Annotated in this window: 117 protein-coding genes, 6 tRNA genes, 3 rRNA genes, 2 pseudogenes and 1 riboswitch (2 of these 129 cut by a window edge); of the genes and pseudogenes, 47 read left to right on the plus strand and 81 right to left on the minus strand. The window is 43.2% G+C overall.

Annotated elements, in window-relative coordinates; all coding sequences use genetic code 11:
- The 4 genes from nadA to secA all read right to left on the minus strand — a co-directional run.
- Positions 1-621 carry the 5' portion of a quinolinate synthase NadA gene (nadA, locus tag AC0VYT_RS12110; protein ID WP_005018554.1) on the minus strand. Its footprint begins 444 nt before the window's first position, so 621 of the gene's 1065 nt are visible here — the first part of the coding sequence; it begins with the start codon at positions 619-621; its stop codon lies off the left edge, out of view.
- A gap of 140 nt (positions 622-761) precedes the next feature.
- Positions 762-1982 carry a bifunctional glutamate N-acetyltransferase/amino-acid acetyltransferase ArgJ gene (gene argJ, locus AC0VYT_RS12115; RefSeq protein WP_005018550.1) on the minus strand — a complete coding sequence of 407 codons (1221 nt, stop codon included), beginning with the start codon at positions 1980-1982 and terminating at the stop codon, positions 762-764.
- 164 nt (positions 1983-2146) lie between these two features.
- Entirely contained in the window at positions 2147-2506 is a 360-nt protein-coding gene (locus AC0VYT_RS12120) for a hypothetical protein (protein WP_034430268.1), read from the minus strand.
- Positions 2507-2640: 134 nt separating this feature from the next.
- The gene (gene secA / locus AC0VYT_RS12125) at positions 2641-5370 is read right to left on the minus strand and encodes a preprotein translocase subunit SecA (RefSeq protein ID WP_005018545.1); all 2730 of its coding nucleotides are present in this window, start codon (positions 5368-5370) and stop codon (positions 2641-2643) included.
- A gap of 339 nt (positions 5371-5709) precedes the next feature.
- Between secA and AC0VYT_RS12130 the strand changes: the two genes are divergently transcribed.
- Complete coding sequence (locus AC0VYT_RS12130; protein ID WP_005018543.1) at positions 5710-6351, plus strand: peroxiredoxin; 642 nt, start codon at positions 5710-5712, stop codon at positions 6349-6351.
- A 283-nt stretch (positions 6352-6634) separates the two neighbouring features.
- Positions 6635-7039: a dual specificity protein phosphatase family protein gene (locus tag AC0VYT_RS12135; protein WP_005018541.1), complete on the plus strand. Its 405-nt coding sequence runs from the start codon at positions 6635-6637 to the stop codon at positions 7037-7039.
- An 8-nt stretch (positions 7040-7047) separates the two neighbouring features.
- On the opposite strand, the gene AC0VYT_RS12140 is transcribed toward AC0VYT_RS12135, so the two are convergent.
- The 4 genes from AC0VYT_RS12140 to trpA are packed head-to-tail and all read right to left on the minus strand — an operon-like array spanning position 7048 to position 11022.
- Positions 7048-8055 (minus strand): SPOR domain-containing protein, encoded by a 1008-nt coding sequence (locus AC0VYT_RS12140; RefSeq protein ID WP_005404783.1) that lies wholly within the window; start codon positions 8053-8055, stop codon positions 7048-7050.
- Positions 8046-9329 (minus strand): bifunctional tetrahydrofolate synthase/dihydrofolate synthase, encoded by a 1284-nt coding sequence (gene folC, locus AC0VYT_RS12145; RefSeq protein ID WP_005018524.1) that lies wholly within the window; start codon positions 9327-9329, stop codon positions 8046-8048. Before folC ends, AC0VYT_RS12140 begins: the two co-directional genes overlap by 10 nt.
- Positions 9326-10222, minus strand: a complete 897-nt coding sequence (gene accD / locus AC0VYT_RS12150) for an acetyl-CoA carboxylase, carboxyltransferase subunit beta (RefSeq protein WP_005018522.1) — start codon at positions 10220-10222, stop codon at positions 9326-9328. The genes folC and accD overlap by 4 nt, the downstream gene beginning before the upstream one ends.
- Entirely contained in the window at positions 10219-11022 is an 804-nt protein-coding gene (trpA, locus tag AC0VYT_RS12155; protein WP_005018521.1) for a tryptophan synthase subunit alpha, read from the minus strand. The genes accD and trpA overlap by 4 nt, the downstream gene beginning before the upstream one ends.
- Positions 11023-11375: 353 nt before the next feature.
- Between trpA and AC0VYT_RS12160 the strand changes: the two genes are divergently transcribed.
- A complete protein-coding gene (locus tag AC0VYT_RS12160) occupies positions 11376-12707 on the plus strand; it encodes a Na+/H+ antiporter NhaC family protein (RefSeq protein WP_005018520.1) in 1332 nt (443 codons plus the stop codon).
- 41 nt (positions 12708-12748) lie between these two features.
- Here the strand turns inward: AC0VYT_RS12160 and AC0VYT_RS12165 are convergent, their stop codons facing one another.
- Entirely contained in the window at positions 12749-13774 is a 1026-nt protein-coding gene (locus AC0VYT_RS12165) for an AraC family transcriptional regulator (protein ID WP_005404782.1), read from the minus strand.
- A gap of 126 nt (positions 13775-13900) precedes the next feature.
- Between AC0VYT_RS12165 and AC0VYT_RS12170 the strand changes: the two genes are divergently transcribed.
- Positions 13901-14779 (plus strand): metal-dependent hydrolase, encoded by an 879-nt coding sequence (locus AC0VYT_RS12170; RefSeq protein ID WP_005018518.1) that lies wholly within the window; start codon positions 13901-13903, stop codon positions 14777-14779.
- A 74-nt stretch (positions 14780-14853) separates the two neighbouring features.
- On the opposite strand, the gene AC0VYT_RS12175 is transcribed toward AC0VYT_RS12170, so the two are convergent.
- The 4 genes from AC0VYT_RS12175 to AC0VYT_RS12190 form a co-directional block, all read right to left on the minus strand.
- On the minus strand, positions 14854-15849 hold the full coding sequence (locus AC0VYT_RS12175; protein ID WP_005018509.1) for a DUF2804 domain-containing protein: 996 nt from the start codon (positions 15847-15849) through the stop codon (positions 14854-14856).
- 255 nt (positions 15850-16104) lie between these two features.
- The gene (locus AC0VYT_RS12180; protein WP_005018507.1) at positions 16105-16614 is read right to left on the minus strand and encodes a DUF1543 domain-containing protein; all 510 of its coding nucleotides are present in this window, start codon (positions 16612-16614) and stop codon (positions 16105-16107) included.
- Between the two features lie 265 nt (positions 16615-16879).
- Positions 16880-18109 carry a tryptophan synthase subunit beta gene (trpB, locus tag AC0VYT_RS12185; RefSeq protein WP_005018505.1) on the minus strand — a complete coding sequence of 410 codons (1230 nt, stop codon included), beginning with the start codon at positions 18107-18109 and terminating at the stop codon, positions 16880-16882.
- Complete coding sequence (locus AC0VYT_RS12190) at positions 18093-18734, minus strand: phosphoribosylanthranilate isomerase (protein WP_005018498.1); 642 nt, start codon at positions 18732-18734, stop codon at positions 18093-18095. Before AC0VYT_RS12190 ends, trpB begins: the two co-directional genes overlap by 17 nt.
- Before the next feature lie 145 nt (positions 18735-18879).
- Positions 18880-19084, plus strand: a riboswitch (cobalamin riboswitch).
- 39 nt (positions 19085-19123) lie between these two features.
- Between AC0VYT_RS12190 and AC0VYT_RS12195 the strand changes: the two genes are divergently transcribed.
- The 3 genes from AC0VYT_RS12195 to AC0VYT_RS12205 all read left to right on the plus strand — a co-directional run bounded on the left by AC0VYT_RS12195 (position 19124) and on the right by AC0VYT_RS12205 (position 22377).
- Entirely contained in the window at positions 19124-20941 is a 1818-nt protein-coding gene (locus AC0VYT_RS12195; RefSeq protein WP_005018496.1) for a TonB-dependent receptor plug domain-containing protein, read from the plus strand.
- 99 nt (positions 20942-21040) lie between these two features.
- Positions 21041-21619, plus strand: coding sequence for a cob(I)yrinic acid a,c-diamide adenosyltransferase (locus AC0VYT_RS12200; protein ID WP_005018493.1), 579 nt, complete (start codon positions 21041-21043; stop codon positions 21617-21619).
- Between the two features lie 44 nt (positions 21620-21663).
- Positions 21664-22377, plus strand: coding sequence for a glycerophosphodiester phosphodiesterase (locus AC0VYT_RS12205; RefSeq protein WP_005018491.1), 714 nt, complete (start codon positions 21664-21666; stop codon positions 22375-22377).
- 9 nt (positions 22378-22386) lie between these two features.
- Here AC0VYT_RS12205 and AC0VYT_RS12210 read toward each other — a convergent pair whose 3' ends face one another.
- Positions 22387-22920, minus strand: coding sequence for an META domain-containing protein (locus tag AC0VYT_RS12210; RefSeq protein ID WP_005018488.1), 534 nt, complete (start codon positions 22918-22920; stop codon positions 22387-22389).
- 196 nt (positions 22921-23116) lie between these two features.
- Between AC0VYT_RS12210 and AC0VYT_RS12215 the strand changes: the two genes are divergently transcribed.
- Positions 23117-24280 (plus strand): acyl-CoA desaturase, encoded by a 1164-nt coding sequence (locus AC0VYT_RS12215; RefSeq protein ID WP_005018486.1) that lies wholly within the window; start codon positions 23117-23119, stop codon positions 24278-24280.
- Positions 24281-24453: 173 nt separating this feature from the next.
- Positions 24454-25896, plus strand: coding sequence for a protein adenylyltransferase SelO (locus AC0VYT_RS12220; RefSeq protein WP_005018484.1), 1443 nt, complete (start codon positions 24454-24456; stop codon positions 25894-25896).
- Positions 25897-26231: 335 nt separating this feature from the next.
- Here the strand turns inward: AC0VYT_RS12220 and AC0VYT_RS12225 are convergent, their stop codons facing one another.
- Both AC0VYT_RS12225 and baeS read right to left on the minus strand, forming a co-directional pair.
- Complete coding sequence (locus AC0VYT_RS12225) at positions 26232-26918, minus strand: response regulator (protein ID WP_005018483.1); 687 nt, start codon at positions 26916-26918, stop codon at positions 26232-26234.
- A gap of 12 nt (positions 26919-26930) precedes the next feature.
- Positions 26931-28598, minus strand: a complete 1668-nt coding sequence (gene baeS / locus AC0VYT_RS12230) for a sensor histidine kinase efflux regulator BaeS (RefSeq protein ID WP_005018482.1) — start codon at positions 28596-28598, stop codon at positions 26931-26933.
- A gap of 133 nt (positions 28599-28731) precedes the next feature.
- On the opposite strand from baeS, the gene AC0VYT_RS12235 reads away from it, so the two are divergent.
- From AC0VYT_RS12235 to AC0VYT_RS12245, 3 genes are all read left to right on the plus strand, one after another.
- The gene (locus tag AC0VYT_RS12235) at positions 28732-29139 is read left to right on the plus strand and encodes a hypothetical protein (protein WP_005018481.1); all 408 of its coding nucleotides are present in this window, start codon (positions 28732-28734) and stop codon (positions 29137-29139) included.
- Positions 29140-29448: 309 nt separating this feature from the next.
- Positions 29449-31251 carry an acyl-CoA dehydrogenase C-terminal domain-containing protein gene (locus tag AC0VYT_RS12240; RefSeq protein WP_005018480.1) on the plus strand — a complete coding sequence of 601 codons (1803 nt, stop codon included), beginning with the start codon at positions 29449-29451 and terminating at the stop codon, positions 31249-31251.
- A 170-nt stretch (positions 31252-31421) separates the two neighbouring features.
- Positions 31422-33203 (plus strand): acyl-CoA dehydrogenase C-terminal domain-containing protein, encoded by a 1782-nt coding sequence (locus AC0VYT_RS12245; RefSeq protein ID WP_005018479.1) that lies wholly within the window; start codon positions 31422-31424, stop codon positions 33201-33203.
- A gap of 88 nt (positions 33204-33291) precedes the next feature.
- On the opposite strand, the gene orn is transcribed toward AC0VYT_RS12245, so the two are convergent.
- Positions 33292-33855, minus strand: coding sequence for an oligoribonuclease (orn, locus tag AC0VYT_RS12250; RefSeq protein WP_005018477.1), 564 nt, complete (start codon positions 33853-33855; stop codon positions 33292-33294).
- 126 nt (positions 33856-33981) lie between these two features.
- Here orn and rsgA point away from each other — a divergent pair, with 126 nt between their 5' ends.
- The 4 genes from rsgA (at position 33982) to secB (ending at position 36314) form a co-directional block, all read left to right on the plus strand.
- Positions 33982-35040 (plus strand): small ribosomal subunit biogenesis GTPase RsgA, encoded by a 1059-nt coding sequence (gene rsgA / locus AC0VYT_RS12255; RefSeq protein ID WP_476496665.1) that lies wholly within the window; start codon positions 33982-33984, stop codon positions 35038-35040.
- Between the two features lie 102 nt (positions 35041-35142).
- On the plus strand, positions 35143-35565 hold the full coding sequence (locus AC0VYT_RS12260) for a rhodanese-like domain-containing protein (RefSeq protein WP_005018472.1): 423 nt from the start codon (positions 35143-35145) through the stop codon (positions 35563-35565).
- Between the two features lie 11 nt (positions 35566-35576).
- The gene (gene grxC, locus AC0VYT_RS12265) at positions 35577-35834 is read left to right on the plus strand and encodes a glutaredoxin 3 (RefSeq protein WP_005018469.1); all 258 of its coding nucleotides are present in this window, start codon (positions 35577-35579) and stop codon (positions 35832-35834) included.
- 27 nt (positions 35835-35861) lie between these two features.
- Positions 35862-36314 carry a protein-export chaperone SecB gene (gene secB / locus AC0VYT_RS12270; RefSeq protein WP_005018466.1) on the plus strand — a complete coding sequence of 151 codons (453 nt, stop codon included), beginning with the start codon at positions 35862-35864 and terminating at the stop codon, positions 36312-36314.
- Between the two features lie 61 nt (positions 36315-36375).
- Here the strand turns inward: secB and coaBC are convergent, their stop codons facing one another.
- The gene (gene coaBC, locus AC0VYT_RS12275) at positions 36376-37641 is read right to left on the minus strand and encodes a bifunctional phosphopantothenoylcysteine decarboxylase/phosphopantothenate--cysteine ligase CoaBC (RefSeq protein WP_005018464.1); all 1266 of its coding nucleotides are present in this window, start codon (positions 37639-37641) and stop codon (positions 36376-36378) included.
- Between the two features lie 111 nt (positions 37642-37752).
- On the opposite strand from coaBC, the gene radC reads away from it, so the two are divergent.
- Positions 37753-38478 carry a RadC family protein gene (gene radC / locus AC0VYT_RS12280; protein WP_005018462.1) on the plus strand — a complete coding sequence of 242 codons (726 nt, stop codon included), beginning with the start codon at positions 37753-37755 and terminating at the stop codon, positions 38476-38478.
- A gap of 42 nt (positions 38479-38520) precedes the next feature.
- On the plus strand, positions 38521-39432 hold the full coding sequence (locus tag AC0VYT_RS12285) for a bestrophin family protein (RefSeq protein WP_005018461.1): 912 nt from the start codon (positions 38521-38523) through the stop codon (positions 39430-39432).
- 6 nt (positions 39433-39438) lie between these two features.
- Here the strand turns inward: AC0VYT_RS12285 and AC0VYT_RS12290 are convergent, their stop codons facing one another.
- Entirely contained in the window at positions 39439-40305 is an 867-nt protein-coding gene (locus AC0VYT_RS12290; RefSeq protein WP_005018459.1) for a PHP domain-containing protein, read from the minus strand.
- Positions 40306-40349: 44 nt separating this feature from the next.
- On the opposite strand from AC0VYT_RS12290, the gene AC0VYT_RS12295 reads away from it, so the two are divergent.
- From AC0VYT_RS12295 to mnmC, 4 genes are read left to right on the plus strand one after another with little or no spacing between them, the layout of a single operon-like run.
- Positions 40350-40964: an inner membrane-spanning protein YciB gene (locus tag AC0VYT_RS12295; protein ID WP_005018456.1), complete on the plus strand. Its 615-nt coding sequence runs from the start codon at positions 40350-40352 to the stop codon at positions 40962-40964.
- A 26-nt stretch (positions 40965-40990) separates the two neighbouring features.
- Entirely contained in the window at positions 40991-41293 is a 303-nt protein-coding gene (locus AC0VYT_RS12300) for a YciI family protein (protein WP_005018454.1), read from the plus strand.
- Positions 41294-41297: 4 nt separating this feature from the next.
- Positions 41298-41786, plus strand: coding sequence for an SH3 domain-containing protein (locus AC0VYT_RS12305; RefSeq protein WP_005018451.1), 489 nt, complete (start codon positions 41298-41300; stop codon positions 41784-41786).
- 39 nt (positions 41787-41825) lie between these two features.
- On the plus strand, positions 41826-43733 hold the full coding sequence (mnmC, locus tag AC0VYT_RS12310) for a bifunctional tRNA (5-methylaminomethyl-2-thiouridine)(34)-methyltransferase MnmC2/FAD-dependent 5-carboxymethylaminomethyl-2-thiouridine(34) oxidoreductase MnmC1 (RefSeq protein WP_005018449.1): 1908 nt from the start codon (positions 41826-41828) through the stop codon (positions 43731-43733).
- A gap of 77 nt (positions 43734-43810) precedes the next feature.
- On the opposite strand, the gene AC0VYT_RS12315 is transcribed toward mnmC, so the two are convergent.
- Positions 43811-44125 carry a rhodanese-like domain-containing protein gene (locus AC0VYT_RS12315; RefSeq protein WP_005018447.1) on the minus strand — a complete coding sequence of 105 codons (315 nt, stop codon included), beginning with the start codon at positions 44123-44125 and terminating at the stop codon, positions 43811-43813.
- 91 nt (positions 44126-44216) lie between these two features.
- Between AC0VYT_RS12315 and AC0VYT_RS12320 the strand changes: the two genes are divergently transcribed.
- Positions 44217-44705, plus strand: a complete 489-nt coding sequence (locus tag AC0VYT_RS12320) for a YajQ family cyclic di-GMP-binding protein (protein WP_005018442.1) — start codon at positions 44217-44219, stop codon at positions 44703-44705.
- Between the two features lie 27 nt (positions 44706-44732).
- Positions 44733-45236: a DUF4442 domain-containing protein gene (locus AC0VYT_RS12325; RefSeq protein ID WP_005018441.1), complete on the plus strand. Its 504-nt coding sequence runs from the start codon at positions 44733-44735 to the stop codon at positions 45234-45236.
- A gap of 42 nt (positions 45237-45278) precedes the next feature.
- Here the strand turns inward: AC0VYT_RS12325 and AC0VYT_RS12330 are convergent, their stop codons facing one another.
- Positions 45279-45647, minus strand: coding sequence for an acyl-CoA thioesterase (locus AC0VYT_RS12330; RefSeq protein WP_217449090.1), 369 nt, complete (start codon positions 45645-45647; stop codon positions 45279-45281).
- 55 nt (positions 45648-45702) lie between these two features.
- The gene (trxC, locus tag AC0VYT_RS12335) at positions 45703-46134 is read right to left on the minus strand and encodes a thioredoxin TrxC (RefSeq protein WP_005018437.1); all 432 of its coding nucleotides are present in this window, start codon (positions 46132-46134) and stop codon (positions 45703-45705) included.
- A 263-nt stretch (positions 46135-46397) separates the two neighbouring features.
- On the opposite strand from trxC, the gene AC0VYT_RS12340 reads away from it, so the two are divergent.
- Both AC0VYT_RS12340 and AC0VYT_RS12345 read left to right on the plus strand, forming a co-directional pair.
- Positions 46398-46733 carry a protein tyrosine phosphatase family protein gene (locus AC0VYT_RS12340; RefSeq protein ID WP_005018435.1) on the plus strand — a complete coding sequence of 112 codons (336 nt, stop codon included), beginning with the start codon at positions 46398-46400 and terminating at the stop codon, positions 46731-46733.
- Complete coding sequence (locus AC0VYT_RS12345; protein WP_005018431.1) at positions 46726-47160, plus strand: protein tyrosine phosphatase family protein; 435 nt, start codon at positions 46726-46728, stop codon at positions 47158-47160. Before AC0VYT_RS12340 ends, AC0VYT_RS12345 begins: the two co-directional genes overlap by 8 nt.
- Positions 47161-47322: 162 nt before the next feature.
- On the opposite strand, the gene AC0VYT_RS12350 is transcribed toward AC0VYT_RS12345, so the two are convergent.
- Complete coding sequence (locus tag AC0VYT_RS12350; RefSeq protein WP_005018430.1) at positions 47323-51645, minus strand: Ig-like domain-containing protein; 4323 nt, start codon at positions 51643-51645, stop codon at positions 47323-47325.
- Between the two features lie 207 nt (positions 51646-51852).
- On the opposite strand from AC0VYT_RS12350, the gene AC0VYT_RS12355 reads away from it, so the two are divergent.
- A complete protein-coding gene (locus tag AC0VYT_RS12355) occupies positions 51853-53235 on the plus strand; it encodes a dihydrolipoyl dehydrogenase (RefSeq protein WP_005018429.1) in 1383 nt (460 codons plus the stop codon).
- 49 nt (positions 53236-53284) lie between these two features.
- Here AC0VYT_RS12355 and AC0VYT_RS12360 read toward each other — a convergent pair whose 3' ends face one another.
- The 9 genes from AC0VYT_RS12360 to AC0VYT_RS12400 form a co-directional block, all read right to left on the minus strand.
- Positions 53285-54562 carry a M20/M25/M40 family metallo-hydrolase gene (locus AC0VYT_RS12360; RefSeq protein ID WP_005018426.1) on the minus strand — a complete coding sequence of 426 codons (1278 nt, stop codon included), beginning with the start codon at positions 54560-54562 and terminating at the stop codon, positions 53285-53287.
- 173 nt (positions 54563-54735) lie between these two features.
- A 5S ribosomal RNA gene (gene rrf, locus AC0VYT_RS12365) occupies positions 54736-54850 on the minus strand.
- A gap of 190 nt (positions 54851-55040) precedes the next feature.
- Positions 55041-57930 (minus strand): 23S ribosomal RNA (locus AC0VYT_RS12370).
- Between the two features lie 363 nt (positions 57931-58293).
- Positions 58294-58369: transfer RNA gene (locus AC0VYT_RS12375), tRNA-Ala, on the minus strand.
- Between the two features lie 55 nt (positions 58370-58424).
- Positions 58425-58501, minus strand: a tRNA-Ile gene (locus tag AC0VYT_RS12380).
- A 61-nt stretch (positions 58502-58562) separates the two neighbouring features.
- Positions 58563-60099, minus strand: a 16S ribosomal RNA gene (locus AC0VYT_RS12385).
- The 16S, 23S and 5S rRNA genes sit together here with 2 tRNA genes alongside, the layout of an rRNA operon.
- Before the next feature lie 439 nt (positions 60100-60538).
- Entirely contained in the window at positions 60539-61612 is a 1074-nt protein-coding gene (locus AC0VYT_RS12390) for a DUF6670 family protein (RefSeq protein ID WP_005018424.1), read from the minus strand.
- Positions 61613-61631: 19 nt separating this feature from the next.
- Positions 61632-62462 (minus strand): CDP-diacylglycerol--serine O-phosphatidyltransferase, encoded by an 831-nt coding sequence (gene pssA, locus AC0VYT_RS12395; protein WP_005018422.1) that lies wholly within the window; start codon positions 62460-62462, stop codon positions 61632-61634.
- 49 nt (positions 62463-62511) lie between these two features.
- On the minus strand, positions 62512-63369 hold the full coding sequence (locus AC0VYT_RS12400; protein ID WP_005018420.1) for a 23S rRNA (adenine(2030)-N(6))-methyltransferase RlmJ: 858 nt from the start codon (positions 63367-63369) through the stop codon (positions 62512-62514).
- A 116-nt stretch (positions 63370-63485) separates the two neighbouring features.
- Between AC0VYT_RS12400 and AC0VYT_RS12405 the strand changes: the two genes are divergently transcribed.
- Both AC0VYT_RS12405 and AC0VYT_RS12410 read left to right on the plus strand, forming a co-directional pair.
- Entirely contained in the window at positions 63486-64088 is a 603-nt protein-coding gene (locus AC0VYT_RS12405) for a 2OG-Fe(II) oxygenase (RefSeq protein ID WP_005018418.1), read from the plus strand.
- Between the two features lie 74 nt (positions 64089-64162).
- The gene (locus AC0VYT_RS12410; RefSeq protein WP_005018416.1) at positions 64163-64690 is read left to right on the plus strand and encodes a hypothetical protein; all 528 of its coding nucleotides are present in this window, start codon (positions 64163-64165) and stop codon (positions 64688-64690) included.
- A 37-nt stretch (positions 64691-64727) separates the two neighbouring features.
- On the opposite strand, the gene AC0VYT_RS12415 is transcribed toward AC0VYT_RS12410, so the two are convergent.
- From AC0VYT_RS12415 to AC0VYT_RS12430, 4 genes are all read right to left on the minus strand, one after another.
- Positions 64728-64991 (minus strand): DUF2789 family protein, encoded by a 264-nt coding sequence (locus AC0VYT_RS12415; RefSeq protein WP_005018415.1) that lies wholly within the window; start codon positions 64989-64991, stop codon positions 64728-64730.
- A gap of 163 nt (positions 64992-65154) precedes the next feature.
- A complete protein-coding gene (locus AC0VYT_RS12420) occupies positions 65155-66141 on the minus strand; it encodes a malate dehydrogenase (protein ID WP_005018414.1) in 987 nt (328 codons plus the stop codon).
- A gap of 201 nt (positions 66142-66342) precedes the next feature.
- The gene (locus tag AC0VYT_RS12425; RefSeq protein WP_005018413.1) at positions 66343-66999 is read right to left on the minus strand and encodes a ribonuclease T2 family protein; all 657 of its coding nucleotides are present in this window, start codon (positions 66997-66999) and stop codon (positions 66343-66345) included.
- Between the two features lie 47 nt (positions 67000-67046).
- Positions 67047-69032: a lytic transglycosylase domain-containing protein gene (locus AC0VYT_RS12430; RefSeq protein ID WP_005018412.1), complete on the minus strand. Its 1986-nt coding sequence runs from the start codon at positions 69030-69032 to the stop codon at positions 67047-67049.
- A 270-nt stretch (positions 69033-69302) separates the two neighbouring features.
- Here AC0VYT_RS12430 and miaB point away from each other — a divergent pair, with 270 nt between their 5' ends.
- From miaB to AC0VYT_RS12450, 4 genes are read left to right on the plus strand one after another with little or no spacing between them, the layout of a single operon-like run.
- Complete coding sequence (gene miaB, locus AC0VYT_RS12435; RefSeq protein ID WP_005018411.1) at positions 69303-70760, plus strand: tRNA (N6-isopentenyl adenosine(37)-C2)-methylthiotransferase MiaB; 1458 nt, start codon at positions 69303-69305, stop codon at positions 70758-70760.
- Positions 70761-70798: 38 nt separating this feature from the next.
- The gene (locus tag AC0VYT_RS12440; RefSeq protein WP_005018410.1) at positions 70799-71896 is read left to right on the plus strand and encodes a PhoH family protein; all 1098 of its coding nucleotides are present in this window, start codon (positions 70799-70801) and stop codon (positions 71894-71896) included.
- Positions 71897-71904: 8 nt separating this feature from the next.
- Positions 71905-72384, plus strand: coding sequence for an rRNA maturation RNase YbeY (gene ybeY, locus AC0VYT_RS12445; RefSeq protein ID WP_005018409.1), 480 nt, complete (start codon positions 71905-71907; stop codon positions 72382-72384).
- A gap of 49 nt (positions 72385-72433) precedes the next feature.
- Positions 72434-72856 (plus strand): hypothetical protein, encoded by a 423-nt coding sequence (locus tag AC0VYT_RS12450; RefSeq protein WP_005018408.1) that lies wholly within the window; start codon positions 72434-72436, stop codon positions 72854-72856.
- 15 nt (positions 72857-72871) lie between these two features.
- On the opposite strand, the gene AC0VYT_RS12455 is transcribed toward AC0VYT_RS12450, so the two are convergent.
- Entirely contained in the window at positions 72872-73753 is an 882-nt protein-coding gene (locus tag AC0VYT_RS12455; RefSeq protein ID WP_005018407.1) for an energy transducer TonB, read from the minus strand.
- Between the two features lie 243 nt (positions 73754-73996).
- Between AC0VYT_RS12455 and AC0VYT_RS12460 the strand changes: the two genes are divergently transcribed.
- The 3 genes from AC0VYT_RS12460 to AC0VYT_RS12470 all read left to right on the plus strand — a co-directional run bounded on the left by AC0VYT_RS12460 (position 73997) and on the right by AC0VYT_RS12470 (position 76226).
- Entirely contained in the window at positions 73997-74677 is a 681-nt protein-coding gene (locus tag AC0VYT_RS12460; RefSeq protein WP_005018406.1) for a hypothetical protein, read from the plus strand.
- A 167-nt stretch (positions 74678-74844) separates the two neighbouring features.
- Positions 74845-75558, plus strand: a complete 714-nt coding sequence (locus AC0VYT_RS12465) for a DUF3108 domain-containing protein (RefSeq protein WP_005018405.1) — start codon at positions 74845-74847, stop codon at positions 75556-75558.
- A gap of 92 nt (positions 75559-75650) precedes the next feature.
- The gene (locus tag AC0VYT_RS12470; protein WP_005018404.1) at positions 75651-76226 is read left to right on the plus strand and encodes a xanthine phosphoribosyltransferase; all 576 of its coding nucleotides are present in this window, start codon (positions 75651-75653) and stop codon (positions 76224-76226) included.
- 38 nt (positions 76227-76264) lie between these two features.
- On the opposite strand, the gene wrbA is transcribed toward AC0VYT_RS12470, so the two are convergent.
- Positions 76265-76858, minus strand: coding sequence for an NAD(P)H:quinone oxidoreductase (wrbA, locus tag AC0VYT_RS12475; protein ID WP_005018403.1), 594 nt, complete (start codon positions 76856-76858; stop codon positions 76265-76267).
- A 112-nt stretch (positions 76859-76970) separates the two neighbouring features.
- Between wrbA and AC0VYT_RS12480 the strand changes: the two genes are divergently transcribed.
- Positions 76971-78215 carry a YihY family inner membrane protein gene (locus AC0VYT_RS12480; protein ID WP_005018401.1) on the plus strand — a complete coding sequence of 415 codons (1245 nt, stop codon included), beginning with the start codon at positions 76971-76973 and terminating at the stop codon, positions 78213-78215.
- Positions 78216-78286: 71 nt separating this feature from the next.
- Here AC0VYT_RS12480 and AC0VYT_RS12485 read toward each other — a convergent pair whose 3' ends face one another.
- Both AC0VYT_RS12485 and AC0VYT_RS12490 read right to left on the minus strand, forming a co-directional pair.
- On the minus strand, positions 78287-78925 hold the full coding sequence (locus AC0VYT_RS12485) for a fumarylacetoacetate hydrolase family protein (protein WP_005018397.1): 639 nt from the start codon (positions 78923-78925) through the stop codon (positions 78287-78289).
- A 37-nt stretch (positions 78926-78962) separates the two neighbouring features.
- Positions 78963-79460 (minus strand): YcxB family protein, encoded by a 498-nt coding sequence (locus AC0VYT_RS12490; RefSeq protein WP_005018395.1) that lies wholly within the window; start codon positions 79458-79460, stop codon positions 78963-78965.
- Between the two features lie 154 nt (positions 79461-79614).
- Here AC0VYT_RS12490 and AC0VYT_RS12495 point away from each other — a divergent pair, with 154 nt between their 5' ends.
- Positions 79615-80922 carry a hypothetical protein gene (locus tag AC0VYT_RS12495; RefSeq protein ID WP_005018393.1) on the plus strand — a complete coding sequence of 436 codons (1308 nt, stop codon included), beginning with the start codon at positions 79615-79617 and terminating at the stop codon, positions 80920-80922.
- Positions 80923-80999: 77 nt separating this feature from the next.
- Here the strand turns inward: AC0VYT_RS12495 and AC0VYT_RS12500 are convergent.
- The 4 genes from AC0VYT_RS12500 to AC0VYT_RS12515 form a co-directional block, all read right to left on the minus strand.
- Positions 81000-81076, minus strand: a tRNA-Arg gene (locus tag AC0VYT_RS12500).
- A 234-nt stretch (positions 81077-81310) separates the two neighbouring features.
- Positions 81311-81387 (minus strand) — tRNA-Arg (locus AC0VYT_RS12505).
- A gap of 74 nt (positions 81388-81461) precedes the next feature.
- A tRNA-Arg gene (locus AC0VYT_RS12510) sits at positions 81462-81538 on the minus strand.
- Positions 81539-81552: 14 nt separating this feature from the next.
- Positions 81553-81642, minus strand: a tRNA-Ser gene (locus AC0VYT_RS12515).
- 267 nt (positions 81643-81909) lie between these two features.
- Between AC0VYT_RS12515 and rnr the strand changes: the two genes are divergently transcribed.
- From rnr to AC0VYT_RS12535, 4 genes are all read left to right on the plus strand, one after another.
- Positions 81910-84318, plus strand: coding sequence for a ribonuclease R (gene rnr, locus AC0VYT_RS12520; RefSeq protein WP_174498813.1), 2409 nt, complete (start codon positions 81910-81912; stop codon positions 84316-84318).
- A gap of 210 nt (positions 84319-84528) precedes the next feature.
- Positions 84529-86568 carry a M3 family metallopeptidase gene (locus tag AC0VYT_RS12525; RefSeq protein ID WP_005018390.1) on the plus strand — a complete coding sequence of 680 codons (2040 nt, stop codon included), beginning with the start codon at positions 84529-84531 and terminating at the stop codon, positions 86566-86568.
- 36 nt (positions 86569-86604) lie between these two features.
- Positions 86605-86820, plus strand: a complete 216-nt coding sequence (locus tag AC0VYT_RS12530; RefSeq protein ID WP_005018388.1) for a YheV family putative zinc ribbon protein — start codon at positions 86605-86607, stop codon at positions 86818-86820.
- 9 nt (positions 86821-86829) lie between these two features.
- A complete protein-coding gene (locus tag AC0VYT_RS12535) occupies positions 86830-87261 on the plus strand; it encodes a hypothetical protein (protein ID WP_005018387.1) in 432 nt (143 codons plus the stop codon).
- Positions 87262-87327: 66 nt separating this feature from the next.
- Here AC0VYT_RS12535 and AC0VYT_RS12540 read toward each other — a convergent pair.
- From AC0VYT_RS12540 to AC0VYT_RS12565, 6 genes and pseudogenes are all read right to left on the minus strand, one after another.
- Positions 87328-87900: pseudogene (locus tag AC0VYT_RS12540) on the minus strand (TRAP transporter large permease subunit); the annotation flags it as partial.
- 152 nt (positions 87901-88052) lie between these two features.
- Positions 88053-89607 (minus strand): annotated as a pseudogene (locus tag AC0VYT_RS12545) (TRAP transporter large permease subunit); the annotation flags it as partial.
- Between the two features lie 158 nt (positions 89608-89765).
- On the minus strand, positions 89766-90359 hold the full coding sequence (gene rrtA / locus AC0VYT_RS12550; RefSeq protein WP_005018383.1) for a rhombosortase: 594 nt from the start codon (positions 90357-90359) through the stop codon (positions 89766-89768).
- A gap of 77 nt (positions 90360-90436) precedes the next feature.
- Complete coding sequence (locus tag AC0VYT_RS12555) at positions 90437-91552, minus strand: hypothetical protein (RefSeq protein ID WP_005018381.1); 1116 nt, start codon at positions 91550-91552, stop codon at positions 90437-90439.
- 478 nt (positions 91553-92030) lie between these two features.
- Positions 92031-92417: a hypothetical protein gene (locus AC0VYT_RS12560; protein ID WP_005018378.1), complete on the minus strand. Its 387-nt coding sequence runs from the start codon at positions 92415-92417 to the stop codon at positions 92031-92033.
- Entirely contained in the window at positions 92410-92667 is a 258-nt protein-coding gene (locus tag AC0VYT_RS12565) for an FAD assembly factor SdhE (protein WP_005018377.1), read from the minus strand. Before AC0VYT_RS12565 ends, AC0VYT_RS12560 begins: the two co-directional genes overlap by 8 nt.
- 183 nt (positions 92668-92850) lie before the next feature.
- Here AC0VYT_RS12565 and AC0VYT_RS12570 point away from each other — a divergent pair, with 183 nt between their 5' ends.
- Entirely contained in the window at positions 92851-94023 is a 1173-nt protein-coding gene (locus AC0VYT_RS12570) for an acyl-CoA dehydrogenase family protein (protein ID WP_005018376.1), read from the plus strand.
- A gap of 53 nt (positions 94024-94076) precedes the next feature.
- On the opposite strand, the gene AC0VYT_RS12575 is transcribed toward AC0VYT_RS12570, so the two are convergent.
- The 30 genes from AC0VYT_RS12575 to AC0VYT_RS12720 all read right to left on the minus strand — a co-directional run bounded on the left by AC0VYT_RS12575 (position 94077) and on the right by AC0VYT_RS12720 (position 110296).
- Positions 94077-95567 carry a flavin-containing monooxygenase gene (locus AC0VYT_RS12575; protein WP_005018375.1) on the minus strand — a complete coding sequence of 497 codons (1491 nt, stop codon included), beginning with the start codon at positions 95565-95567 and terminating at the stop codon, positions 94077-94079.
- Between the two features lie 180 nt (positions 95568-95747).
- On the minus strand, positions 95748-96125 hold the full coding sequence (gene rplQ, locus AC0VYT_RS12580) for a 50S ribosomal protein L17 (RefSeq protein WP_005018373.1): 378 nt from the start codon (positions 96123-96125) through the stop codon (positions 95748-95750).
- Positions 96126-96143: 18 nt separating this feature from the next.
- Positions 96144-97151 carry a DNA-directed RNA polymerase subunit alpha gene (locus AC0VYT_RS12585; RefSeq protein WP_005018365.1) on the minus strand — a complete coding sequence of 336 codons (1008 nt, stop codon included), beginning with the start codon at positions 97149-97151 and terminating at the stop codon, positions 96144-96146.
- A 17-nt stretch (positions 97152-97168) separates the two neighbouring features.
- Complete coding sequence (gene rpsD, locus AC0VYT_RS12590; RefSeq protein WP_005018363.1) at positions 97169-97792, minus strand: 30S ribosomal protein S4; 624 nt, start codon at positions 97790-97792, stop codon at positions 97169-97171.
- 12 nt (positions 97793-97804) lie between these two features.
- The gene (rpsK, locus tag AC0VYT_RS12595) at positions 97805-98191 is read right to left on the minus strand and encodes a 30S ribosomal protein S11 (RefSeq protein WP_001040166.1); all 387 of its coding nucleotides are present in this window, start codon (positions 98189-98191) and stop codon (positions 97805-97807) included.
- 19 nt (positions 98192-98210) lie between these two features.
- Entirely contained in the window at positions 98211-98567 is a 357-nt protein-coding gene (gene rpsM / locus AC0VYT_RS12600) for a 30S ribosomal protein S13 (RefSeq protein WP_005018362.1), read from the minus strand.
- A 106-nt stretch (positions 98568-98673) separates the two neighbouring features.
- Positions 98674-98790: a 50S ribosomal protein L36 gene (rpmJ, locus tag AC0VYT_RS12605; RefSeq protein ID WP_000867907.1), complete on the minus strand. Its 117-nt coding sequence runs from the start codon at positions 98788-98790 to the stop codon at positions 98674-98676.
- Between the two features lie 20 nt (positions 98791-98810).
- Entirely contained in the window at positions 98811-100130 is a 1320-nt protein-coding gene (gene secY, locus AC0VYT_RS12610) for a preprotein translocase subunit SecY (RefSeq protein ID WP_171053907.1), read from the minus strand.
- A gap of 45 nt (positions 100131-100175) precedes the next feature.
- Positions 100176-100616 (minus strand): 50S ribosomal protein L15, encoded by a 441-nt coding sequence (gene rplO, locus AC0VYT_RS12615; protein WP_005018359.1) that lies wholly within the window; start codon positions 100614-100616, stop codon positions 100176-100178.
- A 3-nt stretch (positions 100617-100619) separates the two neighbouring features.
- Complete coding sequence (gene rpmD, locus AC0VYT_RS12620) at positions 100620-100796, minus strand: 50S ribosomal protein L30 (protein ID WP_005012961.1); 177 nt, start codon at positions 100794-100796, stop codon at positions 100620-100622.
- Between the two features lie 6 nt (positions 100797-100802).
- Complete coding sequence (gene rpsE / locus AC0VYT_RS12625) at positions 100803-101300, minus strand: 30S ribosomal protein S5 (RefSeq protein WP_005018357.1); 498 nt, start codon at positions 101298-101300, stop codon at positions 100803-100805.
- A 2-nt stretch (positions 101301-101302) separates the two neighbouring features.
- Complete coding sequence (gene rplR / locus AC0VYT_RS12630) at positions 101303-101653, minus strand: 50S ribosomal protein L18 (RefSeq protein WP_005018355.1); 351 nt, start codon at positions 101651-101653, stop codon at positions 101303-101305.
- A gap of 14 nt (positions 101654-101667) precedes the next feature.
- A complete protein-coding gene (gene rplF / locus AC0VYT_RS12635; protein WP_005018353.1) occupies positions 101668-102201 on the minus strand; it encodes a 50S ribosomal protein L6 in 534 nt (177 codons plus the stop codon).
- A 13-nt stretch (positions 102202-102214) separates the two neighbouring features.
- Complete coding sequence (rpsH, locus tag AC0VYT_RS12640) at positions 102215-102610, minus strand: 30S ribosomal protein S8 (protein ID WP_005018351.1); 396 nt, start codon at positions 102608-102610, stop codon at positions 102215-102217.
- A 12-nt stretch (positions 102611-102622) separates the two neighbouring features.
- Positions 102623-102928, minus strand: a complete 306-nt coding sequence (rpsN, locus tag AC0VYT_RS12645) for a 30S ribosomal protein S14 (protein ID WP_005018349.1) — start codon at positions 102926-102928, stop codon at positions 102623-102625.
- 9 nt (positions 102929-102937) lie between these two features.
- Positions 102938-103474: a 50S ribosomal protein L5 gene (gene rplE / locus AC0VYT_RS12650; protein WP_005018347.1), complete on the minus strand. Its 537-nt coding sequence runs from the start codon at positions 103472-103474 to the stop codon at positions 102938-102940.
- A gap of 15 nt (positions 103475-103489) precedes the next feature.
- On the minus strand, positions 103490-103810 hold the full coding sequence (gene rplX, locus AC0VYT_RS12655) for a 50S ribosomal protein L24 (protein WP_005018346.1): 321 nt from the start codon (positions 103808-103810) through the stop codon (positions 103490-103492).
- Between the two features lie 9 nt (positions 103811-103819).
- Positions 103820-104188: a 50S ribosomal protein L14 gene (rplN, locus tag AC0VYT_RS12660; RefSeq protein ID WP_005018345.1), complete on the minus strand. Its 369-nt coding sequence runs from the start codon at positions 104186-104188 to the stop codon at positions 103820-103822.
- Between the two features lie 92 nt (positions 104189-104280).
- Positions 104281-104538, minus strand: coding sequence for a 30S ribosomal protein S17 (gene rpsQ, locus AC0VYT_RS12665; RefSeq protein WP_005018344.1), 258 nt, complete (start codon positions 104536-104538; stop codon positions 104281-104283).
- Positions 104535-104732, minus strand: a complete 198-nt coding sequence (gene rpmC / locus AC0VYT_RS12670) for a 50S ribosomal protein L29 (protein WP_005018343.1) — start codon at positions 104730-104732, stop codon at positions 104535-104537. Before rpmC ends, rpsQ begins: the two co-directional genes overlap by 4 nt.
- Complete coding sequence (gene rplP / locus AC0VYT_RS12675) at positions 104732-105145, minus strand: 50S ribosomal protein L16 (protein WP_005018339.1); 414 nt, start codon at positions 105143-105145, stop codon at positions 104732-104734. The genes rpmC and rplP overlap by 1 nt, the downstream gene beginning before the upstream one ends.
- Positions 105146-105148: 3 nt before the next feature.
- A complete protein-coding gene (gene rpsC, locus AC0VYT_RS12680; protein ID WP_005018336.1) occupies positions 105149-105901 on the minus strand; it encodes a 30S ribosomal protein S3 in 753 nt (250 codons plus the stop codon).
- A 1-nt stretch (position 105902) separates the two neighbouring features.
- Positions 105903-106232, minus strand: a complete 330-nt coding sequence (rplV, locus tag AC0VYT_RS12685; protein WP_001982638.1) for a 50S ribosomal protein L22 — start codon at positions 106230-106232, stop codon at positions 105903-105905.
- Between the two features lie 9 nt (positions 106233-106241).
- Positions 106242-106517, minus strand: a complete 276-nt coding sequence (rpsS, locus tag AC0VYT_RS12690) for a 30S ribosomal protein S19 (RefSeq protein ID WP_004985338.1) — start codon at positions 106515-106517, stop codon at positions 106242-106244.
- Between the two features lie 20 nt (positions 106518-106537).
- Positions 106538-107362, minus strand: coding sequence for a 50S ribosomal protein L2 (gene rplB / locus AC0VYT_RS12695; RefSeq protein ID WP_005018335.1), 825 nt, complete (start codon positions 107360-107362; stop codon positions 106538-106540).
- An 11-nt stretch (positions 107363-107373) separates the two neighbouring features.
- Positions 107374-107694, minus strand: coding sequence for a 50S ribosomal protein L23 (gene rplW / locus AC0VYT_RS12700; RefSeq protein WP_005018334.1), 321 nt, complete (start codon positions 107692-107694; stop codon positions 107374-107376).
- The gene (gene rplD, locus AC0VYT_RS12705) at positions 107691-108293 is read right to left on the minus strand and encodes a 50S ribosomal protein L4 (protein ID WP_005018333.1); all 603 of its coding nucleotides are present in this window, start codon (positions 108291-108293) and stop codon (positions 107691-107693) included. The genes rplW and rplD overlap by 4 nt, the downstream gene beginning before the upstream one ends.
- Positions 108294-108304: 11 nt before the next feature.
- Positions 108305-108943, minus strand: coding sequence for a 50S ribosomal protein L3 (gene rplC / locus AC0VYT_RS12710; protein ID WP_005018329.1), 639 nt, complete (start codon positions 108941-108943; stop codon positions 108305-108307).
- Between the two features lie 58 nt (positions 108944-109001).
- Entirely contained in the window at positions 109002-109313 is a 312-nt protein-coding gene (rpsJ, locus tag AC0VYT_RS12715; RefSeq protein ID WP_000070912.1) for a 30S ribosomal protein S10, read from the minus strand.
- Positions 109314-109570: 257 nt separating this feature from the next.
- Complete coding sequence (locus AC0VYT_RS12720) at positions 109571-110296, minus strand: type 1 glutamine amidotransferase (RefSeq protein WP_005018327.1); 726 nt, start codon at positions 110294-110296, stop codon at positions 109571-109573.
- Between the two features lie 165 nt (positions 110297-110461).
- On the opposite strand from AC0VYT_RS12720, the gene AC0VYT_RS12725 reads away from it, so the two are divergent.
- The 4 genes from AC0VYT_RS12725 (at position 110462) to yihA (ending at position 114172) form a co-directional block, all read left to right on the plus strand.
- Positions 110462-111655 (plus strand): PLP-dependent transferase, encoded by a 1194-nt coding sequence (locus tag AC0VYT_RS12725; protein WP_005018326.1) that lies wholly within the window; start codon positions 110462-110464, stop codon positions 111653-111655.
- Positions 111656-111921: 266 nt separating this feature from the next.
- On the plus strand, positions 111922-112683 hold the full coding sequence (locus AC0VYT_RS12730) for a globin domain-containing protein (protein ID WP_005018325.1): 762 nt from the start codon (positions 111922-111924) through the stop codon (positions 112681-112683).
- Between the two features lie 102 nt (positions 112684-112785).
- Positions 112786-113235 (plus strand): RrF2 family transcriptional regulator, encoded by a 450-nt coding sequence (locus AC0VYT_RS12735; protein ID WP_005018324.1) that lies wholly within the window; start codon positions 112786-112788, stop codon positions 113233-113235.
- 100 nt (positions 113236-113335) lie between these two features.
- Complete coding sequence (gene yihA, locus AC0VYT_RS12740) at positions 113336-114172, plus strand: ribosome biogenesis GTP-binding protein YihA/YsxC (RefSeq protein ID WP_005018323.1); 837 nt, start codon at positions 113336-113338, stop codon at positions 114170-114172.
- A 97-nt stretch (positions 114173-114269) separates the two neighbouring features.
- On the opposite strand, the gene AC0VYT_RS12745 is transcribed toward yihA, so the two are convergent.
- A protein-coding gene (locus AC0VYT_RS12745) for a dicarboxylate/amino acid:cation symporter (RefSeq protein WP_005018321.1) crosses the window boundary here: on the minus strand, positions 114270-115343 show its 3' portion. The gene runs 174 nt beyond the window's last position; the window shows 1074 of its 1248 coding nt (coding positions 175-1248); its start codon lies off the right edge, out of view; the stop codon is at positions 114270-114272.

Genomic DNA, 115343 nt, shown 5'->3' on the forward strand with positions numbered 1-115343 from the left:
CCCATCCCAGAGCAACATATTTGCACCGGTTTTCTTCTGGATATAACGACCAAGATGCTGATCAGGTGCCCAGATGATTTTCTCACCCAAGCTATCTAGATGCTCAATAATTTCAACTGCACAGCTTGAAGTCACTACCCAGTCAGCACGTGCTTTGACCGCAGCTGAAGTGTTGGCATATACCACAACAGTATGGTCAGGGTGTTCATCGCAAAACCGCGTAAACGCATCTTCAGGGCAACCTAGATCCAGTGAACAGGTAGCTTCCAGTGTAGGCATGAGCACAGTTTTTTCTGGTGAAAGAATTTTAGCTGTCTCACCCATAAATTTTACACCGGCTACTACCAAGGTAGAAGCAGCATGATCACGACCAAAACGTGCCATTTCTAGTGAATCGGATACGCAGCCGCCTGTCAGTTCAGCCAGTTCTTGAACTTCAGGATCGCAATAGTAATGTGCAACCAATACAGCATCACGCTTGTTCAGTTCGGCCCTGATCTGTTCAAATTTTTCCTGTTTCACTTGTTCAGTCAGGGAAGTACTTTTGGGTTCCCCTAAACGGTCCAAATGCGCCTGCACAATATTTTTTGCTTCATTGGCAATTAATGTCGCATCAGTCATAACCATGCCTTCTCTGTTTTTACTGCTAGCCTTTTCGCTGGCATTTGATCCATCATCTCAACCGTATTAAACATACAGTTGATAAAAACCTTTATTTTAGAAAAAAGCCCCCACATGGAGGGCTTTTTTTATTCATGATATTAAGAACGATAATCTGCATTAATCTTGACATAATCATAAGACAGATCGCAGGTATAAACCGTATCTTTCGCCTCGCCACGGCCTAAATCAACACGAATTGTAATTTCCTGTTGCGCCATCACTTCTGCTCCGGCTTCTTCGGTATAGTCAGCAGCAGCTCCGCCATCCTTACAAATCTGGATATCATCCAGCCAGACCTGAATTTTTTCTACATCCAGGTTTTTAACACCTGCATAGCCAATCGCGGCCAGAATCCGTCCCCAGTTCGGATCAGATGCGAAGAAAGCCGTTTTTACCAAAGGTGAATGAGCGATACTATAGGCAACGTCACAACATTCTTGGGTATCTGCCCCGCCTTCGACCGCCACAGTCATAAACTTGGTTGCCCCTTCTCCATCACGAATGATGAGTTGGGCCAGCCGTTTCATGATGCGGGTTAAGACCTCAAGTACAGTTTGATAGCGCTCATCTTCCAGACTGGTAATTTCTGCTCCGCCAGCCTGACCGGTAGTCACCAAAATACATGAATCATTGGTTGATGTATCGCCATCAATAGTAATGCGGTTGAAGGACTGTTCCACAGTAGTTTTCAACAGATGCTGTACCAGCTCACAACTAATAGGTACATCAGTGGCAATGAACCCCAGCATAGTCGCCATGTTGGGCCGGATCATACCTGCACCTTTAGAAATACCAGTCATGCTGTAGGTAATACCATCAAGTTCGAACTGTTCCGATGCACCTTTAGGTGTAGTATCGGTGGTCATTATTCCACTTGCTGCATCCAGCCACGCATCTGCTTTCAAACTATCAAGTGCAGGCTGCAAGCCTGTAAGTAAACGCTGCATTGGTAACTGCTCACCAATGACGCCTGTAGAAAAGGGCAGCACTTCAGATGTCTGAACACCAGCTAATTCGGCAAGCTTGTTACAGGTCTCTAGCGCATTTTGCATCCCCAGCTTACCAGTACCGGCATTGGCATTACCTGTATTAATCACCAGGTAACGGGCATTACTTTTTAAAAGATGCGCTTTAGAGATATGCACTGGCGCAGCACAAAAAGCATTTTGGGTAAATACACCCGCAACATTTGACCCTTCTGCAAATTCAAAAATAACCAGATCTCGTCGGTTCGGATAACGTATATATGCTTCAGTTGAACCAATTTTTACGCCTTGCACCACATGCATTTGTGGCATTGATACGTCACCCACAGTCATTTTTGAATTTCCAGTGATATGGTTATTGAAAACACAACAGCTTAGTGCAAATTTTTCTAAAAATCGAGAGACTCTAAATGAAATGGTGATTTTTATATTAAGCTTTATTAAATACATACAAAAAAGCCGAATAGAATCCGGCTTTTAATATGTGAATCATAAAATTAATTTGAAGCAAGAGCTGTTTCTGTACCTAGAAGTGACTGTTTGGCCTGTTCCTGACTGGCAGCCGATAATGCAGGATTTGACGCTACAATGCGGTTCACTGTAACGTTATTTACTGCTGCAATAGCCGCTGTTCTCAAAATAATCGGGCGTTCAGTAGCTTTCATGGTATAGCGAATACCTGTACGAGGACTGATCAGGGTAATGGTATCATTTTTTAATTCAGCCTGAGCCGTAGCTGTTCCTTGGGCAGTTTGTACTTGCGCAAGCGTAGCTTGACTTGAGTGACCCGTTTCGGCAAAAGCTAGAGTAGGTAAAGCGAGCGTAGCAGTCACTAAAAGGTTGAGTACTTTTTTCATATTTTTCCAGTTTTTCAACTCATCATAAGCAAGTAAATAACATTTAAATGCAGCATCTGCAATCGAATACATAATATGTAACACCTTGTAAAAAGCAGAACCGAAGTTCTGCTTTAAGATTAGCGTACTAATGTTTAGATTTTACCATGACACTGTTTATACTTCAGGCCTGAACCACACGGACAAGGAGCATTACGACTTGCTGGCGGAGTAATATTCCCCTGAGCTGGACGTGAACGCTCTGGTACAGATGAAGTCTCTTCATGAGTTACTTCACCTGTTAGGCCATCTACTTCATCATGAGCAAAGTTTAACTGCATAGATTCCGCTTGTGCCTGTTGCTGTGCTTCCATTTCTGCCAGCTCTTCAGCAGTCGGCACATGTACACGTGACAGATCTGTTACCACGTCAGCTTTAATGGTACCCAACATATTTACAAACAGGTTAAAGGCTTCTTTCTTATATTCCTGTTCAGGGTTTTTCTGGGCATAGCCACGTAAGTGAATACCTTGTCGCAGATAATCCATTGCCGCAAGATGCTCTTTCCAGTGACGGTCTAGTGAACTGAGCAGGAAATGACGTTCTAGCATTGCTGCCGACTCAGTACCCATCTGTTCACGGCGGGCCCGGTAACGGTTAATGACTTCATCCGTAATTCGTGCAACCAAACCTTCTTCATCCAGTCGGCGGTCTTCTTCCAGCCATTGCTGAATTGGCAGATCAATTCCTAAATCTGTACGCAATGCATTTTCCAGACCATCAATATCCCACTGATCATGAATCGATTCAGGGGGTACAAAATTACCGATCAGTCCCTGCATGACATCGCGATGCATCTCTTCAATATAATCTTGCAGACTATTTTCTGCGAGAATATCGTCACGCTGAGAATAAATAATCTTACGCTGCTCATTGTTAACATCATCATATTTGAGCAGGTTTTTACGAATATCAAAGTTACGTGCTTCTACCTTGCGCTGCGCATTTTCAATAGAGCGCGATACCATTTTATGCTCGATTGCTTCATCTTCTTGCAATCCCATAGCACGCATCATTGCCACTACACGGTCACCTGCAAAGATACGCATCAGATCATCTTCTAGTGACAGATAAAAACGTGACACGCCCGGGTCACCCTGACGTCCGGCACGACCACGCAGCTGGTTATCAATACGGCGTGATTCGTGACGCTCGGAACCAATAATATGCAGACCGCCGGCATTTAGTACCATTTCATGGTACTGGTCCCACTCTGCTTTGAGCCGTATTTCATCTTCTGCTGTCGGGTTTTCAAGTTTTGCCAGTTTGGCTTTCCAGTTACCACCAAGCAAAATGTCTGTACCACGGCCTGCCATATTGGTAGCAATGGTAACAGCATTTGGTGAACCCGCCTGCGCAATGATATCCGCTTCACGCTCATGCTGCTTAGCGTTTAGAACTTCGTGATGAATACCTGCCTGCGTTAATTTCTCAGACAGAATTTCACTGGCTTCAATGGTAGCGGTACCAATCAGAATTGGTGCTACACCAGCTTCACGAATATTTCGGATCTCTCCGATAATGGCATTATATTTACCATTACGATTCAGATAGATTAAATCATTGAGATCTTTACGGATCATTGGGCGGTGAGTTGGAATAATCACCACATCCAGACCATAAATTTCTTTCATCTCCGCAGCTTCAGTATCAGCTGTACCGGTCATACCGGAAAGTTTTTGATACAGACGGAAATAGTTCTGGAAAGTCGTGGTTGCCAGTGTCTGGTTTTCCGGCTGAATCTCCAAGCCTTCTTTAGCTTCTACTGCCTGATGCAGGCCTTCTGACCAGCGGCGTCCCGGCATGGTACGGCCAGTATTCTCATCAACAATAATTACTTCACCATCATTGATGATGTAATGTACATTTCGCTGATACAGGTAATGTGCACGGATCGCAGCAGTAATATGATGTACCAGGTTCAGGTTTGCTGCGGAGTAAAGGCTTTCACCTTCTGCCAGCAAGCCCATCTGGATTAGTTCCTGCTCTACCGTTTCATAACCAATTTCAGTCATCTCTACTGAGCGCTGTTTTTCATCGATCCAAAAATGACCGCCATCGGCCACTTTTTCTTCTTTTTGTGGACGCAGTTTTGGTGGAATCGTATTAATTGCTGCATAAAGCTGTGACGAGTCTTCACTCTGACCAGAAATAATCAGTGGTGTACGTGCTTCATCAATCAGAATTGAGTCAACTTCATCGATAATGGCATACACCAGACCACGCTGTTTTTTCTCTTGCAGCGAGAACACCATGTTGTCACGCAGATAGTCAAAGCCAAACTCGTTGTTGGTTCCGTAAGTAATATCAGCTTTATAAGCTTCAGATTTCTCTACCGGATTCTGCATCGAATAGATGACACCAATCGACAAGCCGAGAAACTCGAATAAAGGACGGTTTAACTCAGCATCACGCTGCGCCAGATAGTCATTGACAGTAATAACATGCACGCCCTGACTGCTGATGGCATTAAGATAACATGCCAGTGTTCCCATCAGGGTCTTACCCTCACCAGTACGCATCTCGGCAATCTTGCCTTCATGCAGGGTAATACCACCGATCAGCTGCACATCATAATGACGCATGCCCATTACACGCTTTGCAGCTTCACGACAGACAGCAAAAGCCTCTGGCAGAAGGTTATCTAACGTTTCACCCTTATTATAACGTTGTTTGAATTCTTGGGTTTTTGCAGATAAGTCTGCATCATTTAAGGTAGATATGGTCGGCTCGAGCGCATTGATCTTCTCGACAATTTTCTGCATCCGCTTGAGTTCGCGCTCATTTTTTGTACCGAAGATACCTCCGATCAGACTTGCCAACATGTAATAGACTCTCTAAATCTTGCTTGTCAAATGGTAATTTTTTCTCAGTCGTTATTATGATGCCAGAATTTACAAGTACAAGGGCTTTGCACAAAACCTGTAAAAAAAATTGTTGAATGGCTTTCATATCGCTGCACGAAAATGCTGCTAATTTAGCAAACTTACAACAGTTTCACCTAGCACAGAAAAGAGTTTTCCATCAGAATTACTGATGAAAATTAAAATATTCATATACAAAATTTTCATAATAAAATATGTAAACAGTGGTTCTCAATACTAAAGATCTGTTCCATATTATATAAAGATTATACTTACCAATCAGAATTAGAGGCAATAATCATGACATTACGCCTAGGCGATACCGCACCGAATTTCCAGCAGCAGTCTAGTGAAGGAATTATTGATTTTTATGAATTTCTTGGAGATAGCTGGGGGATTCTGTTTTCACATCCTGCCGACTATACTCCGGTCTGTACCACTGAACTGGGCTATACTGCAAAGCTTAAAGACGAGTTTGAACGCCGCGGAGTAAAAGCGATTGCTTTATCTGTAGATGATGTGGAATCACATAAAGGCTGGATCAATGACATTAATGAGACCCAGAACACTACAGTAAATTTTCCGATTATTGCAGATCAGGATCGCAAGGTTTCCGAACTTTATGGTTTCCTGCATCCGAATGCCAGTGAAACTACAACTGTCCGCTCTCTGGTCATTATCGATCCGAATAAAAAAGTACGTTTGATTATTACCTATCCTGCATCTACTGGTCGTAATTTTAATGAAATCCTGCGCGTTGTAGATTCATTACAACTTACCGACAATCACAAAGTCGCTACTCCAGCAAACTGGCAACAAGGTGAAGATGTTGTGATTGTTCCATCTCTTCAGGATGAAACCGAACTGAAAGAACGTTTCCCAAAGGGTTATAAGGCGGTTAAACCTTATCTACGCTTAACTCCACAACCTGATAAAGACTAAATTTAATCTGTTTATATTCTCTTAGGCCTATCTCTTGCAGATAGGCTTTTTTGTTATAAATGGCTACTTAATTTAAAGAAGAGCAGGATGATGATAGAAAATAGATACATTCTCACAGGTCTATACAGCAGCGTGTTGATAGTCAATGGATGCATGACTGCTCCTGCCCTCCCTGCCCGACCATCAGCGGCCTGAGCACTGGGGCAACCAGCTTTCAGCAGCACATAATTTTTATCGGGTCAGTTCATGGGTTTACCGTAGCGAACAGCCCAGTTCCGGTTTATTGCCTTTATTAAAACAGAAAAATATCAAGACTGTAATTAATCTGCGTACACACGATCGGGATAGCAGTATTTTAGAGGGAGAGAATATTCAAGTCATACATCTGCCCATTCGCACCTGGGCAATGAACCGTGAACACTTGTTGGGAATCATGCAATATCTAAAGCAAGCTCAACACTCTGGACAAAAGGTACTGATTCATTGCTATCACGGCTCAGACCGTACTGGTGCCAGTATTGCAATGTACCGTATTGTATTTGAAAACTGGAGCACAGAGCAGGCTTTACTTGAAATGAAGCATGGGGGTTATGGTTACCATGTTATCTGGAAGAATATAGAGCGACTCTTTAGTACAGAAAATATTCAATGGACCCGGCAACAGCTGCAGAGTCCAGAACAAAAATAATGATAGGATTAGCGTTTATCGAGTGGTACCCAGTCAATAACCCAAGCAGATTTCATATTCAGGCTGGCATCATTAACAATTTTTTTACGTGCTTCATCTGCCGTGTCCCGGTCTTTAGCTGGTCCGACCATAATCCGGATTCCTTTAGAAGTTGGGCTACGGGTAACTTTATAGCCTTTAGCACGTAATTTGGAGACAATGGCGTCTGCATTAGCTTCATTAGCTGCCAGAGCCACCTGGACCATCCACTGCCGGTCATCATCTCCTTCCTCCAGTAATTTACGAGCTTTTTCAGCTTCGGCTTTTTTCTTGGCCTCTTCCTGAGATTTTTTCCTTTCAGCTTCAGCTTTTAAGTTTTTTTCCTCGGCAGCTTTTTTCTCTGCTGCTTTACGTTTTTGCTCTTCTTGGGCCTTTTTCTCTGCCGCCGCTTTGCGTTCTGCCTCAGCTTTTTGTTTGGCCTCTAGCTCACTGCGCTTTTTTTCAACCACCTGACGCTCAGCTTCCTGCTTGCGCTGAGCTTCCTTCTTCTGAGCTTCTGACTGCTGTGCGTTCAGAGTATTCTGTGGTTTATTTTGTGTATTAGGTGCTGATTTAGCTTTCTCATCAACCAGTTCAGGTGGAATATTATCTGAACTTTCCTGATTTCCATTACGCAAGGCATTTAACGTTGCATATTCCTCAGCAGCTTTTCTTGCAGCCTCTGCTTCGGCCTGTTGTTGCATTTGTAAAAATTCTGCAGCACGTGCTTCCTGTTCGGCAACTGCTCTCTCACGCGCACGACGTTGCTCCTCAAGCAGACGCTTTTCAGTTTCGACATCTACAGCTAAAGGTTGTAGCTGAACCAGATCTTGGTTAGCAGGATTTTTACGTTGTTGTTGTACTTGTTCAGTTGGGGGAACCTGAACATGTTTTTGGTCAATTTCTTCTTTACCCTTTAAGAGTAATGCTGCCAATAAAACACCACCACCTAATAAAACAACGCCTCCCATCCAGCGCTGTTTGCTATTCATTGACATTCTTCCAGATACTCCCAAACCGCTTCTAAGGTATGAAACGAACCGCAAACCAAAATCAGCTGGTGCTGTTGAGCTTCGGCCACTGCCGAGTGAAATGCTTCTTGCACACTGCTGAACTGTTTAACTGTCTCTTCCTGTAATGCAAAGCCAAGCTGCTCCAAAGAAGCTGCACGCGGTACGGTTAACGGGGCAATATTCCAACTTAAAACAGCAGGTTTGAGTATATCCACCACGGTTTCAATATCTTTATCTGCCAACATTGAAAAGACAGTTATAATTTCCGTGTATTGTTTATTGTATTCCAGAAATTTTCGCAATTGCTTTAACAAAAATTCTACACCATGAGGATTATGTCCTGCATCTAAAATTATAGTGCGATCCTGCAATTTACGTATTTCAAAACGCCCCGACAGGCGAGCTTTTTGAATTCCCTGAGCAATAGCAGTTTGAGTAACATCAAGGCCACTCAGCAGAACTGCCGCAACAGCCAGCGCAATATTTTCCAGTGCCAGTGAGCCGACTGGCAATTTCACGGTCAGGCCCGATGAAGCAAAAAACCAGTACTGTCCATCTTCACTATATTTAAAGAAATAATCCCGATTAGCGGTATATAGCGTTGCCTGCGAACTTTCGGCTTTTGTCTGGATGGCTTGAGGCAGAGTCTGTAAACCACCAAATACTACAGGAATACCGGGACGGATAATCCCGGCCTTTTCATAGGCAATTTTTTCAATAGTATCACCTAACCAGTCAGTATGATCGAGTCCAATATTGGTAATGACAGCAATATCCGGATCAACCACATTAACCACATCGAGGCGTCCACCCAACCCGACTTCTAGTACCCAGACATCACATTGCTGCTGCTTAAAGATGACAAAAGCGGCCAGTGTAGTGGCTTCAAAAAAAGACAGGCTCAGTCCACATTCACGGCGGGCCTGATCTACAGCTACAAACGCATTGATCAGGGTCTGGTCATCAACTTCCTGACCAGCCAGTTTGACCCGTTCATTAAAACGGTAAATATGAGGAGATTGATATAAACCCACCTTATAACCCTGCGCGTTGAGAATTGCGGCCAGAGTGGTGGTGGTTGATCCCTTGCCATTGGTACCAGCGACAGTAAATACCTTGGCAATAGGTTGGGTGACTTCCAGTTTTTCAGCAACAGGGATGACCCGTTCAAGACCTAAATCAATCCCTGTAACGTGAACATGGCTCCAATAATCGAGCCATGTGTTTAATGTATCGGTTGCATATGGAGCATTGTTCAAGGCAAGTTCATCAGTTTAGCTACAATGCGATATACAGTATCACGTAATGCATGACGGTGGACAATCTGATCGACTACACCATGATCAAGCAAGTATTCAGCACGTTGGAACGGCTCTTCAAGCTTTTCTCGAACAGTTTGCTCAATAACGCGTTTACCGGCAAAACCAATCATGGCTTTAGGCTCAGCAATATGTACATCGCCCAGCATAGCTAGAGATGCAGTAACACCACCATATACTGGATGAGTCAAGACCACAACATAAGGTAAACCGGCATCCTTAAGTCGCTGGATCGCTGCAGAAGTACGAGCCATCTGCATAAGAGACAACATCCCTTCTTGCATACGGGCACCACCTGAAGCTGCAAAACAGATCAGCGGCTGACGTTGTGCGATTGCTCGCTCAGCGGCCTGCACAAAGCGGTCGCCCACAACCGTACCCATGGAACCGCCCATAAAATCAAACTCAAAAGCACAAGCCACTAGCGGAAGATTTTTAAGCGTACCCTGCATGACAATCAGAGCTTCACTTTCACCGGTCTTATCCTGTGCTTCACGCATACGCTCCGGATAAGGACGACTGTCGACGAAATGTAATGGATCTTTAGCAGTAAATTCCTGGCCAAGTTCAGCTGTGACCTGATCCAGGAACCAAGTCAGGCGTTCGCGGGCTTTCATACGCAAATGTTCATCACATTGTGGACAAACATACGCATTAAAAGACATAGCCGTACGTGTAACCAGGGCATGACATTCCGGGCACTCAATAGTTGGCTCGGTAAAGGTGGCTTTTAAAGCCTGCTGTTCGTCAGGTACCTCAATACCCGGAACTGAACGTTCCGTCCATGGTGTTGGTGTACTAAGGATTTTCCCTGGTTTCACTTCTTGATTCATACTGATTCATCGAGCGCTGCTCGAAGCTCCTTGACTTTATTGACCGTTTGCTCAACGGCTTGTTCTGGGGCCAAAGTTGCAAAAGTTTTTACAAAAGCGCTTCCCACAATTACTGCATCTGCCACACTGCCCATTGCTTTTGCAGAAGCCGCATCGCTAATTCCAAAGCCTACTCCGACTGGAACATCGGTGGCTTTTTTGATTTTTTCGATACGTTCTGCAGCTGCAGCAACATCCAGACTGGCAGCTCCAGTTACACCTTTGAGCGACACATAATAAATAAAGCCACTAGCCTGTTTTACTACGTGCTGAATACGCTGGTCGGTTGAGGTCGGAGCAAGTAGGAAGATCTGATCCATCTCATGCTGTTTCAGGATCGTCACCAGACGATCAGATTCTTCAGGCGGCAAGTCGACTAGCAATATGCCATCTACACCACAAGCTTTGGCTGTTGAAACAAACTGCTCATAGCCAATTACTTCGACCGGATTCAGATAACCCATAAGTACGACCGGTGTTTCCTGATCTGTCTCACGGAATTCTTTTACCATATTCAGTGCATCTAGCGTATTGGTTCCGCCTGCCAGTGCCCGCTCTGCAGCCAAAGCAATGACTGGACCATCTGCCATTGGATCTGAAAATGGCAACCCGAGTTCAATTACGTCTACCCCTGCTTCCACCATGCGATGTAACAGCGGGACTGTTACATGCGGTACTGGATCACCAGCCATCACATAAGAAACCAAAGCTTTACGCTGTTGTGATTTAAGCTGCTCAAAACGGGTGGCTAAACGTGACATAGGGTTGTGCATTCCTTGAATCATTGAAAACTGAGAATTTGGTTTTGTAGAAATACAAGACGCTGCATTGTAACGCTATTTTTTACTCAATAGATAGAGCAAGCAAGCAGCGCATTGTGGCGATCTATTCCAGAACAACCCGAGGTCTACATTTATCAATATTTTCGTTTTTTTCTCAATGATCAAAGCTTCCTATTTTTGGGCTGTCTGAAATGAACTTAAATGAGTTAGACCTAATTTTTACAGCCTTTATTTTTTATATTTTGCAGTTTTCCTGCACGGTTGTTTAAATTTACTGAAATATTGAAACCTGCCTTATACTATAAGGGTTTTCTTATTCTCTCTTATACTTTATGACCTCCGATCTTTCTAGCAAGGTGCAGGCTCGCGTGCTTGCACTGCTTCCGCTTATTGTATTTTTGGCCATCTTTTTAGGCAGTGGTATTTACCATTCAATTATCGGAACCGAATTTGCCTTTTATCAAGTTAAAGCTCCTGTTGCAGCCCTCCCAGCGATTATTCTTGCATTGCTGATCTATCGCGGCCAGATTAATGAAGCTATTGAAGAATTTCTAAAAGGTGCCAGTCATCCGAACCTGATTCTCATGTTCATGGTGTTTATGTTTGCAGGAGCTTTTGCCAGTGTTTCCAGTACTATTGGCAGCGTAGATGCAACCGTACAGCTCGGACTTTCTATTATTCCGCCTTCTTTTGTTTTACCCATGCTGTTTATTATTTCAGCTTTTATCGCTACGGCGATGGGCACCTCAATGGGAACAATTGCTGCCTGTGCACCCATTGCTTTTGGATTTGCCCAAGTTACCGATATTGAAGTGGTTTACGCCATTGGTGCAGTGGTAGGTGGCGCAATGTTCGGTGATAACCTTTCAATGATTTCAGATACTACGATTGCCGCTACCCGTAGTCAGAATGTTGAATTGCGCGATAAGTTCCGGGTGAATGTCTGGATTGCCGTCCCCGCTTCGGTAATTACTTTGATAATCTATATTCTAACCACGCATGACTCCCAGACCATTGAGCATACTTCTTATAATTTATGGCTCATTTTACCGTATCTGGCTGTTTTCATGCTGGCTTTCAGCCGTTTGCATGTTTTGGTTACTTTAGGTACAGGAATTTTGCTTTCAGGTCTTATCGGTTTGTTTGTACAGCCTGAATTTAATCTGTTGAAGCTAAACACTGCAATATATAACGGTTTTGTCGGCATGTTTGAAGTTGCCTTGCTGTCTATGTTTTTAGGCGGTTTGTCTGCAATCATGCAAAAGGAAGGTGGACTGCAATGGCTGATTGAGCGGATCTATAGCGTTACGCGTCTATTCAGGGTTAGCCGTGAACGGGCCGGTGAACTGGGGGTCAGTTTTCTGGTAGTTTTCTCCAATCTGTTTGTGGCAAATAATACCGTAGCAATTATCCTTTCAGGTGACATGGCACGTGAAGTCAGCAAAGAATATGGACTTGATCCAAAACGTGTGGCTGCTCTAATGGATATTTTTTCTTGTGTTGTTCAGGGTCTGATTCCTTATGGAGCTCAATTGCTATTGGCCTGCTCCATTGCCAAACTGTCGCCTGTTGAGCTGCTTGGCCATATTTATTACTGCTGGGTCTTGGCAATTTTTGCCATCCTGTCCATTCTGTTCCATTATCCACGCCTGAAAACAGTCTGAATCAGCCTATATTGTAAACAGTTATTATTATATAGATGGCCTCATTGCTGTGCTCTACGAAATGCCAGCAGTGTAGAGCCTCTCACCCGTTTATAGGCACGTACTAATGCTGACTGGTCTGAATAGCCCAGTTGCTCAGCAATCCGGTTTAGACTTTCATTTTGTACCAGTAATAGCTCACAGCGCTTCATCGTCTGTAGATCTACAATTTCCTTAAAGGAAGTATTCTGCTTTTTTAAGGCACGCTGCAGACTTCGCACAGACAGATGCAACTCGTCTGCAATCCATTCCAGTAAAGGTGCCCGTTGCTGCTGTTTCAGATATTCACCTACAATCCAGTGAATTTGCTGGGTAAGATCCTGCGCTGTCGCTTTAGAGGCCAGCGCTTCTTCTGCCTGCCTGACCAGCAACTGTATAAGGGTAGAATCTGCCTGATATGGCCGGCTGTTTAAACTTTCCCGTGCAAAGGTAATAGCATAATAAGGCTGCTGAAACTTTAGCGTACACTGAAAAAACTTCTGGTAATTCAGTAAGGAAACTTTTGGAAAATGGACAAACTCCACAGCCTGTAAAAAAAGCTGCTGTTCAGGGATGATCTGACGGGCCAAATGTACCATTGCAGCCAGAGTCAGTTCGCATAATACCGTCATCTGCTCATCAACCAAAGGCCAATAGAGGCGGATTTTGTTTTTATATTCGGTAATATGCAGAGGTAATGCCTGCTCACTGTCAATCACTAAACGATGAAACCGCATCACGTATTGAATTGCCTGTGCCAAGGTAGCGCTGTTGGAAGCCATATAGCCTAGTACACCGAAATTTGCCGGGCTAATACAGTAAGCCATATCGAGTACCAGATTCGGAAGCGACCACTGTTGCCGGCTTACCTCAATCAAATCAAGAAAAAACTGCATGTCTGACTGGGTATCAATCGGCAGACTTAAAATATGCTCAAGCTGTTGCTGCTGTTCAGCAGATAAGTCCAGCTGGCGCCAGTTCAGGCTTTTGCTCTGCAAGCAGGTTTTCCATAAATGGAAATAACCATTTGATATTTTGAATACTGACATGTGCAGCTTAATCCATTAACTGTCCTGCTGTCGTAAAAAGTATAAAAATTGGCAAGAACTGTCAAAACAAAAGCGATAAAGCCCGACATACTGAACAGTATAAATGGCTATATGAAGTAAAATAATATGAATGCAGTAGTCCAGTATCAAGCCCGTCCGGTGGTGCGCTCTCACCTGAATTTCAAACTGAATGAAATACCACGTTTCTGGTTTGGCGGTGATCCGTTTATTACCCGTATGTTTGATGCATTAAGTCTGACCTTCCCTGATGGTGAGCGTTATTTTATTCAGAGTGTACGCCTGTTCCGTGATCAGATTACTGACCCTGAGCTGAAGAACCGGGTGGCTGATTTTATCCGTCAGGAAGCACAGCATGGAATTGCCCATGATCAGATGAACCAGCTCATGAAAGCACAGGGTATGCCCGTAGATCAGTTTATTCAGCGTTTAACCAGAATTTTCAAATTTGAACTCGAGCAGCGTTCTCCTGAATATAATATTGCCATGACTGCTGCTGCCGAGCATCTCACCGCGTTAATGGCCGAGACTTTTTTTGCATACAAATCAACTTTAAAAGATGCGCATCCCTATGTCCGTGCTCTGTTTGCCTGGCATGCTATTGAAGAAATGGAACATCGTGATGTTGCATTTGATGTCATGCATGACATCGCCAATGTGCCAGAAATGACCCGTAAATTTACTTTAGCGTGGACTACTGGCCTGATGTTTGGTTTTACTCTTTATCGTGCCAACGTCATGTTAAGGCATGACGGCTTTTCTGCCTGGCAACGCTTGCAGATGAATGTTCGGGGTTTACCCTGGTTTTTTGGCCGTCACGGTACATTAACACGTATGGGCAAACAGTACCGGGACTGGTTTAAAAAAGACTTTCATCCCAGTCAGCATCCTATTATTGCGCAATATGATGTATGGATAAAAACACTAGAAGAAACGGGTGATCCGGTTCTGGCAGGAGAGGCTTTCTGGCAGGCAGCGCAAGACTGAAGCTATATATAAAAAATGGAAAGGCTGAGTCATCTTGGCCTTTTCATTTTTGAGTCACTATAAATAAGCGAACATTACCATTTTGCATAGTGCTGTTCTAATAAGCCATGTTCAAATAGAAGTTCTATAGTTTCATTCTCTTCAGTCCGAATTGTTCCACTTATTTTTGCCTGCCATTGGCTAAACTGGCTTCCTACCATTCGTAAATTAATACTTTCATAGCGACGCCAGCTGGTCTGGACCACCAGATTTAAACGCTGATCTAATGCGCGGATACTCCAGCTTTTGTCATCAATCGGTTCAAATAATACATCACTTAAAGCAAAAAGCTCACCATTAATCCAGAGCGAGTTTTCATTACCAAAGCTTTCATTCACCCCAGAGGCTAGATTCAATCCAATTCGCCGTTTTTTAGCATCCCAGAAATTGCATGACAGCCAGTACCAGGCAGTTTCCGGCCTTAGAAAACCACAGGTGTCATCCAGGGAAGCAAAACTGGTTTCATTAAACTGAATGGTCTGTTTCTGTTTATTAACAAAATAACCTTCTACGGCCAAGGTGGTCAGTTTCTGGGTATAAGTCCACCCATTGATTCCATTTGGACTACACAAACTCAAGGGCTGGGTACCGGCACAAAACATTCGTGCACTTAATTTAACTTCGCCATGTCTGGTTATACGGATATAACGCACCCCATTGGCATGCTGGATTTCAATTGCGAAGGGTGATTTGTAGAAATGACTCTGATTATAAAGTGGTTGCTCGTCCAGATGGGTTCTATAGCCAAAAGGCTGGATTGCATTCCACTGCTGCACCTGCTCATTTGCATGATCATAAATATAGAAAAAAGCATGGCCGGCCCAGCCAATATCAACAATTGCCAGACCAATTGAATAATGTTCATGCTGAATACTACAGAATTTAAACTTTTTATATTTTAGCTTTTTACGCCAGCCTTGAAGGACCTCCCCATAGGGTGTTTTATACTCGTACTGGTCAAGGCTGATACTACTCGGCAATTGAGAAAATCGCCCATAACGCGGCTGTCCATTTGCCTGAATCAAATCCATTTTATTTCCCCTGCTCCCAAACCTAAGCTATATCAGCTTATTCAAGCTTTTAAAAATTATAATCTGCCTACCAAGATCATTTTACTCTCTATATTTCCCTTTATTTTTTTTGCTCATTTAAACAGCTTAAGGAGGCTCTTCCATAAATTTCAAAACAATATAGAAAAAACACTGTTCAAGTATTAAACAGTTGGGTTTAACAGTCAATTATGCTTTTCCAGAAAATATCCAGAACTTCTTTTACCAATTTTTTGATTAAATGGTTAGATAGGTATTTTCCCAACAATTACCAAAAAAATTACCTTCTATCAATTGTATGTAACGGCCATAAACCTGATCAATGGCAATACAGTCATCAATATCTAATACGCGGTCTGTATGCTGTTTTTTCCAATGGCTGGCAAAATACTGCTTCCCCCGCTGTTTGGCTATCATATGGTTCTGTGCTACGACCAGTACATAACGATGAAGTTCCCCAAATTCCTGCGCATCGTAACCGCCAAGGTTAATTAAATAGAGTTTCTGTTCAGAAGCCTGAGGCTGAGCTTGGGTAAAATGGATCTGATAATTCTTTTCTTCAAACGTTATACCATTGATTTTAGCCCATGCATCTATGTGCAGGCCTTTCTGTTCTCCAAACCACGACTGCTTAAGTTGGGGGTAAACTTCTTCAAGTGTATCCCCGACTGCCAGCACCACATCATGTACTTCAGTATTGGCACGTGCATGTCGTCCGCCAAGCATAACAATAAATAGACTAGGCATTGATACTCCTGTCAAAATATCTATAGATGAGCTGTATTGGCCATAATTTTATCCTGTCTTGATAAAATCGGACCAACCAGAAAAAGATCTTATATTTTTAGCAATCAATCATTGAAATACCAAGTTATATTAATAGCCATTCTACTTATAAATATTTTTAATATTCTAAAATTGATAAAAGCATTAATTGATCTGATAAATAAAAAAAATCGTGCTGGAGTTTAATCCAGCACGAGCTATTTTAGGTGTAAGAAAAAAAAGAGAATTACATCTCAACCATTTCTACACCGTCAATACGGGCAACAGTCATCAGGTCTTTGTCACCACGTCCTGATACGGTTGCAATGATAATCTGGTCTTTTGACATGGTCGGTGCCAGCTTGGAAACGTAAGCCATGGCATGTGAGCTTTCCAGTGCAGGAATGATTCCTTCAATCTGGGTCAGATCACGAAAACCTTGCAAGGCTTCTGTATCATTGATGGGCACATAATTCACACGTTTCATGTCTTTTAGAAAACTGTGTTCCGGCCCTACTCCCGGATAATCCAGACCTGCCGAAATAGAATGGGTTTCAATAATCTGGCCCTGTGCATCTGACATCAAATAAGTACGGTTACCATGCAATACACCAACATGACCAGCATTCAATGGCGCTGAATGTTTGCCTGTCTCGATACCGTGTCCTGCGGCCTCTACACCATACATCTGGACATTTTCATCATTTAAAAACGGATAAAATAGTCCCATAGCATTAGAGCCGCCTCCTACACAGGCAACCAGTGCATCGGGTAAACGTCCGGCCTGCTCCTGAATTTGACGACGGGCTTCACGGCCAATAATCGACTGAAAGTCACGAACCAGTTGTGGATATGGATGCGGACCCGCTACTGTACCAATTACATAATAAGTAGAATCGACATTGGTAACCCAGTCACGCATGGCTTCATTCATGGCATCTTTGAGTGTCTTAGAGCCACTTTCTACCGGTACTACAGTCGCGCCCAGCAAACGCATACGGTACACGTTCATGGCCTGTCGTTTAACGTCTTCTGCGCCCATATAAACGATACATTCCATTCCCAGACGTGCTGCAATTGTAGCGGTAGCTACTCCATGCTGACCGGCGCCAGTTTCTGCAATAATCCGTCTTTTACCAGAAAGCTTAGCAAGCAGAGCCTGTCCGATCGTGTTATTCACCTTATGAGAGCCGGTATGATTCAAGTCTTCACGTTTCAGATAAATCTGTGCACCGCCTAATTCTTTTGACCATCGCTCAGCATAATATAAAGGACTAGGACGACCTACATAGTAGGCAAGATCACGGTCGAATTCTGCCAGAAACTGCTCATCATTTTTCATGCGGTTATATAGATTTTCTAAATCTTCTAAAGCCGCCATCAGCGTTTCTGACACAAAACGTCCGCCATGGATACCAAAATGCCCACGGGCATCTGGGTACCGGGTGTAGTCAATCACATTATTTTGCTGATCCACGTTGGACTCCTTGCATAAATCGTTCAATGAGTTGCTGGTCTTTAATACCTTTTGCGGACTCTACGCCTCCGCTGACATCTACCGCAAATGCTCCAGTAGTCTGAATAGCTTCTTCAATATTTTCAGGCGTTAAACCGCCTGCCAAGATTAAAGGTACATCGATTTTAGGAAATTTTGACCAGTCAAACTGGTGTCCTGTACCACCTTTAAGTACAGGATGCCAGGCATCCAGTAATACAGCACTTGCACCTGCCTGCTGATAATGACTGATCTGGGCCAATATATCCAGATCAGGTTTGACCTGAATTGCTTTATACCAGCGCCGTTTAGCCTGCTCTGCAATATTCTGACACTGTTCAGGCGTTTCATCACCATGAAACTGAAGCACATCTAATGGAATGTCATACAGTACCTGACAGACTTCACTTGCAGTAGCATTAACAAATAATCCAACAATCTGGACATAAGCAGGTATATGTTTTATCAGATTTTTAGCCTGTACGATATTGACATATCGGGGGCTTGGTGCATAAAACACCAGCCCGATAGCATCTGCACCCGCATCTACAGCGGCCTGAATATCAGAAGTTCGGGTAATTCCACAAATTTTAGCACGGGTACGCATACAATTCTGGCTCTTAGACTGCCTGGTTTATAGTTCATCTATAAATATGACGGGCCGTTCATTGTAATGCAATTTTTTTGGCTTGCGTAAAGTTCATCCTGAATATTCTTGATATGGATTGTTTAATTGACAGGCAAACTTTATACTGCGCGCGATTGCAACAAGTCTAGCTTAGAGCTTTAGGGAAGTTGGTGCAAATCCAACACTGCCCCCGCAACGGTAAAATGAACCGCATATTATTTAAGTTTTAACTTACGCCACTGCATAAAGTGTGGGAAGGCGAATATGCCAATATTGCAAAGCAATATTTATATTTGAGTCCGGAGACCTGCTTGTTGCGCCTGTCAACTCAATCATTCACGGGGGGTGAATGTATGGAGCATAAAGTCATGTCTATTTTATTTCAACCTACCCGTCTGGTAGGGGCTATCGCTATTGCGATGGGGTGTTCTCCTGCCATTTTTGCTGAAGATACAACGATATCGGCTCAACTTGACCCAATTGTAGTAACTGCGTCAAAAAGTGCTGAAAAAGCAAGTGAAGTACCTGCTCGAATTACGATTATTGAACCTGAGGTTCTTGAACAGTCACCCATTGCATCTCTACCACAATTATTACAGACAGATGCTGCTATCAATATGGTACAAAGCGGAGGTTATGGACAAATAGCTTCAATTTTCTTACGTGGCGGCAAATCAGATCAAGCTCTTATATTAAGAGACGGAGTTCGTCTAAATTCAGCAACTTCTGGCACGGCATCACTCGCATTTATTGACACAACAGATATTCAGCAGATTGAAGTACTAAAAGGACCAGCCTCTGTTTTATACGGTACTGATGCAATTTCTGGTGTTGTACAACTAATTTCAAAAACACCTGAAAAAACCTCAGCTTTTATTACGGGTGAAATTGGTGAAGATAAAACATATAAGTCTGTTATTGGTGCTGATCTAGTAGAGAATGATTTTTATGCACAAATTCGTGGCCAACGTCTAGAAACTGATGGGACACCTATAAAAGATATAAAAAATGCTCCTAATGCCTCATTTGATCAAAAAGGTTATAGTGCAAAGATAGGGGTTGATAAAGAAAATTATGCTGCTTCTGTTGATTATAGCGAAAATGAAGGCTATAGCGATTATGACAATTATGGGAACCTAATTTCTCAAGATTTTAAAAATGAAATTATTAATGTTAAAGGTCGTATAAATATTCTTGAGAATCTAGCGTTAAACGCACGTATCTCTCAATTTAAAGATGATATTGATCAAAATAGTTCTTCAGATTATGTACATAGCAAAACCCAAGAAGCTGAAATTTATAGCCAATGGGGCTTCACACCAAATCAAAAATTATTGCTGGGTGTAACACATCGAAACATTGATGGGGATGTCATTTCATATGGCACGCCATATCAGGAAGATGTTAATTCGACAGGCTATTATATTCAACATAAATATGATCAGGCAGGATTAAATACACAGGTTGGCCTTCGTGTTGAAGACAATGAGAAATTCGGCACACACACTGTTGCTCAAGGTTCTGTTCGTTACCAAGTTCTACCATTAACCAGTGTTTATGGAAATATTGGTTCAGCCTTTAAAGCGCCTACACTTAATGACATGTATGCTTATGGTGGAAATCCTGACTTAAAACCAGAAGAAAGCCTTTCATATGAAATCGGTCTAGATCAGAAACTAGCTTATAATATTTCAACTGGTTTATCTCTCTATATCACCCAGGTTGATAATCTTATTGACTTTGATGGTATTCTCAATCAGATGAGAAACCTTGATAAAGCGAAAATGGAAGGTAGTGAGCTTTATGTGAAATGGCAAGGTAAAAACTTATTTACAAATTTAAGCTACAATTATGTCCGTGCCAAGAATAAGAACAATGATGAAGATTTAAGCCGTCGTCCGCGTCAAAATATTGCTTTAACAGCAGGCTGGAGGGATGAACATTACATCTTCTCAACTACGATGCTTGCAAATGGACATTATGATAATAGTGCCTTTGACGATGTCCAAATCCCGGGCCATTTCCGTGTAGATATTCATGGACAATATCAAATCAATAACCATATAAATATTTTTACTAACATTCAAAACGTTAGTGATTCAAAATATCGTACAGCATATGGCAGTGGGAGTTATTATATTAATGGCGGCCGCCTAGCATCAGCTGGTGTTACATTCCGTTATTAATATTTGAACTCTAAAAAATATATTTAAAACAGCGCACTTTATGGATAATGTTCTGACCGGCATTATCCTTTTTTATTGCTTACAGTTTAAGGAAAACTTATGGGCCACCGTTTAAGTAAAATTTATACCCGTACAGGCGACTCAGGTACTACCGGCCTTGGAGATGGCTCACGCGTCGCCAAGGATGATCTGCGTATAGACGCTTTAGGGGATGTGGATGAATTGAATGCATGTATAGGCGTCTTACGTGCACAAATTGCAGTGAGTACAATCAAAGACAAAAGCTGCTGGGATAAATCTCTGAGTTTAATTCAACACTGGCTGTTCGACTTAGGGGGTGAAGTCTGTATTCCAAATTTCAACCTGCTACAACCAGTTTCAGTCGAATTTCTTGAAAAGGAAATTGACCGGATGAATGAAGATCTACCGATGTTAAAGGACTTTATCTTACCGGCAGGCACTTTAGCCTGTAGTTATGCCCATCAGGCACGTGCTGTTTGCCGTCGTGCCGAGCGCAGCCTGATGTCTGTACATAGCCGTGACCAGAATATCCAACCAACGTCCTTACAACTTCTGAACCGTTTATCGGACTGGTTGTTCGTGGCTTCACGTGCCTTGCAACGGGCTGAGGGTGGCAATGAGGTTCTGTGGCAAAAAAATATAAATGACACAATTTAGGTTTATAATATTCAGTTAAGTTCAAAACTCGTTCGAGTTGTTTCATGAAAATTATTGGCCATCGTGGTGCCCGTGGTGAAGCTCCTGAAAATACACTAGGGGGCTTCCAGTATTTACGTGATTTGGGAGTCCGTGCTGTCGAGTTTGATGTACGGCAGCTCAAGGATAACTGTCTTACTGTTATTCATGATGATAACTTTCTGAGAACCGCAGGCTTACCTCACCCCCTGTATGAATGTGTTGAAAGTGATCTGGTACGTTATGACCACCGGCATCAGTGGGCCAACTGGCCTAAAACGGAAAACACGCCAAAATTACAGCAGGTGCTTAGTCTGGTAAATGACTTTGAGCATATTGAAGTTGAGATTAAACCGGTTACTACACTTCCAGAAGCAGAAAAACTGACACTGAGCCTAGAACAACAGCTACAGGGTCTGGAGCAACAGGTTACTATCACCAGCTTTGATGAAAAAGTCTTAAGTAGCTTGCAGCAGCAACGCAGCAGATTTAAACGCGGCCTTCTGGTAGAAGATGATATTAAAAGCAAGGCAATCGAAAAAGCCCATCATTTAGGCTGCTCGCATATTGGCTGGATGGACCAGTTGGCTACTCCTGAAATGATTCAACTGTCTCATTTAGCTCAACTGAATATTAGTGTTTGGACAGTCAACAGTATTGAGCGGGCAAAAGCCCTGCGTGATGCAGGTGTACAAGGTCTTATTACCGACATTCCCAAAACCATGCAGAGCCAGCTTTAAACCAGTCGACTAGTTTTTCTCGGCCTGAATCAGAATCTGGCCAGCCCGGTCCTGCAAATACAGCTGCTTATTATTCAGCTGGAAACGGCTGATCCGCTCTAAAGCATCAGCCAGATCAGCTTCCTGTGCCAGTGCCTGATCACAACTCTGATGTCCTACCTTAGCAGTCAAGTTCAGGGTTTTCTGGGTTGTATTAATGTCATAATGCCCAAAGACAGTATTACACCCTGTATGTCCGGTCACGGTTCTTGATACAGAGTTTAAACGGATAAAAGGTATTTGATTGAAAAATTTAGCTGGCTGGCTTTTAATTCTGACAATACGCCAATTTACATCCTGAACACCGTCACGGCTGAGCTGCTTAGATGACGCTTGAGTCACTACTTTTTGTTTTGAGACTGGGCGGGTTTCTAGAGAAGTGGAAGGTTGTGATGACTGGCAGCCTGCAAGCCCAATCAAGAATATTAAACTGCCTGTAAGAACGCTAAGCCTTAGATTCAAAAAGTTATATTTTTTAAACGCTTTATCAGTATATTTCTTCATATTGTACTCTCCTGCTTACGCGTGAAAAACAAACATTCATTCTGTTACGGTTTAAGGTGTACAAGCGTACAATAATACTAGTGAACAGCTGTACTCACATGTTAAGATGCGGGTCTTATGGCTATTTTTGACAAAAAATAGCTGCGCTGTTTCGTTTTTGCCTTTGTTGCAAAGGCTTGTAGGAGCGTTACTGGAGATGAATAATCCTCCCCTAACCAAAGCCCCAATTAACTGGACCGCCAGTATTACTCTACTTGGGACTCCCATTGCTGCCGCTGTTCTGATTCCGCTTTATGCGTATCATCATGATTTTAGCTTAAGTGCATGGCTCAGCTTATTTTTCTTGTTAGCATTTAGTAGCTTAAGTATTACTGCAGGTTACCATCGGTTATGGGCGCACCGTGCCTATGAAGCCTCCCTGCCTTTAAAAATCCTCCTGATGATTGGTGGAACGTTTGCAGTACAAAATAGTATTTTATACTGGGCTTCTGGCCACCGTACCCATCATCGTCATGTTGATGATGTAGAAGAAGATCCATATTCCATCAATAATGGTTTCTGGTATGCCCACTTGGGCTGGATGATTCGTGACTATCCGGCTGCAGCACCTAACTATAAAAATGCACCAGACCTCTTAAATGACAAACTGGTTATGTTTCAGCACAAGTACTATGTACCGCTGGTAATTGCTGTACATGTTGCAATTCTGGGCGGGATTGGCTGGGCAGTAGGTGATATCTGGGGAGTAGTTCTACTGGGTGGGTTATTACGTCTGGTTCTAAGTCATCATGTGACTTTCTTTATTAACTCTCTCTGTCATATGTGGGGCAAACGTCCCTATACAGATGAAAATACAGCACGTGATAACTTCTGGCTGGCAATTGCTACCTGGGGTGAGGGTTATCATAACTATCACCACATTTTCCAGTACGACTATCGTAATGGTGTAAAGTGGTGGCAATACGACCCTACCAAGTGGCTCATCTGGAGCTGTTCAAAACTGGGACTTGCTAAAAATCTGCGCCGTATACCAAGCTTTAATATCAAGAAAGCTGAACTGGCAATGAAGTTTAAATATGCTGAACAAGATCTTGCTATCTACGGTCATGATGTGAATACAGATATCAGTACTGTTAAACAGCGGCTTGCTCAGGAATACGAAGCTTTTACTCATACCTTAAATGACTGGGCTAAACTCAAGGAACAGGAGCTTCATGCCAAGAAAGCTGCTGTAGCAGAAAAAATCCACCAGATGGATAACCGCCTAAAAGGTGAATTCCAGCAGGTAGAGGAGCGTCTGGCTCATCACCGTAAATCGTTAGAAGAAGTTATGCGTGGCCTGAAAAAACAGACCACCTGATTTTTAAAACTTTAAAAAAGGCTAAAACCGGAAATGGGTTTTAGCCTTTTTTCTTTTAAAGCAGTTATGTTTTTAAGGTATTTGTATCCAATTCTTATCACGCCTTAACTAGTGCTAGGCAGGAACAGTAAATTTGTTATAGTAAATCTATATTTTTATTTGTCTGGTACCTTATGCAGTTTAATCCAAGATATTCTTCCCTCGACTCCCGACTTTATCATCAGCAACAGCCTGTACCATTACGAGGTGCCAAGCCGGGTCACTTTAACTTGCATCTGGCGGAAGAGTTGCAATGGACTGAAGAAGAAAAACAAAACTGGGTTGAAATTTGCAGCGGACAAAGAACGTTTCAGGAATGTGCGCCCTTAGCCATGGTTTATGCAGGCCATCAGTTTGGGCAGTGGGCCGGACAACTTGGAGATGGCCGCGGCCTGCTGATTGCACAGGTACTTGACCGACAAGGCCAGACGATTGACCTTCACCTTAAGGGTGCAGGACCTACCCCCTATTCACGCATGGGTGACGGCCGGGCGGTATTGCGTTCGGTAATCCGTGAATACCTGGCTGGTCATGCACTTAATGCCTTAGGTGTGCCATCTAGCAATGCCCTAGGTTTCACCAGTTCCACCCAGAATATACAGCGTGAGACATTGGAACCAGGTGCCATGCTATTGCGAACTGCTGATAGCCATATCCGCTTCGGACATTTTGAGTGGATTAACCAGTATGCTCCAGAGTTACTTAGAGATTTCACATATAAATGTATCGAATGGCATTATCCGGATTGTCTGAAAACACAATTACCTGTACTGGCGTTTGCTGAAGAAGTGATTAAAAGAACTGCCAGCATGATTGCCAAGTGGCAATTGGTTGGTTTTGCCCATGGGGTGATGAATACCGATAATCTTAATATTACTGGCTCAACTCTTGATTTTGGTCCTTATGGCTTTATGGAGCGTTTCCGCCCGGGCTGGATCAATAACCACTCGGATTATCAGGGGCGCTATAGTTACCAGAACCAGCCAAGTATTGCTCACTGGAACTTATGGATCTGGTTAAATAACCTTATTCCTTTGGCTGAAGAAACCGACAAGGAACAATTCAAGGAAGAACTTGCCAAATGTCTGGAACAGTTTGAACCGACCTTTTTGGAACAGTATCAATTTGGTTTATGTCAGAAAATGGGCTTACCCGAATTCCATAAAGACAGTATGGAATGTGGTATGGTCTTCTTAAGAATTCTGCAAAGTGAACAGTTGGACTACACTCACAGTTTTATCCGCTTACAGCAAAAGGAATATAAGGCTCTTCGTGATGACTGTCTCGATATCCGGCAGTTTGATACCTTCTTGACCCTGTATCAGCAAATCCGTGAGCATCAGGATACAGATAAGCTGGATCAGGCCATGCAACAGGTTAATCCTCGCTATATTCTGCGTAATCATATGGCACAAAAAGCGATTGAACTGGCAGAACAGGATGACTTTTCTGAAGTAGACCGTTTATTCACCTTACTCAGTCAGCCGTTTATTTTTCAGCCAGAGACCGAGAAACCGGAAGACCTGGCGCCTCTACCAAGTGATATACCCGAAATTATGGTTAGCTGCTCTTCATAGCTGAAACTGTAAATGTGTGGATAAGATACATTTTATCCACACATCTAATCCGGTTAGAGCCAACTAATTAGAAAAAATACAGGAAATTATAAGTATTTTTTCAGCAACTACTTCTCTAAAAACAATTTATCTAATGTGTTTTATAAGAAATAGAGTATTTGTGGTATAAAGACAAGAGAATAATATATGGCTAGCAGACTTATCATATTCTGCACCGCACTGATCATCAGACAGCTTCCAGACCTCAGCATCCATAGCCTCTAACCAGAGCTAATCAATAAAAAAGCGGATCATGTGCTGTCCGCTTTTTAGTGAGAAAGTTAAAGCTTTGCTATTTACTCATCTGGATATTCAAAACGATAGCCTACCCCGTAAACTGCCTGAATCCACTCATGGCGGTTGCCAGTATTAGCTGCATCAGTGATTTTACGGCGCAGATTTTTAATGTGGCTATCAATCACACGGTCGGCTACATCAAAACTGTCAGGGTTAATATGATCTAACAGCTGGGCACGTGAATATACCTGTCCCACGTGTTCTAAAAACAGCTCTAACAGGCGGAACTCTGTGGGTGTCAGATTCAAGGATTTCTGCTGATACCAGATACGCTGTTGCGCCTTATCGATTCTGAAAAGACTATTTTGCTCAGGTTCAGCCTTACGGTCCAGACGGCGCAGTACCGCCTGTACACGTGCTACCAGCTCTTTAGGACTAAACGGTTTACAAATGTAATCATCAGCCCCCATATTTAAGCCAAGCACACGATCAATTTCTTCAGTCCGGGCAGTGACCATAATAATAGGAATATCTGACTGTTCACGTACTTTACGGCAAATAGTCAACCCGTCCATGCGCGGTACCATTAGATCCAGAATCATGAGACTTGGTTTGCGCTGAAGGAAATGGTCATAGGCTTCTTGCCCATCATGAAAGACGCTCACTTCAAAACCGCCAGCCTCAAGATAATCGCGTACCAGTCCAGCAAGTTCAACTTCATCTTCTACCAGCATGACATGCTTCATGAGTGTGCTTCCTTATATAGTGGTTAATTTGGAAAAAGTCAGCTTGCAACGCAAACCGCCGAGTGGTGAATGATGGAATGTTAATTCTCCGCCCATGGTTTGGGCAATTTTACAGGACAGGGCCAGACCTAATCCGGTTCCGCCGGTACTGCGCGTACGCGAATCATCTACTCGGTAAAAGCGCTCACCCAGACGTGACAGCTGCTCATCGCTGAGCCCAAACGGACTGTCATCCACATACAGACTCCAATGCGTATCAGACTGTTCAGTATGAATACGGATTTCTCCACCACTTTCTGTATAGCGAATACTGTTTCCAAGCAAGTTGACCACAATTTGTTTGAATCGGTCTACATCCAATTGTAATTCAGCTCCTGTTCCCTCTGAGTGTACTGAGAGTCCTGCCTGTTCAAAGTTCGGCCGGAAGTTTTCAATTTCCTGCTGTACCACAGACCACGGATCAACATTAGAGAAATAGCACTTGAGCTGCTGGGCCTCGGCCTGGGCCAGATCCGCCAGATCTTTAGTAAGTTTTTTCAGACTGCTGACCTGACGCATCATGGCAGCAAGATGCTCAGGGGTAGCTTTTCGGATACCGTCCTGCATGGCCTCAATCTGGGCCTGTAGTACCGCTAACGGTGTTTTCAACTCATGTGAAGTATCTGCAACCCATTGCCGGCGTGACTGCTCATGCTGGTCAAGAATAATTGCTAACTGGTTAATCTCATTGGCCAAATCACCCAACTCATCATTACGGCGAATTTTGACCTGATGCAGATAATTACCTCGAGTTAATTCCTGTGTGGCACGCAGCAGGCGTTGAATCGGCTTTTTAAAATAGGTTGCCATTAATATAGCGGCAATCAAACTGGCCAAAATGGTTAATGCATATACTAAAAGCAGGTAACGCTTCTGGTTACTGAAGAAATTAATACTTAAAGCATCATCCTGATCCAGTACAGGTTTTAAGCCCAGATAGCCGACTACCTGATTACCTACCACTATAGGACGATAAGATACTTCCTGATCAGAGGGCTCACCGACTACAAACTGTCGCTGGGCATCATACAGTGATAACCGCGAACTCAGCCCCAGACGGTCTGGCATAAAAATGAACCGTTTTTTACCAGCTTGAGCTTCTACGCTTTGAAGCGTAGAGGGATTGGTTTTCTTTTCCGGATTATGGGTCATGCTCTGGTTAGCACTTAACGGAAAACGCAGTCCTTCAAAAGGCTGATATTCGGAAGGTAAATTTTCTTCAATAAACCGCAGTTCTTCAGTATCCACCATTTTTTGCCGTAACTGTTCATTGGCCGGAAACTGGGGAGAGACATTCATCATGGAATGTTCTTGAAAATAACGCTGCTGCAAGGCAATATCGTATTGACGGCGCAGCCACCACCGCGAAAGACGGTCATAGTCGTCTGGTGCAGCCTCACCTTCAATCTGTAAAATCTGCGCCTGAATAGCATTACCCCAGTCCTGATATAAACCGTATACACCAGCCAGATTACTGATCAGAAGATCCAGCTTCTGCATTTCTACATCTGCCACATACTTGGCAAAGTTTTTCTGCATGGTCCAGTGCAATACCCCCAAGCTGAGCGTCGTAATGAATAACGTCGTAAACAGTACGGTCAGAAACAGGCGTAAGGCAATAGGAACTCGGCGGATCTTCAAAACAATTTCTCAATTTATTCTTCTGATTCATCATTGTAACTAAGCTCTGGCAAAAATACTCTTCATTGTTTCTACATCTTTATTATTTAATCTTAAGCTATTGGTAAATATAGTTGGCTCAGGAGTAATAATAATGAAATCTTTAATCAAGGCCGGATTATTGGGTACAGCGTTGACTGCTGTTATGGGCCTGACTGCCTGTCAATCCTCTACAGCTCCACAAGATAAACCACATCACCCAATGATGCACAAAGATGGTGATAGAGGTCATCATATGAAACGTCATCATCGGAATATGACACCGGAACAGCGTGCAGAGTGGGATAAGCGCCGTACTGAACGGCAGATGCATTATCAGCAGCTCCAGCAGGCCTGCGCAGGTAAGCCTGCCGGACAAACCGTTCAGCTCAAGATGGCCGACAAAACCATTGAAGGCACCTGTGAAATGCGCTTTAAGCCTAAACGGACAGCAACAGTGGCGCCCCAGCCTTCAACTGCTCAGCCATTAACACCGCAGCCTGCTGCTAAACCGGTAGCATGAAAGTAAAACTATTAAAGACACCTTTGGGTGTCTTTTTTATTTAATTTCTTGCTCATACCATACATATTCCCTTACGATTTTGACTATTTGTGTCAGCTTAAAATAATAAAAACTGTTTACACTCAAACAGGTTAGATTTTTCAAGAGCCTTTTCTTTGACTTTACAGTCACCAACAATACCCCTTCGACGCTTGTGTGGTGGTGCAACTTATTGCACGATGTAAGCATACAAATATATGTGTCGCTGCTGGCACGTAAATCGTTTATTAGGATTATAAATCTGGTTTAACCAGTATTGAGGAACCCGATATGCCACAATACAAAGCGCCCTTACGTGATATGCAATTTGTTCTGCATGAACTGTTAAATGCTGAAGAACATTATGCAAAATTACCGGCTTTTCAGGAAAATGTAAGCCGTGATTTAGTAGATCAGTATCTTGAAGCGGCTGCAGACTTTTGTGAAAACGAACTCTCTCCGTTAAACCAGATTGGTGATCGTGAAGGCTGTAGCTGGAATGATGGTGTAGTGACTACACCAACCGGCTTTAAAGAAGCTTATCAAAAATATATCGAACTCGGCTTCCCATCTCTTTCTGCTGAAGAGCAGTACGGCGGTCAGGGCCTGCCAAACTCGCTGGGCATTGCTATTTCTGAGATGGTAGGTAGTTCTAACTGGGCTTGGGGCATGTACCCGGGTCTGTCTCATGGTGCAGTGCGTACTCTTGAGCATCATGGTTCTGATGAACAAAAAGAGACCTATCTGCCGAAACTGGTATCAGGTGAATGGACGGGCACCATGTGCCTGACCGAGTCACATGCAGGTTCTGATCTGGGTATTATTCGTACCAAAGCTGAACCAAATGCTGATGGCAGCTATGCAATCTCTGGCGAAAAAATCTTTATTTCTGCCGGCGAACACGACATGGCAGAAAATATTATTCATATTGTTCTTGCCCGCTTGCCTGGCGCGCCTAAAGGTACCAAAGGTATTTCCCTGTTTATTGTGCCAAAATTCAACGTAAATGCTGATGGTTCAGTTGGCGAGCGTAATGCCGTGCGTTGTGGTTCAATTGAACATAAAATGGGAATTCATGGTAATGCCACCTGCGTTATCAATTTTGATCGCGCAACCGGTTACCTGATCGGTCCTGAAAACCGCGGCCTGAATTGTATGTTCACATTCATGAACACGGCACGTATTGGCACAGCAGTACAAGGTCTGGCTGCATCTGAGTCAGCGTTCCAAGGGTCTATTGTATATGCAAAAGACCGTCTGGCGATGCGTTCGCTTTCTGGCCCTAAAGCCCCAGAAAAAGAAGCTGATCCAATTATTGTTCACCCGGCAGTACGTAACATGCTGATGACTCAGAAAGCATTTGCTGAAGGTGGCCGTGCACTGGTTTATCTGCTGGCCCAGCATGCTGATGTTGTTGAAAAAGGCGCAACTGAAGAAGAGCGTAAATTCTCTGACAATATCCTGTCACTTCTTACCCCAATCGCCAAGGCATTCCTGACTGAAACCGGTCTGGAAGCTGCGAATAAAGGTATTCAGGTGTATGGCGGTCATGGTTTCATTTCTGAACATGGTATGGAACAGATTGTACGTGATACCCGTATTGCCTGCCTGTACGAAGGAACTACTGAAATTCAGGCTCTTGACCTGCTAGGCCGTAAAGTGCTGGGCACTCAAGGCGCCATGCTGAAAGATTTTACCAAGATCATTCATAAATTTGCCGAAGCCAACAAAGACAATGCAGAACTTGCCGAGTTCATCGAGCCACTTGCCAAACTCAATAAAGAGTGGGGTGAGCTGACTATGCAAATTGGTATGAAAGCAATGCAAAATCCGGATGAAGTAGGTGCAGCAGCAGTTGACTACATGTACTTCTCGGGCTATGTAACACTGGCTTACCTGTGGGCACGTATGGCGCTTCTGGCTCAGCAGCAGCTGGCAGCTGGCAGTACAGAAGTTGATTTCTACAATGCCAAAATTACCACTGCACGATTCTACTTCAAGAAAATCCTACCACGTGTACGCTCACATGTTGACGTAATCGCAAGCGGCCTTGATTCACTCATGGCACTTGATGCTGAACATTTCGTCTTCTAAAAAAACGTTGTTATAGCAAGTTTTCATGGGAAAGGACTGCACAGCATTATTCTGGACAGTCCTTTTCTTTTATCAAATACTCAAAATCTGGTACGTAATCGGTTAAGGTATAACGGCACTTTACTTAACTTGATTAAAATCTACTGATTCGAACAATAAACAGGTGAACTATGCCAATTTATAATGCACCTCTTGCAGATATGCGCTTTATTCTGAATGATGTCTTTCAGGCAGAACAATTCTGGCAAGCCAATGAAAACCTAAACCATGTAGATGCAGCAACTGCTGAAGCAATTCTTGAAGAAATGGCCAAGTTTGCACAGAACGTGACTCTGCCATTAAACCGCAGTGGTGATGAAGAAGGTGCACAATATAATAATGGTGCAGTCACTACTCCTGCGGGCTATAAGGAAGCTTTTCGCCAATATGCAGAAGGTGGCTGGATTGGCTTGGGCGCCGATGAAGAATGGGGCGGTCAGGCAATGCCAAAAATGCTGACTGTATTGGCAGATGAAATGCTGTTTGCGACCAATCCGGCCTTCATGCTCTATCCCCTACTTTCTGTAGGTGCAGGTATGGCACTTAACAGTTATGCTTCGCAGGAGCAAAAAGAAACCTATCTGCCAAAGATCTATTCAGGTGAATGGTCAGGAACCATGTGTCTGACTGAGCCGCATGCAGGCACTGACTTGGGTATTATTAAAACCAAAGCAGAACGGAATGAAGATGGCAGTTACAGCATTACCGGTACCAAAATTTTCATTACCGGTGGCGACCATGACCTGAGTGATAATATTATTCATCTGGTATTGGCAAAAACTCCGGATGCCCCTGCTGGTTCACGCGGTATTTCGCTCTTTATTGTTCCAAAATTTCTGGTCAATGAAGATGGCAGTCTAGGTGAACGTAACCCTGTCGGACCAGGCTCTATTGAACATAAGATGGGTATTAAAGCCTCCGCTACCTGTGTAATGAATTTTGATGGCGCTAAAGGCTTTATTGTTGGTAAAGAGAATGAAGGCTTGGCAGCCATGTTCGTTATGATGAACTATGAACGTTTGTCAATGGGCATTCAAGGTATTGGAGCTTCCGAGTTCGCCTACCAGAATGCAGCTCAGTATGCTACTGACCGTATTCAAGGTCGTAACGCCTCAGGTATAAAATCACCAAACAAGGTTGCCGACAGTATTCTGGTTCATGGTGATGTACGCCGTATGCTGCTTAATGTTCGTGCTAACAATGAAGCATCACGTGCATTTGCGGTGTATGTAGGTCAGCAACTGGATATTACCAAGTTCTCTACTGACCCGGAAGCTGTGAAAAAAGCCAATGATCGCGTGGCCCTGCTCACTCCAATTGCTAAAGCATATTTAACGGATACGGCATTCCAGGCAACTCTGGATGCACAAATGGTTTTCGGCGGGCACGGTTATATTCGCGAATGGGGTATGGAACAATGTGTTCGTGATCTGCGTATTGCCCAGATCTATGAAGGCACCAATGGTGTACAGTCACAAGATCTGATTGGCCGTAAGCTGATAAAAAATAATGGTGCTTTCCTGGAAGAGTACATTGCAGAGATCCGTGATTTTGCCAACAATATGGATACTCATCTCAACTTCATTAAAGATGCAACACTAGACGCGGCAACTGATATTGAAGCGGTAAGTCGTTTTATCATTGAACAGGCATCAGAAAAACCGGATTTCTCTAACTCTGTTGCAGTTGACTTCCTGCATGCAGTTGGCCTGCTCAGCTTCAGTTATATGTTTGCACGTATTGCAGCGGCAGCAAAATATAAATCTGGTGAGTTTTACCAGAACAAACTGACCTTGGCACATTACTTTGTACAGCGCATTTTACCTGAACTGTCTATGCGTATTGCCAAGATTAATGCTGGCTCTGACCTGGTGATGGAATTTAGTGAAGAGTTCTTTACATCACAATCCTGATTCAATATCTAAAAAAACGCCTGTAAATTCAGGCGTTTTTTTATGACTGATATTTCAATTCAGCAGCATATTTGAGTCTAAAAATATCTTAATGCTGGTTATCATGTGTAATAAAGAAATACTCGCGATAATATTTCAATTCACGGATTGAGTCACGAATGTCATCCATTGCCAGATGTGATGCCTGCTTTTTAAGGCCACTCATAATTTCTGGCCGCCAGCGTTTCGCCAGTTCCTTGACTGAAGAAACATCCAGATTACGGTAATGAAAGAATTGTTCCAGTTCTGGCATTAACCGGTGCAGAAAACGGCGATCCTGACAGATCGAGTTACCACACATTGGTGAAGTTTTCGGGTTAACCCATTTTTTTAGAAAATCTATCGTCTGCTGTTCTGCTTCAAGAGCAGTTAAAGTACTACGACGTACACGCTGAATCAGACCCGATTGTCCATGCTGGCGAGTATTCCACTCATCCATTGCATTTAAGACCTGATCAGACTGGTGAATAGCCAGTACCGGACCTTCAGCCAGAATATTTAAATGATCATCTGTAATAATTGTTGCAATTTCAATAATCTGATCGTTATCGGTATCTAAACCGGTCATTTCCAGGTCAATCCAAATTAACCGTGTATCTGGGGTACTACTCATGAAAGACCATCTTAATGTACTTGGAAAGTAATAATAGTAGCAAATTTCTTGTATCTTGGCTGTAACTTCAACCCCGCTTCATGCTATTTTTGCCATCCTTAACAGGTGGTTTTTCTCAGGATATGAATGGCATTAATTCGTAAACGTCGCTTGACTGAACAACAGCAACGCCGGATTCAGAAACAGCAAAAAACACGTCAGGAAGAAATCGATACTCCAAATGACCTTGAAGGTCTGGTGGTACAGCATTATGGCCGCCAGCTTGAAGTGGAAGCCTTGTCTGTTCCTGTTGAACATCCGCCACAACCTGTGACCCAGCCAGGTGAACCGGAGCCATTCTGGAAACCGGTGGAACTGGGCAGTATCTGGCGCTGCCATACCCGTACCAATCTAGAATTACTGGTTACAGGAGACCGGGTCAAATGGCAAGCCGACCCCAATACCGGTTTAGGTATTATCACAGCGATTCATCCGCGGTCTTCCTTACTCACCCGTCCGGATCGCTATCATAAGGTCAAACCGGTTGCAGCTAATATTTCTCTGATCGTAGTCGTTTTTGCTGTCTTGCCAGAACCGGCCCCGATGCTAATTGACCGCTATTTAGTTGCATGTGCAGATGCCGAGATACCTGCGCTTCTAGTACTCAACAAAACTGATCTGCTCAGCCAGAATGATCCTATTTTACAGCTAGTGTCCGAATATGAAGCACTGGGTTATGAAGTCATGCAAACACAGTCTAAAGGTGATCTGTCTGCTTTGGCAAAACGCTTGGATGGTGAAACTGTCGCATTTGTAGGCCAGTCTGGTGTAGGAAAGAGTTCCCTGATCAATGCAATTGTTCCTGATGCCTCTCAGAAAACCAATATAATTTCCGAGAATTCTGCTTTAGGTCAGCACACGACTACTTCTACGCGTTTAATCCGTTTTGGAACTAGCGGCGCATTGATTGATTCGCCTGGAATTCGTGAATTTGGCCTGTGGCATCTGGATGCAGATAAGGTTCAGCGCGGTTTTCCTGAAATTGAAAATCTATTGGGGCACTGTCAGTTCCGTAACTGTACTCACACCCATGAAAAACATTGTGCGCTCAGAGAGGCGGCCAAGAATGGAGAAATTCTGCCCCGTCGTCTGGAAAGCTATTTACGCTTGCAGGATGAGATTGCTGAAGCTCAGCAAAAAAATTAGTTTTATTACGGTTTTCTAAAGCCCATCCCTTGAAGGGATGATTTTGATCACCATATATATACGATATACTCTAGATCAGTTTTGATTTGAATTAGGTGACTTGTGGAACGTTGGCTTGAATTTATGGGGAATCACCCCTTTTTGTTTGGTACGTTAGGGGTTTTGCTGGTGTTGTTTTTCATTTTTGAAGGGCAGCGAAATGGCCGCAAAATTTCACCGCAGTCACTTGGAATTCTGGTCAAGGCAAAAAATGCCATGCTGATCGATTTGCGTGATGCTAAAGATTTTCGTGAAGGCCATATTAGTGGTAGTCGAAATATCCCTTATAGCCAGATCGCCAATCATGTTGATGAATTAAAAGCGACAGAACGTCCTTTAGTTTTTATCTGTAATCTGGGTCAGGTTGCAGGTAGTGCGCTACAGAAAGTTGGACATAATGACAGTTACCGTCTCGACGGTGGCATTAGCAACTGGAAAGCCCAAGGTTTACCCTTGGTAAAAGGTAATAAAACCACCAAAGCTTAAGGAGATATTTTATGGCTGCTGAAGTAACAATTTACTCAACCACCTTCTGCCCGTACTGTGTACGTGCTAAACAGCTTCTTGAGCGTAAAGGTGTAGCATACAAAGAAATTAACTTATCAAATGAAGCACCTGAAGTACGTGTGGAGTTGATGCAGCGCACTAATCATCGTACTGTTCCACAAATTTTTATTAAAGATCAGTTTATCGGTGGTTTTGATCAGCTCTATGCTCTTGAGCGCGAAGGTAAACTCGATAGTCTTTTAGCTTAACCCGTTTCCATATCAAGGATATAAAGAATGAGTGAAGAACAACAAACTCAACCACAACTTGCCTTAGAGCGTATTTATACTAAGGATATTTCTTTTGAAGTACCAGGGGCACAAGTATTTACCAAAGAATGGCAGCCTGAACTGAATATCAATTTATCCTCTTCCGCAGAGAAAATTGATCCGACTCATTTTGAGGTTTCACTCAAAGTAGTAGTTCAAGCGAACAATGCCGGCGATACTGCGTTTATTGTCGATGTAACCCAGTCAGGCATTTTTTTGGTAGATAATGTTGAGGAAGAGCGTCTTCCTTACATTCTGGGTGCTTATTGCCCGAATATCCTATTTCCGTTCCTGCGTGAAGCTGTAAATGATATGGTTACTAAAGGTAGCTTCCCGCAATTGCTTTTAACTCCAATCAACTTTGATGCCGAGTTTGAAGCTAATATGCAACGGGCTGCCGATGCTGAAGGTCAGGCTTAATTACCAGCCTGTAAAAAAAGACCGCAATCTGCGGTCTTTTTTATTAACTGTTTTTTATACATCAGGATACAGTGGCATTTTGATGCAGTGCATCAGCGACAGCCTCAACCAGCTGCTGGGCAATTTCCTGCTTAGACGCCTTTTCCAGCTCACGTTTTTGCAGATGATACTGCTCGGCAAAAAATACAATCATGGCATTTTCATCGGAAGCAAAACCGATGTCATTCCGTGATACATCATTACAAGCGATCATATCCAGCTTTTTCGCAATCAGCTTCCCAGCTGCATACTCTTCTACATTACGGGTTTCTGCTGCAAAACCGACCATAAATGGGCGCTTTTGCTGCTGGGCAATGGTTGCCACAATATCAGGATTCTTAATCAGGGAAACATTCAGCTCATTGCCAGCTTTCTTGATTTTATGCTCAGCAACTTCTGCGACACGATAATCGGCAACAGCTGCGGTGGCGATAAAAATATCACAGCCTTCTTCCAGCATCTGCATACTGTGTTCTAACATCTGAACTGCTGAAGATACATTAATGCGTCTTACCCCATTAGGCGTATCCAGACTTACCGGGCCAGCAATTAAGGTAACTCTAGCTCCCGCTGCATAGCAGGCTGCGGCCAGAGCAAAACCCATCTTTCCGGTACTATGGTTAGAAATATAACGTACCGGGTCAATCGCTTCGCGGGTCGGACCTGCTGTAATGACCACATGTTTGCTGGCCAGCAGACCAAATTTTTCAGCAATAGCACGCTGGGCTTTATGAAAATAGTCTTTAACCTGACGGGCCAGATCTTCTGGTTCCGGCATGCGACCAAGTCCGACATCACCACAAGCCTGAGCACCTGCTTCTGGCATAACCACATGAACACCATCTTCAACCAGTGTCGCCAGATTTCGTTGTGTAGCTTTTGCTGCCCACATTTGCTGGTTCATTGCTGGCGCTACCCAGACTGGAGCTTTAGTCGCCAGATATAAGGTACTCAGCAAATCATCGGCAAGACCGGCAGCGAACTTTGCCAGTGTATCGCAGCTGGTGGGTGCAACTAGAACCAGATCTGCCCAGCGTGCCAGTTCAATATGTCCCATTCCTGCTTCAGCTTCAGGGTCTAAAAGTTCAGTATGTACCGGATTACCTGAGAGGGCCTGGAAAGTCAGCGGTGTGATAAAAGCCTGGGCACCATGCGTCATCACTACTCTGACATTAAAACCATAGTCTTTTAGCCGGCGGACCAGAATAGCAGATTTATAGGCGGCGATTCCGCCCGTGACAGCGACAATAATATTTTTATTTGAAATTACACTTAAATCAAAGCTCACGAACAGTAATCCTCTGTTGCAGTGCCGCTCACAATAGCATTAAATATCTGCTGACCCAAGCCTCTCGGCTGGAAATATAAAAACGAAAATAAACAAGAAAAGTGAACTATTATGCAAAATTCAATCAAGCATTGGCCGGAACAGGAACGGCCCAGAGAGCGGCTATTACAGCAAGGAGCACAAAGTCTTTCCGATGCAGAACTTCTGGCCATTTTCCTGCGTTCCGGTTCTAGGCAACATTCAGCAGTGGAGCTGGCACGACAGATGATTCAGCATTTTGGTGGCCTGAGTCCAGTATTTGATGCCGAACTGAGTGACCTAAGCCAGTTCCATGGCATGGGACCTAGTAAATATTCACAGCTCATGGCAGTTAAAGAGTTAGGACGGCGTTACCTCCAGCAATATTTCCACCAGCCCCAGCTCGAGCTTAACTCTTCAGCTCAGGTGCTAGACTATTTACGTTACGAACTGCTGGGAGAACGGCAGGAAGTTTTTGCAGTGCTCTGTCTGGATAATGACCTGCGCAAGCTCAGTTTCAAGAAATTATTTTTTGGTTCACTGAATCATTGTGCCGTATCTATTAACCAGATTTTGCGCTATGCCTTAAAACAGCATGCTTGTCATCTGGTTATTGCACATAACCATCCTTTTGGACAGGCACAACCTTCACCGGCTGATCTGGAACTTACACGGCAATTATCTCAGGCCTGTAAGTTAGTAGAAATTGTCCTGCTTGATCATTTTATTATCTCTCCAGAATGCAGTTTTTCCTTTGCTGAGCAGGGCTTATTCAATACTTCAGAACAGGTCGAGAATAAGGTTGACAAAGCTGGTTGAAGCCGTAAAGATCAGCTTAAACCCAGTGACGTTTTAGCAGATATGATTGTCCGCGAGCAACCCGATGTTTTAAAGTTATTATTTTCTTGGCGCGGTACAATTCTACCTAAAATTCTGCCGCCGCTTGGGATTGTTATGCTCATCTCAGCCATTGTAGGCGGAATTGAATATATTGATCTGTATCGCTTTCCGGAAGTTCCTTTAGCCGGTTTTACTTTAATTGGAGTAGTACTTTCGATCTTTCTGGGTTTCAAAAATACCGCCTGTTATGACCGTTGGTGGGAAGCCCGGCGTCTCTGGGGTATTCTGATTGCCAATGCCCGCCATTTTGACCGTGACTGCCGTGTACTGCCACAGGCACGTCGTGAACGTATTATTCAGCACGTCATTGTATTTGCCAATGTATTACGTGACCGTTTGCGTCATCAGACTGCTAATCCTACTGAACTTTTGCAGACCAGCGGTATGTCACAGCAGGCACTGACCCAGCTTTATCAGCACCATAATGCGCCGCAGTATACTTTGAGCCTGATTCAGTGGGAACTGTTGCTGGCTTTAAAAGAAGGCGAAATTTCCGACATCATCTATACACAGATGAATCAAAATGTAGCAGCACTGAGTGAGGTCCAGACTGGTTGCGACCGGATTGCCAATACGCCTCTTCCGTTTGCCTATTCGGTTTTGCTTAACCGTACTGTTTATTGTTTCTGTTTCTTGCTGCCTTTTAGTCTGGGCCAGACTTTAGGTTTGCTTACCCCATTTCTGGTCGGGCTGCTGGCCTATACATTCCTGGGGCTTGATGCACTGAGTACAGAACTTGAAGAACCGTTTGGCACCCAAAGTAATGACTTACCGCTAGACTCCATGGTACGACTGATTGAAATTGAACTGCTCGGCACTTTAGGTAAGCCTACGCCTCCCCCAATTCAGGCACAGGACGATAATCTTCTCTAAACAGGTTTATAGCGAAAAACTTTCCCAAATCCCAATCTGGTCTGGGCGGAGTGAAGGTACATTGCCCAGTTTGAGCCAAGGCATGTTTTCACCATGATAATCACTACCAATTGAAACCTTCAGTGCATACTGCTGAATCAGCCGGTCAATCATCTGGCGAGTAGAAGTCGGGTCACTGGCCGGTGGCAATTCGATGGCATCCCCGCCAGACTCTGCAAATAACTCGACCAGGTAACGGATATTGGTGGCCGACAAGGTATAACGAGTTGGATGAGCCAAAACTGCAAAACCACGACTGGCATGTATAACTTGAATGGTTTCGGCCAGGCCTAGACCTTCAAAATTTACAAAAGCTTTTTTCCCCTCTTTTAAATAACGGTCGAAAGCCTGCTGTGGCCGGGATACAATCTGTTGCTGTACCAGCGCTTTGGCAATATGTGTTCGGGTAATCCGGTCAGGTTCACCTTCAACCAGCGCCAAAACCTGCTCATAAATATCTACCTGAATAATATCGGTAAGCAGATGACAAATGTGTCTGGCACGTGCTGCACGTATACGTTTTTGCTGCTCAAGCATTTGCAGTAATGGGGCCGGATTTTGCATGCCCAGTGCAACTACATGTACACCATAACTCTTTTTGGTGGCAGGGCGTGACCACTGGCTTGAAATCTCTGCACCAGGAATAATCCTGAGTGAGTAAGGAGCCTCAAGTGTCTGGCTACAAGCTTTAGCCCGCTGGATGCCGTCCATATTGTCATGATCTGTAAGGGCCAAGGTATGAACACCTGCTGCAACAGCAGCATGCACCAGCGCCTCTGGAGACAAAGTTCCATCAGAAATATTGCTGTGTGTATGTAAATCTATGCCGTGCATCTCTTATACTATGCTATTTATTTAAACAGAACTGATACTCTAACATGAAAGCGCTTCTGGACTTTGTTCCACTGATTATTTTCTTTTATCTGTACAAGACGGTTGAACCAGATGATACCCAACATCCACTTTTACAACTGATCGGCTCTGCGGGCGGTGTAGATAACAATAATATTCTGGTGGCGACCACAGGACTCATCATTTCCATGTTAGTGGTGTATGGTGCTTTATTTGTCATGCAAAAATTCCGTCTGGATAAACAGCAGTGGATTGTGCTGTTTATGACCGTAATTTTTGGTGGTATCACTTTAATGCTTAGCGATGATTTTTATATCCGTCTGAAGGCAGCCATTTTGAATCTGGTCTTTGCCGGAGCTTTTCTTTTGTCGCCATTTTTCGGTAAAGAACGTAAACCGCTGATCCAGCGTTTATTTGGTCCTATTTTCAACCTGACCGAAAAGGGCTGGAAGAATCTGAACTTTGCCTGGGCTGCCATGTTTGTAGTGATGGCCTGCCTGCATATTTTCTTTGCCTTTATCTGGATGAATGGAAAATATTGGGGAGAATTTACGGCATTTGGTGACATGATTGTTATGTTTTCCTTTATCATTATCCAGTTCATAGTCTTACGTAAACACTTTAAGTCGCCCGAAGCTTAAAGTGTGTCATACAGGTCAAAAATTTCATGCCTTTATTTGTATTAAGCTGTACCGATCACGAGGGTACAGTTGAAAAGCGTCTCGCCACACGTCCTCAACACATTGAACGGTTACAAAAGCTAAATGACGAAGGCCGCCTGATCGTAGCAGGTGCGATGCCTAAAGACCCTGCTGATCCTCAGGCAGGTTTTTATGGCAGTACTATGATTGTTGAGTTTGATAGCCGTGAAGCACTGGATGTCTGGCTTAAAGAAGAGCCTTTCCTAAAAGCTGGTGTTTATGCGCATATCGATATTAAGCCTTTCAATAAAGCCTTTCCTCAAGGATAAATTCATGCGTGTTGTAGTCCAAAGCTGTCTGGGCATTCTATTTTTTTGTTCTACCGCCTGGGCTGTTGAAGCAGTCAGTGAACCTGTAGCAGCTGCACCTGTAACAGCCCCACTAAATGCTAATACGGCTAACCGACCAGCCGCTATGGCTGTCGCTGCAACAGTTGCCCCTACAGGCCAACCTCAGGAAGTCCGGCCTTTAACAGCTGAACAACTCGCCAAAAATAAGGCCTTGCAAGATGCCAAGATTAAAACACTGATCAAAGATCAAGGTATACGCCTGCAACAACTGGAAAAAGCCAATCTGGACGCACTGGCACAAAATCAGGAACTGCAATTAAAAAATGATAGCCTTGCTGTACAGGTTCAGGTTTTACAGAGTGAACGTAGTGCCCAGATGTTTCTCTACGGCGCAGCAACTTTAGCTGTAGGCGTATTGATGGGTTTTCTTATTGCAAGTTATGTATACACCAAGCGCCGGCGTCAGTGGTAATTTCCACTTTTTCTCTGCATAAATAAAGGGTTTTATGGTTTGTCCTATCCGATTCAAACAGCTGCTTTAGACTGGCAACTTATCGATAATATTGAGGTACCGGTATCCCGACAGTTTGGAGATGTCTATTTCTCCAAAGATAACGGTCTGCTGGAAACACGCCATGTTTTTTTAAATGGCAATGACTTGACTGAACGCCTCGCTACCTTAAACGACTTTGAATATTTCTGTGTAGGTGAAACCGGTTTTGGTACTGGACTGAATATTCTAGCGCTATGGCAACTTTGGCAACAGGTCAGACCTGATAATCATAGCCATCTGCATGCAATCAGTGTAGAGAAGTTTCCGCTTGGCAAACCTGATCTGATCCGTGCATTAAAAGCCTGGCCAGAGCTTGCTCCTTTAGCCGAGCAGCTGCTCCAGCAGTATCCCTTACTGATTGCAGGCTGCCACCGGCTGTCATTTCCTGAAGAACGCTTTAGCCTTGACCTGTGGCTGGGAGATGCACATGATATGTTCCCCCTTATGGAAAAGACAGCATCTGTAAATGCCTGGTTTCTGGATGGCTTTGCGCCTTCTTGTAATCCGGATATGTGGGAAGAACAGGTTTTAAATCATATTGTCCGTTTATCTGACCATGGTACTACATTTGCTTCATTCAGCGTCGCCGGTGTTCTCAAGCGGGGGTTACGTAGTCACGGCATTCAGGTTACACGTCCACGTGGTTTTGGTCATAAGCGTGAAATGTTAAAAGCGATCTGGCAGCCGTCCGTTGCCGATGCTGCAACTGAAAAGCAGGAAAAACCAGAGAGTCTGTCTTCAGGGCAACTCCTCCCCCGAATAGCTGTTAAAACAACTCATCGGCAAAAACAGATCGCTGTGATTGGTGCAGGTATTGCCGGACTAAGCGTAGCCTGGTCTTTTGCCCAGCGTGGCCATCAGGTTAAACTGTTTGACCGCAATGCGCCTTTAGCTGGTGCCTCTGGAAATCCACTTGCCCTGTTAAATCCGAAGCTCAGCCAGATCGAAAAAAGTCATATCCATTTAATGACAATTACTTGGCAATATGCACTTAATCATTATCAGCAATTTAGAGCTTTCCGGCCATTACAGATTCATCAGATGGCTTTAAAAGAGAGCGAGCAGCTCTTGAGTCTGGCAGAACAATATCCGCATGAATTACTTACAATACAAACTGCTCAATGTCACCCGCTTTCTACACAGTTTGAAAGTCTACGGCTTAATCGAGCTGGCGGTGTCTCTCCACATCTGTTACGTGACCAGATTTTAGAACATTCACTGATCCAGTTTGCGCAGGCAGCCGTGGAACATATTATTCCGGAAGCTCAAGACACCGTCTTATATGACGCCAACGGTAAATCTCTGGGTAAATTTGACCATGTGGTGGTGTGCTGTGCTCGGCAGAGTCAATCACTGCTCAGCAATTGCCCAACCCTACGGCCAATTCGAGGGCAAGTAAGCTGGGTCAATAATACGGTACAACCTCTGAATATGCAGGAAGCCATCAGTTATGGCGGTTATTGTCTGCAATTTGATCCTGAAAATCTGCTTCTTGGCGCTTCGTTCTTACCAGGTCGTGAAGATGATGAAGTCCTGGCTGAGGATCATCAGCATAATGCAGAACTTCTTGCAAAAGTATTTCCAGAATATGCAGCCACTTTACCACCTATAGAAGCTTGGCAGGGTCGTGCCTCTATTCGTGCCCAAACTATGGATTACTTTCCCCTGCTCGGCAAAATGGGGTCTGATACAGAAATTTATACTTTTTCCGGCTTAGGCTCTAAAGGTTTTCTGTATGCACCCTTATGCAGTGAAATACTGGCCGCATTGGTATTTAAAGAAGCCTGCCCTGTACCGGCCAGTGTAGTACAGAAGCTCAACCCTCAACGGTTTCAAAAACGTTTAAAACAGCAAAGAAATTCTTGAATCAACCAGCCTGTGCGAAGCTGGACAGTACAGTACTCATAGCCTGAAAAAAAGCGCCCTCTCTGGGGCGCTTTTTTCTATCCTTCTTGTTCCAAAGGCAATCCTGCATCACGTGCTGCTCGGGTCCCCCCCATCAATACCACGTATTCACGCGAGTCATCTATGCTTTCAAGCATTTCAGCCGCACGCGGGGCTTTACTGCCACCACCGCACAGGATATAAATCGGTTGATCCGCTGCTACCTGAGACAAGCTTTCTGCGCTCAGATCATTGATAGGCTGATTGATCGCACCTCGAATATGACCTTCTGCATATGCACCTGTGTCACGGACATCCCAGATAACAGCATTTTCTGGGAACTCAAATGTAGTAATTTCTTGTTTACGGATCATTGCGCACTCCTTTGATGTAAACAATACTTGGCAAATGAAGAAAACATCCCTAGCATCTCAGATATTCTTTCCCTTTGTAAAGGTCTAAACCATGCCATCTTTCGATATTGTATCTGAATTAGAGTTATTTGAAGTTAATCACGCTGTTCAAAATACCCAAAAGGAAATTGCAACCCGGTTTGACTTCCGCGGCCAGGATGTTTCCATCGAACTAAATGAAAAGAATAAAGAAATTAAAATTAGCACAGAAAGTGATTTCCAATGTGAACAAGTGTATAGCATGTTGGAGAATCACTTTTATAAACGTAAAATTGATGTACAGGCACTCGATCCCCAAAAAGCGACTGCTTCAGGAAAAAATGTAGTCCAGGTGATCAAACTTAAAGATGGTCTTGACTCAGATACGGCAAAAAAAATTAATAAAGCCATTAAAGAAAGTGGGATTAAAGTGCAATCATCGATTCAGGGTGACAAAATCCGTGTAACAGACAAAAAGCGCGATACCCTGCAGCAGGTAATGAACTTTCTGCGTGAGCAGCAGTTTGGCTTGCCACTACAATTTAATAACTTCAAAGATTAAGACACTATTGCTTGCAAGAGAAACCTCATGGCCCATAATAATCGCTTGTCCAGACTGATCAAGACCACCTCAAAGCTTCCTAAAGGCCTGCGCAGTACTTTGTGGAGTAGAGCATTTGGTCGGGTAGTGCCAATGGTAGGTACAGCAAAGATTCGTTATCTTGAAATAACCGCATCCAAAGTGGTAGTCAGTATGGCGAATCATCATGTCATGCAGAACCATATTGGTCAGATTCATGCCTGTGCCATGACACTTCTTGTCGAAACTGCTACTGGTTTTGTAACTGCAATGAATGTTCCTCAAAATGCTATTGTACTGATTAAAAGTTTTAAAATTGACTTTAAACGGCCCACTCAAGGAGCGATGACCGCTGTAGCAACTTTGTCTGCTGAACAGCAGCAGATGATGCAAACCTCGGAGAAAGGCGAAACGCTCGTTACAGTCTCAGTGGTAGACGAGTCTGGTGAAGAGCCCATTCAGTGTGAAATGCTGTGGGCTTGGGTCGCTAAAGATCGGCTTAAACCGTCTTAATGACAATATAAAAAATCCCAGATTATGTCTGGGATTTTTATTTTAAACCTGTTGTGGCTCTAAAAACTTCTGCTTAACCTCTTCTGGAATTATGCGTTTATTACCTTTCACATCTACAGCGACAAAAGTAAAAACTCCTTCTGTAACACGTTTAGCTGGTCGTGATGAATCATGGCTATCCCAGACTTCAATCTGCATCTGGATTGAAGTATTTCCAACTTTTAAAATCTTGGTATAACAGCTAATTACATCGCCCACTTTAACCGGTACCAAAAAAGTCATCTGGTTAATCGAAATAGTGGCGCATCGTCCTTTACTAAAACGTTCAGCATGAATTGCACCAGCCAAATCCATCTGTGAAACGATCCAACCGCCGAATACGTCTCCGCTCCAGTTGGTATCAGCAGGCATAGCAATTGTTTGAAGAGACAATACCCCTTCAGGTTTTAGATTAGTATCTGACACATTAACTCCGGACTTTAAGTTGCTGATCCAGCCATTGTTGTAACTCGGCAGATCGAAGGGCGCCACTTATTCTAGCAACTTCTGTGGTTTTATTCATCAGTACCAAGGTCGGGATACTTCTGACATTAAATGCAGCACTTAAGCGTGGAGAAGTCTCGGTATTAATCTTGGCAAAAATAACATGCGGGTTATGTTTGGCAGCCTCAGCAAAATGCGGCGCCATCATTTTGCATGGCCCACACCAGTCGGCCCATAGATCAATCAGTACAGGCAGGTCACTATGACTCATGAAATTACTAAAATTCTGCTCAGTTAACTCAATTGGTGCTCGTGGAAGCAAGGCAGCATGACATTGTCCACAATTCGGAGCTGCATCAAGCTTTTCCTCTGGTACACGATTTTTTGCACTGCAGCTTGGACATACAAGAATCATTCATTTTCATCCAGTCAATGTATATGAAAATTTTAATGCGAGTATGCCCGACTTTTCAAATAGTATTATTTTATAAGAACAGAAACTCTAAATCTGCCCCTCAACCCATATATGATTAAAAAACCTTCCAATCAAAAATATTCATCAGATCCATTAATATTTTGTTGGGAAAAATTTATTAATTTTCTACCGATTTCGACGCATAATCTTGCTTAATGCTATCATGTCTGCATAAATTCCTTATGAGTCTATGGAGTAAAAAAATGAGCGAGAATGTAGGTTTTGCAGGCCAGATTGGCCCTGATCATGTGTCACAAGTAGTTGAAAAAGGTTTCAGATCGATCATCAATAACCGTCCAGATATGGAAGGCGGTGCTGAACAGCCTACCAGTGCGCAGATTGAAGAGGCCGCTCGAGCTGCGGGCCTAGATTATGTCTATCAGCCTGTTGTTGCTGGCCAGATCAGTGAACTTGATGTGCGCACATTTGCAAATCACTATAATGAACTGCCAAAACCTATTTTAATGTTCTGCCGTACTGGCAATCGCTCAAATAACCTCTATCAATTAGCAAAACAGATGGACCTGCTGGATGACTAAATACATATGCGCCCTTCTGCTCAGTCTGGGCTGGTGTGGAAGTGCCATCTCTTCAGTCAATGCTGCTGTTACTGACCAGGCCATCAGCAAACCTTTAAATGAAGAGGTTAGCGTAGCCGGACAGATGGATTTGGTAAAGTTTCAGCAGTTACTCAAGCAGGGTTTTAAATCAGTCATTGTTAACCGGCCCGACGGTGAGCTCGGCAATCCTGTAACCGTAAATCAGCTCCGGACTGTTGCAGAAAAGTCTCATGTCAGTCTGATTTACCAGCCTGTTGAAAGTGTAAAAGTTTCACAGCCGGATATTGTTGAGTTTGCTCGTTATTATAATAGCCTGCCCAAACCGATTCTGCTGGTCTGTCGTAGTGGGGGGCGCTCGACTGCTCTATTTAATCAGGCCAAGCAACAGGGATTATTACGTGAATAAAATTTTACTCGTTCTTTTATGTTCACTTACCTTGATGGGCTGCAGTTCTATGAATGTACGCCCAACTGTTGGGGTAAGTGTGGGAACCTCACTTTAATTTTCAGATACGGACATTCATAAAAAAACAGCGCCTAGGCGCTGTTTTTTAGCTTCTTTCATCTATTAAGGACAAGAAAAATTCGTACCATACGGGCTTGTTAAATTAGGACCATAAGAACCATCTGTACTATAATCAGATTTAAGTGAAGCTAAACCAAGATTATAAGTTGTACGGGCAGGCAAAGTGGCTACAGTAGAAGCCGCCCCAATTTGAACAGTTAACCATTGTGCATATATTTTCGGGTATCGAATCGTAAAATCAAATTTTCCTTGCGCATCTGTTGTATATGTTGCAACTGTACTTTCTGATCCCAAGAATGTAGGTACCTTCACAGGAATATTAATTACTTGCCCATTTGTTACAGCAGTACCATTAGGATCAGCAAGACATCCTGCTGTTGGATGTATAACCCAATCTTCTTTTTGGTTACCTAATGCATCTGTTACAAGTTCCCATTTATATTGGCCTTTAGTATACAGAATCGGGGTAATATCCATTTTAACCTCCTGTTTTGACAGAGGTTTACCATCAAAGTCTACTACACTAACTGAAAGATTACGTGTGTAATACACCCCATCTGTAGATGAAGTAACTTCGGTAGGATTTACGCCAATTACAATTGAAGCTACTGGATTCTGTATTAGTGATTGAACTATATTCACTTGAGTTGTTTGTGTAGCTTCTAGGTAACCATCTTCTTTAAATTTTGCAGTCAGTTTTAGATCATCTGCTGCAAAGGAGGCGGCATCATAACCCACAGCCCGCGCAAATTCATCAATCTGAACCTTAAATGTAGCTTGACCATTTATATTGGTAGTTAATCCTGAAGGGCCAACAATAATTGCTCCATTACGATTAAAATCTTCAATAGCTAACTCAATATATTTATCAGAAATTCCACCACCATTTGCATCGACTAAAGTAACTGTGACATCAGTTAAATCATTACGTACATTTAAACTTGGCTTTGTGGCTTGTATACGTACATTATAACGAGCTGGCTGTGGGTCAACTGATACAGGTCTAAAAGGTGCTAAGCGATGAATTTGTGTAATAGTACCTGCTTCATTAGTATGACTAGCAGTTAATTCAATCCCACTGGCAACTAATAAGCCACCATCAACTGTTTTACTATCAATTTCTACTGAGAAGAATGCATTACCATTTGAATCTGTTATTACAGTTTGTGGTTCACTGGTATTAGTAGGATGACCTGCTCCAGGAGTACCGATAATTAATGTTGCTGAATTATTTGCTGATAATTTAACTGCCTGATTACGAACAGGTTGGTTATTCTGATCTAACAATGTGGCTGTGATAATTGCTCTGTCACCATTGACACTTAAATTTGTTTTTGAACTTTGCAAGATTAAATGGTTGGTATTAATCACTTCAGAAACTGTGAAATTTAGAACAGTCTCAAGTTTTTCACCCTTAGGATTGGTAATAAAGCCATAAACCTTAATGCCTGATGTTAACAATGCCTGCTTAGTAATCTCCGGTATATTTTTCGGAAGAGTAATTGAAACAGGAACACTAGTATTTGCAGAAGTCATTACAGAATCCGCACTGAGTCTAACTCCTGCTGTAACTGCTTCACTATTTAAAGTTAAATTGACCGGATAAGCTGTATTAGCACCTAATTCATCTTTTACTGCAACTTGAATCTGGTAAGCTTTACCCAACTCAAGATTATCCTGTTCCGAGGTTAAACGCAGATTAACTGAATCTCTCGGTATTGCCACTTGAATAGTTCCAGTCTGCTGGATACGATCACCATTATTTAAATTAGTCCCTACAACTGCAAAAGTAATTCCATTTTTAATCAAATTAGCATCATATGTACCTTCAGCGACCTTAACTGAAAACTCAGCTTCACCTTTACTATTTGTAGAAAGAGCTGAATCTGATAAAGAAACTCTTGAGCCGGCTAGACCAGACAATGCAAGAGCCAACGGGGTATTCGGAATGATATTCCCTGCACTATCTTTTGCGATAACTTTAACTCGGACTTCTCCACCTAATACTGATACAGTCTGCATATCATAAGAAATTGCTAGACCTGCTAAATTTGGTAAAATTACAGGTGGTTGACTAATATCAATTTTACGTGTCAGTAGGTAGCTAGAGCCATCCTTACGGTAGCCTTTTACAGAAATCGTAATGCCATTTGCTATCAGATTTGTTAGTTCGGTGACGCTGTTAGCTTTAACCTTTAAACTGAAAACAGCCTGCCCACTTGAATTAGTAATTAAAGATGAAGCTGTTGCAAGGCTGACGCCATTACTTAGAGCTGCTTCATTTAAACCTATGCCAATTTTCTGACTTGCATAGGCTGTTCCATTCGTACCTGTAGCTTTAACTGCCACTTGAATTGTCTGTTCTATCCCTGGTTTCAATACCAGATTCCCGGGCATATCTACAGTCAAGTAATCTAAATCTATTTCATTTTGTTCAGTAGGTGCTTTAAAATTTAAAATAATAGACTGCTGAGCATTATCAGAAGCTGATGTAGCTGTAATACGTATACCTCCTCCAACCAGCTCTCTCTGTCGCTCACTATTATTTGCTTTATATTGATAACGGAATGTGGCATATCCTGTTTCATCAGTATTAGTTGAAGATTGGCCCATTAAACTTAGACCTAAAGCTTGTAAGTCTGAAGTAACTAAAGCAGGTAGGCTAATGTTGATTGTTTCACCTTTTAATGCGCTTCCTTTAACGCCCACTGCTTTTACTCTTAATTCAACAGTCTGATCTTTTGTATAATCAAAAGCATTATTAATGGGATCAATTGTCAGATAACCTACAGCCTCCTCAGACTTTGCTTCATCCTCTACAGCAATTTTAATAGTATTAGTTAAATTATTGTCTGTTTTAAACGTTGCAGTAATGCCGGCTTGAACTAAATCTGCTACTGCTGCCTCTGTCTTAGCATTGGTTTTTAAAATATAAGTGACATAACCTGTTCTGAATTCCTGTTCTGCACTACCTTCAAAAGTTACCCCATTCGCGAGAGCTTCCGAGTTTAAACTCAAAGTTACTTTACCTTTAGTAGCAGCTTCTCCTTTATTATTAATACCTTTTACAGTAATACTAACAGAGTCATTTTTCGCGTTAATTTTATAAGATGATGCTATTTCTAAACGCTGTAAAGCTAGCTGGTCAGTAGCACCAGTATTTGTAGTAATTACAGAAACCGTATCTTGGGCAAAAACTTCTGCATTATCTGTATAGAGAGCTTTTAAATTAATACCTTGCTGAGAAAGTGCAATTGGGTATGAGGAATTAGTACGTACTATAAATTCTGCATATCCGGCAGCATTGGTCGTTACTTCGGTTTGATCCAGGCTCACGCCGTAAGCATCGCTCTTATCTGTAAAAATTAGCTTTACTTTCTTATTTGCTAAAGGTATATCATTACTATTTTTAGCTCGGACTTTAATAATAGTAGAACCGCCTTGTGCAACAATAGGGGTATCTTCTTTAATAATTTCAAGCTTTTGTACTATTTGAGATATGTCTTTAAAGGTAATTGCAGCTTTAACAATACGTTGTGCTTGATACTCATCAATAAGCTTGAATTCTAGACTCTGTGAAGTTCCAATAAAGTTTTGAATTTCTTCAGCACTTAAATCAGAATTTGAAGTAATTGTGAAAGAAACATTACCTTTATTATCTGTAGTCAATGAGGAGCCAGAAGAGATAGAAAATTTTTCCTGCATTTCTTTTGGAAGGGCTAAGATAACATTTTGTCCTGTTTTAACTCCTCCATTCTGGTCAGTTACTTGTGCATTAATTGTGACTGAACCTTTTGGTATATTAAGGACAACTCCCTGTTGGACATTTAAATTATAGTTACTCTGAACTGTTGATGTCTTAGCAATATTCAAAGTATAAATCTGCTTGATAGTTGTTCCATCTAAAGTAGCTGTAATTTGCACCTTTCCAGATTGAGTATTTAATCGAGGTATATTGACCTCAAATACAGCAATACCATTTTCTGCTGTAGTGACTAAAGAACTTTTACTAGTTATACCCAGATTTTCACTATCGTTTATAGAGAGACGTACATTTTTGTTTGAAATTCCACCTTTATCAGCATTGAGTACTTGTACAGTAATCTGTACATTAGAATTATCAATAGCTTGAATCAAGCTTTCACCAGAACTATCACGCAAATTGATATTTAAGCTTTCAGCAACTTGAGAGGAATCTGGAGTTGACTCATTACCTCCAGAATTATTACCAGGAGAAGAGCCGCTGCCCTCATTATTAAAGTATCCTTCGCTTCCTCCACCTCCACAAGCTACTAACGATATAGAGGTAGCAAGAAGAGTAAAATTTACCCCAAGTTTTTTCAACTTGATTAAATAGTTAGACATTTATAGATCCTATATTTCTTGTAAAATTCAAATCATTTAAAAATTGATTAGTTATAAGTGAAATTTACTTAAAATAACATTTTTTATCAATCTGATTCTTTATTAATACCTTTCTTTAATTAGTTTTAACAAAAGATACAAACCAAAAATTACAACACTATATGATGAATCCTTGACTATAAAAAATCTTTTAAAATAGGTAGATAAATGTACGATCTTATTATTGTTGGGGCAGGCACAGCCGGCATCGGTGCCTATAAGGAGGCAATTAAACATACACAAAATATTTTAATTATCAATGATGGCTCTTGGGATACTACATGTGCCCGTGTAGGTTGTATGCCAAGTAAAGTTCTGATTTCTTCAGCTAACCGGATGCATGATATACATCATGCAGATGAAGTTGGCTTAGAAGCTAAAAGCAAGATTAATACAGCTCACGTCATGCCACATGTACGACGGCTCAGAGATCAATTTGTAAAAGCTACTCTGATGGATGTAAAAAGCTGGAATGAAGCTCATAAAATCTCTGGACAGGCACATTTTATTGATGCCAACACCATAGAAGTGAATAGCCAGCATTATCAGGCTAAAAGCTTTATTGTTGCAGTTGGCTCAACTCCAAGCTTCGATATTAAATGGAAAAAAGAACTTCAGGATCGTTTAATTACATCAGATGATATTTTTGAGCTCGAGACTCTACCCAATTCACTGGCCGTAGTGGGTAGCGGTGTAATTGCCCTTGAACTCGCACAAGCCATGCAACGTTTAAATGTAAAAACAACCATATTTGCACGTAGTCAGCGGATAGGTAATTTAAGTAGTCCAGAACTTCAGAAAATCGCCCAGCAGGAATTTGCTAAAGAGTTATCTATTTTATATAACACCTTACCTGAACAGGTAGTAAAAACAGAGTATGGGGTAAAGTTAAGTTATCAGCAGAATGGAAAATTTAAAGACTTAGAAGTTGATTATTTGTTAGTAGCTACCGGAAGGAAAAGTCTTCTAAATATATTAAAACTTGACCAGATTCATTCTGATTTTAAAGATATTAAAAATCTTCCTGTTCATCCAGAAACTAAACAGCTTGCTGAGTACCCTATCTTTATAGTAGGCGATGCATATACAGATACTCCCATTCAGCATGAGGCAGCACAAGAAGGCAAGCTTGCTGTACATAACTGTTTAAGTTACCCCCATATTCAACCTATAAAATTATTTACGCCCCTATCTATTGTATTTAGCCAACCAGAAATGGCTATAATTGGAAAAAGTTATCAACAACTGGTTAAAGCAGGCTCTCAATTTGTGACTGGAGAAGTTTTTTATGAGAAACAGGGAAGAGCCATCGTATTAGGAAAGAATGTGGGCAAAGTTGAGGTATACGTAGATAAACAGACTAAACAATTACTGGGTGCAGAATTGTTAGTAAACAAGGCTGAACATTTTGCTCATCTGCTAAACTGGATGATGGCCGAAAATATAACTATTGATCACTTACTTGCAAAACCATTTTATCACCCAACTATGGAAGAAGGATTAAGAACAGCATTAAAGCACGCACGCAGACAATTAAATGTCCTAAATTAAATAAAGCCATGAATAAGAATTCATGGCTTTACTCTAGTCTTATATAAAACTATTTATTTTTCTGCTCTGAAATATCCATAATGAGCCGAGTAGCCATATATAAACGTGGAACAATACTTTCTACCAGAATATATTCGGCCTGATTGGAATGGGCTCCATATCCTGAAACTCCCATTCCTTCGATGACTGCTGCTTTGGAATCCAGCGCAGCAAAGGCAGCATCTGTCCCTCCACCTGTTGCCTCAGTTAGAATATTTAATGGCTGTTTGAATTCTTGCAAATAAATTTGTTGGGCCTGCTTGGCAATTGATCGAGCTTGCTCACTTGCAGATAAAGGAGGCCGGCGCAATTCAAATTTAACTGCCACTTGGCTGTCTTTTAATTTTTTATTTTTTATCCGCTCAGCCAATATTCTTTCAACTTTCTTAAAATCGGCATTGTCTAAGGCACGTACATCTGCCTGGGCTTGAGCCTCTTCTGGTATTGCATTACGGGTTTTGCCAGCTGTAGCAACTGTCCAGTTTAATTTTAAACCTGTTTTAGCATCAGACAGATCCTGCAGCTGTAATATCTGGTGAGAAAGCTCAGTTAATGCATTTACCCCATCTTCAGGCTTGACGCCCGCATGAGAGGCCTTACCTTTAACCTCTAAATAGGCAGCGCCAATACCGCTGGTAGCCAAGCGTAAACTTCCATCTGTTCCCCCACCCTCAAATGAAAATATGACATCCTGCTGTTGAGCAATTTTACTAATCAGTTTACGGGAACCTGGCGAACTGATTTCTTCATCTGAATTCATCAATACTGTTATGGTGCCGTAGTCCTGATAGTTTAATTTTTTAAGTATAGACAGAATATGAATAATCGATGCAACTCCCTGCTTGTCATCAATGATTCCCAAGCCATATGCTTTATCACCTTCAATACGAAATGGCTGTTTTGCTAACGAGCCTTTTGGATAAACTGTATCCATATGCGCAATTAGCATAATATTAGTTTGCCCCTTACCTTTAAGGGTTGCTTTCACAACTGGTCCCACTTGCTCGGGCGTATCATCCATACGATAAATATCGTGATTAGTAATAATTTCTACTTGAGCACCCGTATTTTTAAGTTGTTGGGCTACCTGCTTTGCAATTATATTCAGCCCTTCTATATCGCGACTACTGGACTCAATATTTACTAAGTCTTTTAAAGTATTTAAAAAATGCTGCTTTTGTGACTCAGCTACTTTTATTAATTCTTGAGCTGAGGCGGCATGACTGATTGAAGTACAAATAAAAAGTGATACACCTATACCTATGCCATATTTTAATTGTCTTTTCATTTAATAATAATCCCTATCAATTTATCTGCTTTATAAATACAGCTCACAAGCTGAAGTTTAAATAAGTGAAAAATCAATATAATAATTTATTTATTAAAAGTAATTATTATTTTATATAAAACCCTCCGCATAAAAAAAAGCCCCCTCATATGAGGGGGCTTTTTAGAATAATGAGCTGGCAATGACTTACTCTCACATGGGTAACCCCACACTACCATCAGCGCTAAGAGGTTTCACTTCTGAGTTCGGGAAGGGATCAGGTGGTTCACTCTTGCTATGGTCGCCAGCACAACTGTTGATGGACTTGTTCGGGTCTGATTTAACTGCGGTGCAGTATATGCCGTACTTTAGTCCAAATGAGTTATTAACAGAGGGCAGATCTGGGTCTGAATTGTATGTTCCAGCATCAGGCTGAATCAAGGGATATTGCATATTTATGAATCGATTGATGCTTTGTATACAACTGTTTGGGTGTTGTATAGTCAAGCCTCACGAGCAATTAGTATTGGTCAGCTTCACATATCACTATGCTTCCACATCCAACCTATCAACGTCCTGGTCTTGAACGGCTCTTTAGGTGACATAAAGTCACGGGGAAATCTTATCTTGAGGTAGGCTTCCCGCTTAGATGCTTTCAGCGGTTATCCCTTCCGAACATAGCTACCCGGCGATGCGACTGGCGTCACAACCGGTACACCAGAGGTTCGTCCACTCTGGTCCTCTCGTACTAGGAGCAGATCCTCTCAAATTTCCAGCGCCCACGGTAGATAGGGACCGAACTGTCTCACGACGTTCTAAACCCAGCTCGCGTACCTCTTTAAATGGCGAACAGCCATACCCTTGGGACCTGCTTCAGCCCCAGGATGAGATGAGCCGACATCGAGGTGCCAAACACCGCCGTCGATATGAACTCTTGGGCGGTATCAGCCTGTTATCCCCAGAGTACCTTTTATCCGTTGAGCGATGGCCCTTCCATACAGAACCACCGGATCACTAAGACCTACTTTCGTACCTGCTCGACTTGTGGGTCTCGCAGTTAAGCGCGCTTTTGCCTTTATACTCTACGCGTGATTTCCGACCACGCTGAGCGCACCTTCGTACTCCTCCGTTACTCTTTAGGAGGAGACCGCCCCAGTCAAACTACCCACCAGACACGGTCCTCGACCCAGATTATGGGTCAGAGTTAGAACCTCAACATTACCAGGGTGGTATTTCAAGGATGGCTCCATAGGAACTGGCGTCCCTACTTCAAAGCCTCCCACCTATCCTACACAAGTAAGGTCAAAGTTCAGTGTCAAGCTGCAGTAAAGGTTCACGGGGTCTTTCCGTCTAGCCGCGGGTACACTGCATCTTCACAGCGATTTCGATTTCACTGAGCCTCTGCTGGAGACAGCGCCGCCATCATTATGCCATTCGTGCAGGTCGGAACTTACCCGACAAGGAATTTCGCTACCTTAGGACCGTTATAGTTACGGCCGCCGTTTACTGGGGCTTCGATCAAGAGCTTCGCTTACGCTAACCCCATCAATTAACCTTCCAGCACCGGGCAGGCATCACACCCTATACGTCCACTTTCGTGTTTGCAGAGTGCTATGTTTTTAATAAACAGTTGCAGCGGCCTGGTTTCTGCGGCTGCCGACAGCTCAAGGAGCAAGTCCTATCACCATCAGCAGCGTACCTTCTCCCGAAGTTACGGTACCATTTTGCCTAGTTCCTTCAGCAGAGTTCTCTCAAGCGCCTTGGTCTACTCGACCTGACCACCTGTGTCGGTTTCGGGTACGATTCCTGTGTAACTGAAGCTTAGAGACTTTTCTTGGAAGTATGGTATCGGCCACTTCGCCAGTAAACTGGCTTGCTATCGACTCTCAGCATAGAGCACCCCGGATTTGCCTAAGATGCATGCCTACTGTCTTCCACCTGGACAACCAACGCCAGGCTGACCTAACCTTCTCCGTCCTCTCATCGCATTACACAGAAGTATTGGAATATTAACCAATTTCCCATCGACTACGCCTTTCGGCCTCGCCTTAGGGGTCGACTCACCCAGCCCCGATTAACGTTGGACTGGAACCCTTGGTCTTTCGGCGAACGGGTTTTTCACCCGTTTTGTCGTTACTCACGTCAGCATTCGCACTTCTGATACCTCCAGCAGACTTCTCAATCCACCTTCATCGGCTTACAGAACGCTCCCCTACCACGCACATAAATGTGCATCCGCAGCTTCGGCACATAGTTTTAGCCCCGTTACATCTTCCGCGCAGGCCGACTCGACTAGTGAGCTATTACGCTTTCTTTAAAGGGTGGCTGCTTCTAAGCCAACCTCCTAGCTGTCTATGCCTTCCCACATCGTTTCCCACTTAACTATGATTTTGGGGCCTTAGCTGGCGGTCTGGATTGTTTTCCTCTTGACTACGGACGTTAGCACCCGCAGTCTGTCTCCCGGATAGTACTCATTGGTATTCGGAGTTTGCATCGGTTTGGTAAGTCGGGATGACCCCCTAGCCGAAACAGTGCTCTACCCCCAATGGTATTCGTCCGAGGCGCTACCTAAATAGCTTTCGGGGAGAACCAGCTATCACCGAGTTTGATTAGCCTTTCACCCCTATCCACAAGTCATCCCCCGGCTTTTCAACGACGGTGGGTTCGGTCCTCCAGTTAGTGTTACCCAACCTTCAACCTGCTCATGGATAGATCACCCGGTTTCGGGTCTATACCCAGCGACTAGACGCCCTATTAAGACTCGATTTCTCTACGGCTCCCCTATTCGGTTAACCTCGCCACTGAATATAAGTCGCTGACCCATTATACAAAAGGTACGCAGTCACACCACGAAGGTGCTCCCACTGCTTGTATGCATGCGGTTTCAGGATCTATTTCACTCCCCTCACAGGGGTTCTTTTCGCCTTTCCCTCACGGTACTGGTTCACTATCGGTCAGTCAGGAGTATTTAGCCTTGGAGGATGGTCCCCCCATATTCAGACAAGGTTTCACGTGCCTCGCCCTACTCGTCATCATTATGTGTGCCCTTTCGTGTACGGGACTATCACCCTCTACGGTTGCACTTCCCAGAGCATTCCGCTAAAACACACATAACTTAATGGGCTGATCCCCGTTCGCTCGCCGCTACTGAGGGAATCTCAATTGATTTCTTTTCCTGAGGGTACTGAGATGTTTCACTTCCCCTCGTTCGCCTTGCATGACTATGTATTCATCATGCAATACCTACCTTATGGTAAGTGGGTTTCCCCATTCAGACATCTCCGGATCACAGGATATTTGCCGCCTCCCCGAAGCTTTTCGCAGGCTATCACGTCTTTCATCGCCTCTGACTGCCAAGGCATCCACCACATGCACTTAATTACTTGACTATACAACCCCAAACAGTCGACGTTACCTACAAGGAGCAACTTCAACATTACAGTTTAGAGTACTGTGCATTTAAGCACTGTACAGCTTCAATCTAAATTCATATACCAAAACGCTTGATTCAGTTAATTTGCTAGTTCTCAGTTCAATCTACGTTAGTTAACAGGTTACCCTGTAACGTCTATTGAATGAGTTGAACAATTTATTTCAGACTCAAATTTGCCAATCTGTTAATGATTCACTGCATCCTCGTCGGACTGCAGTCAACTGTGATAAATCACAGAAGTTAATAAACCAGGATTCTTGAACCTTCCATTTACTAAATTCTGTAATCTTTAGCTTCGAATCAAATCATGTTTGATTCGTGGTGGAGACTAGGAGAGTCGAACTCCTGACCTCCTGCGTGCAAAGCAGGCGCTCTACCAACTAAGCTAAGTCCCCAGCTTATCAATAAGTCAACATATCTGTTTTTCTGCATTACTGCTTTCGTCAGTAGTGGTGGGTCTGACAAGACTTGAACTTGTGACCCCACGCTTATCAAGCGTGTGCTCTAACCAACTGAGCTACAGACCCTCAGATACATCGTCATGAAGAACAACTTGTTGTGGATTCTTACCAATCGTCAATCTTTCGTTAAGGAGGTGATCCAGCCGCAGGTTCCCCTACGGCTACCTTGTTACGACTTCACCCCAGTCATCGGCCACACCGTGGTAAGCGTCCTCCTTGCGGTTAGACTACCTACTTCTGGTGCAACAAACTCCCATGGTGTGACGGGCGGTGTGTACAAGGCCCGGGAACGTATTCACCGCGGCATTCTGATCCGCGATTACTAGCGATTCCGACTTCATGGAGTCGAGTTGCAGACTCCAATCCGGACTACGATCGGCTTTTTGAGATTAGCATCACATCGCTGTGTAGCAACCCTTTGTACCGACCATTGTAGCACGTGTGTAGCCCTGGCCGTAAGGGCCATGATGACTTGACGTCGTCCCCGCCTTCCTCCAGTTTGTCACTGGCAGTATCCTTAAAGTTCCCACCCGAAGTGCTGGCAAATAAGGAAAAGGGTTGCGCTCGTTGCGGGACTTAACCCAACATCTCACGACACGAGCTGACGACAGCCATGCAGCACCTGTATCAGAGTTCCCGAAGGCACCAATCCATCTCTGGAAAGTTCTCTGTATGTCAAGGCCAGGTAAGGTTCTTCGCGTTGCATCGAATTAAACCACATGCTCCACCGCTTGTGCGGGCCCCCGTCAATTCATTTGAGTTTTAGTCTTGCGACCGTACTCCCCAGGCGGTCTACTTATCGCGTTAGCTGCGCCACTAAAGCCTCAAGGGCCCCAACGGCTAGTAGACATCGTTTACGGCATGGACTACCAGGGTATCTAATCCTGTTTGCTCCCCATGCTTTCGTACCTCAGCGTCAGTATTAGGCCAGATGGCTGCCTTCGCCATCGGTATTCCTCCAGATCTCTACGCATTTCACCGCTACACCTGGAATTCTACCATCCTCTCCCATACTCTAGCCAACCAGTATCGAATGCAATTCCCAAGTTAAGCTCGGGGATTTCACATTTGACTTAATTGGCCGCCTACGCACGCTTTACGCCCAGTAAATCCGATTAACGCTCGCACCCTCTGTATTACCGCGGCTGCTGGCACAGAGTTAGCCGGTGCTTATTCTGCGAGTAACGTCCACTATCCTAAAGTATTAATCTAGGTAGCCTCCTCCTCGCTTAAAGTGCTTTACAACCAAAAGGCCTTCTTCACACACGCGGCATGGCTGGATCAGGGTTCCCCCCATTGTCCAATATTCCCCACTGCTGCCTCCCGTAGGAGTCTGGGCCGTGTCTCAGTCCCAGTGTGGCGGATCATCCTCTCAGACCCGCTACAGATCGTCGCCTTGGTAGGCCTTTACCCTACCAACTAGCTAATCCGACTTAGGCTCATCTATTAGCGCAAGGCCCAAAGGTCCCCTGCTTTCTCCCGTAGGACGTATGCGGTATTAGCGCTCCTTTCGGAACGTTGTCCCCCACTAATAGGCAGATTCCTAAGCATTACTCACCCGTCCGCCGCTGAATCCGGTAGCAAGCTACCTTCATCCGCTCGACTTGCATGTGTTAAGCCTGCCGCCAGCGTTCAATCTGAGCCATGATCAAACTCTTCAGTTAAAATCATTTGTACCTTATTTATAGACAAGGTACCAATTCTGGCTCATTAATCTTCTGACTAAAAATTTACTCAAATAAACTTCGAGAAATTTCTACCATTCAATCAATGAAAATTATTTCGATCGATCAATCAGTAAAAATCCACACAAGTTGTTCTTCATATTCTCTTAATGATCTTCTTACTGCTTCGTCAGCAGCAAGCTAGGTCGGCTATATTACGCTTTCTTTTCAGAAAGTCAACTGGTAATTCAGATTATTTTAAATCTGTCTAACAAAACCCGACTTAACTATATTTAACTAAGTTACTGTTTTATCAGAAGTTTTAATCTTCATCACCGCCGATGGATGTGCATTATAGGCCATTTATTCCCTAACGCAAGGGGTATTTTATAAAAAAGTGATCGGCTGGTTATTTATCCGGCAAATACCCGGATTTTTTCTATTTCTTAAGTATACACGGCTCAGCCACACTTAACTGATCCAGTATTTTATCCTGTTCATTTTTTTCCTGCCAACGCAAAGGTCGGCAGTCAATATATTCAATATAACCGCTCTCGCCTTCATAGCTTTCGCCCTCCCAATGAGCCTGATAACGAAAGCTTCCGACATAGCCTGCCGCTAAACCAAATTTGAAGTCCCCTCGGCTTTGTGCATGCAATTCAAATAATATTTGTCCTTCATGTTCTACGCACCAAGAAAATTCTCTAGGCAAGTACATCTCTTTACCATTAGGGGTAGTCACCTTAGGATAAACACGGTCTACTTTGAATATTACATTTTTATCATGGAGCTTCATGTCTCCAGCTATATCACGCACATAAAGATGTGATTGAACAAGTTGATTAAAATTATTACGGATTTGCAGAAGCAGAACTTGTAAGGACGAACTTAGATTAATGACCTGATAGGTAAAAAAGCACCAGGTAATTACAGGTATATTGGCAGCACGGGCATATTCAAAGCTACCGGTTCCTTCAATTAAATAACGCTGTTCTTGGTAGTAAACTTCGCCTTTACACTGGCAAAGCAAAGACCAGTGCTCGAATAAGCCCCATTTTATTTTTATAAATTGAGAAAGAACAGGCAGAGTCACCACATTTAAATCTATAGAAAACTCGGGTGACTGGCGTCTGATTCGTAATACAGGTAATTCACCAGATACTTGATCAATATCTGCAAAGGAGAAATCATCAGAATTAAAAAGGCACTGTTCTTTTATAGAGTAACTTTTAAGTTGCCCCACCATATGTGGACTGGAGCTGACTAAAACTGTTGCAGTATCGAGCGCCTGCTCAAGAATGGCACTTTGATTAAAAAATACGGGTATTCGGGGCTGCCCGATAATACTTATAAAATTAAGATAATGAAGTGGAGCAGGCAGATTGGGTAGAATCAGACCCTGATGGATAATTTTAAAACGGCCTTTAGGCGGATGATAAGCCAAGTTCAGTTTAGAAAATGATTTAGGGTTCAGCTGCTGTGATTGATTCAAGGACGTAATCAATTTAACCATACTGAACCCCCTGATTTGGTTAGGTTATAATACGACTTTGATGTCTTCGGGCCAAAAATGTTGTAATGAAACCTGAGAATGCATAAATAATAGAAACAGTCAGTATTCCAACAGGTATATTGTACGTAATTGCTGCAAGAATCAAAACAACAGGAAGCATAACTGCAAAAGGTACACGTTTGCGATCCATCTGTTTAAATGAGTAATACTTGATATTAGAAATCATCAGGATTCCGATAATCAGCATCAGGACAGCATTGGTGGCTTGAATTCCCCGGTCCTGCAGATCAAAAATCGCTGGAAAATCTATTCCTACCCAGATTAATGAAACCACAATGATTGCAGCCAACGGACTTGCAATCCCGATGAAATAACGCTTATCGACTACTCCGATCTGCACATTGAAACGGGCTAACCGGAAGGCGGCACAAGCGGTATAGACAAAACAGCAAGCTAAACCAATACGACCAAGATCATTAAGACTCCAGCTATACATGAGCATTGCAGGCGCTACACCAAAAGCCAGCAAGTCAGACAATGAGTCAAATTGTTCACCAAAAGCACTTTGTGCACCAATGGCACGTGCTACCCGTCCATCCAGACCATCTAAAAGCGCAGCAATAAAAATCGCATAAATGGCCTGACTATAGACTCCATTCATGCTCGCGACTATTGAATAGAATCCTGCAAGTAAAGCTGCGGTTGTAATTAGGTTCGGCCATAGATAAATTCCACGACGCCTTATTTTCTGCCCTTCATGAGTATGCTCTTCTTCGACTACTTCAAAGGTAATTCCATCAAATGAGTCGTGAGAATTATCATCCCGTTCAGGCTTAGGTATATTTGTCATTCTTATACGTCCTAACTATGACCTTATCCAATTTACGGTAAAGCACAGACTATTCACCAACTAGCCAGCGTACTGCCGCATGTCCGCCAATTTCTTGCATGCGCAGATGTGGAAACAACCATTGTAGTGCCTCATCGGCATCTTCAGAAAACTTCCAAGGCGGATTAATGACCAGTAAACCACAACCATTTAAACCGACTGGCGTGTCATCCGGCCATACACAGATTTCACAGATGAGCTGCCGGCGAATACCGGTCTTCATCATTTTCTTTTCAAAACGCTCAATCATGGCGCGATCCTTAATCGGATACCACACGGCAAATATGCCCGTCGGCCATTTTTTATAGGCATTCTGTAAAAGCTCTACCAATTGCGGAAAATCTTTACGTTCTAATTCATAAGGCGGATCAATCATGACCAGACCGCGTTTTTCTTTCGGTGGAATAACGGCCAGTAGTCCCTCATAAGCATCACGTTTATGCAGACCAGCACGTGAATCACGAATATTGTCACGTAACTGCTGAAATACATCCCGTTGCATTTCAAACACTGTGGCTTTATCAATATCACGCATTCCCTGTAATGCAAACCATGGTGAGCCAGGATAAGCCCCTTGACCCTGCTGGCTACGCATACTTTCAACCAGTTTCAGGTATTGCTGTACGCCTTCTGGTGCATTACGCTTGACTGAGTCATCCAGCTTGACCAAACGGTGAATACCTGTCAGAAATTCACCAGACTTTTGTGCAGGTGCAGACGACAGATCATATTGACCCGCGCCACCATGCGTATCGATATAACGATAAGGCTTGTCTTTACTATTCAGGCGTGTCAACAATTGCAGCAACAGTACATGTTTCATAACATCGGCAAAGTTGCCTGCATGGAAATGGTGACGGTAATTCATTTTTGCATTAATTCCTTAGTTCAATAGGCATTTTAGCATGAAAAAATGTTTCTTTAAGGAACTTCTCTTATTCTAAAATAATCCCTTACTTTTTATCCTTATTTTTTCGAGGTGATATGGAAGACGTTTTTCTACCGCAATCCTGGGCTCTTGACCAAGTGATCAGTGATTTACATCAACATGGTTTTGCAGTTATTGATCGGGCCTATGAGCAAGCTTATTTGCATGATTTAGTAGAAGAATGTACTGAAAATATTAATCGTTTTCGGGAAGCTGCTGTTCAAAACGGAGTGGTTACGCAAATCCGCAGTGACCATATTTTATGGATCAATGAGAATTTGCCTATTGCACAGCAACATATAAACACCTTGCAACAACTGGCTATCACACTTAACCGGGCATTCTTTACCAGTATTCGTGAAGTTGAAGCTCACTTCGCCTGTTATAATGCTGGCGAGTTTTATACTTTACACCGTGATAATCCCCAACAAAAAAATGATCGGGTTTTTTCTGCCGTTTACTACTTACATGAACAATGGCAGAGTCACTGGGGTGGGCAGTTGCGCTTACAGGATGTACATCAGGATTGGCATATTATTGAACCCGCACCCAATCGATTAGTGATTTTTCAAAGCGATCTTTTGCATGAAGTCTTAAAGGCACAACAACAGCGCCTGTCTATTACTGCATGGTTACGTAGTGGACTGGTGTTATGGTAAAGGCCGGGCCGGTCGCTTTAAATCTGTAAAACCAGCCTCATATATAAACTTAATATTTATAAGAGTAATGGCGAATGCTAGAAGATACCAAGCAACTGATAGCCCGCATTGGTGAAACAGATCAATTGTTCTTGTCATGCAGTACGCCTGAACTGGCGCTTGAGCGTGGGCAGTTACGTATGGAACTGGTAAACCGCAGCAATCATCGTCAGGAACAGATTCATTTCTTGCAGGAAGCTATTGTCATTCTTGAACAAGGCCGCCTGGAATATGAAGAAATGCCGTTAAGGGTTTACCTTGACCTCTCGATTCAGCTAGCTAAAGCTTATATGGTTTTCTTTGAATTGAATCGTGAAGTGCATTTTGCTTTAATTGCCCAGCAGATTTTAAAACCATTGGCACATTATGAGCATGGTGAAATTTTTCTGATTTTAGGCTATGCATCTGTTGCTAAAAATGAATTGGCTCTTACCCGGCACTGGCTGAGCAAATATACCAAGACTCAAGAGTTTGATCGGGAAACGTTACGACAACATTTTGCCTTTCAGGCTATGCGTAATGAGGACTGGTTTATGAAACTGCTTCAGTCGCGTGTTCATTGATTAAAATCAAAGGCTCTTCACAGAAGAGCCTTTTTTCTTATTCAGGATGCTTAGGATTTTTATCGTCTTCAACGTGCAGCATCTGGTTCAGCTTGTCAATAATCACAATCCATTCATCATCCTGATGCCAGTGTTCACGCAGGAAAGAACTCTGCCCCTGTGTCCAGAAATCTGCTTCTGGTAAAATTACATCAGAAGGAAGCTGATGATCTTTTGCAAACTGGTCTATAGAAGCTTCATCTGAAGGTAAGCCTAATTGCTCAAATAATAATTCTAAAGTGGGTTGTTGTTCGAGTACCATAACTTGACTCCTATTTGTTATTTCATCAATCTATAAACTAACAAATACGCAGAAAATTAGGGCTACAGGCCGATGTATTCTTGTTATCTTTTGTGATAAATCTAAAGATGACTATAAAAAAAAGCGCCTATGACAGGCGCTTTTTATCAATCTAAAAAATAGATTATTTAAGCATATCAGCAACTGCTGCGCGCTCTTCTTCAAGTTCGTTCAGAGTTACGTTAATGCGCTCACGGCTGAATTCGTCGATTTCAAGACCTTGAACGATTTTGTATTCACCGTTTTCAGTGGTTACAGGGAAACCAAACATTACGCCTTCAGGAATGCCGTAAGATCCGTCAGAAGGAATACCCATTGTTACCCATTTGCCGTTTGTACCAAGTGCCCAGTCGCGCATATGGTCGATAGCAGCATTTGCAGCAGAAGCAGCAGAAGACAGGCCACGCGCTTCGATAATCGCAGCGCCACGTTTACCAACAGTTGGAAGGAATACGTCTTTGTTCCATTCAGCATCGTTGATTTTGTCTTTCAAGCTTTCACCGTTCACAGTTGCGAAACGATAGTCAGCATACATGGTTGGAGAGTGGTTACCCCAAACAGTCATGTTTTCGATGTCAGAAACTGCAACACCTGCTTTTTGAGCAAGCTGAGTCAAGGCACGGTTGTGGTCAAGACGTAACATTGCGGTAAAGTTTTTCGCTGGAAGATCTGAGGCAGATTTCATTGCGATGTAAGCATTGGTGTTTGCAGGGTTACCTACAACCAATACTTTAACATCACGACTAGCCACTTCGTTAAGCGCCTGACCTTGACCGATGAAGATTTCACCGTTCACTTTAAGCAGGTCAGCACGTTCCATACCAGGACCACGTGGGCGTGAACCCACAAGAAGTGCGTAGTCAGCATCTTTGAATGCTACTTTAGGATCATCAGTACCGATCATGCCCGCCAACAATGGGAAAGCACAGTCGTCTAGTTCCATCATTACGCCTTTCAGCGCTTGTTGAGCTTTCTCAACAGGAATTTCTAATAATTGAAGAATAACTGGTTGGTCTTTACCCAGCATTTCGCCGCTTGCGATACGGAATAACAGGCTGTAACCAATTTGACCAGCAGCGCCAGTAACGGCAACGCGAACAGGTTGCTTCATGTAATTATCTCCAATTGAGGATCGTCATAATGATTAAATAGCTGTTCTATCTAATCTTAATAAACATAAACGGCAAAGATTGTACTCCAATCGTCTGACAGATGCATGTAAAAGAGAATGGATTTCCCCTAAAGTCTGATAGGAAATATAAATGAAATCCCGTTCATACTTTCAGATTATCTTTAAGCATCAAATAATTGTTTAATATGCCCCTTTTACGGTAAAGCTACCTGGACAACTGGAGACAACTTCACTTGAGCACTGTTTATACTGCCCATTAACCCGGTAACATACCTGAACCTCTGTCAAGACAGGTGCGCCTCTTAAACTTTCACAACTAAAGCGTATTCCATTATTTGGCAAAGCAGGGTTCAGTTTTAAAAACTGCTGTTTAAATGAATTATTTTGTATTTGACGACTGACTGAGCCGGTCAGATCGGCAGGTATTTTTAAGCGCTCGGCATAATTAATAATGGTACGGAAATACTGGCTGGCATTCATCGGCAAACACCCTCCTACGCTATGCCATAACTGAGCACGGCTATTTTCACCCGGCATAATACGCGACACAACGTTTGCCTGAATGGGTGACAGATTTGCAGAAGAACTGGTTGTACAGTCTTCTTCTGTTGTTTCAGGCAGCAAACCGGCAATCGTCAATGAATACCCTTCCAGACACTGGCGGGTTTTCTGTCTGGATGAGTCCAATGCACATACTGCCGGTGTCATTTGCACACGCATCACATACCCCTGCAAAGCTGGTGCAGCAAAGGCCGGAGAACTACACAACCCGATCACAGCAGTTACACATCCGGCAGCTGCAAAAGAAGAGGTTGCCTTTAGACTTATTTTCTTCATTGAAAAACTAGCTATAAATTGCAGTAACACATTAATTCACCGGACCCTTATGGTGTATTCCTGACCGGTATTACTTTCATCCGGTTCTGAATAGATTGTGGTCCTTGCCCCAATAGCACCCCATAATGAGTTGCATTTGCCATGACATTTTTAACGTAGTCACGGGTTTCAAGTAACGGAATGGCTTCCGTATATTGATCAGCAGTCAGACTCTGAAATTCAGGCTGCCAGCGCTTAGCCCTGTTCGGACCGGCATTATAGCCAGCCGTCGCCAATACAGGGTTATTACTGAGCTGATTTTGTATCATGGACAGATAATAAGTACCGTAGCGGATATTGGTATTCATATCAGTCAGGGCAGCCGGGTTATAACTCTCGCCCATTTGCCGGGCGACCAGTCGTGCTGTATCCGGCATGATCTGCATCAATCCGCCAGCTCCAACATGTGAGCGTGCAGAAGATACAAAACGGCTTTCCTGACGCATAAGTCCATAAGCCCAAGCTGGATCTACTCCCACATTGCGGCTATGACTCACCACTGTACCCTGATGTGGAGTAGCATAACGGTAACTGTAATTATGCTGTCTCACTGTACGTTCTGCGGCATAGATTGCCCGATCATACCATCCCATATCATGAGCACGTTTCGCCGCAGCGAGTAATAAACCATCATCCTGCTTCAGGTATGCCTGACGTACTGCCCAGTTCCACTCACGATTAATATAGCTATCTGGTGCATTAATACGGCGCAAGGTAAACGCACGGTTAAAATGAATATTCTGGTTCAGCCGCTGCATGTCTTGGCTAGAAGGTTGCTGATTACCCGGCACACTGCTGTACCTTTGGCCCAACTGATCCTTTGCTAACAGATTATGATAATCATCGCCTGCCTGGGCCAATTTACTATAGATAGCTCGTGCTGTCTGGCGTGAACCACTGTCATTTCGTTTTTCCACGCTACGGGCCAGCCAGTATTGCCAGCGGTCTTCCTGTTTCTGGGTGACTGTCATACTATCAATAGCACGGATTACACTCTCCCACGCTCCAAAGCGAATCGCCTGTCGCGCATAGATTTCTGCTTCTTCAGGGGTAAATGGATAACCATAGCTGGTATCTAAAGCATTCAGGACTTCCCGATTAAAATTATTCTTCATGACAGTAGTACCGCCAATATAACCTACTGTGCGATACAAATAGCGTTGTACATCGGCAGGCGTACCCTCAGCCGCGCGTTTTACCGAAGATAACGCTGTTTCCAGTTCGTTATTGGCCAAACGTCCCAGGGCAAAAATCAGATAAGCATGATCAGTTGGAGTCGCTTTTGGTGCAGACCATAAATAATTAAGCGGATTAGCCTGAATCTGGTTCAGCTGGGCCAATGATAAAGGTAGCCCAATAGTTTGTGCCGTTGCCAGCGCCTGACCCGACTGTCCTGCCCGTAGTTGTCCCCATAAACGCTGCTGGCGATCTTGGGCAGTCATTAATGGACTGGCTAGCATCATACGCCCCAAACCGGTACACGAATCAGGCTGGGATTCAGTAGTAAACCATATATCCTTATACTCAGCAAAGACCAGAGGGTCGCCAGTCTTAGCCCGCACCTGGGCAACCGCACAGCTCTCTGCACGGTCAGGATTGGTTACATAAGCCAAAACTGGCTGGGCATTGGCATAATCAGCCTGTTTTACTTTTTCTTCTACATAGTCAGCGGCAAGTTTCTCAGTCATGGCAGCCTGTGGATACCGCTGGGCAAAGCTGATAATTGCTGAAGGCGACTGAAAACCCAGATTGGTATTTAATTTCCAGTATTCCGGATAATAGCCAAGCACATCATTTTGCATAGCAGCCTGATACTGATCTAACAGCGCAACATTACCCGCGTTGGCAGCCCTTAAGGCATCATTAAACTGCTCGTCAGCAGCCTGGCTACAATGTATACCGAATACACTCATCAAGCTTCCAAGCAAGATGCGCTGAAAACTTTTGTTTTTTAATCCATATTTACTTAATGAATTATTTTTCTTGAGATGCATACCCGCCCTTTTCCAGCTGCAAAACCCAGTTCCGGACCGATAGTTTAATTATTCTTTATGATCACTACTGTTGTGTTATGTAACCTCATGATTCACCTCTCATTAATTCAAAAGTAATTTTGTCTGTAAAATCAACGCAAACTGAACTGAATTTATTTTTAGGGCTTTCGTTAAAAATACTGTTAAAATGTGCGACCTTAAAAATCCCTTTACCGGTCGATCTATGTATATTCAGGCCGGTTATCTGATCATTATCCTTTAGGAGCCTACATGACGGTTCAAACCTTCATTCCAAATGGTGCCAAAGCTGCCTCAGAAAACACTGTTACCCAGCCACAGCACACCCCTGCCGACAATATGCCAGTTAAAAAACTGTATATTGAAACGCAAGGGTGTCAGATGAATGAGTATGACAGTCACCGTATGGCAGACCTTTTAGGCGACTCACATGGCTATATCCTGACCAGCAATCCGGCTGATGCCGATATCCTGCTGATGAACACATGTTCAATCCGTGAAAAAGCACAGGAAAAAGTGTTTAGTGAGCTGGGCCGCTGGCGTAAGCTAAAAGACCAGAATCCTGACCTGGTGATTGGTGTGGGTGGCTGTGTGGCCTCACAAGAAGGCGATAATATTCAAAAGCGTGCGCCTTATGTCGATATGGTATTTGGCCCGCAAACCCTGCACCGTTTACCGCAAATGCTGGACCAGCATATAGACCAGCTTGAGAAGCCAAAGAAAGAGAAGATCAAGCTGGTCGATATTTCCTTTCCGGATATTGAAAAATTTGACTTTTTGCCCGAACCACGCGTAGAAGGCTATAAAGCTTTTGTTTCAATCATGGAAGGCTGTTCAAAATACTGTTCGTTTTGTGTAGTTCCTTATACCCGTGGTGAAGAAGTTTCACGTCCGCTGGATGATGTACTGGCCGAGATTGCTGGTCTGGCAGAAAAAGGCGTTCGCGAAATCAATCTGCTTGGCCAGAACGTAAATGGCTATCGTGGAGAGACTTTCGAAGGCACTATCTGTACCTTTGCTGACCTGCTGCGTCTGGTGGCCGAAATTCCGGGTATTGGTCGGGTTCGTTATACCACTTCACACCCGTTAGAATTTAATGATGATCTGATTCAGTGTTACCGCGACTTGCCACAAATGGTCTCACACCTACATTTGCCGGTACAAAGTGGTTCAAATGACGTACTTCAGGCAATGAAGCGTAACCATACTATTGATGTTTATATTGAAAAAATAGCCAAGCTTCGCAAAGTCCGTCCCGATATGCACTTATCAAGTGATTTTATTATTGGATTTCCAGGCGAGACTGATCAGAATTTTGAAGAAACTTATCAGTTTATTCAGGAAATGGACTTTGACCACTCTTATAGCTTTATTTATTCCAAACGTCCTGGTACACCAGCCTCAGAGCTGGCTGATGATACACCGGAAGAAGTGAAAAAAGAGCGTTTAGCACGTGTTCAGCAATGGATCAAGCAATCCAGTATTGCAAAAACAAATGCCATGCAAGGAACGATTCAACGTGTTCTGATTGAAAATATTTCAGAAAGGGATCCGAACCTGCTAGTCGGTACGGCCGATAATACCCGTCTGGTTACCTTTATCGGAGACCCGGCCTGGGTGGGACGTTTTGCCGAGATTGAAATTACCGAAATTAAAACTTTAAATTTAGTTTACGGAGAACTCTTGAATCTTGAGCCTGACGTGGCGTAATGTAAGGGGAACGACAAAAATTACCTAAAGGATTTCTCTTGACTGCAGCGATTCGACGTACAGTAAGTTTCCCTGGCATTTCTATGGAACGCCTTAAGAGCATGTTAGGTGCTTATAACGGACATATGAAACAGATTGAACAGCGTCTGGATGTCAAAGTTACCCATCGCGGTGATAGCTTCTTTGTAGATGGTGAAATCGATGCAGTTGAACGGGCAGAAAGCCTGTTACAGCGACTGCATGAAGAAGCCGAGGTTTCGCAGCAGATCAGTGCCGATGTACTGCATATGATGATTCAAGGCAGTCAGACCGAGCGCGAGCTGATGGATGATACCGAGCAGGAACATACCGGCCTCGACAGTGTCTGGTTACAGACCCGAAAAGGCCGGATCAATCCACGCGGTGCCAACCAGAAACGTTATGTGCAGCGCATTTTACAAAGTGATATCTCTTTTGGTATCGGTCCTGCTGGTACAGGTAAGACCTATCTGGCGGTTGCTGCTGCAGTCGACATGCTGGAACGTAATGAAATCCAGAGAATTCTTTTGGTCCGTCCGGCGGTAGAAGCAGGTGAAAAGCTGGGCTTCCTGCCGGGTGATTTAAGCCAGAAAATTGATCCTTACCTTCGCCCTCTTTATGATGCACTGTATGAAATGCTCGGTTTCGAGAAGGTTGCCAAACTCATCGAACGGCAGGTCATTGAGGTTGCCCCACTTGCTTATATGCGTGGTCGAACCCTGAACCATTCTTTTGTCATTCTGGATGAAGCACAGAACACCACGCCAGAACAGATGAAAATGTTCCTGACCCGTCTGGGTTTTGGTTCGCGTGCAGTAATTACCGGAGACATTACTCAGGTAGATTTACCACGTGGACAGCAATCAGGACTAGCCCATGCTTTGCGGGTACTGGAACCGATTAAGGAAATTCATATTACCCGCTTTCATTCACGTGATGTAGTACGCCACCAGTTGGTACAAAAAATTGTAGAAGCATATGAAGGCTGGGACAGTGAACAGTCCCGGCTGAGTGCTGAAGCACGTGCTGAGCGCAAGGCACGTCAAGAAGCACTTGTAAATGAAAATGATACTGCTGCAGATGCACAGCATCAATCAGAAACACCAGACAACATTTAAGGTTTATTTTGAAACTTAGTCTCTCTTTGCAACAAACGTTTGTAGCGCCTGAACTGGTGCTCAAACGTGCTTATCTTAAAAAAGTGATTGAAACCACTCTTCGTCATCTTGACGTTAAACAGGACTGCGAAATTGGAATTGCCTGTGTTGACCTTGATCAAAGTCAACAGCTGAATCTGGAATACCGCCGGAAAGACAAACCTACCAATGTCTTATCTTTCCCGAGTGAAATTCCGGAAGAAATTTTACCCATGCTGGCAGCCCGGCCTTTGGGTGATCTGGTGATTTGTATTCCGGTCGTATTACAAGAAGCTGCCGAGCAGCAGAAAGTACCCGTAGAGCATTTCACACATATGCTGGTCCATGGCACCTTACATTTGTTAGGTTATGACCACGAAATCAGTGATGAAGATGCCGATGAAATGGAAGCACTGGAAATTGAAATTCTGGCCAAGCTTGGCCTGAATAATCCTTATCAGGAAGAATAAATTAAAGTAAGCTATTTTAATAATTACAAACCTGGCAGGAATAATAACTATGAAACTTCTCATGCAAATTACTGCTCTGTTGACCAGTACAATATTTATGCCTGTAGTTTTTGCAGAACAACCTGTTACTGTGCAAAGCAGTTGTCCGCAGTCTGAGTTTCAGTCTAAAGATAAAACATGGAGTGGCCATTATTATCTCAGCGGCGTCATGGAAGTTGGCTCTGAATTGCTACTGGAAGAAAATGGTCATTTTAAATGGATGCTGGCAGTCGGTAGCCTGGACCAATATGCAGAAGGTATCTGGTGGAAAACCGGAGAATGTATCGGTCTCAAACCTGAAGCCAAATTCTTAAAACAGCTTCAGATTTTCCCAAGTTCTCTTTATCTTGCTGATGAAAAACTCAAAGCTGTCTGGGCAGATGGCCGTGAGCAGGGAACTTATTACCGGCCGAAACTGAGCTCTAATCCTTAACACAAAACCTTTAATTTATTTTACTTCGAATTCAGCCTCGGCCGGGTCGAATCGCCATGTCCGTACAATGCGTAGTTCAGAAATATCTTTCATACCTGCATCAAACCGCCCAAATGGCGCACCTTTACGTACAGAAACCTTGGCTGCCTCATCTAGAATGGTATGTCCTGAACTTTCCAATAACCGGATTGCACGTATCCCGCCTTGAGCATTCAAGATGACCATAAGCTGCACTTCTCCTGTTAGGCGCTCAGCCTTAGCCTGCTGCGGATAATAGCGGTTACCATAGAGTTCAACTTTTTCACGGAACTTGTCCAGATAGGCAGCTGCTGCATCCTGCTTGGCCTGTATTCCATCCACCGTTTTGATACGCTGCTGACGGCTGAAATCCTGCTGACGCTGTAAATACTGGGCTTCCAGACTGGCAGCCATTGCTGCCTTAGCCTGAAACTGGCTCTGTAATTCTTCTAAAGCTTTTTTACGCTGGTTCTGCTCCGCTTCTTTGCGCCAGCTCATGATTGTCATCAGGACTTTGTCTTCAAACTGTATTTGAGGCTGTTGGTGCATCTGCTGTAAAGTCTCCTGCTGCTGCTCACCCGCACTTTGTTGTTGTGAACTGGCCGGTAGCTGGCTTGAGATACGGTGAGCCTCTCGGAAGCGGCCTGAACCCTGCTGGTCTGCCTGTGCCAGATAGTCGGCATCTTTGACCTGCTCAGAACTCGGACGAATGCTGACAGCGATTTCCTTACTGGCAGCAGCCTCTGGATCTGGCATTGCAAAATGCAGAGTTAAAATCGCCAAATGTAAAATGACAGCCAGCAACAGAGCACCCATAAAAATCGGATCCTGCCACCAAGCCAGACCTGTCCCACCAGGTAAAATTATTTTTTTCAACATATGACTTTTTACCAGCCAGACTCTTTTGGTTTGAAGTCGGTTTAGAAAGAAGTAGAAAATAACATCAATACAAAGTTATTATTAAACTTATGGACTTGTCACCCCAGTCACCAATCTTCATACTCAACATTAAAAATGACGCGATTAAATTCAGCTAACTGCAGGATTCAAGCTTGAAATTTTCTTACGTCCCGTCAAGATTGCAACTGAACGAAAAAGAACTCTCCATCTGGAATCATTTTTATGCCTAGAACGCTAATTTCCAATATTTCTAAACGTATACGTCAAGTATATCAAAAAGCAGAGGGATTTATTGAAGAAGAGCGTGAGTTTGCCTTGTCTCAAGTTTTTTTGAATGCCACTTTTGAACGTTATGTCACCAATAATGTTAAACTTTTGCAGGATTTGCATGCTGATGTGCATGATGACTGGCTCAGACTGTACGCCACTTTGGAAGTAAAGGGTTTATATACCACCCTGTCTGTTGACTTAAAACTGCTACAGATGGAACTCAATAAAAATACCCAGCTTCTGATTTTTGAGCAGATCAGTGACACGCAGGTGATTGAGGCCAAATTTAAAAATGTATTTATAAAAATCGGATTTAATACCGCTCTCTTCTTTTACCAGAAAATTTTAAGAAAAGACCCTTTAGGTTCTATCTTAGAGCGTTTTAATATTGTGCAAGTTAAAGATGACCTGTTATATCTGGATTTGAATCAGTGGTTGGGCAAAAGCCGTTCGGTTCTGGAAACACTGGATAAAATCAATGTAAATCAGGGGCTGTTACGTGAAGCAGAACTGGTTCTGGTTGGGAATGTTAATATGCGGGCTATTCTGCATAAATCTATGCGCGATGCCCAAATGCAGAAAATAGAAAATGATATTGAAGCTACCCATGTGACGCCACTTCAACAAAAATAGACTTTAAAATATCTTATATTTAAGCTGGTCTGTGAAAAACCTACATACTGATACAGTTAAGTAGCCTATTTCTATTACTTCTTCATTATTGAAGAGCATAATACTAGATGAAAAATAAGTTATATTTCTTTGATGTAACCTGTTTCTGTAAAAGGATCCCCACACTTATGGCAACTACCCTGTTTAAAACCCTGACCTTAGCGACTGGTATGACCACAGCGCTGTTATTTTCCGGTTTTTCAAGTCATGCTCTCGCCATGAGTCCCTTTCAAGCCAGTTATCAGTTTTCTTATAATGGTAAGAATATGGGTACAGCGACCCGGACTTTAAGTAAGAACGGTAACCAGTGGGTGTACACCTTTGCCGCAAAGGCGGGCGCTATTGCATCAGCCACCGAAACCAGCCGTTTTAGTTTTAACAATAACAAGATTATCTCTGACAGCTTTAACCGGACCAGCAAAATTTTAGTACATAATGACAAAATGAGTATCCAGTTTAATCCGGGCACTAAACTTATCAAAACGCAAAAAGATGATAAGTCCCGTTCTTTTGCCTGGCAATCTGGGGTACTCGATGAGCTAAATGCCGAATTACAGATTCGGGAAGATTTAAAAGGCTCAGGTTTAAAGTCAACCTATCCAATTGCTGATGCCAAAGAAGTGGAAAACCGTAAGTTTGTTAGGCAAGGTACTGAACAGGTGAAAACCTCTTATGGTACATTCAGCACCATTAAAGTACGGATGCAACACGACAAGGCCGAGCGAAATACAGTTTTCTGGCTAGCCCCAAAATTAGATTACTTACCGGTTAAAGTTACCCATCAAGATGGTAAAACGTCCTATGGCCTGTTATTAACAGGTTATAAAGGACCAACAAATTAAGTAATTTGATCAATTTCAGCTTGCATTTTTGCGGATGCTTTTTAAAATACGCTTTTGCTTGAAAAAGCATCCGCCCCTAGAGGAATTCTCCCGTGCATGCACTAGAACAGAAAATCTTAAGTGAAGGTATCGTTCTATCTGATCAAGTCTTAAAAGTGGACGCGTTCTTAAATCACCAAATTGATCCTGTATTGATGCAGCAGATTGGTAAAGAGTTTGCTGCCCGCTTTAAAGATGCAGGCATCACCAAAATTATCACGATTGAAGCATCTGGTATCGCTCCCGCAGTCATGGCAGGTTTAGAACTGGGTGTTCCTGTAATTTTTGCCCGTAAATATCAGTCATTGACTTTAAAAGATGACTTATACCGCTCTAAAGTTTTTTCATTTACCAAGCAGACTGAAAGTACAATTGCGATTTCAAACAAGCATCTGAACTCAAGTGACCGCGCACTGGTCATTGATGACTTTCTGGCGAATGGTCAGGCGGCTTTGGGTCTGATTGACCTGATTCATCAAGCCAATGCCGAAGTTGTTGGGGTCGGGATTGTAATTGAAAAGTCTTTTCAGCCTGGCCGCGATGTCTTACTTGAAAAAGGATATCGTGTCGAGTCACTAGCCCGTGTAGAGTCACTAGCAGATGGCAAAATAGTTTTTGTTCAGGAATAAGCTTCTTTGACAATAAAAGAGCGCATTAGCGCTCTTTTTTATGGCTGCAGTTTAAGAGCAATCTCTCCAAGCCTTTTACCTTGGGCGAAGCACAAATCTTTTTCTTCCTGAGTCAGCCCTTGGTCATGGCGTGGTCCACTCACATGTGTGGCACCATAAGGCGTGCCCCCAGATTTAGTATTTGAGAGCGCCGGATGGTCATTACTAAGCCCTATAATCATCATACCATGATGGAAAAGTGGAGGCAGCATGCTCAGTAAAGTGCTTTCCTGCCCACCATGCATAGAACCACTCGAGCTAAATACACAGGCAGGTTTGTTATGCAATGCTCCGCTCAGCCATAAACTGGTTGTTTGGTCCCAGAAATATTTCATCTCACTGGCCATATTACCAAAGCGGGTAGGTGAACCAAGAGCCAGACCGCTACAGTTAGCCAGCTCATCTAGCGTACAATAGATATCGCCTTCTGCAGGAATACTCGGTGCAGCTTCTGTGACTACTGTCGCCAATTGTGGGACCGTACGGATCTTTACATTCATACCGGTGGCTTCGATACCATTTGCAATTAAATGTGCCATATCTCGGGTAGAACCATATTTACTGTAATAAAGAACAAGAATATAAGCTTGCATACACTTTTAGAGTTTAGCTAAAAAGAAAACTATACGGTATTTCTTTAAGTTTTTGCTAAGCTGGAACAACGAATTACATAAAGATCATGAAAAAAATCGAGATTTTATTTTTATGTTGAATTTTTTGAAGAAGCTTCCGTTCTATGACAAAACCTGGTTCAAGTTTATCCTGTTTGTCATTCGCCGTTTTGAAGCAGACCGTTGTCGAGAGCTGGCAGGTTCTTTAACCTATACCACGCTCTTTGCGATTGTGCCCATGCTGACCGTATTTCTGGTCATCATTTCCTCTATTCAGGCCTTGGAACCAGCGCGTCAGCAGTTGCAGCAGCTTATTTATAGCAATTTTCTGCCTAAAAGCACGATTGCATTTGACAAGATGCTCAATGCTTTTACCGAGAAGTCTAGTAATCTGACTGTCATCGGGGTGCTGTTCCTCTTTGTCACAACCATCATGATGTTAAGTACCATTGAAACCGCGTTTAACCGGATCTGGCGTGTTAAAGAAACACGCGGAGGTATTGTCGGGTTTATGCGTTATTGGACAATTATCTCTTTAGGGCCCATTGTGCTTGGCAGTGCTTTTGTCATCTCATCTGCGCTGGCTTCTTTAAGTATTTTAAGCAATAACTTTGCTGGCTATGAGATGGATGGTGCGTTTCTCCTGTCATTGCTTTCTATTGCATTGACGATTGCTGGTTTCTTTATTATTTACTGGACTATACCCAACCGCAATGTACCTATGATTGCTGCTGCACTGGCCGGCGTATTCAGTGCAATTGTTTTTGAAATGCTCAAGAACTTGTTTGGCACCATTATGTCCAATTTCACCAGTTATGAAATTGTCTATGGTGCCTTTGCCGCAATTCCTATTTTCCTGTTATGGATTTACCTGTCTTGGAATATTGTACTTTTAGGGGTTGAGGTCAGTTTTGCGATTACTGCGTTTCATTCTCGCTATGGCCAGACACGTCATCCGGTGTTGATGCTGCTGGATGTTCTGGATCTGTTTTATCGAAAACAGAAACTCGGGGAAACGGTTACTGAAAAAGAAGCTATGAACATCTTGGGCCGTGGGGAAATAGGCCGTTGGCCGGCTTATGTCGCTATGCTGGAAGAGCAGAATCTGGTCAAGCGTACAGAAAATAATGATTATGTACTGGTACGTAATCTAAGTCAGGTTGACTTCTGGAGCTTCTATAAAGCACTTCCGTATCCACTGCCACGACGTAATGATGTAGGCAATATTCATCCAGATGATGAATGGATGCAAAAGCTTGGTCCCGTACTCATTGAAAGTGATGACTATCTTTCTGTCAAACTTTCTGTTCCTCTTTCAACGATTTTTGAGAGAAAATAAAATTTAAAATTACCTGTATGCTTAAAAAAGGCCATATGAAATGGCCTTTTTTAACACTTAAAACCATCTGCTTATTGAACAAATGTATTCCATGTAAAATCTTGGGAAACACCTTTTAATGTCATGATCAGACGGTCTCCAGATTTTAATGCAGCTACTCCAGCTGGTGTACCGGTCATGACGACATCACCGGGTTCAAGTGTAAATACCTGACTGATATCTGCAAGCAGATAACCAATATCAAAAATCAGTAATGAAGTGTCACCTTCCTGACGTAATGCCTCATTTACCTGTAAGCTATAATGAATATTTTTCCAGTCGTTTATTTCTTCCAGACTTACCCAGTCTGCCAAGATACAGGAACCATCAAAAGCTTTGGCCCGCTCCCAAGGCTGGCCCTTGCCTTTAAGTTCGGTTTGTAACTCTCGTAAGGTGAGGTCCAAACCCAGAGTTACTGCTCCAACAGCTTTCAAAGCTTCTTGCGGATCAGTTTCATTATGTAATGGCTGGTCTATACGTAAACTGAGTTCACATTCATGATGACAGTCGCCCCATGCCGGATTCCAGCTAATTCCCTGTTCAAGTCCAACCAAGCTGCTTGGCGGCTTGATAAATAGTACCGGACGGTCAGGTACGGCGTTCCCCAACTCTTTGGCATGATCCGCATAACTGCGGCCTACACAGACAATTTTTGATGGACGCGTAGCCATGCTTTTCCCTTCCTTTTCTATTTCAGTTCAATAAAATTTATTTCTTGAATGTATTTTCAAATACAGCCTGTTGCTGGGCATTCAGAAAAGCCCGTTTCGGTATAATAATGACAGTCCGGTTCTTGAACTCAAGCATATAAGTAAGCTTGCCTATAGCAAAGTGCTGTACTTCTGCATACTGGAAAGTTTGCTTACGACCATTTGCATAGAGTTCAATATAGTCCTGAAACAGCTCAATCCCCTGCTCACTTTTACCAAACTGATACTTGATAAACTGACGTTTGAACATCATCGGTAAAAACCAGTAACGCATGATGAGTTGTAATATCAGGAAGAATACGCCAAGTGCCACATAATAACGGCCAACGCCAGTAGGTCCTAAATAAATACCCCATATCACAATAGCGGTGCTGACAAGAGGCGTGATAAAACGGGTCAGCTGTTTTTTGCCAAATGTCGCCAAAGAGAAGCCATCTTGGGATTCTTCCAGATTTAGGCTATAGCGCACAGATACAGCAGGCTGAACTTCAGACATAAGCACATCATCAAAACTTTCAAATTGTTTTAAATCTTACACCAGAATACGTTATTTCCTCATCTTTTTAGTGTCCGAAGTTATAGTAGATAACAGCCCTTTTTCCTTAATATTCTTTCCTTTATCCCATAAAAAATAGATAAACAGGATTGGCATGTTCTATAGCAACAGATATTTTTATCTCATTGTATGGTTTTGGCTATCTGCCAGTACTGTAGTATCAGCCCAAATTATAACTTGGACCGAACAGATACCCAGCAGTCTTTCACCATTTCAAGGTAACATCCAAACGCTTGCAGGCCTCACAGGCGACCGTATTTTTATTTATGCTCACCCTAAACAAAATATTCAACTGCCTACATTTCAAGCCCAGCAGAAAATACAAGGAAAATATTATAGTGGTGCAGTAATTGTTCCAACCTCTAGCCAGAATATTGCCAAACTGCTGACTCACTATCGTAATTATGCCGGTTTATTTCCCACGCTTAAATCTGCGAAGATCCAAGCTCAACAAGGCAATATTACTCAGGTCAAATATCAGATTCATATTCCCACGCCTATTCCGGTACTCAATTTCAAAGAACAGGTATTAATGCAGCATCAATACAGCAATAATAGTATTGCCACCTTAGTAATTGATGCTCCTGTTCCTTACGGTGCGGGAAAAATTGAATGGTTTGATATAGGCACCCAGAGAACTTTAGTTACGATTACCCAATGGGGTGATCTTAACCAGCCTAAAGGTTTTTTATTCGGTAAAATCCTGAATGCCATTCCAGAAGCCAAACTTGGTATTCCAGGCGCTACCAATGCCTTTTTACTAGAAGCATTGCAACGTCGCTATAAAATATCAACAACCCAGAACCTAAAAGCAGGCACATTACCAGAGTTCCAGCTCAGTACTGCTCAGCGTCAGAAAATTGTCCAGTTAAGCCAGCAGTCTCAAGAACCTGTATCTTTTATTCTTTCGGACTATCAAGTGCCCTATCAGCAGGGTACAGAAGCTATGCGTTTTAGTACCAGCTATCAGTATTTTGCACAGAGCCCGGAGCAACTTAAACCTTGGCTACAGGCACCTAACTTTAAATTGCTCTTTCCACGTCAGATTAAAAATGTACAGACCAAGCAGCTTAATCCACAAAAACTTGATGCTAATTATCAGGTTTCTGTTGGTTTAGGGGTAATCAGTATTCCTTTCGATTTTAAACTGCGCTTTGACTACCCGAATTCACTACAAAATGTTTTTCATGCGGTGGGTGGGGACTTAAAGTATATACAAGGCGGTATGCAGCTTGATGCGTATGGTCAGGGTACTGTATTAAAGCTTACCAGTGCGGTAAAAATTCATGACCAGGCACCTTTCCTGCTGCGGGCCATGCGTAGTCTGCCCTATCACGATATGTTACCTGCCATAGGTGGAAATACGATATTAGCCTTAAAAATTAAACAGCGAGTGAAATAATTATTAAATATTTTATCGTTATTTTAGATACAAAAAAACCGCAACAAATGTGCGGTTTCTTCTATTGTTTATCAAGTTGGTGCGCTCAGAGAGATTCGAACTCCCGACCCCTTAGTTCGTAGCCAAGTGCTCTATCCAGCTGAGCTATGAGCGCGTACTTGATGCTGCGCATTATACGTGTTTTTCAGACTTTTATAAGTCTTTTTTAACAACTTTTATCTGAATGCCTAGTTAGTAAGCGTTTTGAAGAAAATCAGATAACTCTTGATCAAAAATTTTTATAAGCAGTTTTCATATTTTCAAAGTAGCTAAAGGCCAATTTATTAAAGTAGTAATCTATTATTTTCAGGCACAAAAAAACCGCTATAAAGCGGTTTAATGTTCAAGTTGGTGCGCTCAGAGAGATTCGAACTCCCGACCCCTTAGTTCGTAGCCAAGTGCTCTATCCAGCTGAGCTATGAGCGCGTACTTGTGTGCCCTTAACGGCAAGTCGTTACAATCAATTACTTCAAATATTTATAGGAATTAAACCGATAAATTGGTGCGCTCAGAGAGATTCGAACTCCCGACCCCTTAGTTCGTAGCCAAGTGCTCTATCCAGCTGAGCTATGAGCGCATTGAGGTAATCGTTGGCGGTGAGAGAGGGATTCGAACCCTCGATACAGTTGCCCGTATGCGTCCTTAGCAGGGACGTGGTTTCAGCCACTCACCCATCTCACCGTAACGAGCCGCCATAATACAAACTTAATTCCCAATCATCAAGCCATGACTGAAAAAATTTCTGCCTTTTTTGTTCAATTAAATATTTTTTAAGCAATTTATCGGGTTTTACAGAGTTTTCTGATCTTTAAATGCTCACTCTATAATTTTTGAGGTACTTAGTTTCCGATTATTCTCAAGATAAAACACATTATTGCAATCATTTACGTGCAGTCCGGGCCGGCATGACTTATGCTAAAGGTATCTTCTGATGTCAAGCCAAACGAAATTATGAAAAATTGGGTCGATCCTGAAGCTAAAGCAGAAGCTGAACGTTATGACAATCCTATTCCAAGTCGTATTTTGATTCAAAAAACGATTGAACAGTTACAGGCGCCGCAATCCCATGCCGACCTGGTTGAGCATTTTGAAATCCAGGACCAAAAAAGTATTGACGCGCTTAATCACCGCCTGATTGCAATGGTACGTGATGGACAACTGGTCAAGGATGGATTCAAGTTTCAGCTGGTTGCTGACTTGCCTACTTATGAAGCTACAGTGTATATCAATACAAAAGGTATGGGCATCGCACAGATTGATGGCCAGGATAATTTGTATTTACCAGAACGTGAACTGCGTCTGGTCTTTAATGGTGACCGGGTACGGGTACGTCAGACCAGTACTGACCGCAAGGGTAAAGCTTGGGGCTTTATTACTGAAGTAATCCAGCGCCGGGTCAAGCAGATTATTGGGCAGCTGAAAATGTATGAAGGTGAATATTTTATTCAGCCTTCCATGCCAAACCAGCATCAACCGATTACCCTGGAAAAAGAACTGATCGATCACGCCAAAATTAACTTGGGTGATATGGTGCGTGTTGCCATTGATGATTATCCGACTCGGGAAGAGTTTTCTACCGGTCATATTGTGCAATCAATGGCAGATAAAGCCGATACTGAAATTATCATTCCACAAACCATCTTGGAATATGGGCTGCCTTATGAGTTTCCTGAAGAGGTTTTAAAGGAAGCAGCCAGTTTTAAAGAGCCGGATGAACAGGACCGTCAGGGCCGGGTAGATTTACGTGATCTGGCTCTGGTCACAATTGACGGTGAAGATGCACGCGATTTTGATGATGCCGTATACGCAGAAAAACGTCCGGGCGGTGGTTATCGAGTGGTGGTCGCAATCGCTGATGTCAGTCACTATGTACGTTTGGGCACAGCACTGAATGAAGAAGCTGAAGAACGCGGGACCTCTGTGTATTTTCCGCATTTTGTCCTGCCGATGTTGCCAGAAGCGCTCTCTAATGGTCTCTGTTCACTGAATCCGCATCTGGACCGCTTGTGCATGGTCTGTGATTTAAATGTTTCACGTGCCGGCCGTGTTACCCAGTATGAATTTTATCCGGCAGTCATGCACTCTAAAGCACGTCTGACCTATACCCAGGTTGCTGCCTATCTGGACGGTGACAGCCAAGCTGTCCCTGAAGATCGTACTGTTCGCAAATCACTTAATACCCTGTTCCAACTTTATCAGGTCCTGAAAGAATTACGTGCAAAACGTCATGCGATGGAATTTGAAACTGTCGAAACATATATGACATTTGATGAGCTGGGCGGTATTAAGGAAATTTTGCCACGTAGCCGTAATGAAGCACATAAACTGATTGAAGAATGTATGCTGCTGGCTAACGTTGCAGCTGCTGAATATTCATTGAAAAATGAAATTCCAATGTTATATCGGGTCCATGATGCACCAGAGTTTTCGCGTACCCAGAAAGTACGGGATTATGTGAAACTCCTGGGGTTAAATTTCCCGGAGCAGCCAACTCAGGCTGATTACCAGGCCGTCATTGAAGCAACAAAAGACCGGATTGATGCACCAAGTATTCATGCCGTGTTATTACGTTCTATGATGCAGGCTTATTATGGACCAGAAAATATCGGTCATTACGGTCTGGCTTATGAAGCTTATACTCATTTTACCTCGCCAATCCGCCGCTATCCGGACTTACTGTTACACCGCGCAATTAAAGCACATTTGAAACATAAACAGTTTGCCCTGTCAGGCAACCAGCTGGCTGAGGCAGGTGAGCATTATTCTCAGACAGAACGCCGTGCCGATGAAGCCTCCCGTAGTGTAACAATGTGGCTAAAATGCCATTATATGCAGCAGCATCTAGGTGAAGAATTCGACGGTATAATCAGTGCTGTAACTGAATTCGGGCTGTTCGTTACCCTGAAAGATCTGTACGTTGATGGCATGCTGCATGTCAGCCAGCTTGGAGATGACTTTTTTGTCTATGACCAGCCGAGTCAGAGTCTGATTGGCCAGTCTCGTGGCCAGGTTTTTGGCTTGGGAGATGAAGTCAGAATTAAGGTTGCAGGTGTTCAGCTTGAAGAACGGAAAATTGACTTTGAGCTGGTTCGGCAACTTACTCATGCTGGACGAGCAGTGCGTAGCCGTGCCCCTCGCGTTGCACAGGTGCGGGAAGAAAATCACGGCGCACGCAACAAGGATGACTCTGGTGAGCAACCTGTCCGTAAAAAACGCAATAAAAGCAGTAAACCTAGCTCTTATACCAAGAAGTCAGGAAAAAAATCTGCTGAAAAGGCTTCTGTAAGCAAAGAAGCTCCCAAGAAAAAATCAAAGGATAAGAAGCGCAGGTCCAATGCCAAATCACGGCAGGATTAAATCTTCTTTATTTTGGTGAATGGCAAGAGCTAATCTCTTGCCTTTTCATTTTTAGCCTTATTAAAAATTTTATTGCAATCATGTTTTTTAAAAGGCAAGTTTAATGCTCAGCCACAAGATTCCCACGCTTATTTTCCTGCCAAGTCTTGATTTCCCTTTATACAAGACTTACATCTAGTAGCAAGTATTTTGAAAATCAGGCGTATAACGATGACTTTGGAAAAAGCAACTTTACCTTTGCCACAATTTGACCAGATCAAACTTGAGCATTTAAAGCAGCAGATTGAACAGCAGATTGAATATGGTCAGGCTTCTTTAAAGCAGTTACAGCAAGTCCCAGAAAATCACCAGCAACAGCTTCACATACTGGAACAGGTAGATACGCTTGAGAATAATATGAGCGAGTCTTGGGGCATACTCTCGCATTTAAATGCCGTGATGAATAATAGCGAAACACGCGAGATTTTTCAGGCCTTACTTCCTGCCTTAAGTGAATATTATACTGAGCTTGGTCAGCATAGTGTCTTGTATCAGACTTATCAGGCTCTACATGACAGCCCTGACTTTTCCCTGTTGCCAGAAGCTCAGCAAAGCGCCATTCGACTGGCCTTACGTGACTTTAAACTTTCAGGTGTTGCTCTAGAAGGTGAAGAAAAGAAACGCTATGCAGAGATTTCTGCACGTTTATCACAACTCTCTTCAGATTTTTCCAATCACGTGCTAGATGCTACGCAGGCCTATTTTAAACCGCTTGAACAGGAGCAGCTCAGGGGCTTACCACAAAGCAGTATCGAGCTGCTAAAACAGTATGGACAGCAGCGTGAACTGGAACAGCCTGTAGCAACACTGGACCTGCCTGCATATCTGGCAATGATGACTTATGCCGATGACCGCGAGTTACGTGAAGAACTGTATAAGGCCTATACTACACGCGCTTCAGAGCAGTCTGACCATCTTGAATATGATAATAGCCAGATTATGGAAGAAATTCTGAGTCTGCGTCAGGAAATGGCAAAACTGCTAGGTTTTAACAACTATGCTGAGTACTCCTTGGCTAGCAAGATGGCGCCCGATGTAGACAGTGTGAATAAATTTCTGGTTGAACTGGCTGAACATGCCCGTAAGCCCGCTCTGAAAGAAATTGCTGAACTTAAAGCAATAGCCGGCTCAGATGGAGTGAATGAGCTTAAACCTTGGGATACAGCTTACTACTCAGAAAAACTTAAACAACAACAGTTCAATCTGTCTCAGGAAGATCTAAAGCCTTACTTTCCTGCTCCTAAAGTCATTCGTGGTTTATTCCAGATCGTAGAACGTTTATATGGTATTCAGATTGTAGAGCGGGAAGCAGCCACATGGCATCCCGATGTACATTATTTTGAGCTTGAAGACCAAGGCGAAGTTCTGGGCGGTTTCTATTTTGATTTGTATGCGCGTAGCGGTAAACGCGGCGGAGCCTGGATGAGCGGATTCCGTTCACGCATGCAGCAATCCGAACACCTGCAAAAGCCCGTATGTTACATGGTCTGTAACTTTACTCCCCCGGTCGGAACACAACCTGCCCTGCTCACTCATGATGAAGTCAATACGCTATTCCATGAATTTGGTCATGGTCTGCATCACATGCTCACCGAAGTCGATAATATTTCAGTAGCAGGTACACATGGTGTGGAATGGGATGCAGTCGAGCTACCTAGTCAGTTTATGGAATTCTGGACTTGGGATCAGCAGAGCCTGAACCTGTTAAGTGAACATATTGAAACTAAAGATGCCTTACCAGAGCAGTTACTACAGGCACTGCTGGCAGCACGTTTTTTCCAGTCTGGCATGCAGACTTTACGTCAGGTCGAGTTTGCACTATTTGACCTTACTATTCATAAAATGACGCCAGCATTAAATAGCCCGCAGATTCAGCAGGCTCTGGATGATATTCGCGAACAATATGCAGTGGTGCCAGCTGTACCCTATAATCGCTTCCAGCACAGTTTTAGTCATATCTTTACCGGCGGTTATGCTGCTGGTTATTATTCTTATAAGTGGGCTGAAGTACTGGCAAGTGATGCATTTGACCGCTTTGAAAATGAAGGTATTTTCAATACTGAAACCGGCAAGGCTTTCCGTTCAGCCATACTGGCCGCAGGCGGTAAAGATAAGGCACTAGATGCTTTTGTCAACTTCCGTGGACGTGAACCTAAAATTGACGCGCTATTACGTCATCAAGGTTGGACGGATCACCCTAAAACCGCTTAAACTAGTCCTTTATTTAATCAATGTGTGGTTAGGATAATGAATATTAAACGTCGTTTTATCGCAGGAGTAAGATGTCCAAAATGCGAAGCGCTGGATAAAATTATTATGCTGACCACCGAAGATGATGAATGGATTGAATGCATTGAATGTGGTTATTCAGATCGGCGTCCTACTCATATAGAGCAGCCACAGGAGGTTGCTCTTCCTGATGATGTAGGGGTAATCCAGTTCAAGCCTCGTCAGAAACAGTAGGCTGTAAAGATGTCTGTTACAGTGCAAAAAAATAATTCAAACTTATTATGGTTTATTGCCGGCGTTATTACGGCAATCATCGTCATGATCGCGCTGTATTTCTGGTTGCTACAAGACCAGTCCCCTGCTGTCTCACAGCCGGTAGAAGTTAAGCAAAGTACATCAAAGCCTATAAATGCTGTCCCTTCAGACCAGTCCGAACCTCAGCAAGCCAAACAAGGTCCTCCCTTGGTCGATGATCAGCTCCTAAATGAACCTGTTCATCCGGCTCCAGCACTGGCTAAAGAAGAAATTGCCAAACTGGATGATATCCAGGACCAGTTAAAGCAGCAGCAGGCTCTTCTTCAAGAACAGCATGCCAGTGCAGATAAACTGATTCAGCTTAAAGAAGAACAGCTTAAATTACTCGAAGCCCAGCTGGCACAACAACCTTCGAGCTAATCTGTTGCCTAAAGATATTCACAAAAAAAGCACTCGAGAGTGCTTTTTTATTAATGTTTCAATATTTTACTGATACCAGCCGAATAGCTTAAAAATATAAGGTGCGAAAGTAATAATTAGCATCGCAGGAAACATTACAATAACTGGTAATATCCACCGCTCATAACGATAGTAAAATGATTTATGGCGTACTTCTGCATCCGCATCTGCTACCTCTTCATCACCAATAGATTGACGGGCAAGGAGATGGTTTAAGGCAACAGGTGGCGTGACATAGCCCAGTTCAAAACCAATTAAAGCAATCATCCAGAAATGTACAGGATGGATACCATATTGATAAGCCACGGGCGCAATTGTAGCTGAGATTAGAATGACTGCCCCAAATGGGTCCATAATCATGCCAACAAATACCATGACAGCAACAATCATTGCCAGCACTAAAAAGGTATTGCTGATATCGGTTGGGAAAGCACTCATAATCTCAATGCGTTCCAGAAACCCACCCACACTGACTGACAGTGCCATGAGAATTACTAAGGCACCAATATGGCCCACTGTTTCACTGGTAGATAAATGCAAAGCACGCTTAAAACCTACTTGGGGTTCTTTTACCAGACCTGATCTTGCTACGCTATGATCAGCAGACATTCCTTGTGTTGCGTTAGCTGTAACCACCTGATGGTATTCAGTCGGAGGTATAGCGGTGTTCACTGTAGTCAGCGTAGCAGGATCTCCCATTGTTACTGCATAACGGTCTACAGCAGGATTGTAGCCTACCGTAGTAACAACTTCCGGGCTTTGCCTTAACTTATCAAACAGAACAATCATAAGCAGAATTACGGGCATCATAACTGGCGCTGTAAATTCATTAAGATCGGTTGCCAGGATATATTTGTAAAATAGCCAGATCAATACAAAGATCAGTACATAAGGTAGTACCGGGCCTATAGCACGAAATGACTTTGGAAAAGCGACACTTGGGGCAGCAATCCGAAATTTCCGTTCGGCAAAGAAGAGTGAAATAACGAGAAACAGAGTCGAAGTCAATAAAAATACATATAAACCATAGTGATAAAGCAAGTCAGTCGTTACTTCCTTGTTCAGTGAAGCGACCACTACAATCAACAGACATGGACGTAATACTACACCAAGTGAGCCAGACATGGCGCTTGCGGCCAGTGCGAACTGTCGGCGCCCACCTGAAAGCCAAACCTCTTTATATATAATCGCGCCGGCTGCAATAACAAAAATTCCCGATGCACCGGTATAAGCTGTAGGCAAAGCAGCAGCCAGTAAAATTAACCAGGTCAAAGTTTCTGGAGCCAAGTTCCATGGACGTAAAATATTCAGGAACATATCTACAATCTGGGTCTGTTTTAACAGCATCCCTGCCCAGATAAATAAAGCCAGATTTAGGAAGATACTGGAGAACTCGACCAATTGTCCGAGATAAATTCCCTGACCCATCGGATAGTCCATGAAGAAAGTAAAGGCCACCCCAGTAATTACTGCCATATAGACATATAAAGGCACACTTAGAAATGCCAGACCAAAGCTGCCGCCTTCACGTGACGGTTTAGGAGGCTTAAACAGATAAAACAAGCTGATCAGGCTTAATATACCAAACAGGGTAATCCACAGCCCATAAATAATCTGGATTTCCCGGCCAATTTCAACTCCGGCATTCATCATTGAATGATATTGGCTTAAAGCAGATGAAGTGAGTAACAGATTCGCCGCCAGCATGAAGACCGAATATACTTTATAGTCAATTCGGGTAGCAGGACTCCGCAAACCAATATGATGGGTTTTTAAAGTCGCGCTGATGGCAGCAAATACCACCATAATAACTAGAATTAGCGCACGGTTTTCGGTTCCAAATTGAAAAACTCCGAAAAATGAAGTTTCGACAGCCCGGTATGTTCTGAGGGTACTGTGGTCATCAATATAGGTAACTGCCCGATCATGGAACTGATATTTTTCTTCACAGAGCTGCTGCCCTGCCAAGATCGAAGCCCTAACATCAGCCTCTGAAGCGGTACCGAAAATATCAGCGAACTCATCTGCTGCATTGGCTTGCATCTGTTTTTGTACCTGTGCATCAATATCAGGATGACGTTCACAGGTTGGCTTTTCTGGTTCAGCCCGTAAAAACGAATATTGCATTCCACTTGCAGGATCGCCATACAGACGTTCTCCCATCCGTAGTAGTTGGCCATGAATCATTTCACCGGTCCCAATCACCAGTGTAAGCAGTAACAAAACAAGAATAACAAAAGTGGAAATCCACTCTGTCCAGATATAGCTTAGGCGACCCAAGCCAGTTTGTTTTTGTGTTGGTTGCATGTTCTTTCCACTTTTATCCTGTGTTTATGCTTCAGCAATGCTTGGGCATAAAATTCTTTTTTTATTTCTTTAATGTGGATATATCCTTATCCACACTACGGTTACGCTATTTATGATGAAACTGTAAAAGGTAATTAAATACGATCCTTGCTCTTTTTCTAAATTGCCGTGCCTATTTTAATTTTCCCCCTGCGGTATACCAGAGCAATTAAGGCCAATATAGTGCCCCAGAATACGCCTAGCAGATGAGCTTCAACCAGTACGGGACTGCCAATTAGCTCTGCTGTTCCCTGCTGACCTATTGTATTTTCCCAAAGTAGTTTGGCCAGTATCAGACTGAACACTAATAATGCAAATTTACGCTCTCTTTTATACTGGCTATAGATGACTGCGCCTGCTACATATAAACCATGCAAGACACCGGATAGACCTGCATAGGCTTCAACTGAGGGTAAAATATAATAAACACTCAGGCTGATGAGTGGAGCCAAAACAATCAGCAAGAAAAAGAAATTGCGAATACGAATATGGGGAAAAATAAAAGGCAGACAAGAGAATGCCAGCATGTTCAGTAAATAGTGTATCCAGCCTACATGAACCCAGTGGGCAGACCATAAACGCCAAGGCTCTCTAAATACAAGATCACGCCAATAAATAAAATAATCCGCATATACCTGTAAACAGGCTGAAATTGAGGCACAGCTTGCTATAAAAACTAGCTTCTTAATTAAATTCCAGTCGTTTATAGTCATATGCCCTTATACTCGCCATGTTCAAATATAGGTAAATCCAGATTATGCTAGCATCATGTTCTGCCCTTTCTGAACTTTTAATTGCCCTGTTTAGTTTCGTTTGGGGTATCTGATGCTTCGGCTTCTATATCGCTGGAGTCCTCCACGCCATTTGTATCTCCTCCTTCAAACAGGTCCTCTAGTTCATTGCCAGATTGCTGCTCATCCCAGAAACTGCTCATCCCGCCTTCAGCAGTACGTACTCCGGTATTCTCAGTCCAGTAACGATCAGAAATGCCGCGAACCATCATTCCTGCCATTGTATCGATTAAACGGTAATCCGGATTGACCGGTTTGTCTTCAGCAAGTGAGGCATGATAGGTACGTAATGCATCACGGATTTTATTATCATCACCTGATGCCTGTGCTGCGACTGCATATAATGCATGTGACATGCGCACGCCTTTTTGCTCTCCAATTTGCACCGATTGTTTTAAGGTTTGATACGGGTCGGGTTTACCATCACCTGAACCAGGCAACAGAGTCCAGATCACGGCGCGGGTCGCCTGCGGAGCGCCCCAGAACTTGTTATTATCCAGACAAGTCATGCCGCGCTCTACAATTGCAGCGATATCTTTAGGTACATTGGCTTCACCCCCCGAATTAATATCATTAGTCATGGCTTGCAAGCCGCTGATCATTCCCAGCAAATACACAGTCTGGTCTAGGTCACTACGCATGGTCGGACATGAGTCACCGAGAGTAGCTTTATGTTTTGCTTCCCAGCGCTCTGCAAATAGTTGATACGCTGTATACTGGCGCTGTGCAGCAGTTGCAGCCCAGCGTTTTTGCTCAATCCGGGCATCCTGTGCTTCGGTCACGTTACCACTTTTTGATGCACGCAAATAACGCAACTCGGCTTCAAGTGCCTGATTTTCCGCACACATGCCAGAAGCCGTGTAGAGCAACACAGCTATGCGGGTAGGATCTCCCCCCATATCTTTAGTCGCCATAATTGCAGGTGTTAAAGCATTACCAGAATTACAGACCATATCCGAATCATTCATAGCCAGTATTGGGGGCACAATGTGCCGCTCACTAAAGCCCAAGGCCAGATTTGTCCCAGACTTTACTGCATAAGAACATCCGGTAAATAAAGAACTTGCCATTACTGCGAGTGCCATGCCTTGGCCAATTTTTTGGACGTTTAACATTCTTCCTGTCCTCTTTTTAATTTTGTTATATCCATGAGTTAGCTCAACATATCAGATGCAAAATCTGAAGAGAAGAGTAATTACTCTAATTTTCACTGCAACTGTGCCAGTAAAAAGTACGATTAAATATGACCTGAATCAGGAAATTTAAAAAATTTAGGCAAAAAAAAGTAGCATTGCGACGGTTCAGCACATGCTACTTATTAACTGGACATATTCAGTGCAAACCCTACATTCAAATTCATTTGTAATTTTTTAAATTTGATGCAGCGTTTTAATCTAGTGTTATCTAAAAATTAAAGATATTAAAAACTACTTGTGAATCAATTTAACCTATATTTAACAACTAGACATGAAGAATTGTCAGACAAGTTAAAATTTTTATAATTTATTCGATAAACAGCAACTCACCTAATAATGGGATTAATAAATAATTTACATAAACAAAAAAGTAAATTAAAACAATATCTTAATATTATTAATGCAGCTTGGCTAATATTTTTAATTTTTTCCAGTATACAAGAGACAATTGATCACTCCAGATTACCAAGGGTTTAACCTGATTTTTCTGAAAATAAATTACAATATAAAGTTGATGATCAATTATCTTTCGAATCACAACACGATCTAAGTGTTTGGCTTTACAGAACTGAAGAGTCCATTCTTCAGCATCTAGATATTCAAAGCGTACAGGACGCGGCGTTTTTAAAAATAAGCTATAACTTATCAAACCAATGACAGAACAGAGTAGCCATAGTCCCAACGGTAGTAGTGAATAGAACAAAATCAGCAAACCGAGTAGTAAAGAAAGCTGAACCATAATAGCCATGCGGCTAGGTTTCAGCTTAAAACACTGCTTAACCATGGACATAATGTTTAAGTTTAATAATTAGCTGTTTCATCTCCGGACGTGGGGGTTCAGAAACCTCCATAAACCAGTCTAGAAGATCAGGGTCTTCCTGTGCGACGAGCTCGGCGAAGGTGGCCTTTTCTTCCGCATCAGCTTGTAAATAATATTGTTTTACATAAGGGTCAAAATATACATCAATTTCTTTTAGTCCCCGGCGTGCACGGTAAATTACTTTACGTTCTTCCAAAGTCATTTCTTCAGACATTTTCTATCCCCAAGTGAATAATTTCAGAATAGTTTAACTGATCCACTCTTAAAATTTGCAGCTTTTCCATAAAATGGCGAAAACCATCAATTTTTTGATGGTGATTGAGCATTTGGCCTATTGTACAAAAAAGCCGGGCTGTTTAGGTTTAAAAGAAAATATCACACAAGGATAAAACAAAAAATGCAATCTGCTGCTATTCGTCCGCTTGCACCCATGTTACCTAGAAATCTGTTTAATTCTGATCATGATGCATTTCGTGAGACTGTACGTAAATTTTATGAAAAGGAAGTCATCCCTTATACAGAACGATACGAGCAACAGCAGCATGTAGATCGTGATTTATGGAATAAAGCTGGAGCTCTGGGTCTGCTTTGCCCGACCATGCCAGAAGAATATGGCGGCGCTGGTGTAGACCGGCTTTATAGTATGATTTTGATTGAAGAACAGGCCTATGCGGGTGACTCAGCGACCGGTTTTTCTCTGCATTCTGATATTGTAGCGAATTATATTAATAATTTTGGTAATGAAAAACAGAAACAGTACTGGCTGCCACAAATGGCTACCGGCGAAGTAGTAACTGCTATTGCCATGACTGAACCGGGTACTGGTTCTGATCTTCAGGCAGTACGTACCTCGGCGATACTGGATGGGGATGAATATGTCATCAATGGTTCGAAAATATTCATTACCAATGGTTATCTTTGCGATATGGCAATTGTAGTCTGTAAAACCGGGAACAGTGATAAAGGTTCAGCAAACCTGTCTCTGATTATGGTAGAGGCTGGCCGTCCAGGTTTTAGCAAAGGTAAACCGCTCAATAAGATTGGTATGAAAGGCCAAGATACTTGTGAGCTATTTTTTGATAATGTCCGGGTACCTAAAGAAAATCTGCTGGGCATGGAAGGTATGGGCTTTATGATGCTCATGAAAGAGCTGGCATGGGAACGTATGCTAGTAGCAATCATTTGCCAAGCTGGTGCTGAAGCTGCATTTGCGCATACGGTACAATATACAAAAGAACGCAAAGCTTTCAGTAAACCGATAGCAACTTTCCAAAATACACGATTTAAGCTCGCTGAACTGCGTACAGAAATTGACATCGGCCGTACCTACCTGGACCGCTGTATGCAATTGCAGCTTGAGGCACAATTAGGTATTGATGCAGCAGCAGCAGCTAAATACAAGCTTTCTGATATGTATTCAAAAGTCGTGGATGAATGTTTACAGCTGCATGGTGGTTATGGCTATATGCTGGAGTATCCAATCGCACGTGCCTATATTGATCACCGCGCTAACCGAATTTATGCCGGTACCAATGAAATCATGAAAGAGTTAATTTCCAGAACATTATAAAATCTAAATTCTAATACTAAAAAAGGAGCTTTAAAGCTCCTTTTTAATTGGGATTATGAAACCAGTTTAGGTTTACGTTCTAGCTGTTTATCACGCTTAGTAAATTGCAAGATTCCATCTTCAAAGCTAGCCTGTTTCAGGGCTTTACGATCAGCCAGATAGTTATTAGTCACTTGCCAGGGTGCATGTTTCCCCTGCTTTGGAATTACGTCGGCAGCGCGACGGATATATCCTGCGGACAGGCTACCCATCACAGTATCCTGTTCAATCTCACTATGATCGGTAGGCGCTATCACTTCATCATAATGATGCTTATCCATATAATTAAGTAGTCGACAGATATACTCTGCTGCAACATCGACTTTTAATGTCCAAGAAGCATTAATATAACCAATAATCATTGCCATATTAGGTACGTCACTGATCAGAATACCGTTGTATAGCATATGTTCTGAGGTATCTATCGGTTGACCATCTACAGTTCCATGTATTCCACCCATAATCTGGATCTGCAAACCAGTTGCAGAGATAATAATATCTGCTTCCAGATGCTTGCCTGACTTTAACTGGATTCCTGTTTCAGTAAATTTTTCAATATGGTCGGTCTCGACACTGGCATGACCTTCACGCAAAGCTTTAAACAGGTCACCATCGGGCACGACACAAAGGCGTTGATCCCATGGGTTATAGCTTGGAGTAAAGTGTTTCATATCCACTTTACCTTTAAGCTGCAATTCGATCGATTTTAAAAGGAGCTTACGTACCAGTTTAGGTTGTTTCTGTGAGAGTGCATAGACTGCACGCTGCATACCAATATTACGTGCACGCGTCAGTTTATAAGCCATCTCTTCCGAAAGAGAACCACGCATTTTTTGATAAACAAAATCAATAGAAGGAATTGAAGCAATATAGGTAGGCGAACGCTGTAGCATAGTTACATGAGCCGCCCCCCCTTTCACCATAGAGGGTACGAGAGTAATAGCTGTTGCACCGCTACCTATCACAATGACTCGCTTGCCAGTATAGTCCAGCTTTTCTGGCCAATGCTGAGGATGCACCAAAGTACCTTTAAACTGGTCTTGTCCAGGGTACTCAGGCATAAAGCCTTCATCATAATTATAGTAACCGGTACAGCCGAGTAGAAAATTAGCGTACCAAGTCTGGTTCTGACCTTGCTGGTCTTCGATTTCCACTATCCAGAGTTTAAGGGCCGTATCATAATTCGCAGAAATTACCCGGTGTTTAAAATGAATTTTTCTGTCTAGGTGAAATTCATCCACAACCTCATGTAAATACTGGCATATTGAGGCACCATCTGCCAGAATTTTGGCCTTACGCCATGGTTTGAAATTATAACCAAAAGTCGACATATCCGAATCGGAGCGGATACCTGGATAGCGGAATAAATCCCAAGTTCCCCCGATTCCTTCACGTCTTTCTACAATTTCAAATGAGCGCTGGGGGCAGTTTTTAGAAAGATGCGCAGCCAGGCCCAAGCCTGAAATACCAGCTCCTACAATTAGAACATCAATGTGTTTATCCATTTTATTGTTATAACCTTGTTGAACACGATTATTTTATTAAAACACAAAATTGACAATAGGCAATGTCAAGTTTATGCAATTTATCTATTTTTCTTATCAGTTGAGGACAATTTTACATTTGGTCAGACAATCAATAAAAAAAGGCCGGTTAAAAACCGGCCCTTTTTTGAATAATAAAAATTATTCTGCAGAAGCTTGAACTTCGCGATCTACAAGCTCTACATAAGCCATCGGTGCAGCATCACCTGCACGGAAACCAGCTTTAAGAACACGTAGATAACCGCCGTTACGTTCTTTGTAACGAGGGCCAAGAACGGTAAATAACTTACCAACAGTTGCTGCTGAACGAGTACGAGCAAACGCTAAACGACGGTTTGCTACAGTATCGTTTTTAGCTAAAGTGATTAAAGGCTCAGCAACACGACGTAACTCTTTTGCTTTAGGCACAGTTGTTTTAATCAACTCGTGTTCGAACAAAGAATTAGCCAAGTTTTGGAACATCGCTTTACGATGACTGCTTGTACGGCCTAATTTCACACCACTATTACGATGACGCATGGTGATAGTCCTACTTAATTAACGGCTACGATAGGCAAAACGATCGTCCATACGCAGACTAGCCGGTGGCCAGTTCTCTAAACGCATGCCGAGTTGTAAACCTTTCGATGCCAAAACATCTTTAATCTCAGTCAACGATTTTTTACCTAGGTTTGGAGTTTTAAGTAACTCAACCTCAGTACGTTGAACAAGATCACCAATGTAGTAAATATTTTCTGCCTTCAAACAGTTAGCAGAACGAACAGTTAGCTCTAGATCATCCACTGGACGAAGCAAAATTGGGTCAACTTCTTCGCGAGGTTCTTGAGCCACAGGTGCCTGATCTTTCTGAAGATCAACAAAAATTGCAATTTGCTGTTGCAAGATTGTTGCCGCTTTGCGGATTGCTTCTTCAGGATCAACAGTACCGTTGGTTTCAAGATCAATGATTAGCTTGTCAAGGTCAGTACGTTGTTCTACACGAGCGTTTTCCACTGTGTAAGACACACGTTGAATCGGGCTATAAGAAGCATCTAACTGTAAACGACCGACTGGACGGGTTTCACCTTCCGGGAAACGTGAGTCAGAAGTCTCATAACCACGACCTTGAGCAACCTTCAAGCGCATTTTAATTGAGCCTGAAGCACTTAGTGTACCAATCAAATGCTCTGGGTTAACCACCTCAACATTATGAGGTAAACGCAGGTCAGCAGCAGTAATATCGCCTGGACCTTGTTTTTCTAATGTTAAGTAAGCTTCGTTTTGATCGAACAGCTTAATAGACAATCCTTTTAGGTTCAGCAAGAGCTCGACGATGTCCTGCTGCAAGCCTTCTAAAGTACTGTACTCGTGCTCGACACCTTCTATCTCTACTTCAACCACAGCAGCGCCAGGCAAAGAAGACAATAGAATGCGACGTAAAGCATTACCTAGAGTATGACCAAAGCCACGCTCTAAAGGTTCCAGAATCACTTTTGCCGAGGTCCCGCTTACCGCTTCGACCTTGATCGCTTGCGGAGTTAGAAACTCGTTTGCAGTACGCGTCATTATTGCTACCTCAAGGATTATTTAGAATACAATTCTACAATCAAGCTTTCGTTGATTTCAGCAGGTAAATCAGAACGATCCGGCGCAGCTTTAAACGTACCTTCAAACTTAGAATGATCAACTTCAATCCAAGCTGGAATTCCACGTTGAGCAGCTAATTCAATTGCGCTTTTAATACGTAATTGTTGTTTAGCACCTTCATGAACCGCAATAACATCACCAGCTTTTACTTGAATAGAAGCAATGTTTACACGACGGCCATTTAAAGTAATGCTACGGTGACTTACAAGCTGACGAGCTTCTGCACGTGTAGAACCAAAACCCATGCGATAAACAACGTTATCAAGGCGGCTTTCAAGCAGCTTCAACAGGTTCTCACCAGTTGCACCCTTAACACGAGCAGCTTCTTTATAGTAATTACTAAATTGACGCTCTAACACACCGTACATACGACGTACTTTTTGTTTTTCACGTAATTGTAGTGAGTACTCAGATTGCTTAGCGCGAGATTGCCCATGTTGGCCAGGCGCTTTAGCATGTTTTTTAGTTTTGACGTCAAAAGGTTTAACGCCAGATTTAAGTTGCAGGTCTGTCCCTTCGCGGCGAGAGAGTTTGCATTTTGGACCAATATAACGAGCCATGAATGTTTCTCCTTACACGCGACGTTTTTTAGGTGGGCGACAACCGTTGTGAGGGATTGGCGTCACATCGGTAATGCTATTAATCTTATAACCCACTGCACCTAATGCACGAACCGCAGACTCACGACCAGGACCAGGACCTTTTACAAGGACGTCCAGGTTTTTCAAACCGTAATCCAAAGCTGCTTTACCAGCAACTTCAGCAGCTACCTGAGCAGCAAACGGAGTTGATTTACGTGATCCACGGAAGCCTTGTCCACCTGAAGTGGCCCAAGCCAGTGCATTACCTTGACGATCGGTAATAGTCACAATGGTGTTATTAAAAGACGCGTGAATGTGTGCAACACCTTCAGAGACGGTACGAGTGACCTTCTTGCGTGTGCGAGTATCTTTAGCCATCTTTTAGCTTCCAGAAATCTTACTTTTTAATCGGTTTGCGCGGACCTTTACGGGTACGTGCGTTAGTTTTGGTGCGTTGACCGCGGACAGGCAAGCTACGACGATGACGAAGACCACGGTAGCAGCCTAAATCCATTAAACGTTTAATGTTCATGGAAATTTCGCGACGTAAATCACCTTCGGTTGGAACCTTGGCAACTTCTGCACGAATCGCATCAAGCTGAGCATCATCCAATTCACGGATCTTGACAGTCGGTGTGATGCCTGCAGCAGCTAAGATATTCTTAGCAGTGTGGCGACCGATACCAAAGATATACGTGAGGGAGATAACAGCATGCTTGTTATCCGGAATGTTTACACCGGCAATACGAGCCATTCACTTTCTCCAAAAAGGCAGTAGAGATAATCAACCGCCCCACAAAAATCTTGAGGGGCGGATATTAACCTAATTAGCCTACTGAAATCAACAGGTCTTGATCAGATTAACCTTGACGCTGCTTATGACGAGGTTCAGCGCTGCAAATCACGCGGATAACCCCATTACGACGGATAACTTTACAGCTACCACAAATTTTCTTTACAGAAGCTTGTACTTTCATGATGAAACCTCTAAGTGCGCTTATCCTTTAGGATGAGCAGTCGTTTTTCTCATTAAACTCTGGTTGTCATACTGATGCGAAGTCAGATGAGCCTGAAGCTGGGCCATAAAGTCCATAACAACCACTACCACGATGAGCAGGGAGGTTCCGCCTAAATAAAACGGAATACCAAATGAACTTTGCAATACCATCGGCATCAAGCAGATCACTGTAATATACATCGCACCGATGAAGGTCAGACGATTGAGAATATGATCTAAATAACGAGCAGTTTGCTCACCTGGGCGAATACCAGGCACGTAAGCTCCGCTGCGTTTTAAGTTTTCTGATACTTCTTTTGGACTAAAAACAAGTGCCGTATAAAAATAGCAGAAAAAGATAATTAACGCACCAAAGAGCACCAAATACAAAGGCTGTCCAGGCGATAATACAAGAGCCAAGTCTTGAAGACCACGTTTGATCATCCCTGCATTTGGATCAGCACTCCCTACCCACTGGCCCAAGCTTGCTGGAAACAGCAGCAAAGAGCTGGCAAAAATTGCCGGAATAACGCCTGCCATATTAATTTTTAATGGCAAGTGGGTTTGCTGAGCAGTAAATACACGACGGCCCTGCTGTTTTTGTGCATAGTTTACTGATATGCGGCGTTGGGCCTTTTCGATAAATACAATTGCGGCCAGCACCCCAAGTGATAACAAGCCAAAAATGACCAAGCCAATCAGGCTGGTCTGGCCGCTATCTACAGATGAAAGCGATTGCATAATCAGATTAGGTAAACCTGCTACAATACCTGCAAAAATAATCATGGAAATACCATTACCAACACCACGTTCGGTAATCTGTTCTCCAAGCCACATCAAAAACATGGTCCCTGCAACCAGAGAGGTTACAGCCGGTACATAAAAAGCCAAACCTGAAGTTAGGGTAATCCCCTGCCCAATCAAGCCGGCACACATGCCGGTTGCTTGCACTAAAGCCAGCAACAGTGTACCTTGCCGTGTGTACTGATTAATCTTACGCTTACCTTGCTCGCCTTCTTTTTTCAAGGCTTCAAGACTTGGAATCACGGTTGACATCAACTGCACAATAATCGAAGCAGAAATGTAGGGCATGATTCCAAGCGCAAGGATAGACATTCGCTCTAATGCCCCACCTGAAAACATATTAAACAAACCAAGGATCGTACCTTGGTTTGCATTAAATAGGTTTTCGAGCGCAGCATTATTAATGCCTGGTACTGGAATATGCGCTCCTAGCCGAAAGACCAACAATGCGCCGATCAGAAACATCATTCGACGAATAATTTCACGGTATTTCACATGAAAAGGTTGACCTTTCATCATGTTAACATGACTTGAAGAACCAGGAGACATAGACACTAGCGATTACTCCTCGACTTTGCCACCAGCAGCTTCAATAGCTGCTTTAGCGCCGGCAGTCAATGCAACACCTTGTACAGTGAAAGCACGAGTAATTTCACCAGAAAGTACGACACGAGCACGCAACATATCTTTACGTACTACATTCGCTGCTTTTAAAGTTTCAAGTGAAACAATATCACCTTCAACTTTAGCAAGTTCAGACAAACGTACTTCAGCAGTTTTTAAAGCGATTTGGCTAGTGAAGCCGAATTTAGGCAAACGACGGTAAAGTGCAGTTTGACCACCTTCGAAACCTGGACGTACACCACCGCTCTTACGTGATTTTTGACCCTTGACACCACGGCCACCGGTCTTACCAACGCCAGAACCGATACCACGGCCCAGACGACGGTTTTCACGTTTAGCACCTTCTGCAGGTGCAAGTTCATTTAAACGCAGAGTCATGGCTTATTCCTCTACACTAACCATATAGTAGACTTGGTTGATCATACCACGGTTAGAAGGCGTATCTTGCACTTCTACAGTATGACCAATACGACGCAGACCTAAACCTTTCAGGCTCAGCTTGTGATTTTTCAAGCGGTGCGATGAAGATTTAGTCTGGGTAACTTTAATCGTTTTCATGACTGATTACCCTTGAATTTGTTCTACTGATAGACCACGTTTCGCAGCAACTTTCTCAGGAGTAGTCATGTCACGCAAACCGTTAAAGGTTGCATTTACGACGTTTGCAGCGTTAGTAGAACCATAGCATTTCGTCAATACATTACGCACGCCTGCTGCTTCAAGAACAGCACGCATAGAACCACCAGCAATTACGCCAGTACCTTCTGATGCAGGTTGCATAAATACACGGCTTGCGCCATGACGAGCACGAACTGGGTGTTGCAGAGTACCATCGTTAAGTTCGATAGTGATCATGTTGCGACGAGCAGCTTCAAGTGCTTTAGAGATAGCAGCTGGAACTTCACGTGCTTTACCACGACCAAAACCTACACGACCATTACCATCACCCACAACAGTTAATGCTGTGAAAGAGAAGATACGACCACCCTTAACAACCTTGGCTACACGATCAACGGCAACCAGCTTTTCAACGAGACCTTCGTTTTGTTCAACTTTCGCCATGATTAGAACTCCAAGCCGCCTTCACGGGCAGCATCAGCCAAGGCTTTGATACGACCATGATATTTAAAACCAGAACGGTCAAATGCAACTTTAGTAACGCCAGCTGCTTTAGCTCGTTCCGCGATTAAAGCACCCACTTTAGTAGCTGCTTCAACATTACCGGTAGTACCACTACGCAGAGAGGCATCTAAAGTAGAAGCTTGCGCTAAAACTTTGCCACCATCTGCTGAGATAACTTGAGCATAGATGTGACGCGGAGTGCGGTTTACACACAAACGAGTCGCACCCAATGCACGAATGTGCAAGCGTGTGCTTTTCGCACGACGCAAACGGGATTGTTTCTTTTCGTTCATCAGAACCTCGCGCCTTATTTCTTCTTAGCTTCTTTACGAAGTACAACTTCATCCGAATAACGAACACCTTTACCTTTATACGGCTCAGGTTGACGATATGAACGGATGTCAGCAGCTACCTGACCTAACAACTGTTTATTCGCAGATTTAAGTACGATTTCAGTTGCAGTAGGAGTTTCTGCAGTTACGCCTTCAGGAAGGGAATAATCGATTGGGTGAGAATAACCAAGGTTCAGGTTGACAACGTCACCTTTAACCGCAGCTTTATAACCAACACCGATCAGTTGCAACTTGCGTTCGAAGCCTTCGTTAACACCTTTTACAAGGTTATTTAACACAGCGCGAGCAGTACCAGCTTGCATCCAAGCGTCTTTCGACTCTTTAACTGGAGCAATATGAAGCTGACCTTCTTCCTGTTTTAGCTCGACCAGCGCATGCAGGTTGAAAGACAAGTTACCTTTTGTGCCTTTCACTTCGACCTGCCGGCCGTTCTGAGTAACTGTAACACCGTTAGGTACAGTTACTGGGGCTTTAGCCACACGAGACATGAGGAATCACCTATTAAGAAACAAAAGCAATAACTTCACCACCGATACCTGCAGCACGTGCAGCGCGATCAGTCATGAGGCCTTTGCTTGTAGAAACAATTGCAATACCCAAACCTTGCTTAACGCTTGGAAGTTTATCTTTACCGCGATACTGGCGAAGACCTGGACGGCTTACGCGTTTCACAGTTTCGATAACTGGCTTGCCTTCAAAATACTTTAAAGTGATAGTCAAAGTAGGTTTGCCTTCAACATCAGCAACTTCCACATTTGAAATATAACCTTCTTGTTGAAGTACGTTAGCAATCGCAACTTTCAACTTAGAATTCGGCATAGAAACGGTTTGTTTCTTAGCCATTTGTGCGTTACGAACACGTGTTAGCATGTCGGCAACGGTATCTTGCATACTCATTATAGTCGCTCCTTACCAGCTTGCCTTAACAACGCCTGGTACATCACCTTGCATTACTGTATCACGTAGTTTATTACGGCCCAGGCCAAACTTACGGAAGTAACCATGAGGACGACCAGTTAAACCACAACGGTTACGAAGACGGATTGGAGATGCATTACGCGGCAATGCTTGTAATTTCATCATCGCTTCAAAACGCTCTTCGTCGCTTGCATTTACGTTTGCAATCGTAGCTTTTAATTCAGCACGTTTTGCAGCGTATTTAGCAACGGTTTTCTCGCGCTTTAATTCGCGATTAATCATACTTTTCTTAGCCATATCGACCTCTTATTTGAACGGGAAGCCGAATGCACGCATAAGCGCACGGCCTTCGTCATCGGTGCGAGCAGTCGTAGTGATGGTAATGTCCATACCACGAATACGATCAATCTTGTCAAAATCGATTTCAGGGAAAACGATTTGTTCTTTCAAGCCCATAGAATAGTTACCACGACCATCGAAAGATTTCGCTGAGAAACCACGGAAGTCACGGATACGAGGGATTGCGATTGAGATCAGACGGTCCAAGAATTCGTACATTTGGTCGCCACGTAAAGTTACTTTACAACCGATCGGCCAACCATCACGGATTTTGAAACCAGCGATTGATTTACGTGCAAGTGTTACCACTGGTTTTTGACCAGCAATTGCTTGCATATCAGATACAGCGCCATCTAATAATTTCTTATCAGTTGCAGCTGCACCTACACCCATGTTCAGGGTAATTTTAGTAATGCGAGGAGTTTCCATCACATTAGCAAGACCAAGTTCTTCTTTCAACTTAGTCTTGATTTCTTCATTGTAACGCGCTTTAAGTCTGGCCATTGCCCATTCAACCTATTACTTCGCTACCGCCACTGATTCACCGTTAGATTTATAAACGCGAGTTTTCACACCGTTTTCATCTACGCGGTAACCAACACGGTCAGCCTTTTGGGTTGTAGCATTAAAAACTGCCACGTTTGAGATATGAAGCGAAGCTTCCTGAGTAACAATACCGCCTTCAGCGCCAGTTACACGGTTTGGCTTTTGATGCTTCTTCACCAAGTTAAGGCCTTCAACCTTAACACGGTCACCAGAAACAGACAGAACAGTACCCTGTTTGCCTTTTTCTTTACCTGCGATCACGATTACCTGATCGCCTTTTTTAATCTTAGCCATGATTGCCTCTTATAGAACTTCAGGAGCCAGTGAAATAATTTTCATGAACTGTTCAGTACGAAGTTCACGAGTCACTGGTCCGAAAATACGAGTGGCAATCGGAGCTTTATTGTTGTTTAACAATACAGCAGCATTGTCATCAAAACGGATCAAAGAACCATCCGGACGACGGATACCGAACTTAGTACGTACCACAACTGCATTCATTACGTCGCCTTTTTTAACACGGCCACGTGGAATTGCTTCTTTTACAGTAACTTTAATAATGTCGCCAACAGAAGCATAACGACGATGTGAGCCACCAAGTACTTTAATACATTGTACGCGGCGTGCACCACTGTTGTCTGCTACGTCGAGCATCGTTTCGGTTTGAATCATTGCCCTACTCCAAAACCGAGCATCACCGGTCACAATTTCGAAAGGCTCAAAGAGTACTTGAAATTGTCCGATGATGCAACAAGAACGTCTAATTACTCAGCAGCTGCTTCAACAACTTCAACCAATGTCCATGACTTGGTTTTAGAAATTGGGCGGCTTTCTTTAATGGTCACAAGGTCGCCAAGTTTAGCAACGTTGTTCTCATCATGAGCGTGTAATTTAGTTGAACGGCGAATAAGTTTGCCATACAACGGGTGTTGAACGCGGCGTTCAATAAGCACAACAATAGACTTGTCCATTTTGTCACTTACGACTTTGCCGGTTAACGTGCGGACTGTATTTTCACTCATTGTCCGTTCCCCTGTTTTTCGGTAAGGAGTGTCTTGATGCGAGCAATCGCCTTGCGAGCAAGTTGCACTTCGTGCGATTTACCCAACTGACCAGTTGCTTTCGCCATACGAAGACGGAATTGGTTAAGCTGCTGCTCATCAAGCAAAGCTTTCAATTCTTCTACCGATTTTTCACGTAGATCTTTAGTTTTCATTACATTACCGTCCGAGTCACGATAGTGGTTTTAAACGGAAGCTTAGCAGCAGCAAGCGTAAATGCTTCACGTGCCAGTTCTTCGTTCACACCTTCCATTTCGTACAGGATCTTACCTGGTTTGATTTCGCAAACCCAATATTCCACGTTACCTTTACCGTTACCCATACGAACTTCTAATGGCTTTTCAGTAATTGGTTTGTCCGGGAATACACGGATAAAGATTTTACCACCACGTTTAACACGACGGCTAATGGTACGACGCGCAGCTTCGATTTGACGCGCAGTCATACGACCACGGCCAGTAGCTTTGAGTGCGATAGAACCAAATGATACTGTACTTCCACGATGTGCTAGACCAGTGTTACGGCCTTTTTGCACTTTACGGAATTTGGTACGTTTAGGTTGCAACATGGATTATTCTCCCTTGTCTGCAGCACGGTCCGAACGACGACCACGACGCTCTTGACCTTCACCACGCCCACGACCGCGTTTAGCTGGACGCTCTTCAGCTGGAGCAGGGTTCATGACTTGTTTCATGCCACCCAAGATCTCACCACGGAAGATCCAAACTTTAACACCGATTGTACCGTAAGTTGTTTCAGCACGCATGGTAGCGTAGTCGATGTCAGCACGAAGTGTATGTAAAGGTACACGACCTTCACGATACCACTCAGTACGAGCGATCTCTGCACCACCTAAACGGCCAGAAACTTCAACTTTGATACCTTTAGCACCAGCACGCATCGTATTTTGTACCGCACGCTTCATAGCACGACGGAACATAACGCGTTTTTCCAGTTGAGAAGCAATCGCTTCAGCAACTAAACGAGCATCCAAGTCTGGACGATCAATTTCATTGATGCTTACTTGCGCTGGAACACCCATGATGTTGGTAAGTTCGCGCTGTAATTTCTCAATATCTTCGCCTTTTTTACCGATTACGATACCTGGACGAGCAGTGCTAATAGTTACTTTAGCAGCGCCTGTAGGACGTTCGATAAGAATATTGCTGATCATCGCGCTTTTAAGTTTTTTAGTTAAAAACTCACGTACTTGAAGATCTTTAAGCAAATATTCAGCGTATTGTTTCGGATTCGCATACCAGTTAGCGTTATGACGTTTCACAACACCTAGGCGGATACCGATTGGATGAACCTTCTGACCCATATCAAACCCCTACCTTAACGGTGATGTGACAAGTACGCTTAGTAATACGATCTGCACGGCCTTTAGCACGTGGCATAATGCGTTTCAGGCTCATGCCCTCATCCACATAAATCGTAGAAACTTTAAGGTCGTCTACATCTAAACTGTTATTGTGTTCAGCGTTTGCAATTGCAGATTCCAAAGCTTTTTTTACCAGTACCGCAGCTTTTTTATTGCTGAAGTTCAAGATATTAAGCGCGTGAGCAACAGATTTGCCACGAATAAGGTCCGCAACCAAACGAGCTTTTTGTGCCGAGATAGCGGCACCGCGTAATTTAGCAGTAACTTCCATCATAGCACCTTAACGTTTAGACTTCTTGTCAACACCGTGACCACGATAGGTACGAGTTGGCGCGAATTCACCGAGTTTATGACCAACCATATGTTCAGTAATAATTACTGGAACATGGTTACGACCATTATGAACAGAAATTGTTAGACCAACAAAGTCTGGGAGGATCATCGAACGACGCGACCAAGTTTTGATCGGCTTACGGTTATTAGCCGCAACAGCCGCTTCAACCTTAGCGAACAAGTGCGCATCGACGAATGGGCCTTTTTTCAGAGAACGAGGCATTAGTCAGATTCCTTTACTTGTTACTTAACGCGACGGTCGCGAATAATCATCTTAGTCGTACGCTTGTTGGTACGTGTCTTGTACCCTTTAGCTTTTTGACCCCATGGGCTTACAGGTTGAATACCTTTGTTACGCCCTTCACCACCACCATGCGGGTGATCAACTGGGTTCATCGCCATACCACGTACGGTAGGACGAACACCACGCCAGCGTGCAGCACCAGCTTTACCTAGTGAGCGAAGGTTGCTTTCTTGGTTAGAAACTTCACCAATTACAGCACGGCATTCAACGTGAATTTTACGCATTTCGCCTGAACGCAGACGAACAATTGCGTAAGAACCGTCACGACCCAACAACTGAACAGAAGTACCAGCAGAACGTGCTAACTGCGCGCCTTTACCAATTTTCAGTTCGATGTTATGTAGTGTAGAACCAAGTGGCATATTGCGAAGTGGCAAGCAGTTACCGGTACGAATTGGAGCATCGTTACCAGACTGTACTTTATCGCCAGCACGCAGACCTTTAGGCGCGATGATATAACGACGTTCACCGTCAGCATACTTCAGCAATGCGATGTGTGCGGTACGGTTCGGATCGTATTCAATACGCTCTACAGTCGCAGGAATACCATCTTTGTTACGTTTGAAGTCTACGATACGATAGTGCTGTTTATGACCACCACCAACGTGACGAGTTGTAATGTGACCATTGTTGTTACGACCACCAGTACGTTTCTTAGCTTCAACCAACGGAGCATAAGGAGCGCCTTTGTGAAGATGGTCGTGAACGACTTTCTCTACAAAGCGACGTCCTGGAGACGTTGGCTTACATTTTTGAATCGGCATAATTTTCGTCCTTATTCCGCTGCGCTTTCAGCGGTATCGCCCAAGTCAGCCATTTCAACATCTTGGCCAGCTTTCAGGGTGACGTATGCTTTTTTAACATCAGAACGACGTCCCAATGTTTTACCAAAGCGTTTAGACTTACCTTTAGTAATAGTCGTGTTTACTTTAACCACTTCTACACCAAAGAGTTGTTCAACTGCTTTTTTGATTTCAAGCTTGTTTGCATCAATCGCAACCTTGAATACTTGAACACCAGCAGTTTCACCTAAAACTTGTGCTTTTTCTGAGAAGACTGGTCCTTTCAGAATCTGATAGATACGTTCGTTGTTCATCCGAGTTCTACCTCAATTTTCTTAGCAGCAGCTACAGACATTACAACTTTATCGAACGCGATCAGGCTTACAGGATCGATTGCAGTTGCATCTACCACATCAACGTGTGGAAGGTTGCGTGCTGCAAGATATAAGTTCTCATCTACCGCATCAGTAACGATCAATGCGCGAGGTGCGTTCAAGTCGTTCAGTTTTGCAAGCAATTCTTTAGTTTTAGGAGCAGAAACCTGAAGCTCTTCAACCAAAACCAAGCGATCTTGGCGAACAAGTTCAGCCAGGATACATTGCATTGCACCGCGGTACATTTTGCGGTTAACTTTTTGAGACCAGTCTTGTGGACGAGCAGCAAAAGTTTTACCGCCGCCAACCCAGATTGGGCTACGAATAGAACCAGCACGAGCGCGGCCAGTACCTTTTTGACGGAATGGTTTTTTACCACCGCCAGATACGTCAGCACGTGACTTTTGAGCTTTTGAGCCTTGACGACCACCAGCTAAGTAAGCTGTAACAACTTGGTGTACAAGTGCTTCGTTAAACTCACGTCCGAAGGCAACTTCAGACAACTCAACAGCAGAGCCGGAAACAGTATTTAAATTCACGTTATTTCCCCTCAGGCCTTGATGGTAGGACGAACGATCACGTCGCCACCAGTTGCACCAGGAATAGCACCCTTAACAACTAAAACAGAACGTTCAGCGTCAATAGATACAATTTCAAGACCTTGTACTGTTACGCGTTCATCACCTAGGTGACCGGCCATTTTTTTGCCTTTGAACACGCGACCAGGAGTCTGGTTTTGACCTGTAGAACCTAAAACACGGTGAGAAACAGAGTTACCGTGAGTAGCATCTTGCGTACGGAAGTTCCAACGCTTCACACCACCTTGGAAACCTTTACCTTTTGATTGACCAGTTACGTCAACGATCTGACCTACTGCGAACAAATCAACACCGATAGAAGCACCAACTTCACGACCTTCAAGCTCTGCTTCAGTAACACGAAACTCTTTAACCAGACGACCAGCTGCCACGCCTGCTTTCGCAAAGTGACCTTTTTGACCGTTAGTAACGCGAGATTCGCGACGTTCACCAGTAGTTACTTGAATTGCTTGATAACCATCAGTTTCAAGCGTTTTGATTTGCGTGATGCGGTTTGGATCAACTTCGATCACTGTAACTGGCACAGAGACGCCGGCTTCTGTGAAGATACGGGTCATACCGCACTTGCGACCGACTAAACCAATAGCCATGTGTGTAAACCTCTAAAAAAGCGGCTTAATTAACTTAGGAGCTAATTAACCGAAAGCCTTAACCCAATGCGATCTGAACGTCAACACCAGCCGCAAGATCCAATTTCATCAGCGCATCAACAGTTTTGTCTGTTGGCTGAACGATATCGATCAGACGTTTATAGGTGCGGATTTCGTACTGATCACGCGCATCTTTGTTTACATGCGGTGAAGTAAGAACGTTGAAGCGTTCGATGCGAGTAGGCATCGGAATTGGACCACACACTTGTGCGCCAGTACGCTTAGCGGTTTCTACGATCTCTTGAGCAGATTGATCAATCAGACGATGATCAAAAGACTTAAGACGGATACGGATTCTCTGGTTAGACATACCAGTAAACTCCAAGCCAAAATATATAAAGAATCACCCTTGACGCACCTCACCTATTGGTAAGTGTCAAAGGCAGTGAAAATCACTAAGGTCATGATCGATGCCACGACTGTCACGATCCTAACGACTTTATTCGCCGTTAGTGCCCCAAATTTAGGGGTTGCTCATTATAACGATTGTTTAACTCTTACGCAATTCTCTTTTTCAATTTTCCTGATTTTATCTGGGTTATTTGATATTTAAGGAGCACTGGCATGTTAACTACGTAATACGTATTGAATCGCTTCATTCAAAATGGAATTCCCCACGACAAACTGTTCGGAAACCGATTTTTTTAAGTGTATGGCGGATTGTATGTAATCACCATTGAATATGGATAACTCTTCATCATCATCCAGAAAAAGCCTCAAGGTATTTGGAGTGATTTCTGGATGGAACTGGAAACCAAGTACATTTTTTCCGATCTGGTACATCTGGTTGGCACACGCAGGATTTTCTGCTAACTGGATAGCGCCGTGAGGAATTTCAAATGTTTCCCGATGCCACTGCATTACTTCAAACTGGGCAGGTAGAGCAAAACAGTCTTTGGGAACAGTTCGGCTACGGTAAACTGTAGTCCAGCCAAGCTCCTGATGATTAGGCTTAACTTTTGCACCCAGCGCATTGGCAATCAACTGTCCGCCCAGACACAGACCAATTGCCGGTTTTCCAGCTGAAATATAACGGCGAATCCACTGCTTTTCTACTTTTAGCCATGGATAGAGTGCTTCATCATTTACACTCATCTTTCCACCCATGACAATTAGCAAGTCGACATCATCAATATCAGGCAGAGCCTCAAGATCTACGGGAAGGTTAAAAGGCAAGGCAAAAAATTCTGTTGCACTAATCTGGGCTTGATGCTGACGTAAAAAATCGTAACAACTTCCAAAACCCTCACCGGCAATGTGTTGAAAATAATGGACCTTTAAATTTTTTTTCATAGTATTTATTGACCAATCATTAATGTATTAGCCAAATATTTGCAAAAATGACGCCAATTTTGGATAAGTGAAAAATTGATTACGCATTTTCACAAATTCATTTGCAAAATCTGGAAAAATCACTTTATCTGTCATTTTAATCCACATTAGCGTTACCAGTTTATTATGTCTAAAATTCAGAATAAACAGACGTGTCTAGTTCACGCACCACGTAAAGCTCCACAATATATTGAAACAGTGCAGCCTCCCCTCTTTCGTGCATCCACTATCATTTTTAAAAACACCGATGCCCTGTTTAACCGGCACTGGACTGATGCATATGATTATAGTTATGGCACACACGGTACACCGACAACTTTTACCCTAGCAGATAATATTGCCCAGATTGAGGGTGGACAGCACAGTCTGCTTACCCCTAGCGGGCTATCAGCAATTAATCTGGTCAATTCCTGTTTCTTAAGTCACGGGGATGAGGTGTGGGTTCCAGACAATATTTATGGTCCAAACATGGAGCATTTGCGCAATCTGCATCAACGTTATGGTATTGAGGTTAAAATTTATAATGCGCTGGAGCATGAAAGTTTTCAGCCTACTTCAAAAACCAAACTTTTATGGCTGGAAGCAGCAGGATCAGTCAGTCTGGAGTTTCCAGATTTAAAGAGACTGGTTAGAAAAGCCCGGCAGTCAGGAATACTTACTGCACTAGATAATACCTGGGGAGCCGGTCTTGCTTTTAATGCTTTTGATTTTTCTGATGAGCATTTGAGTGTAGATCTGACAGTCCATGCCCTGACCAAATACCCAAGTGGCGGTGCTGACATTCTAATGGGAAGTGTAGTTACACGTGACCGGAAACTATATCAACAACTGTTTCGCATGCATGCCATTCAGGGAATCTCGATTTCTGGAGATGATGCAGCCCAAATACAACGCAGTCTGGCTCATATGCAACTTCGCTATCAGCAGCAGTCCACCAATACCATCGTGCTCTTGAACTGGTTGAAGCAGCAGCCTGAGTTTGTACAGGTATTACATCCCGCAGATGAAAATTCACCCGGTCATCAATATTGGAAAGAAACCTGTATAGATAAACAAAGTGCCGGACTAGTCAGCGTTATTTTTAAACCTGAATATGATCTTGAGTCAGTACGAAAATTTTGTGACCAGCTCAGACTCTTTAAGCTAGGCTTTAGCTGGGGTGGACCGGTCAGTTTAGTTATGCTGTATCAGCTCAAAGAGATGCGTACGCTTGAATGTACCCACCTAAAAGAGGGTGTTTTAGTCCGTTTTTGTATTGGCCTTGAAGCTGTAGATGACCTGATAACCGATATTCAGCAAGCTTTACAGGTTCTAAGATAGTTTTAATTAAGGAGATCTTACTCTCCTCTTTTTTTATTCATGTTATAAAAATTATATTCTTAATGGGCTGATTAAATTTAATTAACAGTAGATTATTCAATATAACTACAATTTTTCGCTTTTATTTATGATTATTTCATATTTAATTAGAACCACTTATCTTAAACCATAAAAAAAATATGGTTTTTGTATGAGCAATCTATTGCATAACAATTTTTAAAAATGTATTTTAAATATATCTTTTTAGATACCTTGAGATTCTCAACATGAATTCACAACAAATCGAACTGGTCCAATCTACTGTTCCTGTACTGCGTGAAAATGGTGTGGCACTAACCAGCTATTTCTACAAACGCATGCTAAACAACCATCCAGAATTAAAAAATGTCTTCAATCTGGACCATCAAAGTACAGGACGCCAGCCACGCGCACTGGCTGCTGCGGTACTAGCTTATGCAGAGCACATTGAGAATCCTGCTGTTTTAGCTAAGGCCGTTGAACGCATCACTACCAAACATGTCAGCCTCGACATTCAACCTGATCAATATGCAATCGTGGGTGATAATTTATTGCATTCGATTAGTGAAGTACTGGATGTACCATTTGAATCGGAATTGATCGAAGCATGGAAACAGGCTTATTTACAATTGGCAGATATTTTAATTGGGGTGGAAAAACAGAAATACAGCAATCTGGCAGAGCATCAAGGTGGTTGGGCTGGCTGGCGTCCTTTCAAGATTACACAGGTTGAAGATGTAGAAGGTGGTAAACGCTTTACCATAGAATCAGCAGATGGCCAGCCAATTTCTCCGGCTGATGCGGGCGCGTTTATTTCAGTCCGTGTCCATGTTCCTGGTCAGGAACTGTTACAACCATTACAGTTCAGTTTTCAGGAAGCTCAAGAAAATAGTTATACATTTGTGGTCAAGCCTGACCCAACCCCGACGGAATACTCTGTAGAAGACATTCTGCTTAATCACTATAAAGCAGGCGACCAGGTAGATGTGACTGCGCCGGTAAGTTTTTGATCTTATGAATATAAAGATTTATATAATGTACTGAAAGTTTCTTTCGGGAAGCTTTCAGGCTAAGATAGTGTCCTATTTTCCTGTTTCCAAAGCTGGCTGGTCATGCAATTAAATAAATTCACTGATTATGCTTTGCGTAGCTTGATGTATATTTCACGTCCAAGAAATACGCCATATACCATTGCAGAAATTGCAGTAGATCTACAGATTTCCCATAATCATCTGGTCAAGATTGTACATTTTATGGGTAAACAGGGCTGGCTGATTACATTACGTGGCAAAGGGGGCGGTATTCAGCTGAATCCGCAGGCACTTGATTCACGTGTAGGCGATATTGTTCGGATACTGCAAGGTGACCAGCCAATTGTAGAATGTAATTCACCGCCTTGTGTGCTCCGTTCGGATTGTGGCCTTAAAGGTATTTTAGATACAGCAGTTGAACAGTTCTATCAGAGTCTGAACCAATATACATTAGGCCAGGTTCTAAATATTCAGCCTGTTCAACCACATCTCTCTACTCATTCAGCAATTGCTTTACTTAATCTTTCCTGAATTTTTGCTAATCTGTATAACTTGATAGTACAAGATTCGCGAGAATCCTTTACTTCCTTTATACTAGGCGCTGTAATCTCAGTAACGCAAGTGAAGTGCTATGCATCGCAGCAGTGGTAAATCTAAAAACAGTAAAACGGCGCAGGCGCCTAGGCAGAAAATCAGCTATGAAAAAGCGCTGGACCCTGCTATTACCGAATACTCTGTACGGGCACTAAACTGGTTACGTAAAGCCGAGTTCCTGATGAGTGCACCCAAGCTTTCGCTTTGTGTTGAAGATACCGGTTACGAAATTGCATTTGCAGGTCGTTCAAATGCTGGAAAATCCAGTGCCATTAATGCATTAACCAACCAAAAACAACTAGCACGTGCCTCTAAAAAGCCTGGCCGTACCCAGATGATCAACTTTTTTAGTCTGGGTAACCCTGACCAGCGTCTGGTAGATTTACCTGGTTATGGTTATGCGGCCGTTCCAGAGACCATGAAAATTGTCTGGCAAAAAGAACTGGAAAATTATCTGATTCACCGTGAAAGCCTGCAAGGTTTAGTACTACTCATGGATATCCGTCATCCGTTACAGCATTTCGATACCATGATGCTGGAATGGGCACATTCCCGGAAACTGTTTGTACATATCCTGTTGACGAAAGCAGACAAGTTAAACCGCGGTCCGGCTAATAAAACTTTGCTTGAGGTCAAGCAGGAATTGAAGAAGATGAAGCTCAATTTCTCGATCCAGCTATTTTCTTCATTGAACAAACAGGGGTTAGAAGAGCTGGCCAGTGTTATGGCGGGTCGTCTGAACTTTACGCTAGAACAGTCTACACAGTTTGATCTGGACAGTATTCCAGAAGCAGTTGAAGAAGATGAAGCGGATACTGTAGAAGAGCTGGAAGACTTTTTACCAGAACAGCACGCTGAACAAAAACCAGAATAACCCGGTAAAGATACAGAAATTATCCTACCGGAATATATTATTTCTCCGGTAGGAATACTTTGCAGTCCATGTTAAGGAAATACAGAACACAGTTCTTTTAAACTTCGGACTGAAGATCTTTAGCCGGCTGGCTATAACGGTCTACCACTACACTAATCATCATATCACCCTGCACATTCACTACAGTACGCACTGTATCAAGTAAACGGTCAATCGGCAGTAAAATAGCAATTGCTTCGGCAGGCAACCCTACTGACTGTAATACCATAATCATGGTAACCATTCCTGCACTTGGAATTCCCGGGGCCCCTAATGAAGCAATCATGGCGGTCAGGCAGACAATCACCTGTTGTCCCAAGCTTAAGTCCAGCCCGATCAGATTCGCAATAAACAAAGCCGCCGCAGCTTCATAAAGAGCCGTCCCATCCATATTAAGCTGTGTGCCCAAAGGAATTACAAAACCGGCAATATGAGGTCGTACTCCCAGATTCTCCTGTGCAGCCTTCAGGCTCAAAGGCATGACTGCTGAACTCGAACTGGTTGCAAAAGCTGTTACCAAGGGAATACGTGCACCACGGAAAAAGCGTATCGGTGACATCCGGCCAAAAATCCAGAGCAGTAGCGGCAAGACTACCAGTCCATGAAAAATTGTTGTGCCGGTTACTACTGCAGCAAATTCAGCCAGTCGACTCAAAATAGAAATATCTTCAGTCGCGACCAGTTTTGCCAGGAGTGCCAAAATACCCAAGGGAGCCAGTTTCATGACCCAGCCGACCAACATCATCATCAGATCAAAAAACTGCTGACTCAGTCCGCGAATCGAATTAAACCTCTCCCCGCCTTTCACCAGTGCAACCCCAAGAAACAATGCAAACACTACTACAGCCAGCACATTACCATCGCTAAAAGCTTTAAACGGGTTAATAAGAGTATTTTGAATAAAATTGGTAAAAAAAGCAGACGGCGTCATTGTATCTGGGGTCTGATGTGACTGCATGGCTTCTTGGAATAAATTAATATTCATCCCTTTACCCACTTCAAACAGATGGGCACAACCAATACCTAAAATTAGTGCCAGGGTTGTAGTGGTCACACAGCAAATTAAAGTGGTTTTCCAGACCCGGCCCAATTGCCCACCAGACTGTAGGTTAGAAACACCAACCACAATCGA

The organism is Acinetobacter sp. QJM3NY_42, assembly GCF_056173745.1.

Bases quoted from the DNA above. Each gene is read 5' to 3' on its own strand.
- AC0VYT_RS12570 (WP_005018376.1), top strand. From the start codon at position 92,851: ATGCAATCTGCTGCTATTCGTCCGCTTGCACCCATGTTACCTAGAAAT.
- AC0VYT_RS12455 (WP_005018407.1), bottom strand. From the start codon at position 73,753: ATGTTGAAAAAAATAATTTTACCTGGTGGGACAGGTCTGGCTTGGTGG.
- AC0VYT_RS12175 (WP_005018509.1), bottom strand. From the start codon at position 15,849: ATGGATTTGATTCAGGCAAATGGACAGCCGCGTTATGGGCGATTTTCT.
- rplP (WP_005018339.1), bottom strand. From the start codon at position 105,145: ATGTTGCAACCTAAACGTACCAAATTCCGTAAAGTGCAAAAAGGCCGT.
- miaB (WP_005018411.1), top strand. From the start codon at position 69,303: ATGACGGTTCAAACCTTCATTCCAAATGGTGCCAAAGCTGCCTCAGAA.
- grxC (WP_005018469.1), top strand. From the start codon at position 35,577: ATGGCTGCTGAAGTAACAATTTACTCAACCACCTTCTGCCCGTACTGT.
- AC0VYT_RS12290 (WP_005018459.1), bottom strand. From the start codon at position 40,305: ATGCACGGCATAGATTTACATACACACAGCAATATTTCTGATGGAACT.
- rplE (WP_005018347.1), bottom strand. From the start codon at position 103,474: ATGGCCAGACTTAAAGCGCGTTACAATGAAGAAATCAAGACTAAGTTG.
- AC0VYT_RS12195 (WP_005018496.1), top strand. From the start codon at position 19,124: ATGTCTATTTTATTTCAACCTACCCGTCTGGTAGGGGCTATCGCTATT.
- AC0VYT_RS12530 (WP_005018388.1), top strand. From the start codon at position 86,605: ATGAATATTAAACGTCGTTTTATCGCAGGAGTAAGATGTCCAAAATGC.
- rpsS (WP_004985338.1), bottom strand. From the start codon at position 106,517: ATGCCTCGTTCTCTGAAAAAAGGCCCATTCGTCGATGCGCACTTGTTC.
- AC0VYT_RS12245 (WP_005018479.1), top strand. From the start codon at position 31,422: ATGCCAATTTATAATGCACCTCTTGCAGATATGCGCTTTATTCTGAAT.
- AC0VYT_RS12210 (WP_005018488.1), bottom strand. From the start codon at position 22,920: ATGAAGAAATATACTGATAAAGCGTTTAAAAAATATAACTTTTTGAAT.
- AC0VYT_RS12200 (WP_005018493.1), top strand. From the start codon at position 21,041: ATGGGCCACCGTTTAAGTAAAATTTATACCCGTACAGGCGACTCAGGT.
- AC0VYT_RS12560 (WP_005018378.1), bottom strand. From the start codon at position 92,417: ATGGTTAAGCAGTGTTTTAAGCTGAAACCTAGCCGCATGGCTATTATG.
- AC0VYT_RS12315 (WP_005018447.1), bottom strand. From the start codon at position 44,125: ATGATCCGTAAACAAGAAATTACTACATTTGAGTTCCCAGAAAATGCT.
- AC0VYT_RS12190 (WP_005018498.1), bottom strand. From the start codon at position 18,734: ATGCGTACCCGTGCTAAAATTTGTGGAATTACCCGAACTTCTGATATT.
- radC (WP_005018462.1), top strand. From the start codon at position 37,753: ATGCAAAATTCAATCAAGCATTGGCCGGAACAGGAACGGCCCAGAGAG.
- AC0VYT_RS12555 (WP_005018381.1), bottom strand. From the start codon at position 91,552: ATGTTAAACGTCCAAAAAATTGGCCAAGGCATGGCACTCGCAGTAATG.
- AC0VYT_RS12565 (WP_005018377.1), bottom strand. From the start codon at position 92,667: ATGTCTGAAGAAATGACTTTGGAAGAACGTAAAGTAATTTACCGTGCA.
- AC0VYT_RS12405 (WP_005018418.1), top strand. From the start codon at position 63,486: ATGGAAGACGTTTTTCTACCGCAATCCTGGGCTCTTGACCAAGTGATC.
- AC0VYT_RS12120 (WP_034430268.1), bottom strand. From the start codon at position 2,506: ATGAAAAAAGTACTCAACCTTTTAGTGACTGCTACGCTCGCTTTACCT.
- AC0VYT_RS12735 (WP_005018324.1), top strand. From the start codon at position 112,786: ATGCAATTAAATAAATTCACTGATTATGCTTTGCGTAGCTTGATGTAT.
- rpsQ (WP_005018344.1), bottom strand. From the start codon at position 104,538: ATGAGTGAAAATACAGTCCGCACGTTAACCGGCAAAGTCGTAAGTGAC.
- yihA (WP_005018323.1), top strand. From the start codon at position 113,336: ATGCATCGCAGCAGTGGTAAATCTAAAAACAGTAAAACGGCGCAGGCG.
- AC0VYT_RS12240 (WP_005018480.1), top strand. From the start codon at position 29,449: ATGCCACAATACAAAGCGCCCTTACGTGATATGCAATTTGTTCTGCAT.
- AC0VYT_RS12140 (WP_005404783.1), bottom strand. From the start codon at position 8,055: ATGTCAATGAATAGCAAACAGCGCTGGATGGGAGGCGTTGTTTTATTA.
- AC0VYT_RS12390 (WP_005018424.1), bottom strand. From the start codon at position 61,612: ATGGTTAAATTGATTACGTCCTTGAATCAATCACAGCAGCTGAACCCT.
- AC0VYT_RS12535 (WP_005018387.1), top strand. From the start codon at position 86,830: ATGTCTGTTACAGTGCAAAAAAATAATTCAAACTTATTATGGTTTATT.
- rplB (WP_005018335.1), bottom strand. From the start codon at position 107,362: ATGCCGATTCAAAAATGTAAGCCAACGTCTCCAGGACGTCGCTTTGTA.
- AC0VYT_RS12575 (WP_005018375.1), bottom strand. From the start codon at position 95,567: ATGGATAAACACATTGATGTTCTAATTGTAGGAGCTGGTATTTCAGGC.
- AC0VYT_RS12180 (WP_005018507.1), bottom strand. From the start codon at position 16,614: ATGCCTAGTCTATTTATTGTTATGCTTGGCGGACGACATGCACGTGCC.
- wrbA (WP_005018403.1), bottom strand. From the start codon at position 76,858: ATGCAAGCTTATATTCTTGTTCTTTATTACAGTAAATATGGTTCTACC.
- AC0VYT_RS12225 (WP_005018483.1), bottom strand. From the start codon at position 26,918: ATGAAGCATGTCATGCTGGTAGAAGATGAAGTTGAACTTGCTGGACTG.
- AC0VYT_RS12425 (WP_005018413.1), bottom strand. From the start codon at position 66,999: ATGAAGAAAATAAGTCTAAAGGCAACCTCTTCTTTTGCAGCTGCCGGA.
- rplC (WP_005018329.1), bottom strand. From the start codon at position 108,943: ATGGCTATTGGTTTAGTCGGTCGCAAGTGCGGTATGACCCGTATCTTC.
- accD (WP_005018522.1), bottom strand. From the start codon at position 10,222: ATGAATCAAGAAGTGAAACCAGGGAAAATCCTTAGTACACCAACACCA.
- AC0VYT_RS12430 (WP_005018412.1), bottom strand. From the start codon at position 69,032: ATGCATCTCAAGAAAAATAATTCATTAAGTAAATATGGATTAAAAAAC.
- AC0VYT_RS12525 (WP_005018390.1), top strand. From the start codon at position 84,529: ATGACTTTGGAAAAAGCAACTTTACCTTTGCCACAATTTGACCAGATC.
- AC0VYT_RS12490 (WP_005018395.1), bottom strand. From the start codon at position 79,460: ATGTCTGAAGTTCAGCCTGCTGTATCTGTGCGCTATAGCCTAAATCTG.
- rsgA (WP_476496665.1), top strand. From the start codon at position 33,982: ATGGCATTAATTCGTAAACGTCGCTTGACTGAACAACAGCAACGCCGG.
- AC0VYT_RS12585 (WP_005018365.1), bottom strand. From the start codon at position 97,151: ATGACGCGTACTGCAAACGAGTTTCTAACTCCGCAAGCGATCAAGGTC.
- AC0VYT_RS12355 (WP_005018429.1), top strand. From the start codon at position 51,853: ATGTACGATCTTATTATTGTTGGGGCAGGCACAGCCGGCATCGGTGCC.
- orn (WP_005018477.1), bottom strand. From the start codon at position 33,855: ATGAGTAGTACCCCAGATACACGGTTAATTTGGATTGACCTGGAAATG.
- rpsD (WP_005018363.1), bottom strand. From the start codon at position 97,792: ATGGCTCGTTATATTGGTCCAAAATGCAAACTCTCTCGCCGCGAAGGG.
- AC0VYT_RS12300 (WP_005018454.1), top strand. From the start codon at position 40,991: ATGCCTTTATTTGTATTAAGCTGTACCGATCACGAGGGTACAGTTGAA.
- AC0VYT_RS12320 (WP_005018442.1), top strand. From the start codon at position 44,217: ATGCCATCTTTCGATATTGTATCTGAATTAGAGTTATTTGAAGTTAAT.
- rpmD (WP_005012961.1), bottom strand. From the start codon at position 100,796: ATGAAAACGATTAAAGTTACCCAGACTAAATCTTCATCGCACCGCTTG.
- AC0VYT_RS12165 (WP_005404782.1), bottom strand. From the start codon at position 13,774: ATGTCAGTATTCAAAATATCAAATGGTTATTTCCATTTATGGAAAACC.
- AC0VYT_RS12360 (WP_005018426.1), bottom strand. From the start codon at position 54,562: ATGAAAAGACAATTAAAATATGGCATAGGTATAGGTGTATCACTTTTT.
- AC0VYT_RS12350 (WP_005018430.1), bottom strand. From the start codon at position 51,645: ATGTCTAACTATTTAATCAAGTTGAAAAAACTTGGGGTAAATTTTACT.
- AC0VYT_RS12330 (WP_217449090.1), bottom strand. From the start codon at position 45,647: ATGCCTGCTGATACCAACTGGAGCGGAGACGTATTCGGCGGTTGGATC.
- AC0VYT_RS12720 (WP_005018327.1), bottom strand. From the start codon at position 110,296: ATGAAAAAAAATTTAAAGGTCCATTATTTTCAACACATTGCCGGTGAG.
- rplR (WP_005018355.1), bottom strand. From the start codon at position 101,653: ATGAACGAAAAGAAACAATCCCGTTTGCGTCGTGCGAAAAGCACACGC.
- rplV (WP_001982638.1), bottom strand. From the start codon at position 106,232: ATGGAAGTTACTGCTAAATTACGCGGTGCCGCTATCTCGGCACAAAAA.
- AC0VYT_RS12340 (WP_005018435.1), top strand. From the start codon at position 46,398: ATGAGCGAGAATGTAGGTTTTGCAGGCCAGATTGGCCCTGATCATGTG.
- AC0VYT_RS12400 (WP_005018420.1), bottom strand. From the start codon at position 63,369: ATGAATTACCGTCACCATTTCCATGCAGGCAACTTTGCCGATGTTATG.
- AC0VYT_RS12295 (WP_005018456.1), top strand. From the start codon at position 40,350: ATGAAAGCGCTTCTGGACTTTGTTCCACTGATTATTTTCTTTTATCTG.
- AC0VYT_RS12480 (WP_005018401.1), top strand. From the start codon at position 76,971: ATGTTGAATTTTTTGAAGAAGCTTCCGTTCTATGACAAAACCTGGTTC.
- rplX (WP_005018346.1), bottom strand. From the start codon at position 103,810: ATGGCTAAGATTAAAAAAGGCGATCAGGTAATCGTGATCGCAGGTAAA.
- rrtA (WP_005018383.1), bottom strand. From the start codon at position 90,359: ATGACTATAAACGACTGGAATTTAATTAAGAAGCTAGTTTTTATAGCA.
- rplQ (WP_005018373.1), bottom strand. From the start codon at position 96,125: ATGCGTCATCGTAATAGTGGTGTGAAATTAGGCCGTACAAGCAGTCAT.
- AC0VYT_RS12415 (WP_005018415.1), bottom strand. From the start codon at position 64,991: ATGGTACTCGAACAACAACCCACTTTAGAATTATTATTTGAGCAATTA.
- rpsN (WP_005018349.1), bottom strand. From the start codon at position 102,928: ATGGCTAAGAAAAGTATGATTAATCGCGAATTAAAGCGCGAGAAAACC.
- AC0VYT_RS12305 (WP_005018451.1), top strand. From the start codon at position 41,298: ATGCGTGTTGTAGTCCAAAGCTGTCTGGGCATTCTATTTTTTTGTTCT.
- argJ (WP_005018550.1), bottom strand. From the start codon at position 1,982: ATGACTGTGGGTGACGTATCAATGCCACAAATGCATGTGGTGCAAGGC.
- trxC (WP_005018437.1), bottom strand. From the start codon at position 46,134: ATGATTCTTGTATGTCCAAGCTGCAGTGCAAAAAATCGTGTACCAGAG.
- rplN (WP_005018345.1), bottom strand. From the start codon at position 104,188: ATGATTCAAACCGAAACGATGCTCGACGTAGCAGACAACAGTGGTGCA.
- AC0VYT_RS12345 (WP_005018431.1), top strand. From the start codon at position 46,726: ATGACTAAATACATATGCGCCCTTCTGCTCAGTCTGGGCTGGTGTGGA.
- AC0VYT_RS12465 (WP_005018405.1), top strand. From the start codon at position 74,845: ATGGCAACTACCCTGTTTAAAACCCTGACCTTAGCGACTGGTATGACC.
- AC0VYT_RS12460 (WP_005018406.1), top strand. From the start codon at position 73,997: ATGCCTAGAACGCTAATTTCCAATATTTCTAAACGTATACGTCAAGTA.
- rplF (WP_005018353.1), bottom strand. From the start codon at position 102,201: ATGTCTCGTGTGGCTAAAGCCCCAGTAACTGTACCTAACGGTGTTACA.
- AC0VYT_RS12130 (WP_005018543.1), top strand. From the start codon at position 5,710: ATGACATTACGCCTAGGCGATACCGCACCGAATTTCCAGCAGCAGTCT.
- AC0VYT_RS12450 (WP_005018408.1), top strand. From the start codon at position 72,434: ATGAAACTTCTCATGCAAATTACTGCTCTGTTGACCAGTACAATATTT.
- rpsE (WP_005018357.1), bottom strand. From the start codon at position 101,300: ATGGCGAAAGTTGAACAAAACGAAGGTCTCGTTGAAAAGCTGGTTGCC.
- AC0VYT_RS12205 (WP_005018491.1), top strand. From the start codon at position 21,664: ATGAAAATTATTGGCCATCGTGGTGCCCGTGGTGAAGCTCCTGAAAAT.
- AC0VYT_RS12325 (WP_005018441.1), top strand. From the start codon at position 44,733: ATGGCCCATAATAATCGCTTGTCCAGACTGATCAAGACCACCTCAAAG.
- AC0VYT_RS12170 (WP_005018518.1), top strand. From the start codon at position 13,901: ATGAATGCAGTAGTCCAGTATCAAGCCCGTCCGGTGGTGCGCTCTCAC.
- rpsJ (WP_000070912.1), bottom strand. From the start codon at position 109,313: ATGTCTAACCAGAGAATCCGTATCCGTCTTAAGTCTTTTGATCATCGT.
- AC0VYT_RS12215 (WP_005018486.1), top strand. From the start codon at position 23,117: ATGAATAATCCTCCCCTAACCAAAGCCCCAATTAACTGGACCGCCAGT.
- rpsM (WP_005018362.1), bottom strand. From the start codon at position 98,567: ATGGCTCGTATTGCCGGTGTAAACATTCCGGATAACAAGCATGCTGTT.
- secY (WP_171053907.1), bottom strand. From the start codon at position 100,130: ATGAAAGGTCAACCTTTTCATGTGAAATACCGTGAAATTATTCGTCGA.
- rplO (WP_005018359.1), bottom strand. From the start codon at position 100,616: ATGACTCTGCGTTTAAATGAACTTGCACCTGCAGAAGGTGCTAAACGT.
- AC0VYT_RS12730 (WP_005018325.1), top strand. From the start codon at position 111,922: ATGAATTCACAACAAATCGAACTGGTCCAATCTACTGTTCCTGTACTG.
- secA (WP_005018545.1), bottom strand. From the start codon at position 5,370: ATGTTGGCAAGTCTGATCGGAGGTATCTTCGGTACAAAAAATGAGCGC.
- rpsC (WP_005018336.1), bottom strand. From the start codon at position 105,901: ATGGGTCAGAAGGTTCATCCAATCGGTATCCGCCTAGGTGTTGTGAAA.
- rpsK (WP_001040166.1), bottom strand. From the start codon at position 98,191: ATGGCTAAAGATACTCGCACACGCAAGAAGGTCACTCGTACCGTCTCT.
- trpA (WP_005018521.1), bottom strand. From the start codon at position 11,022: ATGTCACGTTTAGCCACCCGTTTTGAGCAGCTTAAATCACAACAGCGT.
- rpmJ (WP_000867907.1), bottom strand. From the start codon at position 98,790: ATGAAAGTACAAGCTTCTGTAAAGAAAATTTGTGGTAGCTGTAAAGTT.
- secB (WP_005018466.1), top strand. From the start codon at position 35,862: ATGAGTGAAGAACAACAAACTCAACCACAACTTGCCTTAGAGCGTATT.
- rplW (WP_005018334.1), bottom strand. From the start codon at position 107,694: ATGAACAACGAACGTATCTATCAGATTCTGAAAGGACCAGTCTTCTCA.
- AC0VYT_RS12285 (WP_005018461.1), top strand. From the start codon at position 38,521: ATGATTGTCCGCGAGCAACCCGATGTTTTAAAGTTATTATTTTCTTGG.
- AC0VYT_RS12420 (WP_005018414.1), bottom strand. From the start codon at position 66,141: ATGAAGCAACCTGTTCGCGTTGCCGTTACTGGCGCTGCTGGTCAAATT.
- AC0VYT_RS12160 (WP_005018520.1), top strand. From the start codon at position 11,376: ATGACCTCCGATCTTTCTAGCAAGGTGCAGGCTCGCGTGCTTGCACTG.
- AC0VYT_RS12220 (WP_005018484.1), top strand. From the start codon at position 24,454: ATGCAGTTTAATCCAAGATATTCTTCCCTCGACTCCCGACTTTATCAT.
- AC0VYT_RS12485 (WP_005018397.1), bottom strand. From the start codon at position 78,925: ATGGCTACGCGTCCATCAAAAATTGTCTGTGTAGGCCGCAGTTATGCG.
- AC0VYT_RS12495 (WP_005018393.1), top strand. From the start codon at position 79,615: ATGTTCTATAGCAACAGATATTTTTATCTCATTGTATGGTTTTGGCTA.
- pssA (WP_005018422.1), bottom strand. From the start codon at position 62,462: ATGACAAATATACCTAAGCCTGAACGGGATGATAATTCTCACGACTCA.
- rpmC (WP_005018343.1), bottom strand. From the start codon at position 104,732: ATGAAAACTAAAGATCTACGTGAAAAATCGGTAGAAGAATTGAAAGCT.
- AC0VYT_RS12410 (WP_005018416.1), top strand. From the start codon at position 64,163: ATGCTAGAAGATACCAAGCAACTGATAGCCCGCATTGGTGAAACAGAT.
- AC0VYT_RS12725 (WP_005018326.1), top strand. From the start codon at position 110,462: ATGTCTAAAATTCAGAATAAACAGACGTGTCTAGTTCACGCACCACGT.
- AC0VYT_RS12235 (WP_005018481.1), top strand. From the start codon at position 28,732: ATGAAATCTTTAATCAAGGCCGGATTATTGGGTACAGCGTTGACTGCT.
- rpsH (WP_005018351.1), bottom strand. From the start codon at position 102,610: ATGAGTATGCAAGATACCGTTGCCGACATGCTAACACGTGTTCGTAAC.